This is a genomic window from Aurantiacibacter hainanensis (assembly GCF_036321025.1).
GTDB lineage: Bacteria > Pseudomonadota > Alphaproteobacteria > Sphingomonadales > Sphingomonadaceae > Alteraurantiacibacter > Alteraurantiacibacter hainanensis.
Genome location: NZ_JAZAPB010000002.1, coordinates 1,450,766 through 1,563,197, shown reverse-complemented (window position 1 = coordinate 1,563,197; position 112,432 = coordinate 1,450,766). Strand labels below are relative to the sequence as shown.

Annotated in this window: 115 protein-coding genes and 2 tRNA genes (2 of these 117 cut by a window edge); 74 read left to right on the top strand and 43 right to left on the bottom strand. The window is 62.9% G+C overall.

Annotated features, from left to right (window positions below):
• The 5 genes from AAA989_RS15025 to tyrS all read right to left on the bottom strand — a co-directional run.
• On the bottom strand, window positions 1–611 hold the 5' portion of the coding sequence (locus AAA989_RS15025; protein ID WP_338244960.1) for a dienelactone hydrolase family protein. The gene continues 94 nt to the left of window position 1, outside the view; the window shows 611 of its 705 coding nt (coding positions 1–611); its start codon is at window positions 609–611; the stop codon falls past the left edge of the window.
• A complete protein-coding gene (gene cysK, locus AAA989_RS15020; RefSeq protein WP_338244958.1) occupies window positions 608–1,528 on the bottom strand; it encodes a cysteine synthase A in 921 nt (306 codons plus the stop codon). The genes AAA989_RS15025 and cysK overlap by 4 nt, the downstream gene beginning before the upstream one ends.
• Before the next feature lie 4 nt (window positions 1,529–1,532).
• On the bottom strand, window positions 1,533–2,843 hold the full coding sequence (locus AAA989_RS15015) for an MFS transporter (protein WP_338244956.1): 1,311 nt from the start codon (window positions 2,841–2,843) through the stop codon (window positions 1,533–1,535).
• 76 nt (window positions 2,844–2,919) lie between these two features.
• On the bottom strand, window positions 2,920–3,258 hold the full coding sequence (locus AAA989_RS15010) for a PilZ domain-containing protein (protein ID WP_338244954.1): 339 nt from the start codon (window positions 3,256–3,258) through the stop codon (window positions 2,920–2,922).
• Window positions 3,259–3,330: 72 nt separating this feature from the next.
• The gene (tyrS, locus tag AAA989_RS15005) at window positions 3,331–4,563 is read right to left on the bottom strand and encodes a tyrosine--tRNA ligase (protein WP_338244953.1); all 1,233 of its coding nucleotides are present in this window, start codon (window positions 4,561–4,563) and stop codon (window positions 3,331–3,333) included.
• A 118-nt stretch (window positions 4,564–4,681) separates the two neighbouring features.
• Between tyrS and AAA989_RS15000 the strand changes: the two genes are divergently transcribed.
• Window positions 4,682–5,179 (top strand): DOMON-like domain-containing protein, encoded by a 498-nt coding sequence (locus AAA989_RS15000; RefSeq protein ID WP_338244952.1) that lies wholly within the window; start codon window positions 4,682–4,684, stop codon window positions 5,177–5,179.
• Window positions 5,176–6,381 (top strand): exo-beta-N-acetylmuramidase NamZ family protein, encoded by a 1,206-nt coding sequence (locus AAA989_RS14995; RefSeq protein WP_338244951.1) that lies wholly within the window; start codon window positions 5,176–5,178, stop codon window positions 6,379–6,381. The genes AAA989_RS15000 and AAA989_RS14995 overlap by 4 nt, the downstream gene beginning before the upstream one ends.
• Here AAA989_RS14995 and AAA989_RS14990 read toward each other — a convergent pair.
• Entirely contained in the window at window positions 6,375–6,728 is a 354-nt protein-coding gene (locus AAA989_RS14990; RefSeq protein ID WP_338244949.1) for a hypothetical protein, read from the bottom strand. The genes AAA989_RS14995 and AAA989_RS14990 overlap by 7 nt on opposite strands.
• 186 nt (window positions 6,729–6,914) lie before the next feature.
• On the opposite strand from AAA989_RS14990, the gene AAA989_RS14985 reads away from it, so the two are divergent.
• Window positions 6,915–7,640, top strand: coding sequence for a glutathione S-transferase family protein (locus AAA989_RS14985; protein ID WP_338244947.1), 726 nt, complete (start codon window positions 6,915–6,917; stop codon window positions 7,638–7,640).
• A 19-nt stretch (window positions 7,641–7,659) separates the two neighbouring features.
• On the opposite strand, the gene AAA989_RS14980 is transcribed toward AAA989_RS14985, so the two are convergent.
• On the bottom strand, window positions 7,660–8,841 hold the full coding sequence (locus AAA989_RS14980) for a vWA domain-containing protein (protein WP_338244945.1): 1,182 nt from the start codon (window positions 8,839–8,841) through the stop codon (window positions 7,660–7,662).
• 13 nt (window positions 8,842–8,854) lie between these two features.
• Entirely contained in the window at window positions 8,855–9,706 is an 852-nt protein-coding gene (locus AAA989_RS14975; RefSeq protein WP_338244943.1) for an AAA family ATPase, read from the bottom strand.
• Window positions 9,707–9,884: 178 nt separating this feature from the next.
• On the opposite strand from AAA989_RS14975, the gene AAA989_RS14970 reads away from it, so the two are divergent.
• Window positions 9,885–11,285, top strand: coding sequence for a methyl-accepting chemotaxis protein (locus AAA989_RS14970; RefSeq protein WP_338244941.1), 1,401 nt, complete (start codon window positions 9,885–9,887; stop codon window positions 11,283–11,285).
• Between the two features lie 16 nt (window positions 11,286–11,301).
• Here AAA989_RS14970 and parE read toward each other — a convergent pair whose 3' ends face one another.
• Complete coding sequence (parE, locus tag AAA989_RS14965; RefSeq protein ID WP_338244939.1) at window positions 11,302–13,293, bottom strand: DNA topoisomerase IV subunit B; 1,992 nt, start codon at window positions 13,291–13,293, stop codon at window positions 11,302–11,304.
• An 87-nt stretch (window positions 13,294–13,380) separates the two neighbouring features.
• Complete coding sequence (locus tag AAA989_RS14960) at window positions 13,381–14,532, bottom strand: penicillin-binding protein activator (protein ID WP_338244937.1); 1,152 nt, start codon at window positions 14,530–14,532, stop codon at window positions 13,381–13,383.
• 39 nt (window positions 14,533–14,571) lie between these two features.
• Here AAA989_RS14960 and rsmI point away from each other — a divergent pair, with 39 nt between their 5' ends.
• From rsmI to AAA989_RS14940, 4 genes are read left to right on the top strand one after another with little or no spacing between them, the layout of a single operon-like run.
• Complete coding sequence (gene rsmI / locus AAA989_RS14955; protein ID WP_338244935.1) at window positions 14,572–15,426, top strand: 16S rRNA (cytidine(1402)-2'-O)-methyltransferase; 855 nt, start codon at window positions 14,572–14,574, stop codon at window positions 15,424–15,426.
• Window positions 15,423–15,773, top strand: coding sequence for a YraN family protein (locus AAA989_RS14950; RefSeq protein WP_338244933.1), 351 nt, complete (start codon window positions 15,423–15,425; stop codon window positions 15,771–15,773). The genes rsmI and AAA989_RS14950 overlap by 4 nt, the downstream gene beginning before the upstream one ends.
• A 10-nt stretch (window positions 15,774–15,783) precedes the next feature.
• Window positions 15,784–16,764 carry a glutathione synthase gene (gene gshB / locus AAA989_RS14945; protein WP_338244931.1) on the top strand — a complete coding sequence of 327 codons (981 nt, stop codon included), beginning with the start codon at window positions 15,784–15,786 and terminating at the stop codon, window positions 16,762–16,764.
• 27 nt (window positions 16,765–16,791) lie between these two features.
• On the top strand, window positions 16,792–17,406 hold the full coding sequence (locus AAA989_RS14940; protein WP_338244929.1) for a DedA family protein: 615 nt from the start codon (window positions 16,792–16,794) through the stop codon (window positions 17,404–17,406).
• Here the strand turns inward: AAA989_RS14940 and AAA989_RS14935 are convergent.
• Window positions 17,403–18,314: a tyrosine recombinase XerC gene (locus AAA989_RS14935; RefSeq protein ID WP_338244927.1), complete on the bottom strand. Its 912-nt coding sequence runs from the start codon at window positions 18,312–18,314 to the stop codon at window positions 17,403–17,405. The two genes, AAA989_RS14940 and AAA989_RS14935, sit on opposite strands and share 4 nt — an antisense overlap.
• Window positions 18,311–19,462, bottom strand: coding sequence for a radical SAM family heme chaperone HemW (gene hemW, locus AAA989_RS14930; protein ID WP_338244925.1), 1,152 nt, complete (start codon window positions 19,460–19,462; stop codon window positions 18,311–18,313). Before hemW ends, AAA989_RS14935 begins: the two co-directional genes overlap by 4 nt.
• Window positions 19,463–19,510: 48 nt before the next feature.
• Between hemW and AAA989_RS14925 the strand changes: the two genes are divergently transcribed.
• Complete coding sequence (locus AAA989_RS14925) at window positions 19,511–20,044, top strand: CAP family protein (RefSeq protein WP_338244923.1); 534 nt, start codon at window positions 19,511–19,513, stop codon at window positions 20,042–20,044.
• On the opposite strand, the gene rdgB is transcribed toward AAA989_RS14925, so the two are convergent.
• Both rdgB and rph read right to left on the bottom strand, forming a co-directional pair.
• Entirely contained in the window at window positions 20,041–20,670 is a 630-nt protein-coding gene (gene rdgB, locus AAA989_RS14920; RefSeq protein WP_338244921.1) for an RdgB/HAM1 family non-canonical purine NTP pyrophosphatase, read from the bottom strand. The two genes, AAA989_RS14925 and rdgB, sit on opposite strands and share 4 nt — an antisense overlap.
• Window positions 20,667–21,380 carry a ribonuclease PH gene (gene rph / locus AAA989_RS14915; RefSeq protein ID WP_338244919.1) on the bottom strand — a complete coding sequence of 238 codons (714 nt, stop codon included), beginning with the start codon at window positions 21,378–21,380 and terminating at the stop codon, window positions 20,667–20,669. The genes rdgB and rph overlap by 4 nt, the downstream gene beginning before the upstream one ends.
• A gap of 59 nt (window positions 21,381–21,439) precedes the next feature.
• Between rph and hrcA the strand changes: the two genes are divergently transcribed.
• The 3 genes from hrcA to AAA989_RS14900 all read left to right on the top strand — a co-directional run bounded on the left by hrcA (window position 21,440) and on the right by AAA989_RS14900 (window position 23,445).
• Window positions 21,440–22,483 carry a heat-inducible transcriptional repressor HrcA gene (hrcA, locus tag AAA989_RS14910; protein WP_338244917.1) on the top strand — a complete coding sequence of 348 codons (1,044 nt, stop codon included), beginning with the start codon at window positions 21,440–21,442 and terminating at the stop codon, window positions 22,481–22,483.
• An 8-nt stretch (window positions 22,484–22,491) separates the two neighbouring features.
• Window positions 22,492–23,082, top strand: coding sequence for a nucleotide exchange factor GrpE (grpE, locus tag AAA989_RS14905; protein ID WP_338244915.1), 591 nt, complete (start codon window positions 22,492–22,494; stop codon window positions 23,080–23,082).
• A 75-nt stretch (window positions 23,083–23,157) separates the two neighbouring features.
• Entirely contained in the window at window positions 23,158–23,445 is a 288-nt protein-coding gene (locus tag AAA989_RS14900; protein WP_338244913.1) for a YMGG-like glycine zipper-containing protein, read from the top strand.
• Between the two features lie 38 nt (window positions 23,446–23,483).
• Here the strand turns inward: AAA989_RS14900 and AAA989_RS14895 are convergent, their stop codons facing one another.
• The 3 genes from AAA989_RS14895 to AAA989_RS14885 are packed head-to-tail and all read right to left on the bottom strand — an operon-like array spanning window position 23,484 to window position 25,206.
• Window positions 23,484–24,167, bottom strand: a complete 684-nt coding sequence (locus AAA989_RS14895; RefSeq protein WP_338244911.1) for a cysteine hydrolase family protein — start codon at window positions 24,165–24,167, stop codon at window positions 23,484–23,486.
• A 9-nt stretch (window positions 24,168–24,176) separates the two neighbouring features.
• Window positions 24,177–24,680 carry a vgr related protein gene (locus AAA989_RS14890; RefSeq protein ID WP_338244909.1) on the bottom strand — a complete coding sequence of 168 codons (504 nt, stop codon included), beginning with the start codon at window positions 24,678–24,680 and terminating at the stop codon, window positions 24,177–24,179.
• Window positions 24,681–24,699: 19 nt separating this feature from the next.
• On the bottom strand, window positions 24,700–25,206 hold the full coding sequence (locus tag AAA989_RS14885; RefSeq protein ID WP_338244907.1) for a copper chaperone PCu(A)C: 507 nt from the start codon (window positions 25,204–25,206) through the stop codon (window positions 24,700–24,702).
• 175 nt (window positions 25,207–25,381) lie between these two features.
• Here AAA989_RS14885 and dnaK point away from each other — a divergent pair, with 175 nt between their 5' ends.
• The 3 genes from dnaK to AAA989_RS14870 all read left to right on the top strand — a co-directional run bounded on the left by dnaK (window position 25,382) and on the right by AAA989_RS14870 (window position 29,150).
• A complete protein-coding gene (gene dnaK, locus AAA989_RS14880; protein WP_338244906.1) occupies window positions 25,382–27,319 on the top strand; it encodes a molecular chaperone DnaK in 1,938 nt (645 codons plus the stop codon).
• Window positions 27,320–27,391: 72 nt separating this feature from the next.
• Entirely contained in the window at window positions 27,392–28,519 is a 1,128-nt protein-coding gene (gene dnaJ, locus AAA989_RS14875; RefSeq protein WP_338244905.1) for a molecular chaperone DnaJ, read from the top strand.
• Window positions 28,520–28,532: 13 nt separating this feature from the next.
• A complete protein-coding gene (locus tag AAA989_RS14870; protein ID WP_338244903.1) occupies window positions 28,533–29,150 on the top strand; it encodes a DUF6197 family protein in 618 nt (205 codons plus the stop codon).
• Here AAA989_RS14870 and AAA989_RS14865 read toward each other — a convergent pair.
• Window positions 29,147–31,459, bottom strand: coding sequence for a patatin-like protein (locus AAA989_RS14865; RefSeq protein ID WP_338244901.1), 2,313 nt, complete (start codon window positions 31,457–31,459; stop codon window positions 29,147–29,149). The genes AAA989_RS14870 and AAA989_RS14865 overlap by 4 nt on opposite strands.
• Before the next feature lie 97 nt (window positions 31,460–31,556).
• Between AAA989_RS14865 and AAA989_RS14860 the strand changes: the two genes are divergently transcribed.
• From AAA989_RS14860 to AAA989_RS14825, 8 genes are all read left to right on the top strand, one after another.
• Window positions 31,557–32,459 (top strand): MBL fold metallo-hydrolase, encoded by a 903-nt coding sequence (locus AAA989_RS14860; RefSeq protein ID WP_338244899.1) that lies wholly within the window; start codon window positions 31,557–31,559, stop codon window positions 32,457–32,459.
• Between the two features lie 49 nt (window positions 32,460–32,508).
• Complete coding sequence (gene radA / locus AAA989_RS14855) at window positions 32,509–33,876, top strand: DNA repair protein RadA (RefSeq protein WP_338244897.1); 1,368 nt, start codon at window positions 32,509–32,511, stop codon at window positions 33,874–33,876.
• A gap of 12 nt (window positions 33,877–33,888) precedes the next feature.
• Complete coding sequence (locus AAA989_RS14850) at window positions 33,889–34,404, top strand: CvpA family protein (protein WP_338244896.1); 516 nt, start codon at window positions 33,889–33,891, stop codon at window positions 34,402–34,404.
• Entirely contained in the window at window positions 34,401–34,832 is a 432-nt protein-coding gene (locus AAA989_RS14845) for an iron-sulfur cluster assembly scaffold protein (protein WP_338244895.1), read from the top strand. The genes AAA989_RS14850 and AAA989_RS14845 overlap by 4 nt, the downstream gene beginning before the upstream one ends.
• Window positions 34,833–34,862: 30 nt before the next feature.
• Entirely contained in the window at window positions 34,863–36,482 is a 1,620-nt protein-coding gene (locus AAA989_RS14840; protein ID WP_338244893.1) for an MFS transporter, read from the top strand.
• The gene (gene alr / locus AAA989_RS14835; protein ID WP_338244890.1) at window positions 36,466–37,524 is read left to right on the top strand and encodes an alanine racemase; all 1,059 of its coding nucleotides are present in this window, start codon (window positions 36,466–36,468) and stop codon (window positions 37,522–37,524) included. Before AAA989_RS14840 ends, alr begins: the two co-directional genes overlap by 17 nt.
• 60 nt (window positions 37,525–37,584) lie before the next feature.
• A complete protein-coding gene (gene phaR, locus AAA989_RS14830) occupies window positions 37,585–38,148 on the top strand; it encodes a polyhydroxyalkanoate synthesis repressor PhaR (RefSeq protein WP_338244888.1) in 564 nt (187 codons plus the stop codon).
• 111 nt (window positions 38,149–38,259) lie between these two features.
• A complete protein-coding gene (locus tag AAA989_RS14825; protein WP_338244886.1) occupies window positions 38,260–39,804 on the top strand; it encodes an aminoacyl--tRNA ligase-related protein in 1,545 nt (514 codons plus the stop codon).
• 16 nt (window positions 39,805–39,820) lie between these two features.
• On the opposite strand, the gene AAA989_RS14820 is transcribed toward AAA989_RS14825, so the two are convergent.
• A complete protein-coding gene (locus AAA989_RS14820) occupies window positions 39,821–41,830 on the bottom strand; it encodes a M3 family metallopeptidase (protein WP_338244884.1) in 2,010 nt (669 codons plus the stop codon).
• A gap of 113 nt (window positions 41,831–41,943) precedes the next feature.
• On the opposite strand from AAA989_RS14820, the gene AAA989_RS14815 reads away from it, so the two are divergent.
• The 3 genes from AAA989_RS14815 to AAA989_RS14805 are packed head-to-tail and all read left to right on the top strand — an operon-like array spanning window position 41,944 to window position 46,187.
• A complete protein-coding gene (locus AAA989_RS14815; protein WP_338244882.1) occupies window positions 41,944–43,308 on the top strand; it encodes a M28 family peptidase in 1,365 nt (454 codons plus the stop codon).
• 21 nt (window positions 43,309–43,329) lie between these two features.
• Window positions 43,330–45,624, top strand: a complete 2,295-nt coding sequence (gene rnr, locus AAA989_RS14810; protein WP_338244881.1) for a ribonuclease R — start codon at window positions 43,330–43,332, stop codon at window positions 45,622–45,624.
• Window positions 45,625–45,671: 47 nt separating this feature from the next.
• Complete coding sequence (locus AAA989_RS14805; protein ID WP_338244879.1) at window positions 45,672–46,187, top strand: peroxiredoxin-like family protein; 516 nt, start codon at window positions 45,672–45,674, stop codon at window positions 46,185–46,187.
• A 4-nt stretch (window positions 46,188–46,191) separates the two neighbouring features.
• Here the strand turns inward: AAA989_RS14805 and AAA989_RS14800 are convergent, their stop codons facing one another.
• Window positions 46,192–46,644, bottom strand: a complete 453-nt coding sequence (locus AAA989_RS14800) for a universal stress protein (protein WP_338244877.1) — start codon at window positions 46,642–46,644, stop codon at window positions 46,192–46,194.
• Between the two features lie 130 nt (window positions 46,645–46,774).
• Between AAA989_RS14800 and AAA989_RS14795 the strand changes: the two genes are divergently transcribed.
• The 16 genes from AAA989_RS14795 (at window position 46,775) to mazG (ending at window position 61,249) form a co-directional block, all read left to right on the top strand.
• A complete protein-coding gene (locus AAA989_RS14795; protein ID WP_338244875.1) occupies window positions 46,775–48,109 on the top strand; it encodes a pyruvate dehydrogenase complex dihydrolipoamide acetyltransferase in 1,335 nt (444 codons plus the stop codon).
• A gap of 60 nt (window positions 48,110–48,169) precedes the next feature.
• Window positions 48,170–48,541 carry an acyl-CoA thioesterase gene (locus AAA989_RS14790; protein ID WP_338244873.1) on the top strand — a complete coding sequence of 124 codons (372 nt, stop codon included), beginning with the start codon at window positions 48,170–48,172 and terminating at the stop codon, window positions 48,539–48,541.
• Window positions 48,542–48,543: 2 nt separating this feature from the next.
• Window positions 48,544–49,365: a dienelactone hydrolase family protein gene (locus AAA989_RS14785; RefSeq protein WP_338244871.1), complete on the top strand. Its 822-nt coding sequence runs from the start codon at window positions 48,544–48,546 to the stop codon at window positions 49,363–49,365.
• Window positions 49,366–49,417: 52 nt separating this feature from the next.
• Entirely contained in the window at window positions 49,418–50,830 is a 1,413-nt protein-coding gene (gene lpdA / locus AAA989_RS14780) for a dihydrolipoyl dehydrogenase (protein ID WP_338244869.1), read from the top strand.
• Window positions 50,831–51,086: 256 nt separating this feature from the next.
• Window positions 51,087–51,176, top strand: a tRNA-Ser gene (locus tag AAA989_RS14775).
• 125 nt (window positions 51,177–51,301) lie between these two features.
• Window positions 51,302–52,171, top strand: coding sequence for a DUF8021 domain-containing protein (locus tag AAA989_RS14770; protein WP_338244867.1), 870 nt, complete (start codon window positions 51,302–51,304; stop codon window positions 52,169–52,171).
• A gap of 89 nt (window positions 52,172–52,260) precedes the next feature.
• A complete protein-coding gene (locus AAA989_RS14765) occupies window positions 52,261–53,292 on the top strand; it encodes a lytic murein transglycosylase (protein ID WP_338244865.1) in 1,032 nt (343 codons plus the stop codon).
• A 151-nt stretch (window positions 53,293–53,443) separates the two neighbouring features.
• The gene (locus AAA989_RS14760; RefSeq protein ID WP_338244863.1) at window positions 53,444–54,304 is read left to right on the top strand and encodes an SPOR domain-containing protein; all 861 of its coding nucleotides are present in this window, start codon (window positions 53,444–53,446) and stop codon (window positions 54,302–54,304) included.
• A gap of 60 nt (window positions 54,305–54,364) precedes the next feature.
• Complete coding sequence (locus tag AAA989_RS14755) at window positions 54,365–55,510, top strand: D-alanyl-D-alanine carboxypeptidase family protein (protein ID WP_338244861.1); 1,146 nt, start codon at window positions 54,365–54,367, stop codon at window positions 55,508–55,510.
• A complete protein-coding gene (tmk, locus tag AAA989_RS14750; RefSeq protein ID WP_338244860.1) occupies window positions 55,507–56,142 on the top strand; it encodes a dTMP kinase in 636 nt (211 codons plus the stop codon). Before AAA989_RS14755 ends, tmk begins: the two co-directional genes overlap by 4 nt.
• Window positions 56,139–57,101, top strand: a complete 963-nt coding sequence (locus AAA989_RS14745) for a DNA polymerase III delta subunit-related protein (protein WP_338244858.1) — start codon at window positions 56,139–56,141, stop codon at window positions 57,099–57,101. Before tmk ends, AAA989_RS14745 begins: the two co-directional genes overlap by 4 nt.
• Window positions 57,094–58,650, top strand: a complete 1,557-nt coding sequence (metG, locus tag AAA989_RS14740) for a methionine--tRNA ligase (protein WP_338244857.1) — start codon at window positions 57,094–57,096, stop codon at window positions 58,648–58,650. Before AAA989_RS14745 ends, metG begins: the two co-directional genes overlap by 8 nt.
• Window positions 58,651–58,652: 2 nt before the next feature.
• Entirely contained in the window at window positions 58,653–59,459 is an 807-nt protein-coding gene (locus tag AAA989_RS14735) for a TatD family hydrolase (RefSeq protein ID WP_338245565.1), read from the top strand.
• Window positions 59,456–60,223: an MBL fold metallo-hydrolase gene (locus AAA989_RS14730; protein ID WP_338244855.1), complete on the top strand. Its 768-nt coding sequence runs from the start codon at window positions 59,456–59,458 to the stop codon at window positions 60,221–60,223. Before AAA989_RS14735 ends, AAA989_RS14730 begins: the two co-directional genes overlap by 4 nt.
• Window positions 60,220–60,387 carry a hypothetical protein gene (locus AAA989_RS14725; protein ID WP_338244853.1) on the top strand — a complete coding sequence of 56 codons (168 nt, stop codon included), beginning with the start codon at window positions 60,220–60,222 and terminating at the stop codon, window positions 60,385–60,387. The genes AAA989_RS14730 and AAA989_RS14725 overlap by 4 nt, the downstream gene beginning before the upstream one ends.
• Window positions 60,388–60,484: 97 nt before the next feature.
• A complete protein-coding gene (gene mazG / locus AAA989_RS14720) occupies window positions 60,485–61,249 on the top strand; it encodes a nucleoside triphosphate pyrophosphohydrolase (protein WP_338244851.1) in 765 nt (254 codons plus the stop codon).
• Here mazG and hflX read toward each other — a convergent pair.
• The 7 genes from hflX to dusB form a co-directional block, all read right to left on the bottom strand.
• Window positions 61,246–62,511 (bottom strand): GTPase HflX, encoded by a 1,266-nt coding sequence (hflX, locus tag AAA989_RS14715; RefSeq protein WP_338244849.1) that lies wholly within the window; start codon window positions 62,509–62,511, stop codon window positions 61,246–61,248. The genes mazG and hflX overlap by 4 nt on opposite strands.
• A 53-nt stretch (window positions 62,512–62,564) precedes the next feature.
• Window positions 62,565–63,155, bottom strand: a complete 591-nt coding sequence (hfq, locus tag AAA989_RS14710) for an RNA chaperone Hfq (protein ID WP_338244847.1) — start codon at window positions 63,153–63,155, stop codon at window positions 62,565–62,567.
• A gap of 150 nt (window positions 63,156–63,305) precedes the next feature.
• Window positions 63,306–64,691 carry a nitrogen assimilation response regulator NtrX gene (gene ntrX / locus AAA989_RS14705; RefSeq protein ID WP_338244845.1) on the bottom strand — a complete coding sequence of 462 codons (1,386 nt, stop codon included), beginning with the start codon at window positions 64,689–64,691 and terminating at the stop codon, window positions 63,306–63,308.
• A 20-nt stretch (window positions 64,692–64,711) separates the two neighbouring features.
• Window positions 64,712–66,940: a sensor histidine kinase gene (locus tag AAA989_RS14700; RefSeq protein ID WP_338244843.1), complete on the bottom strand. Its 2,229-nt coding sequence runs from the start codon at window positions 66,938–66,940 to the stop codon at window positions 64,712–64,714.
• A gap of 57 nt (window positions 66,941–66,997) precedes the next feature.
• On the bottom strand, window positions 66,998–68,407 hold the full coding sequence (locus AAA989_RS14695; protein ID WP_338244841.1) for a sigma-54-dependent transcriptional regulator: 1,410 nt from the start codon (window positions 68,405–68,407) through the stop codon (window positions 66,998–67,000).
• Between the two features lie 16 nt (window positions 68,408–68,423).
• Complete coding sequence (locus AAA989_RS14690; RefSeq protein ID WP_338244839.1) at window positions 68,424–69,488, bottom strand: two-component system sensor histidine kinase NtrB; 1,065 nt, start codon at window positions 69,486–69,488, stop codon at window positions 68,424–68,426.
• Complete coding sequence (gene dusB, locus AAA989_RS14685; RefSeq protein ID WP_338244837.1) at window positions 69,485–70,507, bottom strand: tRNA dihydrouridine synthase DusB; 1,023 nt, start codon at window positions 70,505–70,507, stop codon at window positions 69,485–69,487. The genes AAA989_RS14690 and dusB overlap by 4 nt, the downstream gene beginning before the upstream one ends.
• Window positions 70,508–70,587: 80 nt before the next feature.
• Between dusB and AAA989_RS14680 the strand changes: the two genes are divergently transcribed.
• Window positions 70,588–71,754, top strand: a complete 1,167-nt coding sequence (locus AAA989_RS14680; RefSeq protein WP_338244835.1) for a bifunctional 2-C-methyl-D-erythritol 4-phosphate cytidylyltransferase/2-C-methyl-D-erythritol 2,4-cyclodiphosphate synthase — start codon at window positions 70,588–70,590, stop codon at window positions 71,752–71,754.
• Window positions 71,751–72,248, top strand: coding sequence for a CinA family protein (locus AAA989_RS14675; protein WP_338244833.1), 498 nt, complete (start codon window positions 71,751–71,753; stop codon window positions 72,246–72,248). The genes AAA989_RS14680 and AAA989_RS14675 overlap by 4 nt, the downstream gene beginning before the upstream one ends.
• Here the strand turns inward: AAA989_RS14675 and AAA989_RS14670 are convergent.
• A complete protein-coding gene (locus AAA989_RS14670; protein WP_338244831.1) occupies window positions 72,209–72,670 on the bottom strand; it encodes a type II toxin-antitoxin system RatA family toxin in 462 nt (153 codons plus the stop codon). The genes AAA989_RS14675 and AAA989_RS14670 overlap by 40 nt on opposite strands.
• Window positions 72,670–73,629: a lipoyl synthase gene (gene lipA, locus AAA989_RS14665; protein ID WP_338244829.1), complete on the bottom strand. Its 960-nt coding sequence runs from the start codon at window positions 73,627–73,629 to the stop codon at window positions 72,670–72,672. The genes AAA989_RS14670 and lipA overlap by 1 nt, the downstream gene beginning before the upstream one ends.
• Before the next feature lie 95 nt (window positions 73,630–73,724).
• Between lipA and AAA989_RS14660 the strand changes: the two genes are divergently transcribed.
• The 6 genes from AAA989_RS14660 (at window position 73,725) to AAA989_RS14635 (ending at window position 78,000) form a co-directional block, all read left to right on the top strand.
• Entirely contained in the window at window positions 73,725–74,360 is a 636-nt protein-coding gene (locus AAA989_RS14660) for a carbonic anhydrase (protein WP_338244827.1), read from the top strand.
• A gap of 118 nt (window positions 74,361–74,478) precedes the next feature.
• Entirely contained in the window at window positions 74,479–74,793 is a 315-nt protein-coding gene (locus AAA989_RS14655) for a PilZ domain-containing protein (RefSeq protein WP_338244825.1), read from the top strand.
• 116 nt (window positions 74,794–74,909) lie between these two features.
• Entirely contained in the window at window positions 74,910–75,314 is a 405-nt protein-coding gene (locus AAA989_RS14650) for a hypothetical protein (RefSeq protein WP_338244823.1), read from the top strand.
• A 119-nt stretch (window positions 75,315–75,433) separates the two neighbouring features.
• Window positions 75,434–76,144, top strand: a complete 711-nt coding sequence (locus tag AAA989_RS14645; RefSeq protein ID WP_338244822.1) for an NYN domain-containing protein — start codon at window positions 75,434–75,436, stop codon at window positions 76,142–76,144.
• A gap of 264 nt (window positions 76,145–76,408) precedes the next feature.
• The gene (locus AAA989_RS14640; RefSeq protein ID WP_338244820.1) at window positions 76,409–77,212 is read left to right on the top strand and encodes a DUF1206 domain-containing protein; all 804 of its coding nucleotides are present in this window, start codon (window positions 76,409–76,411) and stop codon (window positions 77,210–77,212) included.
• Window positions 77,209–78,000 carry a glutaredoxin family protein gene (locus AAA989_RS14635; protein WP_338244818.1) on the top strand — a complete coding sequence of 264 codons (792 nt, stop codon included), beginning with the start codon at window positions 77,209–77,211 and terminating at the stop codon, window positions 77,998–78,000. The genes AAA989_RS14640 and AAA989_RS14635 overlap by 4 nt, the downstream gene beginning before the upstream one ends.
• An 8-nt stretch (window positions 78,001–78,008) precedes the next feature.
• On the opposite strand, the gene AAA989_RS14630 is transcribed toward AAA989_RS14635, so the two are convergent.
• Both AAA989_RS14630 and mutL read right to left on the bottom strand, forming a co-directional pair.
• Window positions 78,009–78,461: a hypothetical protein gene (locus AAA989_RS14630; RefSeq protein ID WP_338244816.1), complete on the bottom strand. Its 453-nt coding sequence runs from the start codon at window positions 78,459–78,461 to the stop codon at window positions 78,009–78,011.
• A gap of 56 nt (window positions 78,462–78,517) precedes the next feature.
• A complete protein-coding gene (gene mutL / locus AAA989_RS14625; RefSeq protein ID WP_338244814.1) occupies window positions 78,518–80,338 on the bottom strand; it encodes a DNA mismatch repair endonuclease MutL in 1,821 nt (606 codons plus the stop codon).
• A 184-nt stretch (window positions 80,339–80,522) separates the two neighbouring features.
• Here mutL and AAA989_RS14620 point away from each other — a divergent pair, with 184 nt between their 5' ends.
• The 10 genes from AAA989_RS14620 to AAA989_RS14575 all read left to right on the top strand — a co-directional run bounded on the left by AAA989_RS14620 (window position 80,523) and on the right by AAA989_RS14575 (window position 91,921).
• Complete coding sequence (locus tag AAA989_RS14620; protein ID WP_338244812.1) at window positions 80,523–81,569, top strand: rod shape-determining protein; 1,047 nt, start codon at window positions 80,523–80,525, stop codon at window positions 81,567–81,569.
• Window positions 81,570–81,600: 31 nt separating this feature from the next.
• Complete coding sequence (gene mreC / locus AAA989_RS14615; RefSeq protein WP_338244810.1) at window positions 81,601–82,494, top strand: rod shape-determining protein MreC; 894 nt, start codon at window positions 81,601–81,603, stop codon at window positions 82,492–82,494.
• Entirely contained in the window at window positions 82,494–83,048 is a 555-nt protein-coding gene (gene mreD / locus AAA989_RS14610) for a rod shape-determining protein MreD (protein WP_338244809.1), read from the top strand. The genes mreC and mreD overlap by 1 nt, the downstream gene beginning before the upstream one ends.
• Before the next feature lie 3 nt (window positions 83,049–83,051).
• Window positions 83,052–85,079 carry a penicillin-binding protein 2 gene (gene mrdA, locus AAA989_RS14605; RefSeq protein ID WP_338244807.1) on the top strand — a complete coding sequence of 676 codons (2,028 nt, stop codon included), beginning with the start codon at window positions 83,052–83,054 and terminating at the stop codon, window positions 85,077–85,079.
• Window positions 85,076–86,182: a rod shape-determining protein RodA gene (rodA, locus tag AAA989_RS14600; protein ID WP_338244805.1), complete on the top strand. Its 1,107-nt coding sequence runs from the start codon at window positions 85,076–85,078 to the stop codon at window positions 86,180–86,182. The genes mrdA and rodA overlap by 4 nt, the downstream gene beginning before the upstream one ends.
• Before the next feature lie 123 nt (window positions 86,183–86,305).
• Window positions 86,306–86,381: transfer RNA gene (locus tag AAA989_RS14595), tRNA-Lys, on the top strand.
• A 351-nt stretch (window positions 86,382–86,732) separates the two neighbouring features.
• Window positions 86,733–87,872 carry a DNA adenine methylase gene (locus AAA989_RS14590; protein ID WP_338244803.1) on the top strand — a complete coding sequence of 380 codons (1,140 nt, stop codon included), beginning with the start codon at window positions 86,733–86,735 and terminating at the stop codon, window positions 87,870–87,872.
• Window positions 87,873–87,937: 65 nt separating this feature from the next.
• Window positions 87,938–89,068, top strand: coding sequence for a hypothetical protein (locus tag AAA989_RS14585; RefSeq protein ID WP_338244801.1), 1,131 nt, complete (start codon window positions 87,938–87,940; stop codon window positions 89,066–89,068).
• Between the two features lie 50 nt (window positions 89,069–89,118).
• Window positions 89,119–90,645: a DGQHR domain-containing protein gene (locus AAA989_RS14580; RefSeq protein WP_338244799.1), complete on the top strand. Its 1,527-nt coding sequence runs from the start codon at window positions 89,119–89,121 to the stop codon at window positions 90,643–90,645.
• Window position 90,646: 1 nt separating this feature from the next.
• A complete protein-coding gene (locus tag AAA989_RS14575; RefSeq protein WP_338244796.1) occupies window positions 90,647–91,921 on the top strand; it encodes a hypothetical protein in 1,275 nt (424 codons plus the stop codon).
• Window positions 91,922–92,186: 265 nt separating this feature from the next.
• Here the strand turns inward: AAA989_RS14575 and AAA989_RS14570 are convergent, their stop codons facing one another.
• Complete coding sequence (locus tag AAA989_RS14570) at window positions 92,187–92,426, bottom strand: hypothetical protein (protein WP_338244794.1); 240 nt, start codon at window positions 92,424–92,426, stop codon at window positions 92,187–92,189.
• A gap of 663 nt (window positions 92,427–93,089) precedes the next feature.
• On the opposite strand from AAA989_RS14570, the gene AAA989_RS14565 reads away from it, so the two are divergent.
• Together AAA989_RS14565 and AAA989_RS14560 are read left to right on the top strand one after the other, a co-directional pair.
• Window positions 93,090–93,644, top strand: coding sequence for a T4SS efffector SepA family protein (locus tag AAA989_RS14565; RefSeq protein ID WP_338244792.1), 555 nt, complete (start codon window positions 93,090–93,092; stop codon window positions 93,642–93,644).
• A gap of 15 nt (window positions 93,645–93,659) precedes the next feature.
• Window positions 93,660–94,136, top strand: coding sequence for a hypothetical protein (locus AAA989_RS14560; RefSeq protein WP_338244790.1), 477 nt, complete (start codon window positions 93,660–93,662; stop codon window positions 94,134–94,136).
• A 123-nt stretch (window positions 94,137–94,259) separates the two neighbouring features.
• On the opposite strand, the gene AAA989_RS14555 is transcribed toward AAA989_RS14560, so the two are convergent.
• The 6 genes from AAA989_RS14555 to AAA989_RS14530 all read right to left on the bottom strand — a co-directional run bounded on the left by AAA989_RS14555 (window position 94,260) and on the right by AAA989_RS14530 (window position 100,571).
• Window positions 94,260–94,484, bottom strand: coding sequence for a hypothetical protein (locus tag AAA989_RS14555; RefSeq protein ID WP_338244788.1), 225 nt, complete (start codon window positions 94,482–94,484; stop codon window positions 94,260–94,262).
• Between the two features lie 284 nt (window positions 94,485–94,768).
• Window positions 94,769–96,859, bottom strand: a complete 2,091-nt coding sequence (locus tag AAA989_RS14550) for a phage NrS-1 polymerase family protein (RefSeq protein ID WP_338244786.1) — start codon at window positions 96,857–96,859, stop codon at window positions 94,769–94,771.
• Between the two features lie 247 nt (window positions 96,860–97,106).
• On the bottom strand, window positions 97,107–97,328 hold the full coding sequence (locus AAA989_RS14545; protein WP_338244784.1) for a helix-turn-helix transcriptional regulator: 222 nt from the start codon (window positions 97,326–97,328) through the stop codon (window positions 97,107–97,109).
• 166 nt (window positions 97,329–97,494) lie between these two features.
• Window positions 97,495–98,100, bottom strand: a complete 606-nt coding sequence (locus AAA989_RS14540; protein WP_338244782.1) for a hypothetical protein — start codon at window positions 98,098–98,100, stop codon at window positions 97,495–97,497.
• Entirely contained in the window at window positions 98,097–99,056 is a 960-nt protein-coding gene (locus tag AAA989_RS14535) for an HNH endonuclease (RefSeq protein WP_338244780.1), read from the bottom strand. Before AAA989_RS14535 ends, AAA989_RS14540 begins: the two co-directional genes overlap by 4 nt.
• A gap of 201 nt (window positions 99,057–99,257) precedes the next feature.
• Window positions 99,258–100,571 carry a tyrosine-type recombinase/integrase gene (locus AAA989_RS14530; RefSeq protein ID WP_338244778.1) on the bottom strand — a complete coding sequence of 438 codons (1,314 nt, stop codon included), beginning with the start codon at window positions 100,569–100,571 and terminating at the stop codon, window positions 99,258–99,260.
• Window positions 100,572–100,813: 242 nt separating this feature from the next.
• Between AAA989_RS14530 and AAA989_RS14525 the strand changes: the two genes are divergently transcribed.
• Genes AAA989_RS14525 through AAA989_RS14515 form a run of 3 tightly spaced genes read left to right on the top strand, consistent with a single transcriptional unit; the run spans window position 100,814 to window position 103,705 of the window.
• Window positions 100,814–101,563 carry an SDR family oxidoreductase gene (locus AAA989_RS14525; protein ID WP_338244776.1) on the top strand — a complete coding sequence of 250 codons (750 nt, stop codon included), beginning with the start codon at window positions 100,814–100,816 and terminating at the stop codon, window positions 101,561–101,563.
• Window positions 101,563–102,711 carry an alpha-hydroxy acid oxidase gene (locus AAA989_RS14520; RefSeq protein ID WP_338244774.1) on the top strand — a complete coding sequence of 383 codons (1,149 nt, stop codon included), beginning with the start codon at window positions 101,563–101,565 and terminating at the stop codon, window positions 102,709–102,711. Before AAA989_RS14525 ends, AAA989_RS14520 begins: the two co-directional genes overlap by 1 nt.
• Window positions 102,683–103,705 carry a PDZ domain-containing protein gene (locus tag AAA989_RS14515; RefSeq protein ID WP_338244772.1) on the top strand — a complete coding sequence of 341 codons (1,023 nt, stop codon included), beginning with the start codon at window positions 102,683–102,685 and terminating at the stop codon, window positions 103,703–103,705. Before AAA989_RS14520 ends, AAA989_RS14515 begins: the two co-directional genes overlap by 29 nt.
• Here AAA989_RS14515 and AAA989_RS14510 read toward each other — a convergent pair.
• The gene (locus AAA989_RS14510) at window positions 103,702–104,223 is read right to left on the bottom strand and encodes a flavin reductase family protein (RefSeq protein ID WP_338244770.1); all 522 of its coding nucleotides are present in this window, start codon (window positions 104,221–104,223) and stop codon (window positions 103,702–103,704) included. The two genes, AAA989_RS14515 and AAA989_RS14510, sit on opposite strands and share 4 nt — an antisense overlap.
• A gap of 106 nt (window positions 104,224–104,329) precedes the next feature.
• On the opposite strand from AAA989_RS14510, the gene ribB reads away from it, so the two are divergent.
• The 4 genes from ribB (at window position 104,330) to AAA989_RS14490 (ending at window position 107,400) form a co-directional block, all read left to right on the top strand.
• Window positions 104,330–105,637: a 3,4-dihydroxy-2-butanone-4-phosphate synthase gene (ribB, locus tag AAA989_RS14505; RefSeq protein ID WP_338244769.1), complete on the top strand. Its 1,308-nt coding sequence runs from the start codon at window positions 104,330–104,332 to the stop codon at window positions 105,635–105,637.
• Window positions 105,637–106,056 (top strand): 6,7-dimethyl-8-ribityllumazine synthase, encoded by a 420-nt coding sequence (ribH, locus tag AAA989_RS14500; protein ID WP_338244767.1) that lies wholly within the window; start codon window positions 105,637–105,639, stop codon window positions 106,054–106,056. The genes ribB and ribH overlap by 1 nt, the downstream gene beginning before the upstream one ends.
• On the top strand, window positions 106,053–107,009 hold the full coding sequence (locus tag AAA989_RS14495) for an aldo/keto reductase (RefSeq protein ID WP_338244765.1): 957 nt from the start codon (window positions 106,053–106,055) through the stop codon (window positions 107,007–107,009). Before ribH ends, AAA989_RS14495 begins: the two co-directional genes overlap by 4 nt.
• Before the next feature lie 139 nt (window positions 107,010–107,148).
• Window positions 107,149–107,400: a hypothetical protein gene (locus AAA989_RS14490; protein WP_338244763.1), complete on the top strand. Its 252-nt coding sequence runs from the start codon at window positions 107,149–107,151 to the stop codon at window positions 107,398–107,400.
• On the opposite strand, the gene AAA989_RS14485 is transcribed toward AAA989_RS14490, so the two are convergent.
• Both AAA989_RS14485 and eno read right to left on the bottom strand, forming a co-directional pair.
• Window positions 107,397–107,858, bottom strand: coding sequence for a YcxB family protein (locus AAA989_RS14485; RefSeq protein WP_338244761.1), 462 nt, complete (start codon window positions 107,856–107,858; stop codon window positions 107,397–107,399). The genes AAA989_RS14490 and AAA989_RS14485 overlap by 4 nt on opposite strands.
• Before the next feature lie 52 nt (window positions 107,859–107,910).
• On the bottom strand, window positions 107,911–109,197 hold the full coding sequence (gene eno / locus AAA989_RS14480) for a phosphopyruvate hydratase (protein ID WP_338244759.1): 1,287 nt from the start codon (window positions 109,195–109,197) through the stop codon (window positions 107,911–107,913).
• Between the two features lie 149 nt (window positions 109,198–109,346).
• Here eno and AAA989_RS14475 point away from each other — a divergent pair, with 149 nt between their 5' ends.
• The 5 genes from AAA989_RS14475 to AAA989_RS14455 all read left to right on the top strand — a co-directional run bounded on the left by AAA989_RS14475 (window position 109,347) and on the right by AAA989_RS14455 (window position 111,599).
• On the top strand, window positions 109,347–109,910 hold the full coding sequence (locus AAA989_RS14475; RefSeq protein ID WP_338244757.1) for a hypothetical protein: 564 nt from the start codon (window positions 109,347–109,349) through the stop codon (window positions 109,908–109,910).
• A gap of 6 nt (window positions 109,911–109,916) precedes the next feature.
• The gene (locus AAA989_RS14470) at window positions 109,917–110,378 is read left to right on the top strand and encodes a phage holin family protein (RefSeq protein WP_338244756.1); all 462 of its coding nucleotides are present in this window, start codon (window positions 109,917–109,919) and stop codon (window positions 110,376–110,378) included.
• On the top strand, window positions 110,371–110,736 hold the full coding sequence (locus tag AAA989_RS14465) for a hypothetical protein (RefSeq protein ID WP_338244754.1): 366 nt from the start codon (window positions 110,371–110,373) through the stop codon (window positions 110,734–110,736). The genes AAA989_RS14470 and AAA989_RS14465 overlap by 8 nt, the downstream gene beginning before the upstream one ends.
• 23 nt (window positions 110,737–110,759) lie before the next feature.
• Window positions 110,760–111,251, top strand: coding sequence for a hypothetical protein (locus AAA989_RS14460; RefSeq protein ID WP_338244752.1), 492 nt, complete (start codon window positions 110,760–110,762; stop codon window positions 111,249–111,251).
• 108 nt (window positions 111,252–111,359) lie between these two features.
• Entirely contained in the window at window positions 111,360–111,599 is a 240-nt protein-coding gene (locus AAA989_RS14455) for a DUF4170 domain-containing protein (RefSeq protein ID WP_338244750.1), read from the top strand.
• Between the two features lie 68 nt (window positions 111,600–111,667).
• On the opposite strand, the gene greA is transcribed toward AAA989_RS14455, so the two are convergent.
• Window positions 111,668–112,135: a transcription elongation factor GreA gene (gene greA / locus AAA989_RS14450; RefSeq protein ID WP_338244748.1), complete on the bottom strand. Its 468-nt coding sequence runs from the start codon at window positions 112,133–112,135 to the stop codon at window positions 111,668–111,670.
• 99 nt (window positions 112,136–112,234) lie between these two features.
• Window positions 112,235–112,432 carry the 3' end of a carbamoyl-phosphate synthase large subunit gene (gene carB, locus AAA989_RS14445; protein ID WP_338244745.1) on the bottom strand. Its footprint extends 3,126 nt past the window's final position, so only the last 198 of its 3,324 coding nucleotides appear in the window; the start codon falls outside the window, past its right edge; the stop codon is at window positions 112,235–112,237.

The following is a 112,432-nucleotide window of genomic DNA, read 5'->3' as shown; positions in this document are numbered from 1 at the left end:
GGGGCAGGATTCGTGAATCCGTGTTTCACCCCGGAATAGGAATGGAAATGCCAGTTAGCTCCGGCTCGGTCCATCTCCTGCCAGAATTTCAGCACTTGGTCGCGCGGCACCATCGGGTCCGCATCACCGTGGCAAACAAGGATGCGCGCCGTCACGGACCCGGACTTGGCCGGCATGTCGGTGTTCAGCAGGCCGTGGAAGCTCACCACGGCATCAACCGGTGCTCCCTCCCGCGCCAGTTCCAGCGCGGCCTGGCCGCCCATGCAGAAGCCGATGATGAAGAACGGCAGGTCCTTGGCTTCCTCCAGGCTCGCCAGCGCACGGAGCGAGGCACGCAGTCGCTGGCGATAGAGCTCGGGCGTCTGGCGTATCTCGCCCGCGAACAGACGGGACTGATCGAAATCCTCCGGAGTCTTGCCGTAGAAATCGGCAATCATCGCGAGGAAGCCCGCTTCAGCCAGTTCCCACGCCTTGGCCTCCACCGCCGGGGTTGGGTTCATGATCGTGGGAAACACCAGCACCGCGCCGCGAGGCGGCCCATCTGGCCGGGCGAGATGCCCGGTTAGCGGCGTGCCTGCGTCCTCGTAGGCGATGGGTTGGAAGCCGCTCATTCTGCGGGCCAGAAATCAGGCACCGAGAAATAGCGTTCGCCGGTGTCGTAGTTGAAGCCCAGGACGCGGGTGCCCGCATCGAGTTCGGCCAGCTTGGAATTGATCGCGGCGAGCGTCGCGCCTGAACTGATGCCGACGAGCAGGCCCTCTTCGCGCGCACAGCGGCGCGCCATTTCCTTCGCGGCCTCGGCATCGACCTTGATCGCGCCGTCGATGGCATTGGTGTGCAGGTTGCCCGGAATGAAGCCGGCACCGATGCCCTGGATCGGGTGAGGGCCGGGCTGACCGCCCGAAATGACGGGCGATTGCTCGGGCTCGACCGCCCAGGCCTTCATGTCCGGCCATTCCTTCTTCAGCACCTCTGCGCAGCCGGTCAGGTGGCCGCCGGTGCCGACGCCGGTGATGAGGCAGGCAGGCGGCGCGTCAGCGAAATCGGCGAGGATTTCCTTTGCGGTGGTGCGGGCATGCACTTCCACGTTTGAAGGGTTCTCGAACTGCTGGGGCATCCACGCGCCTTCGGTCTGTTCGACAAGTTCGGCTGCACGCTCCAGCGCGCCCTTCATGCCCTTTTCCTTCGGTGTCAGATCGAAGCTGGCGCCGTAGGCCAGCATGAGGCGGCGGCGCTCGATGCTCATGCTTTCGGGCATGACCAGAACCAGCGTGTATCCTTTCACCGCGGCCACCATGGCAAGGCCGATGCCGGTGTTGCCGCTGGTCGGTTCGATGATCGTGCCGCCCGGCTTCAGTTCGCCCGACTTTTCGGCATCTTCCACCATGGCCAGCGCGATGCGATCCTTGATCGAGCCGCCGGGATTGGCGCGTTCGCTTTTCACCCAGACCTCGTGGTCGGGGAAGAGGCGGGCCAGGCGGATGTGCGGCGTGTTGCCGATCGATTGGAGGACGTTATCGAACTTCATTGGTTCAGGCTCCCTTTTCTGCCGTTTCGCGCTTCCGTGCGTCAGCGGATGTTGCATCCGCCTCTAGCACATCTTCGGGGGGATCGAAGGTCTTCGTGGTGCGCAGCACCGGGAACAGGACGGCCCACAGCGCCACGGTGGCGATTGCACCGGCTCCGCCAAGCGCCACAGCCGCGACGGGGCCGATGAGAAATGCGAGGCTGCCGGAGAAGAAATCGCCGAATTCATTGGATGCGCTGATGGTCAGCTGCGAGACGGCGGAAACCCGGCCGCGCTTGTCGTCAGGCGTGTGCAGCTGGATCAGCGACTGGCGGATGTAGACACTGAACATGTCTGCAGCGCCGACAATGAACAGCATCGCCAGGCTCAACGGCATGGACTTCGAGAATGCGAATATCACCGTGGCCATGCCGAAGGCCGCGACGGCCAGCAGCATCTTCGGACCGACCTGGGTCCGCAGAGGCCGGAAGGAGAAGAACAGCGCCGTCAGCGCGGCGCCGATTGCCGGGGCCATGGCCAGCTGGCTCAGACCCGTTGCGCCCACCTGCAGGATGTCACGGGCGTAGACGGGGAACAGCGCGGTCGCACCGGCCAGGAAGACGGCGAAAAGGTCCAGCGTGATCGAGCCGAGCACCATCTTGTTTCGCCAGACGTATTCGAGGCCCTCGCGCACCTGCTTGATCGGTCGGGCCGTGCCTTTCGGCTTTCCGCGCGGCACGTCGCCGATGAAGCTGAGCGCGATGGCCGAGATGGCAAACAGCCCCGCCGCCGCGGCGTAGGGAAGGGCGGGTATCACTTCGTACAGCACGCCGCCAACGGCGGGACCGACGATCATGCCGGTCTGCCAGGCGATCGACGATAGCGCGATGGCGTTGGGCAGGACTTTCGCGGGGACCAGGTTCGGGGCGAGCGCCGACAGCGCCGGACCGGCAAAGGCCCTTGCCACGCCCAGCACCACGGCAACGCCATAAAGGACCCACAGCGAAATTGCGTCCTGCCAGGTGAACCAGGCCAGCACCAGCGCGCAGAGGAGTTGCAGCAGCACGGTCAGTCGGCCGAGATCGCGGCGGTCGAACCTGTCGGCGGCCAGCCCGGTAAACGGGGTCAACAGGAACAGGGGTACGAATTGCAGCAGACCGATCAGTGCAAGCTGGCCGGAGGCCTCCCCCACGCTCATCCCGCCGTCGCGACCCAGGTTGTAGGTCTGCCACCCGATGATCAGCATCATCGCGTACTGGGCCAGCGTCATTGTCAGGCGCGCCAGCCAGAACGCGCGGAAATTCGGTATGCGGAAAGGCGAGGGCTCGGAACTCACCCGCGCGCCATGGCAGCGCGAGGGGCGCTTGCCAAGCTAATCGAATTTGGGTGGGCTAAAGCTGCGCCCCCGCGGCTCAGCTGCGGCGGCGCAGGGCCGGGTTCGGCTGCATTTCCGAGATCATCGATTCGAAGGAATCGAAGCGAATGATGCGTTCGAACTGGAAACCGGCACGCTCGTCGGTGGTCCAGATGCAATAGGCCTCGATCCGGCCGACCGCAGGCAGGCGGATGATCATGCGATCGCCGCGTGCGACCCCGGTGATCTTGTCGACCATGAAGCCGTGCGCGGAAATGTTCGAGATGTGCATGGTGATATCGCCATGCTGCAAGTGTTCCGCGATGACGGAGTAGTCGACCGGGTGACGCGTGGAGCGCCGCATATCGGTGACGGAGAGCTGAGCGCCGCCTGCCATAACCTGTCATTTCCCTTCGCGCTATTGGACCCGAAGTCCGCAATGTCAGGAAATGGTGGACTTTTGGTAAAGTTAACCGCCGCGCAATATCGCGTGGCGCTTCTTTCCGAGGCTGAGACGAGCCTCGTCACCGCTCGCCAGCTCGATCAGGAAGCCTGGGTCGGAGATCGCGTCGTCTTCCAGCTTGACCGCACCCTCGGCAATCTTGCGCTTGGCCTCCCCGTTGGATTTGGTGAAGCCGAGCTCCGTCAGGGCAACGCCGATGCGGATTCCGTCGGACGGAACCGTCAATGCGGGCAGGTCCTCGCCCCGGCCTCCGCCGGCGAATGTCTGCTCCGCGGTCGCGCGCGCCGATGCGGCGGCATTTTCGCCGCGCACGAGCTTGGTCACCTCGTCGGCAAGGACGATCTTGGCCTCGTTGATCTCGCTGCCCTCGAGCGCCTCGAGCCGCGCCACTTCATCCAGGGGAACGTCGGTGAAAAGGCGCAGGAAGCGACCGACGTCGCGGTCGTCCGTATTGCGCCAGTATTGCCAGAAATCGTAGGCCGGCAGCTGTTCCTCGTTCAGCCAGATCGCGCCGGAAACGGATTTGCCCATCTTCTGCCCGTCCGCACGGGTGATGAGCGGGGCGGTCACGCCGAACAGCTCCCGGCCGTCCATCCGCCGCGCCAGCTCGATGCCGTTGACGATGTTGCCCCACTGATCGCTGCCGCCCAGCTGGAGGACGCAATCGTAGTCGCGCGCCAGCTTCATGAAATCGTAGGCCTGCAGGATCATGTAATTGAATTCGAGGAAGGTGAGGGGCTGTTCGCGATCAAGTCGAAGCTTCACCGAATCGAATGTCAGCATGCGGTTGATCGTGAAATGCCGTCCCACGTCGCGCAGGAGCTCGATGTAGCCCAGTTCGCTCAACCATTCGTCGTTGTTGATCAGCAGGGCACCGGTGTCGCTGTCGTCGAAGCGCAGCATGCGCTCGAAACTGCTGCGGATGGACGCGATGTTGGATGCAAGCGCCTCCTCGGTCAGCATCTTCCGCGTCTCGTCCTTGCCGCTGGGATCGCCAACCTTGGCGGTGCCGCCGCCCATGATCACGATGGGTCGGTGGCCGGCCTGCTGCAACCGCCGAAGCAGCATAATCGAGGCGAGATTCCCGATGTGCAGCGAGGGCGCCGTCGGATCGAATCCGACATATCCTGTAACGGTTTGCCGCACAGCAAGGGCATCCAGTCCCACCGCGTCCGTCACCTGATGGACATGGCCGCGCTGATTGAGCAGTTGCAGCAGATCGGAATCGTAAGTCGTCATTTCGGGGGATTTGGCGCCTTGCTAGTTGAATTTCTTGGGGCGCTAGCACGGGGAACAATACTTGCAAACGCATGATCTGGTCGTACATGCCGCGCATCCACCTTTGGCTGTCCGCAGGGTGGAAGCTCGAATCCTTTCGCTCACCGATAACTGGGTCCGCGTGCGCTGGCGCATCGACGGTCCGCAAAAGCTTGTCCTGCCGCAGTTTGCCGGCAGGGGCAGGGCGGACGAGCTCTGGAAAACCACCTGTTTCGAGCTCTTCATGATGGAGAAGGACGGCACGCCGGCCTATTCCGAGTTCAATCTCTCTCCGTCGGAGCGCTGGGCCGCCTACGATTTCTCGAGCTATCGCGAAGGGATGACCCAGCGCGATTTTTCCCGCGAACCCGACTGTTCCATGCGTACGGGACAGGCCATGGCCATCTTCGACGCCGCACTTCCGCGTGCGCAGATGCCGGAGCCGCCGTGCGCGATCGGCCTTGCCGCCGTGATCGAGGAAATGGGCGAGAACGGCCCGGTGAAAAGCTACTGGGCAATTTCCCATCACAAGGATGAACCGGATTTTCATGATCCCGCTTGCTTCCAGGGCTCACTTGCGCGAACCCGCGCTGCATGAAATTCGGAATTGACCGGCTTCTCGCCGAACCTGATCTGCAGAAGCCGCTAGAGGGGAAGCGAGTTGCGCTCGTTGCCCACCCGGCCTCCGTCACCGCCGATCTGACGCACAGTCTCGATGCACTGATCGCGGCAGGCGTGAATGTCACCAGTGCCTTCGGGCCGCAGCATGGACTGAAGGGCGACAAGCAGGACAACATGGTGGAAACCGCCGACGAGGTGGATTCGACCTACGGCATCCCCGTGTTCAGCCTTTACGGCGAAGTGCGCCGTCCGACCGAGCCGATGATGGCGAGCGCGGACGTTTTCCTCTTCGACCTGCAGGACCTTGGCTGCCGCATCTACACCTTCGTCACCACGCTCCTCTACCTGCTGGAAGAGGCTGAGAAGTACGGCAAGGCCGTGTGGGTGCTGGACAGGCCCAACCCGGCCGGCCGGCCGGTGGAAGGCACGAAGCTGATACCCGGCCATGAGAGTTTTGTCGGGGCGGCGCCCATGCCCATGCGTCACGGCCTGACGCTTGGCGAGATGGGGCACTGGTTCATCCGCCATATCGGGCTGGACGTGGAATACCGCGTCGTTTCCATGCATCACTGGCTTCCGGAAGCGGGGCCGGGCTTCGGCTGGCCGGACAAGCGCATCTGGATCAATCCCAGCCCCAACGCCGCCAGCCTGAACATGGCGCGTGCCTATGCCGGTACGGTGATGATCGAAGGCGCCACGCTCAGCGAAGGTCGCGGCACGACCCGCCCGCTGGAAGTGCTGTTCGGCGCGCCGGACGTGGATGCCAAGGCCGTGGCCACGGAAATGCATCGACTGGCACCGGATTGGCTATCGGGTTGCATCCTTAGGGATTGCTGGTTCGAGCCGACTTTCCACAAGCACGCAGGAAAGCTCTGCAACGCGCTGATGATACACGCAGAAGGTGATTTCTACGATCACGAGGCGTTCCGGCCCTGGCGACTGCAGGCGCTGGCATTCAAGGCCATCCGTTCGCTCTACCCGGAATACCCGATCTGGCGCGGCAAGGATTTCAAGTACGAATATACCGACGATGTCCTGGCGATCGACGTGATCAACGGCGGTCCGGCTCTGCGCGAATGGGTTGACGATCCGGCCGCGCAGCCCGGCGACCTGGACAGTCTGGCCGCTTCCGATGAAGCCGCCTGGCGCGAGGAAGTGGCGGACCTGCTGATCTACTGAGCAGGTGTCAGCCGGACGCGCTCATCGGTGTCGGTCGGCCGAACCAGGCTGCCGTCGGTCATGACGATCAGGCTGCACCCGTTCACTTCGTAGTCGACGGCGTGCATCGGCTCCAGTGTATCGGGACGCGCGGGATCGCGATACAACTGGGCATCGCCCTCCGCTCCCTGCACCAGGACAGGATCGTCCTCACAATTGTAACCATTGTCGGGGTCGATGACGGGCGTCTCCGGCGCGTCGGTTTCGATCTGGGGAGGCGGTGCCTGCTCGGAATCCTGCATTGCGTCCTGCGCCGTGGCGGGCACTCCTCCGGCCAGGACAAGGATCGGTATGATTGACTTCATCATGGCTATCCTCGTTTTCCTCCAGTTGGTTATCACAACGCGTGCCCGGCGGCAAAGTTGCGACCAAGGCTCCCACCGCCCCGCGTTTGCACATCCGGCGATTATGGGCGATTAGCCGGCAGAAGGGTGAGCGGCGGTAAACGGGGGCAGCCCGCGACCGAAACGGATCGCCCCACGAGGGAGAAACGGATGCTTACGCTCTACAGCTTCGGTCCTGGCGCCAACTCGATGAAGCCGACACTGGCGCTCTACGAAAAGGGGCTGGAATTCGAACACCGATTGCTGAACCCGGCGAAGTTCGAACACCACCAGGATTGGTACAAGCCAATCAATCCGCGCGGGCAGGTTCCCGCGCTCGACGACGACGGCCAGATCGTGACCGAAAGCACGGTCATCTGCGAATACCTGGAAGATGCACACCCGACCGATGTCAAGCTGCGACCGGATAGCCATTACGACGTTGCGCAGATGCGGGTTTGGACCAAGTGGGTGGACGAGTATTTCTGCTGGTGCGTCTCCACCATCGGCTGGCACCGCCATGTCAGCAAGATGGTGAAAGACCTGTCCGACGCGGAGTTCGACGAGGTCGTCTCCCGGATTCCCATCCCCGAGCAGCAAGTGAAATGGCGCCGCGCGAGGGAAGGGTTCCCGCAGGACATGCTGGACGAGGAGATGCGCAAGATCGCCGTCAGCGTCAGGCGGCTGGACGACCGCCTTCGCGATAACGAATGGCTGGCCGGCGGCGTCTACTCGCTGGCCGACATCTGCAACTTCGCCATCGCCAACGGCATGCAACACGGCTTTTCCGAAATGGTGAACCGGGACGACACGCCTGGTCTGGTGCGCTGGATCGAGCAGATCAACGAACGGCCTGCGGCAAAAGCGATGTTCGCCAGGGTGCCGCGGGAATTCTGAGCGCTTTTCTGCGTCTGACCTAGCCCTGCTTGCGGCTAAGGGTGCGCATGGCGTCGTCGAGGCCGTCGAGCGTCAGGGGGAACATGCGATCGCCCATGATCTGCCGGATCATCTGGGTGGACTGGGTATACTGCCATGTCCGCTCGGCCTTGGGGTTGAGCCAGGCGACTGCCGGATAGGTGTTGACCACGCGCTGCAACCAAACCTCGCCGGCTTCCTCGTTCATGTGCTCCACCGAGCCACCGGGCCAGGCGATCTCGTAGGGACTCATCGCAGCGTCGCCGACGAAGACGATCTTGTAATCGTGGCCGTACTTGTGGAGCAGGTCCCAGGTGGGAATGCGATCGTTCCAGCGGCGGGAATTGTCTTTCCACACACTCTCGTAGAGGCAGTTGTGGAAGTAGAAGAACTCCATGTTCTTGAACTCGCTGGTGGCCGCGCTGAAGAGCTCCTCGGTCACCTTCACGTGGTCGTCCATCGATCCGCCGACGTCGAGAAACAGCAGCAGTTTCACGGCATTGTGCCTCTCGGGGCGCATGCGGATATCCAGCCATCCCTGCTTGGCCGTGCCGCGAATGGTGGCATCGAGATCCAGTTCGTCGGCGGCGCCTTCGCGGGCGAACCGGCGGAGGCGGCGCAGCGCCACCTTGATGTTGCGCGTGCCCAGTTCCCGGCTTGAATCGAGGTTGGCGAACTCGCGCTTCTCCCACACCTTGATTGCCCTGCGGTGCTTGCTCTCACCGCCGATCCGAACGCCCGCCGGGTTGTAGCCGGAATGGCCAAAAGGGCTGGTTCCGCCGGTGCCGATCCATTTGTTGCCGCCCTCGTGACGGCCTTCCTGTTCTTCCAGACGCTTCTTCAGCGTCTCCATGATCTCGTCCCAGTCACCCAGCTGCTCGATCCTGGCCCGCTCTTCCTCGCTCAGGAACTTCTCGGTGATCGCACGCAACCAGTCCTCGGGAATCGTCGCCCGATCCTCGCCCGCGTCCGTGATGATCCCGTGGAAGACCTTGTGAAACACCTGGTCGAAGCGGTCGAGCAGCCCTTCGTCCTTCACGTAGGTCGCGCGGGCGAGGTAATAGAAGTCCTCGGGCCTGCGCTCGATCACGTCGCTTTCCAGCGCCTCGAGCAGAGTGAGATGCTCCTTCAGGCTGGCGCGGATCCCGGCCCTGCGCAGTTCGTCGACGAAGTTGAGGAGCACGCGCCAGCCCCGCTCAGCGGTTCTCGCGGCGGGCCATGAAGGCGAGGCGTTCCAGCAGCATGACGTCCTGCTCGTTCTTCAGCAGCGCGCCGTGCAGGGGAGGAATGGCCTTGGTCGCATCGCGGTTCTGCAGCACGTCCAGCGGCATGTCCTCTACCAGCAGCAGCTTCAGCCAGTCGAGCAGTTCGGAGGTGGAAGGCTTCTTCTTCAGACCCGGCACTTCGCGCAGCTCGTAGAAGATTTCCAGCGCCTGGCTGACGAGGCGCTTCTGGATGTCGGGGAAATGCACGTCGATGATTTCGCGCATCGTCTCGTCATCAGGGAACTTGATGTAGTGAAAGAAGCAGCGGCGCAGGAATGCATCCGGCAGTTCCTTCTCGTTGTTGGAGGTGATGACGACGATCGGCCGTTCTTTCGCCTCGATCCGTTCGCCCGTCTCGTAAACGTCGAACTCCATGCGATCGAGCTCCTGCAGCAGGTCGTTGGGAAACTCGATATCGGCCTTGTCGATCTCGTCGATCAGCAGCACCGGCAGCTCCGGCGAAGTGAAGGCTTCCCACAGCTTGCCCTTGCGAATGTAGTTCGAAATGTCGTGAACGCGCTCGTCGCCCAGCTGGCCATCGCGCAGGCGCGCCACGGCATCGTATTCATAGAGACCCTGCTGCGCCTTCGTGATGCTCTTCACGCCCCATTCGATCAGCGGCGCATCGATGGCCTTGGCGATCTCGTGCGCCAGCACCGTCTTGCCGGTGCCCGGCTCTCCTTTCACCAGCAGCGGGCGGCGAAGGGTAACAGCGGCGTTCACCGCCACTTTCAGGTCGTCGGTCGCGACGTAGGTTTCGGTGCCGGTAAAGCGCTGGGTCATTCGGGAGCCTTGGTTGCCTGGATGCGCGAGCTAGTCATGACAAGCCGCAGGGGCAAGGCCGGGGTCCGCCCGGAAAGTGAAACGAACCAAACAGCTTGCGATTGCGCGGTGCGCTTAAATGCCCGGTAACCATATGGCCCTAGGGCGAATATCGAACGAGACAACGCAAGGGTCAAAAATGGAACACAGTCTGCCGGCCAAGCCGGAAGCCGCCGATATCGACGGGGTTTCGCTCTATTGCGGGGAGGTGACGGTCGGATGTTCCGACGTGGCGGGCATCGTGCAGGACGTCATCACCTCTTTCGGCGCTTTGCGGCGGGAACACGAGGCCTTGCAGGGCACGGTGCGCGCGCTGGACGAGGACCAGAGCAGGGTCACCGATGCCTGCGACGAGGCTCGCGTGCTGTCGGGTCGCGCCATGTCGCGCCTCGACGACGGGCGCAACCAGATTGCCGCCTCCATCACCCAGATCGGCACCCTGCTGGAAGCAGTGAAGACGCTGACCAATCACGTGACCGGCTTTGCCGGGGCGATGGAACAGGTGAAACGCACCTCTCTGGAAATCACCGAGATCGCTGATCGCACCAACATCCTGGCGCTGAATGCCGCCATCGAGGCGGCACGCGCCGGCGATGCCGGGCGTACGTTCTCGGTGGTCGCGAACGAGGTGAAGGATCTTTCCGCCGAGGTGCACAAGGCCAGCGACGAGATTACGCGCACGGTGGAAGCGCTGTCGCGCGAAGGCGACGAGGTGATCGAGCAGATCAACAGCGGCGCGCAGGCGAGCAAGAGGGCGGAAACTTCGGTCGAGGCAATCGAACGCAGCATCGCCGAAGTGTGCGACCTGATTTCCGAAGTCGACGCGCAGAACGATACCATCGTGCGCAGCACCGGCACCATCAGCAAGCACGTGCACCGGGTGCAGGACGTCCTCGACGGGTTCTCGACCGTCGCCAGCGAGGGCGAAGGCCGCCTGACGCAGGCTCATACGCGGATCGAGGGCCTCGAACTCACCGCCAGCGCCATGTTCGATTCCCTCGTGAAGGCCGGGCTTTCCCCGAACGACGACGAAATGGTCGCCATTGCGCAGGACTATGCCCGCGAAATCGTCGAAAGCACCGAGAAGGCGCTGGCGGCGGGCGATCTTTCGGCGGATAGGCTCTTCGACCGCAACTATGTCGAAATTCCCGGCAGCAATCCCAGGCGCTATCGCACCGGGCTGACCGAATTCGCGGATCGCTGCTGGCAGCCGATGCTGGACCGCTTCACCGACAGCGACCCCCGCATCTGCGCGACCGCCTGCACCGACATGAGCGGTTTCCTGCCGACGCACCTTTCCCGTCATTCGCGCCCGCCCACGGGTGACCTGGCGCACGATACGCAGTACTGCCGCAACGGCCGCAAGATCCTCGATCCCGTGGACGAACGCGCCAAGGCCAGCACCGCGCCTTTCATGATGGCGGTATACCGGCAGGAACGCGACGGACAGCACTACCAGGTGGTTCGCAACGTCTATGTGCCGCTGGTGATCGACGGTCGGCGCTGGGGCGACCTGGAAGTGGCCTACGCCCTCGATTGAGGGGCCACTGCGCCGATCATGCGTCGATCAGGTCGCGGTCGATCTCGCCCGCGCGGTTCTGGATGAAATTGAAACGGTGTTCCGGATTGCGGCCCATCAGCTGGTCGACCAGTTCCTTCACCGCGAAACGCTGTTCGTGCTGATCGGGCAGGGTGATGCGGACCAGTGAGCGCGTGGCGGGGTTCATGGTGGTTTCGCGCAATTGCTGCGGGTTCATCTCGCCAAGGCCCTTGAACCGGCTCACGTCCACCTTCTTGCCCTTGAAGACCGTTTCCTCCAGCTCGGCGCGATGCGCGTCGTCGCGGGCATAACGGCTCTCCTTCCCTGCGGTCAGACGATAGAGCGGGGGCTGGGCGAGGTAGAGGTGCCCGCCGCGAACCAGTTCCGACATTTCCTGGAAGAAGAACGTCATCAGCAAGGTCGCGATGTGCGCCCCGTCGACGTCGGCGTCGGTCATGATCACGACCCGGTCGTACCGCAGGTTTTCCGGATCGCAGTCCTTACGCGTTCCGCAGCCCAGCGCCAGCGCGAGGTCGGCGATCTCGGAGTTGGCGCGGATCTTGTCGGCCGTGGCGCTGGCGACGTTTAGGATCTTGCCGCGAATGGGCAGGATGGCCTGCGTCTTGCGATCGCGCGCCTGCTTGGCGCTGCCACCGGCGGAATCGCCTTCCACGATGAAAAGCTCGGTCTCGGCGTCGGTTTCCCCGCTGCAATCGGTGAGCTTGCCGGGCAACCGCAGCTTCTTGGCATTCGTCGCCGTCTTGCGCTTGATCTCGCGTTCCTGCTTGCGCTTGAGGCGTTCCTCCATGCGCTCCATCACGGAGCCGAGCAGCGCCTTACCACGCTCCATGTTGTCGGACAGGAAATGGTCGAAGTGGTCGCGCATGGCGTTCTCGACCAGGCGCGCGGCTTCGGGGCTGGTCAGCCGGTCCTTCGTCTGGCTCTGGAACTGCGGATCGCGGATGAAGACGGAAAGCATGATTTCCGCGCCGGTCATCACGTCGTCCGCGGTGATATCCTTCGCCTTCTTCGTGCCGGTAAGCTCGCCGAAGGCCCGCAAGCCCTTGGTCAGCGCGGCGCGCAGGCCCGCCTCGTGCGTGCCACCGTCGGGGGTGGGCACGGTGTTGCAGTACCAGCTCGTCGATCCGTCGGACCACAGCGGCCAGGCAACGGCCCACTCGGTGCTGCCCTGCTGAACGCCATCATCGTTTGCCGGAAAGTCCTGCTTGCCGGTGAAGAAATCGGCGGTGACGCATTCGCGGTCTCCGACCTGTTCCCTCAGGTGATCGGCAAGGCCGCCGGGGAACTGGAACGTCGCTTCTGCAGGTACGTCCTCGCTGACCAGCGACGGCGCGCACTTCCAGCGGATCTCGACACCTGCGAACAGGTAGGCTTTCGAGCGGGCCAGCTTGAACAGGCGCTTGGGATTGAACTTCCGGTCGCCGAAAATCTCGGTGTCGGGGACGAAGGTCACGCTGGTGCCGCGGCGGTTGGGGGTATCGCCGATCTTGGCGATCTTTCCCTGCGGCAGACCCCTTGAGAATTCCTGCGCGAAGACTTCCTTGTTGCGCGCCACTTCCACCCGCGTGAGGCTGGACAGCGCGTTGACCACAGATACGCCCACGCCGTGCAGGCCGCCGCTGGTGGCATAGGCCTTGCCGGAGAACTTGCCGCCCGAATGCAGCGTGGTGAGGATCACTTCGAGCGAAGACTTGCCGGGAAACTTGGGATGCTCGTCCACCGGGATGCCGCGACCGTTGTCGGTGATGGTCAGGCGGTTGCCTTCTTCCAGCACCATCTCGATGCGGCTGGCATGGCCCGCCACGGCCTCGTCCATCGCGTTGTCCAGCACCTCGGCGGCGAGGTGATGCAGTGCGCGGTCGTCGGTGCCGCCGATATACATGCCGGGGCGGCGCCGGACGGGCTCCAGGCCTTCCAGCACCTCGATCGAGGAGGAATCGTAATCGCCGCTGCCCTGCGGCGCGTTTTCGAACAGGTCGTCACTCATGCCCATGGATATAGGCGCGGGGAATCGCGCCTAACAAGCAGAGCGGCGCAGTTTTCCGGTATCCGGTCGCTCCTGGCCTTTCGAAGGTCAGAACCCGGTCGGTGCCGGATCGACGACGGTGAAGACCCCGTTGCCCACCTGACGCACTTCCATCGCGCGCTCGCCGACGCCGTCGCTGCGGAAGCGGATGGGGCCGTCGAGGCCCAGGAACCCGCCGTCGGCCAGCAGCAGGCTGACGGGAAGGTCGGTGCCCGGCTCCCACTCACGCGTGAGGCGAAGCGTCAGCAGGACGGCATCGTAACCCAGCGTGGCGATGCGGAACGGCTGCTCGCCGAAGCGCGACTGGTAGCTGCTGGCAAACTGGCGATAGCGGTCGTCGGGTACGGCCGCGAACCACGATCCGCGCATGGCGGCGGTGTTCAGCAGCTCGTCCTGCCGGCTCCACAGCTCGGTGCCGATGATGGAGGGCAGGGTGTCTCCGGCATCCTTGAGGCGCGGCGCCGCGACCGTCGCGAGGCGTGCGCTGTCGGCGATCAGCACGGTATCGAAGCCGCCACTGGTGGTCAGCCGGTCCGCCGCGCTGATGATGGAGGTGTTGCCCCGGTCGTAACGCTGCACGTCCACCACGGTGCCGCCCCGGGATCTCACCGCTTCCTCTGCCGCGGCGGTGGTACGGTTGCCGTAGTCCCCGCGCGGGGCGAGGATGGCGAAGCGCTGCGCGCCCTGGTCCATGGCGAAATCGACCGTGCGCTCCACCGACTGTTCCGGAATATGGCCCATCACGAAAACGTCGTTGCGGGCCACGGTGGTGTCGTTGGAGAAGGTGATCAGCGGCACGTCGTTCGGGCGGGCCTGTGCCAGCACCGCGCCCACGTTGTCACGCTGAAGAGGGCCGAGGATCAGGCGGTTGCCGTCGTTGATCGCGCGGCTGGCGGCAGCACCCGCACCCTCGCTGGTATCGTAGGTGGTGATGCGAAGGTTCTCCGCACCCGTATCGAGCAGCGCCATGGTGGTGGCATTGGCGATGGACTGGCCGACCTCGGCATTGGACCCGCTCAACGGCACCAGCAGGGCTACGCGGTGGCGGCCCTGGTCGTCGGGCAACACGGCCTGGTCCGGCCCGGTTGGCTGGGTCGTTACCGGCCCGGTGCGATCCGGCGCGGTGGTGTCCGCGCCGGGTATGACCTGACAGGCCGCCAGCAGCAGACTGCCCAGGCCGACTGCTACAATGCGTTTCAAATTACCCAACATGCTTGCTTGCTCCGCTGAACCTGGTCCATGGCCGCAATCGTGAGCGAACCAAGCGACCCTCTTTCTCCCGGCCTCTATATAGTCGCGACGCCGATTGGCAATCTTGGCGACATCACCGTGCGCGCCAGCGACGTGCTTGCGCGGTGCGATGGAATCGCCTGCGAGGATACGCGGGTGACGCAGAAACTTATCAGGCACTTGGGAATATCCAAGCCGCTCTGGCGCTACGACGACCATTCGGCCCCGAACGACCGGACGCGCCTGATCGATTCGATGCGGGAGCGTGCGGTGGCTCTGGTGAGCGATGCGGGCATGCCGCTGGTGTCGGACCCGGGCTTTCGCCTGGTCCGCGAGGCGCGCGAGGCCGGCATCCCCATCACCGCGCTGCCGGGCGCCAATGCGCCGCTGACGGCCCTGGCCATGTCGGGCCTGCCCAACGACCGCTTTCTGTTTGCAGGCTTCCTGCCGCCCAAGGACAAGGCTCGGGCCGAGGTGCTGGAGGAACTCGGCCGGGTTCGCACGACGCTGATCTTTTTCGAAACCGCGCCGCGCCTCACGAAGAGCCTGGCCGCTATCGCCAGCGTGTTGCCCGGGCGGGAGGTGGCCGTGGCGCGTGAACTGACCAAGATCTACGAGGAATGTCGCAGCGGTTCTCCGGAAGACCTGCTTTCCCATTACGAGGCGCATCCACCCAAGGGCGAGATCGTGCTGCTGGTCGGCCCGCCGCCGGAGGTGGAGCACGACGCCGACGATGCCGAGGCCATGCTGCGCGAACTGCTTGAAACCGAAAAGCCATCCCAGGCCGCGGCGCAGGTCGCCAAGGCTACCGGCATGGACCGCAAGGCGCTCTACGCCCGGGCCATGGAACTGAAATCGCAATGAAGCGCCAGCTTGCGGAGCAACGCGGTCGCAAGGCCGAGGACGAAGCCGCGCGCTGGCTGGAAGGGCAGGGCTGGGATATCGTCGCTCGCCGCCGCAAGACGAAGGTGGGGGAGATCGACCTTGTCGCAAGGCGCGAAGGGCTGATCGCCTTCATCGAGGTGAAATGGCGCCAGCGCGCCGCCGATCTCGACCTGGCGATCGACGAATACCGCCTTTCGCGCGTGGCTGCTGCCGCCGAAAGCGTGGCGCACGAATATGCCGGGCAGGGCGAAGACTTGCGGATCGACGTGATCCTGCTTGCACCCGGAAGCCAGCCTCGCCACATCGAAAACGCCTGGATGCCGTGAGGAAGAGAGCATGAGCCTGAGAGTAGCCGTCCAGATGGACCCGCTGGAGAGCATCAAGATTGCCGGGGACTCCAGCTTTGCCCTGATGCTGGAAGCGCAGGCGCGCGGGCATTCCGTGTGGCACTACGACGTGGACTCGCTGGCCTGGTACGATGGCCGGATTACCGCCTGGGCGAAGCCGGTCACCGTGCAGCGGGTGGAGGGCGATCATTTCTCCGCTGGCGAACTCGCCCGGATCGACCTTGGCAAGGACATCGACGTCGTGCTGATGCGGCAGGATCCGCCGTTTCACCTCGGCTACATCAGCGCGGCATTGCTGCTGGACCGCCTGAAGGGCACCACGCTGGTGAGCAACGATCCTCGCGAGGTAATCAACGCGCCGGAAAAGATGTTCGTGCTGGATTACGCGCGTTTCATGCCGCCCACGCTGATCGCGCGAAAACTCGAGGACGTGCTGGATTTCCAGAAGGAACACGGCGCTGTGGTGGTGAAGCCGCTTCACGGCAACGGCGGCAAGGCGATCTTCAAGATCGACGAGGACGGCACCAACATTACCGCCCTGTTCGAGGTCTTCAACCAGACCTGGCCCGAGGCGCACATGGTGCAGCCCTTCCTTCCCAGCGTGGCCGAGGGCGACAAGCGGATCGTGCTGGTGGACGGCGAGGTGGCAGGCGCGATCAACCGCAAGCCGGGGAAGGGGGAGTTCCGCTCCAACCTTGCCCAAGGCGGCTCCGCCGAGGCCAGTCAGCTGACCGAGCGTGAGCGGGAAATCTGCGACGCCATGGGTCCGGAACTGAAACGCCGGGGCCTCACCTTCGTCGGCATCGACGTGATCGGCGGCGAATGGCTGACCGAGATCAACGTGACCAGTCCGACCGGGATCGTCGCCATCGACAAGTACAACGGCACCAACACTCCCGGCATGATCTGGGACGCGCTGGAGCGGAGACACGCCGCGATCGGCCCCGTGGCCACGGCGCGGGGAGGATAGAATACGCGCCTTTGTCGTTATTCGCTCATGGACACCCTCATCATCGACCTGATCGAGCAGGGCGGATACTTCGGCATCTTCCTGCTGATGGCGCTGGAAAACATCGTTCCGCCTGTACCGAGCGAAGTGATCATGGGCATCGGCGGCCTGCTGGTGCAGCGCGGCTCCATGGAGTTCTGGCCACTGCTGTTTATCGGCACGCTGGGCACGGTGGCCGGGAACTACTTCTGGTACTGGATAGGCGACAAGTGGGGCTATCAGCGGCTGGAGCCATTCGTGGAGCGCTGGGGCCGGTGGCTTACCGTCGACTGGGAGCACATCGTCAAGGCGCAGGTCTTCTTTCACCAGCGCGGCCACTGGGTGGTGTTCTTCCTGCGCTTCTCGCCTTTCCTCCGCACGATCATCTCGCTGCCCGCGGGCCTGGCGCACATGCCGTTGACGCGTTTTTTCGGCTACACCTTTGCCGGATCGCTGATTTGGAACGCGCTGCTGATCAAGGGCGGCGAGTGGCTGGGGCACTGGCTGGAAGATTCGCAGCACATCATAGGCTGGATCATCCTTGGCCTGATCGCCCTGACCATCGTCGGCTACCTGTGGCGCGTCTTCACCTGGGTTCCGCGCGCTGAGCGGAGCGAGGACTAGTCGGCGCTTCTCGAACCCTTTTCGCGCGGGTGGGCGTCGCGATAGGCTTCCAGCATCTTGGCAGCGTCCACCTTCGTATAGATCTGCGTGGAGCCCAGGCTGGCGTGGCCGAGCAGTTCCTGCAAGCTGCGAAGGTCCGCGCCCGATCCCAGCAAGTGCGTGGCAAAGCTGTGGCGCAGCGCATGGGGCGTGGCGGTTGACGGCAGGCCCAGCGCTTTCCGGGCCCGCGCCATCGCCTTTTGCACCGTTCCCTGAGACAGCGCGCCGCCGCGCGTGCCCCTGAACAACGGTTCTCCCCTCTCCAACTCATGCGGACAGGCGCGCGCATAAACCGCCACGGCTTCGCGCACGATCGGGATCAACGGAACGACGCGCTGCTTGCTGCCCTTGCCGGTGACGACCAGCGTTTCGCCCAGCGGCAGGTCGTCTGCGGTCAGGGACAGCGCTTCTGCGATACGCAGACCCGCGCCATACATCAGCAACAGCACGGCAGCATCGCGCTTGCCGGTCCAGTCGCTGGCGGCGGTTCCCTGCACCATCTCGGTCAGGCCCACTGCCTCGTCGGGCGTAACGGGGCGAGGCAGGCCCTTCTTGATGCGGGGCCCGCGCAGGCGCGGCGCGGTACCGGGTTCGGCGCCCACCTGCTCGCGCGCGTAGCCGATGAAGCCCTTAAGGGCGGAAAGTTCGCGCGCGGCGGAGACATTGCCGATCCCCTCCGCGCGGCGAGCCGCGAGGTGGCCGCGCAAGTCGCGCGTGGTCACGTCCGCAACGCTGCGCCATTCCGAAAGGCCCAGCGCCAGCAGCAATCGTTCCGCCGTGGCGACATAGGCGCGAACGGTATGCGGGCTGCGTCGCCGCCCCGTCGCCAGATGGTCGCGCCATTGGTCGAGAAGGACCGTGGCGCTCATCCCGACACCAGTTCGTCGGCTACCAGTTCCCCCAGAAGAGCATCGAGCAGCGGCATGCCCTCCGGCGTCACGCCGATCCGCGCTCCATCCCTCCAGGCCATGCCAAGGGCGACGTATTGCGTGACTTTGTCGTGCAGGATCAGCCTGTCGGAGGCGATACCGAAACGGTTTTCGAGGTCGGCAAGGTCAATGCCCTCTCCAACACGCAGCCCCATCAGAAGGGCTTCCGACGCCTGCTCCGCCATGCCGAGGGGCCGCTCCTCCTTCAAGCCGTGACCGTTGCGCGCCACGGCATCCAGCCAGTTCTCCGGCTTCTTGTGGCGCACCGTGGCCATTCCCGAGCGGCGACCGTGGGCTCCGGGTCCGATGCCGGCATAGTCCTGGTATCGCCAGTACGTCAGGTTGTGGCGGCTTTCCTCACCGGGGCGCGCGTGGTTGCTGATCTCGTAGGCGGGCAGGCCGGCCGCGGTCGTCAGCTCCTGCGTCAGCGCGAAGAGATCGGCCGCGCGGTCGTCGTCCAGCGGCGTGAACCCGCCGCGCCGGACATCGGTGGCAAAGCGCGTGCCCGGCTCGATGGTCAGCTGGTAGAGCGAAAGGTGCCCGGTCCCGAAATCCAGCGCGCGCGAAAGCTGGTCCCTCCAGTGGCGGGGCGACTGGCCGGGAAGCGCATAGATCAGGTCGAACGATACGCGCCCGAACACGCTCCGGGCTGTATCGAGTGCGGCAAGGCCCTCTGCCGAATCGTGCAATCGCCCTAGGAACTGCAGCGCATCGTCATCGAGCGACTGCAGGCCGAGCGAGACGCGATTCACTCCGGCTGACGCAAGCGATGCGAAATTCGCCGCTTCGACCGACGATGGATTGGCTTCCAGCGTAATTTCGATGCCCGGCGCGAAACCCCACAGTCGTTCCGCCTCGCCCAGCAGCGTCTCGACGAGGGAAGGGGGCATCAGCGAAGGCGTGCCGCCTCCGAAAAAGATCGAATGCAACGGTTCGCCCGCGGCGACTTCGGCTTCATGGCGCAGGTCTGCCAGCAACCCAGCCTCCCATGCCTTAGCGTCCACCGTATCGCGGACATGCGAATTGAAGTCGCAATAAGGGCATTTTGCGAGACAGAAGGGCCAGTGAATGTAGAGCGCGCGCGCCATGTGCCTGAATTTCAGCCTCCGTTAACGCGCAATAGCCAAGGTGGGCGCATGGGAAAAGGACGGGTCGTCATCGCCGCACTTGCGGCCGTTGGAATCTTCGCAGCAGTCGGCGCTCCGCTGGCCGCCCAGCATCGCGAGCGTATCAACCCCTTCGCAATGGACCTGCTGGCCGCGCACAACGATGCCCGCGCCGACGTGGGCGTGCCGCGGCTCGAATGGAGCAACCGCCTGGCAAGGCAGGCCCACGAATGGGCGGAGCACCTTGCGCGCGAGGGCCGGATGATCCACGCGGACCGCACGCAGCGGGCCGGGGCGGGCGAGAACCTGTGGATGGGCCATGCGGGCTACTACAGCGCGGAAACGATGGTCGGCGGGTTCGTCGATGAGCGCCGCCACTTTCGCAACGGCAGCTTCCCGCAGGTATCCCAGACCGGCAACTGGCGCGACGTCGGGCACTACACGCAGGTGATCTGGCGCGATACGCGCGAAATCGGCTGCGCCGTCGCACGCGGGCAGACCAACGATTTCCTCGTCTGCCGCTACTGGCCGGCAGGCAACATCTACAACCAGCGGGTTTTCTAGGTTCCGAACTGGTCGGCCTTCAGCTTGGCGAAGGCATCGGCGCGGTGGCTGATGGCGTGCTTTTCCTCCGGGTCGAGCTCGGCGAAAGTCTGCTCGCGGCCTACCGGCACGAACACCGGATCGTAGCCGAAGCCCATGGTGCCGCGCGGCGGCCAGGTGAGGGTGCCGTCCGCCCGGCCCTCGTAAACCACGTATTCGCCATCGGGCCAGGCGAGAGCGAGGACGCAGGAAAACCAGCAGTCGCGCGCGGCGTCCGGCCCCTTCGCCTGCAACATCCCTTCCACCTTGCCCATGGCCATGTACCAGTCGCGGCCCGGCTCTCCCTCGAACCATTGCCGTTCCGCCCAGTCGGCGGTGTAGACACCGGGCCGCCCGTCGAGAGCAGCCACCGACAGTCCGCTGTCGTCGGCCAAGGCGGCCAGGCCCGAAGACTCCGCCGCGGCCCGCGCCTTGATCAGCGCGTTCTCGACGAAGGTCTTCCCGGTTTCAGGAGGCTCGGGCAGGCCCAGCGAACCCGCCGAAATGCAATCGAGCCCGTGGGGCTCCATCAACCTGGCGATTTCCTTAAGCTTGCCCGCGTTGTGCGTGGCAATCACCAGCTTGCCGCCTCCCAGCTTGCGGCTCATTTTACGGCCTGGTCCTGCGCCTTGAAGATTTCCCCGCAGCCCATCTGGGCTAGGCGCAGCAGGCGGAGCAAACCTTCCTCGTCATAGGTCGCGCCCTCTGCCGTGGCCTGAACCTCGGCGATCTGGCCGCCTTCGATCAGCACGAAGTTGGCGTCTGCGTCCGCAGCCGAATCCTCGTCATAGTCGAGGTCCAGCACCGGCGTGCCCTTGTGAATGCCGCAGGAAATGGCGGCGACCTTGGCGGTGAGCGGATCATCCTTGATCGCGCCTGCTTCCATAAGCTTGTTGACCGCAAGACGCAGCGCCACCCAGGCACCGGAAATGGAAGCCGTGCGGGTTCCGCCGTCGGCCTGGATCACGTCGCAATCCAGGGTAATCTGGCGCTCGCCCAGCTTTTCCATGTCGCATACGGCGCGCAAGGACCGGCCGATCAGCCGCTGGATTTCCTGCGTGCGGCCGCTCTGCTTGCCCTTCGCCGCCTCGCGCGAGCCGCGGGTGTGCGTGGCGCGGGGAAGCATCGAGTATTCGCCGGTGACCCATCCCTGGCCCTTGCCCCGCAGCCACGGCGGGATGCGCTCCTCGACCGAGGCGGTGCACAGTACGCGCGTATCGCCGAAGCTGATGAGGCAGGAACCCTCGGCGTGCCGGGTAAAGCCGGTTTCGATGGTGATGGCGCGCATTTCGTCGGGCGCACGGCCGGAAGGTCGCATGGAATTCTCCGATTGAGGCATTTGCGCGACCGGCCCTAGCGACTAGATAGGGCGCTGTCATGGCTTCTCCACCGATCACCGAACTGACAACCCGCGCGAAGGAAATTTTCCGCCTCGTCGTCGAGGACTATCTCGCCAGCGGACAGCCGGTGGGCTCAAAGACGCTGGCGCAGCGCGGAGAAGTGAACCTGTCGCCCGCCTCGATCCGCTCCGTCCTTAGCGAACTGGAAGGCTTCGGCCTGCTGGCCGCGCCGCATACCAGCGCCGGGCGGATGCCCACCGACCTTGGACTGCGGCTGTTCGTCGACGGCATCATGCAGGTGGCCGAACCCACGCGGGCGGAACGCGCCGCCATCGAGAAGCAACTGGCGGAGCCAGGTCCGATCGAGGAGGCCTTGGAGACCACGAGCGCGCTGCTTTCGAGTCTCTCCGGCGCGGCGGGTATGGTGATGGTGCCGCAGCGCGAGGCGCGCCTCTCGCAGATCAACCTGGTACCATTGGACGACAGCCGCGCGCTGGCGGTGCTGGTGAGCGAGGATGGCCACGTCGAAAACCGCGTGCTCGACCTGCAAGGTGCCGCGAGCGCCTCGGCGCTTCAGGAAGCGAGCAATTACATCTCCGCCCGGCTTCGGGGGCGCACGCTGGCGGAGGCGGCGAAGGCGATACAGGCCGAGATCGCCTCCGGCCGCAGCGAGCTCGACGAAGCGAGTCGCCAGCTGGTGGAAGCAGGCATTGCCACATGGAGCGAGGACGCGGCCAAGCGCCCTGTGCTGATCGTGCGCGGGGCCTCCAACCTTCTCGACGAAGGCGCGGCGAACGATCTGGAACGCGTCCGGCAATTGCTCGACGACCTTGAAAACAAGCAGTCGGTGGCGCAATTGCTCGACAGCGCGAGGCAGGCGGAATCGACGCGGATCTTCATCGGCGCTGAAAATCGCCTCTTCGCATTGTCCGGCTCGTCCGTTATCGCCGCACCCTATCGCGACCGCGAGGGCAAGGTGGTCGGCGTGCTGGGCGTGATCGGTCCCACGCGCTTGAATTACGCCCGCGTGGTTCCCATGGTGGACTTCACCGCCCATTCCCTGGGCAAGAGATTTGGTTAGCGAGACAAATGAACGACAACGACAAGAACCGCGACGAAGCGGCTGAAAAGGAATTGGAAGGCGTTCCCGAGGAAATGCTGTCCGACGAGCTTGCCGAGGGCGAGGAGGAGGATGGCGAGGGCGATCTGACCGAAGCGCTGGAGCAGCTTCGCGGCGACCTCGAGGCGGCCAAGCAGGAAACCCTCTACGCCAAGGCAGAGGCGCAGAATCAGCGCCGTCGCCTGGAGAAAGAGGTGCAGGACGCGCGCAACTACGCTGCCACCGGCTTTGCCCGCGATATCCTGAGCGTTGCCGACAACCTCGCACGTGCCATCGACGCGATTCCGGAGGACTTGCGCGAAGACAGCAAGTTCAAGGGTCTCGTCACCGGCATCCAGGCCACCCAGCGGGAACTGGACAAGGTCTTCACCCAGCACGGCATCAGTCGCATTGCTGCCATGGGAATGCCGCTCGATCCCAATCAGCATCAGGCCATGATGGAAGTGCCGACCAACGATGCCGAGCCGGGCACGATCGTGCAGGAAATGCAGTCGGGCTACATGATCAAGGATCGCCTGCTTCGCCCCAGCATGGTCGGCGTCGCGCGCAAGCCCGAATAGTTTCCGGCGACCGGGCGGAACCAGCGTTCGATTCATCCGTAACTTCTTGCAGACAGGGAGAAACGGAGACTTACAATGAAGAAGCTTTTGCTTGCCCCTGCGCTGGTCGCATCAACCCTTGGCCTTGGCGCCTGCGCCGAGAATTACGCGGTTGAAGGTGGCCTTGCCGGCGCCGCTGCCGGTGCCGGTGCTGCCGCCCTTCTGGGTGAGGACATCGAGACCTACGCCCTGGCCGGCGCTGCAATCGGCGGCGTCGTCGGCTACGCCACCGACAAGAACGACGAGTGCGACGGCTATTACGGCGATGGTCGCTATGTCGATGACGATTGCCGCTACAACGACCGTTACGCGCGTTACTGGTAATGCATAGAGGCGCCGCCGATCCAACCGGCGGCGCCCTTTCATTTCCGCGTCAGCATATCCTCGATTTCCTCCACCGTCCGAAGGTCGGCGAAGATCAGCGCCATGCTGTCCAGCGTTCCGGCGTGGGACTCGTCGCTTAGCGCTGCACAGGCATCGACTGCCATGACGACGCGGTAGTTCAGCTGCATCGCATCGCGCGCAGTGCTCTCGCAGCAGCAGTTGGTCAGCGTGCCGGAAATGATCAGGTTCTCGATCCCCCGTTCGCGAAGAACGTCGTGCAACTCGCTGGTTCCGGGCGTGAAACCACTGAAACGGTGCTTGTCGACGAGCAGGTCGCTGTCCTCGATCTCGATGCCCGGCCACATCTCCCAGTAATCGGCGCCGGGTGTGAAGGCGTCCCGATGCGCACCGATCCCGTCCAGCATCCGTTCGGCGAATATCGGCCAGGCGGCGGGTCCGTCAGGGTCGGGCGTAGTGAAACGCAGGAACACGTTGACCCCGCCGGCCGCGCGGATTGCCCGGCTCAGACGGTTGATCTCGTCCACCACTTCGCGCGCATGCGGAACTTCGACAGGTGCGCCTTCGGCAACGAAGCCGTTCTGCATGTCGACGACGAGATGGGCGGTCTTCGTCGCGTCGATCTGCTGCCAGATATTGCGAACCTCGCCGCGCGCCTGCGCGTGGCGGTCCAGTATCGCGGTGTGATCCACTTCGTGAGCCATGCTTGTCTCCTATCGCTTCGCCCCGGGAAAATTCACCAGCACGTCGTAGGCGGCAGGGTCTGCCACGCCTGCAAGCTTGAATCCATTGCGCAGCAGGAATGCGTGCTCGACGATCCGGGCCTGCTGCTCGATGCCGTACTTGGTCAGCGGCCAGCCCGGTTTCAGCGTGTAGTCGTAACTTGCCCAGGGCATGCGGTTGAGCACGAGGTACCAGTCGCCGCGCGTCTGCGTCTGCCAGACATGCGTCATCTCGTGGATGAAGAGCGCCTGCCGGTTGATCGAGGCGGTGGCGAAATCCTCGCAATAGGCCTCGCCCAGCGGATGGAAATGGATATGCCCGCGCGGAGCCATCGTGATGCGCCTGGGCTGGAAAAACGCCCACTTGCGCCGCCTGATGAGGACCTTTCCATAGTCCACGGCGTCGCCGAACATGGACCGGGCGAGCACGACCTCGCCTGCGCCCAGCGGTCTTTCGCCGCCGATGGGGCAGGGGGCCGGGCTCGCTTCGGTCATGCGCGCGGGCGGACCTTCGTCATTCCGCCTCTGCTTCCTCGCCCGGAGCGTCGCCCGGTGCGCGGATCTGTGCCGGGAAACTGACCTTGTCGCCGCCCACGAAAGTCAGCGTGACTTCCGCCTCCCCGCCGACTTCCAGCGTATCGTCGAGATCCATCGCCATCACGTGATAGCTGCCCGGCTCGAACGCCAGCGTCTCGCCCGCGGGCACGTCGAGCTGCATCAGTTCGTCCATCGAAGGCTCGAGGTTCCAGGTGCCCATCTGGTGCAGAACCGCGCTCTGCGCTCCGGCCACGTGGGCCGCGCGGATCATGCGATTGCGTTCGCTCGCATTCTCGATCTCGAAATAGACGGCGGCCGGGTTTCCGGCGACGGCGGGCATGGCCATCCACGCGTCGCTGACCGTAATTCCTTCAGGCGCATCGGGCTCTGCATCGACGGGTTCCTGCGTTTCGCCGCCGCAGGCTGTCGTGGCCATGACCATGCCAAGCGCAGCCGCAGCCGCGAGAATGCTCTTGCTATTCATCATATTCCCCTCTCGAACTCTGGTCGGATTTCTAGTCCGCGCGTTCCCTTGTGCCAAGCAAAAGCACTCCTATATCCGCCATCGTTACACAGCTTTTATCGAGCTGCCGAATGGCTTCGCCGCGGGATCGGGAGGCCGACAGTGCAGCGTCCAACACTCTAAGAGATGGGGAATTATGAGCAAGATTATCGGTATCGACCTCGGAACCACCAACAGCTGCGTTGCCGTGATGGAGGGTGGAAAGCCCAAGGTTATCGAGAATTCCGAAGGCGCGCGCACGACGCCCTCGATTGTCGCCTTCACCAAGGATGACGAGCGACTGATCGGTCAGCCGGCCAAGCGCCAGGCAGTCACCAATCCCGACAACACCCTGTTCGCGATCAAGCGCCTGATCGGTCGCCGGTTCGACGATCCGACCACCAAGAAGGACATGGATCTCGTCCCTTACGACATCGTGAAGGGCAAGAACGGCGATGCATGGGTGGAAGCCGGTGGCGAGGAATATTCGCCCAGCCAGATTTCTGCCTTCATCCTGCAGAAGATGAAGGAAACCGCCGAGAGCTATCTGGGCGAAACCGTTTCCAAGGCCGTGATCACGGTCCCCGCCTATTTCAACGACGCGCAGCGCCAGGCGACCAAGGACGCCGGCCAGATCGCCGGTCTCGAGGTGGAGCGGATCATCAACGAGCCGACCGCGGCGGCGCTGGCCTATGGCCTCGACAAGGAAGACGGCAAGACCATCGCCGTCTACGACCTTGGCGGCGGTACCTTCGACATCTCCATCCTGGAAATCGGTGATGGCGTGTTCGAGGTGAAGTCGACCAATGGCGACACCTTCCTGGGCGGCGAGGATTTCGACAGCGCGATCGTCGAATACCTGGCGAACGAGTTCAAGAAGAAGGAAAACATGGACCTGCGCAAGGACAAGCTTGCGCTACAGCGTCTGAAGGAAGCGGCTGAAAAGGCCAAGATCGAGCTGTCCAGCTCGCAGCAGACCGAAGTCAACCTGCCCTTCATCACCGCGCGCATGGAAGACGGATCTTCCACGCCGCTGCACCTGGTGGAAACCATCACCCGCTCCAAGCTGGAGCAGCTGGTCGGCGACCTGGTGAAGCGCACGCTGGATCCGTGCAAGAAGGCGCTGGAAGATGCCGGCGTTTCCAAGGACGACATCGACGAGGTGATCCTGGTTGGCGGCATGACCCGCATGCCCAAGGTTCGCCAGGTCGTGGAAGAGTTCTTCGGCTCCAAGCCGCACACCGGCGTGAACCCGGACGAAGTCGTGGCGATGGGCGCCGCCATTCAGGCCGGCGTTCTGCAGGGCGACGTGAAGGACGTGCTGCTGCTGGACGTTACCCCGCTGTCGCTGGGTATCGAAACGCTGGGCGGCGTGTTCACCCGCATGATCGACCGCAACACCACGATCCCCACCAAGAAGACGCAGGTCTACTCCACCGCCGAGGACAACCAGGGCGCGGTGACGATCCGCGTGTTCCAGGGCGAGCGTGAAATGGCTGCCGACAACAAGATGCTGGGCCAGTTCGATCTCGTCGGAATTCCGCCGGCACCGCGCGGCGTCCCGCAGATCGAGGTGACCTTCGACATCGACGCCAACGGCATCGTGAACGTGTCTGCCAAGGACAAGGGCACCGGCAAGGAACAGCAAATCCGCATCCAGGCATCGGGCGGCCTTTCCGACACCGATATCGAACAGATGGTGCAGGACGCCGAGAAGTTCGCCGAAGAGGACAAGAAGCGCCGCGAGGCCGCCGAAGTCCGCAACAACCTCGACAGCCTGGTCCACGCGACCGAGAAGCAGCTGGAAGAGAACGGCGACAAGATCGATTCCGGCCTGAAGGGCGAGATCGAAACCGCCGTGTCGGAGGCCAAGGAGGCCCTGCAAAGCGACGACATCGACGCCATGAAGGCGAAGAGCGAGGCGCTGACCCAGGTCGCCATGAAGATGGGCCAGGCCATCTACGAGAAGGATCAGGCTTCCGGCGCAGATGCCGCAGCCGACGCCGCGGCTTCCGCAGACACCGAATCTCCCAGCGAGGAGGAAGAGGTAGTCGACGCGGAGTTCACGGAAGTGGACGACGAGAACAAGTCGTAATCCGAACGATGAAAAAGCAGTCCGCCACCGACGCCGCAAGCGCCGGTGGCGGTACGCTTTAGGGGATCACGAATGTCCGCGACCGATATTGATTTCTACGAATTGCTGGGCGTTTCCCGGGATGCCGACGGCGCGACGGTGAAGAGCGCCTATCGCAAGATGGCGATGAAGTATCACCCGGATCGCAATCCCGGCGACTCCGAAGCGGAGGCCAGGTTCAAGGCCTGCAGCGCCGCCTACGAAGTGCTGAAGGACCCGCAGAAACGCGCCGCATACGACCGCTATGGCCACCAGGCCTTCCAGCAGGGCATGAATGGTGGCGGCGGCCATCCCGGGGCCGATTTCGCCGATCTCGGCGACATATTCGAAACCATCTTCGGCAGCGCCTTCGGCGGCGGCGGAGGCGGTCGAGCCCGTCCGCGCCGGGGCGCCGACCTGCGCTACGACATGAAAGTCAGCCTGGAAGAGGCGTTTCACGGCAAGGAAGACGAGATCACCGTCGAGATTGCCGCCCAGTGCGACACCTGCAACGGATCGGGCGCCGAACCGGGCACCGGACGCCGTCGCTGCGAACTGTGCCATGGCCACGGCAAGGTACGCGCGCAGCAGGGCCTTTTCGTCATCGAACGTCCGTGCCCCACATGCAGCGGTCGCGGCGAGGTTCTGGAACAGCCGTGCGGATCCTGCCGCGGCGAGGGCCGCGTCGACAAGGAACAGACGCTGACGGTGGAAGTGCCGCCCGGGGTCGACAACGGCACCCGCATCCGGCTTTCGGGCAAGGGCGAGGCCGGGCCGATGGGCGCCCCTTCGGGCGACCTCTACATCTTCGTCCACGTCCAACCCCACGCGGTGTTCGAGCGTGAGGGCACTTCGCTGTTCACCCGCGTTCCCATAAGCTTCACGACCGCTGCGCTGGGTGACACCATCGAGATACCCGGCCTCGACGGCGAGAAGCACGCGATCGATATCCCGTCCGGCATCCAGTCGGGCCGGCAGCTGCGCAAGCGCGGGGCCGGCATGCCGGTGCTGCAAGGGCGCGGACGCGGCGACCTGGTGGTAGAGGTCATGGTGGAAACGCCCACCAGGCTATCCGGCCGCCAGAAGGAAATCCTGCGCGAATTCCGGGAAACCGAAACGGGCGAGGAATGTCCGGAGAGCCGCGGCTTCTTCAACAAGCTGAAAGATGCCCTGGGCGGATAGCCGAGGGCGGCGCTTGGCTGGCGCTCTTGGCCTTGCCGCCATGCTGCCAGCCTGCGCCGCCACGCCGTCCACCGGTCCGCGTTCCTGCGCGATTGACTACGCCGACATGCGCGACCGGGAGCTGGCGATCATCGAGACGGCAGAGGAGATCCTCTCGACCGTTTCCGAAAGCGAGCCAGGACCGGAGCAAATGGCGCAGTTGGAGCGGGGCCTTGCCCTGCTGGGAAGCCGGGAGAGGGTGGTCGATTCGCTCGACCTCTCGATCATCGAAAGCGCGGCGGCCATGCTTGCTTCAGAGGATCTGTGGGATTGGCAGGATGATCGACAGTGCGCACGCGCCGATGCCACGATCAGCCTGTTCTGCGCCCTGCAATTCGCCTCCATCGATGCGACGGGCAGCTATCAGCATCGCCGGACCGGACTGCAGGAAGTGCGGCTGGCCTTGCAGGATGCGACGCCGGGCCGCGACTACGCCCACAGGCTGCGCGATTTCAACAACGATCCACGCACGTCGCTGGAGGATGTCAGGGCCGTTCTGGATACGGCCTATGCAAGGGTTGAATACCGGCTAGCCATGCAGCAGGCCTGCGAATGGATTCCACCTCTGATGGAAATGGATCTGGCCGCCTAACCCAGCTTTGCGATAATCTCCCGCCGCAGCGAGTCCACGAGGTAGGCGGCGCAGTTGTCGCGTGTTTCCTCCTCATCGCAGATCGCCAGGAAGGCATCGCGTTTCGTGGCAAGACAATCCGCGGCGTCGTACCCACCCGGAACCGTCGAACAGACCAGGTCGATCATCCGCTCCGCCCCGTGCAGGCGTCCCCACAGGTAGTCGTTCTCGCGATACGCCCGGCTGAAGAATGCTCCGAAATTGAAGAACTCGGTCCCCCGCAGAGTCGCCGCGGTGCCACCATCGCGAATGGCGACGGCATCCTCCGGGCTGATGCGGTCAACCTTCACCGGGTCGAATTCGGTCAGGCCTTCGTTGCGAAGCAGGGGCAGGGTGGCGACGTCGTAGAACGGGAAGCCGAGATAGGCCAGAAGCACGCGCCGCCGCAGATCCTTGGGCATGGACTCCAGCGCCTCGCACAGCACCTGCTCGGACGCCTCGTCGGTTTCCCGCAGGGCGCGGCGCTCTGCCAGCGCATCCAGGAAGGCACCGGGTTCATCCATCACCCGCGCGGCAATCCCTTCGAAATCCAGGCCCAGGTTCTCCGGGTCCTCCTTGGCAAAATAGAGGGTCAGCACGCGGTAGACCGCGTCGCGGGCATCCTGCAGGCCATCGTCCGAAATATCGGGATCAAGCTCCCAGTCGCGCGAGAGGCGGCGGGCGAGCAGGCGCAGGCGGCGGATGCGGAAGGCAAGGTCGTGGTCGCGGAAGAAGCCGATGGCCACGTCGCTCGCTCCGCCGCCCCGGTCGGCGCTCAGGCTCGTCATGCCGCGCCTCTCCGTCTCCTCGCGGAGGCGCGACGCGATGGTCGGGACATCGGCGAGATCGGGGCTGTTGGCCGCCTTGAGCGCCAGGTCCGCCAGCCTGTCCAGAATACCGCTGAGTTTGGCCTGCGCATAGGAATGGAAGGCATATCCGGCGTCTTCGGCGGCGGCCTGTTGCGCCCTTCCGCGCCAGTTGGCCAGTCGCTTGCGGTTGGGGCGGTCGAGAAACAGCGTTCGCCCGAAAAGACGGTCCACCGCCCCTTCGACCTCCGGTCGCAACGCTGCCACCATCTTGCGCAGCTTCTCCGCCTCGCGTGTCTGCTCTTCCAGCAGTTCGAGGTTGTCGCGGATCGGCTGTTCGCGCGGAATGGCGGATAGCGAGCCGGCGATGGCGCCGAAAAAGCCAACAGGCTTCACCGCCTCGCCCTGCTCGGTCCGAGAGCGGCGCGGGGAAGGATCGATGTAGACGAACCGCCGGTCAACCTCGCGCTGCGCGGGCCTGACGGTCAGCGCCTCGATGGCGCCTTCGAAAGGCGCGTTGTTGAGGACCGATCCATCGACGAGGGCGACATGCTCCGTCGTGCCGCGCTCGACATGAGTGGGCATGATCCGCCTCAGGAACCGTTCCCGATCGGGCCATTTGCCGCCGCACACCTCGTCGATTTCGGAAAGGCGCAGCGGCGGAAAGGCGCCGGGAAAGCTGGCGGTGGCGCGCGCGGCAAAGGTCAATTCGCACAGTTGTGCCAGGTTCTGTCCGCCTTCGAGCGGGGTATGGGCGCGGAAGCCGATGGGCATGCGATGCTCCGGCTCCTCCACCTTTGGCGGGCTGTTGAGGCGCAGGGTTTCCAGCCTCCCGCGAAAGTCGGTGGCCGTCACCAGCAGATCCAGCGGGTGCCGCGCGGGCAGCAGCGGATTCTCAACCGGTCCATCTTCCATGGCCTTCAGGGCCGTGTGAATCAGGCGGCTGAACCCCGCCCCCGAAAAGGGCGGTTCGAACCAGCGCCCCCGCACCAGGCTGGAAATCTTCTGGCGGACTTCGGAGCGGGTTTCCGCCGAAACGGTTTCGGAAACCGTGTTGCCGGGCGCTCGGGTCAGATACCAGACGATCGGACGCATGTAGGCGCGGGCGGCAGGGGACCAGGGCCGGGCTTCAGGCTCTATCAGCTTTTCGACATCGGCAGTTTTCAGCCACAGTTCGGTCAACGGCTCGAGGCTGCGCCCCGAATAGATGGCCTGGGCGAGAAAGACCGCGTTGATGCCGCCTGCGCTCGCGCCCGTCACGATATCCGGCAGCACGCGCAGGCGAAGGTCGCGCTCCGATTCTATGCGGCGCAGCAACGAGAGGTAGACAGCCTCGACGCCTGTCACGTTCTCCTCGACGTCGGCATGGAAGGCGCGGCTGGCACGGGCCAGCTTCCATATCTCCTTCGTGACGCCATGCATGTAGACCGCCAGGCTGACGCCGCCATAGCAGACCAGTGCGATCCTGAGTTCTTTCTGCCGCATCGGGGCCGTTGATGGCAGATGGCAGACGGCTTGCCTAGGCGCTCGACGCGGTTGTCACGGGGCGATAGGATGATCGTCAACAGGGGAGGGACCAAGCATGAGGTTACACGCAGTCATTGCCGCCGCCGCGATCGGGGTAGCGGCCTCGCCGGTCGGTGCGCAGGACATGAGCGAGGTGGAAATCACCGCTGTCGAAATCGCGCCGGGCATTGCCGTTCTCTATGGCAACGGCGGCAATATCGGCGTCAGCCACGGCGATGACGGCACGATCCTGATCGACGACCAGTTCGCGGAACTGACCGACCGGATACAGCAGGCCGTGGCGGACCTGGGTGCAACGCCCACGCGCTTCCTCGTCAACACCCACTGGCATTTCGACCACGCGGGCGGGAACGAGAATTTCGGCAATGCCGGTGCAACCATCGTCGCGCACGACAACGTGCGCATCCGCCTGGCGGAAGGCGGCACCGTGGTTGGCAACGTGACCCCTCCCGCACCACCGGAAGCCCTGCCGATCATAACCTACGACCAGGGCATGACCTTCAATGCCAACGGCGACACGATCGACCTGATGTACCTTGGCGGCGGCCACACCGACGGCGACACGGTGGTGTTCTGGCGAGACGCTAACGTCGTGCACATGGGCGACATGTTCATGCACCAGCTCGGCTGGCCTTTCGTCGATGTCGGCAGCGGCGGGAACGTGGAGCAACTGCTGTCCTCCCTGTCGCGGGTGATTGCCATGATCGACGAGGACACGGTCATCATTCCCGGCCACGGAGAGCTCGCGACGCGGTCGGATCTCGTCGCCTTCCACGCCATGATCGCGGAAGGGGTGCGCCGGATCGAAGCCTTGCGCGAAAGCGGAGTCAGCCTCGAGGACGCGATAGCCAGGCGCCCCGTCGCCGGGCTCGTGAATGCCGAGGGAGGTTTTATTTCCGACGACGCCTTCGTCACCAGCGTATGGCAGAGCCTGGAAGGCCACGCCCACGGGCACTAGGACTGTCGCGGGGCTTGTGTTCCGTTTCTGTTCCGCTTAACGCAGGGCCATGGCCAAGCCGAAGAAACGCTTCATCTGCACCGAATGCGGCAGCGTCGCCAGTCGCTGGCAGGGTCAGTGCGGCGATTGCTCGCAGTGGAACACCCTGGTCGAGGACGCACCCGACACCAAGTTCGCTTCCAAGCACGACCTCTCCAGCGGAGGGCGAGCGATCGCCTTCGAATCGCTGGATGCGCCGACCAGGCCGCTTGACCGGCGCTCCACCGGAATAGCCGAGTTCGACAGGGCACTGGGCGGCGGGCTTGTGCCCGGCGCGGCCATCCTGATGGGCGGAGAGCCGGGGATCGGGAAATCGACGCTGCTGTTGCAGGCTGCCGCGAAGATTGCACAGGAAGGCGGGACAGCTGTCTATGTCAGCGGCGAGGAGGCGACCGGCCAGGTGCGCATGCGCGCCGCACGGCTTGGCCTCTCGAAAGCTCCGCTGAAGCTGGCAGCCGCGACTTCGGTGCGCGATATTCTCACCACGCTGAACCAGGACGAGCCTCCGCAACTGCTGGTGGTCGATTCCATCCAGACCATGCATTCCGACATGATCGAAGGCGCGCCCGGCACCGTCAGCCAGGTGCGCGCCAGTGCGTTCGAACTGATCCGCTTTGCCAAGGAACGGGGCACGGCGCTGGTTCTGGTCGGCCATGTCACCAAGGACGGCAATATCGCCGGTCCGCGCGTGCTTGAACACATGGTCGACACGGTGATGAGCTTCGAGGGGGAACGCAGCCACCAGTATCGCATTCTGCGCTGTCTGAAGAACCGCTTTGGCGCGGTGGACGAGATCGGCGTCTTCGCAATGGAAGGCCACGGGCTGGACGAGGTGGGCAACCCGTCCTCGCTTTTCCTTTCCGGACGCGAGGAAGCGATTGCCGGTGCGGCGGTCTTTCCCGCGCTGGAAGGCACCAGGCCGGTACTGGTGGAAATCCAGGCGCTGATCGTGCGCCTGCAATCGGGCGCAACGCCGCGCCGGGCCGTGGTGGGCTGGGACAGCGGGCGACTCGCCATGTTGCTCGCGGTGCTGGAATCGCGCTGCGGCCTCAGTTTTTCCACCGCGGAAGTCTACCTGAACGTGGCCGGCGGTTATCGCCTGTCCGATCCCGCGGCCGACCTGGCCGTGGCCGCCGCGCTCGTCAGCGCGCTGGCGGACAAGCCGCTGCCCGCTAACGCCGTGTGGTTCGGCGAACTGGCGCTTTCGGGTGAAGTGCGCCCCGTCGCCCACGGCAACGTGCGGCAGAAGGAGGCGGCGAAACTGGGCTTTGCGAGGGCTTTCGGACCCGCAGACGGGGGGCAGGGCGTTGCTGGCTTGCGATACACGGATGTGGGCGCCGTCGCCTCTCTCGTTGACCGGGTGATGGCATCGGCATAAATCCTTGCGCGGATGACGGGCTTCGATCTTATCGTGCTGCTGATCGTGGGGGTCGGCGCAATAGGCGGGTTCCTGCGCGGCTTTGTGCAGGAAGTCCTGTCGATAGCCGCCTGGGTCCTCGCGATCTTTGCCATCCGCTTCCTGCATACAGACCTGACCGCGGCGATCCTGGATTTCATGGGTTCTCCCGTCACCGCCGCAATCTTCGCTTTCGCGCTGCTTCTGCTGATCCCCTATGCCGCCATGAAACTCATTTCGCGTGTGGCCGGGCGATCTTCCCGCAATTCGGTGCTCGGCCCGATCGACAGGGTGCTGGGCTTCGGCTTCGGCGCACTGAAGGGCATCATGATCGTGGTCGTGGCCTTTTCCCTGCTGGTGCTGGGATACGACACGGTGTGGGGATCGAAGGGTCGCCCCGTGTGGATTGCGGAGGCGCGAACCTACCAGCTTGTCGATGCCGGATCGCGCGCCATGGTGCAGATCATCGCTGAAAGGCGCGAACGCCTGCTGGAAGAACAGGCGGGATGAGCGCGGAACGGCTCTACACACCCGAAATGCTCGCCGCCGCGGTGGAGCTTGCAGAAAGTCCGCTTCTCGAAACGGCTACGATCCTCGGCTCCGCCCGATCGCCCACGTGCGGCTCCACGCTGGAGATCAATCTGTTGCTCGACGGTGATAAGCGCATCGAGAAGGTGGGCCTGAAAGTGCGCGCCTGCGCCGTAGGACAGGCTGCCGCGGCGATCTTCACGCGCCATGCTGCGGGCAGGGATGCTGCCGATATTCGCAAGGCGCACGATGCCATGGCGGCCTGGCTTTCGGAGGGCGGGACAGAACCCGATTGGCCCGACATCGCACTGATTGCCCCTGCGAGGGACTATCCGGGACGTCACGGCGCGATGCTGTTGCCGTGGAAGGCAGCGATGGCGGCCCTTTCCAGCACGGCTGAGGCAAGCTAACCAAACTCCTGACCATTCCCGGGGGAGCATATGGCGACAGCGGCCGCACCAACCTTTCACGAACCGAGCAAGAAGGAAATCCGCCTCGTCATCGCGGCAAGTTCGGCCGGCACGGTGTTCGAATGGTACGATTTCTTCATCTACGGCACATTGGCAGGCCTGATCGGTGCAGCCTTCTTCCCCAGCGACAACGAAACGCTGCAGACGCTGCTGGTGTGGGCTGGCTTTGCCGTCGGTTTCGGCTTCCGCCCGCTTGGCGCAATCCTGTTCGGGTTTCTGGGAGACCGGCTGGGCCGCAAGTACACCTTTCTCGTCACCGTCACGCTTATGGGCGTGGCGACCGCGGGCGTCGGCCTGATCCCTACTGCCGCCAGCATCGGTCTGGCCGCGCCGATCATCGTCATCGGCTTTCGCATCCTGCAGGGCCTGGCACTGGGCGGTGAATACGGCGGGGCGGCCATCTACGTCGCCGAGCACGCGCCGCCCGAAAAGCGCGGTTTCTACACCAGCTTCATCCAGGCCAGCGTAGTTGGCGGCTTCGTGCTTTCCATCCTCGTGGTGCTGACCTGCCGCGCCCTTATCCCGCCGGACGATTTCGCCGCCTGGGGCTGGCGTATCCCGTTCCTGCTCTCCCTGATCCTGCTCGCCATATCGCTGTGGATGCGCTTCAAGCTGTCGGAAAGCCCGGTTTTCCAGGCCATGAAGGAAGCCGGCGAGACGGCCGGAAACCCGTTCGTGGAGAGCTTTACCTATCCCGGCAACAAAAGACGCATCTTCGTGGCGCTGTTCGGGATCACTGGCATCCTGACTACGATCTGGTACACCGCCTTCTTCTCCAGCCTCTCCTTCCTGCGCGGGCCGATGCGCGTGGAGGAGGGCCTAGTGGAGATCATCATGCTGTTGGCGGGCTCCATGGCCATGGGTCTCTATCTCGTGGTCGGCCGCTGGTCCGACAGGATCGGCCGCAAGAAGCCGATCATCATCGGCGCGCTGGCCACCTTGGCACTGATTTTCCCGCTGTTCTGGGGTATGGGCTCGCTTGCCAATCCGGGCCTGCAAAAAAGCGCCGAGGAAGCTCCGGTAGTCGTGAGCGGCGCGGATTGCAGCTTCGATCCCTTCGCGGAGGTTCAGGCGACCCAATGCGGAAGGGTGCTGCAGGACCTTACCGCCCTGGGCGTCCCCTACGACCTGCGTAGCGGGGCTTCCAGCCTCACCATCGGCGGGGCCAGCCTCGATTACAGCGCCCTCGACGAAGGCAACAGGCGCGGCACGATCCAGTCCGCGCTGGAAGCGCAGGGCTACGACTTCTCGGTCCAGACCCCGCCACTGCCCAACATCATCGGCATCCTTGGCTTGCTGCTGGTGTTCGGCGTGTTGTCGGCGCTCACCTACGGCACGGTCGCAGCGCTGCTGGCAGAGATGTTCCCGCCGCAGATCCGCTATTCCTCGCTCTCCATCCCCTACCATATCGGCGCGGGCTACCTTGGCGGCTTCCTGCCGCTGATCGCCGGATACATCGTGGCGCGCACGGGCGATGTCTATTCGGGCCTGTGGTACACCTGGGCCGTGGTCGCCTTCGGCGTCGTCGTCGCCTGGTGGGGCATACCGGGAGGACCACCGCGCGATTTCGAAGATGACCCTGCCCGATAGACCGCCCGCCAGCCTGCGCCTGCGGATCGACACAGATGCCCTGATCGCGAACTGGCGAACGCTCGACCGCATGTCGGGAAGCGCGAGAGCCGGGGCTGCGGTAAAGGCCGATGGCTATGGCCTGGGGATCGACATGGTAATGCCGGCCCTCCTGTCGGCGGGTGCCCGGAACTTCTTCGTGGCGCACTGGAGCGAGGTTCCGGCTGTCCTGAAACACACAGCTGGCGATACGATCGCGGTGCTGCATGGCGTAGGCAACGCAGAGGAAGCGCAGTTCGCCCGCGCCACGGGGGCGCTCCCGGTCATCAATTCGCTGCGCCAGGCGCAGCTGTGGCTCGAAAGCGGGGGAGGGCCGTGCCACCTCATGGTGGACAGCGGCATCAACCGGCTTGGCATCGAGCCCGCACGGCTGGGGGAGGGCGCGTTGCAGGAGCTGGAGATCGATACGCTGATGTCGCATCTCGCCTCTGCCGACGAGGACAGCGCGCAGAATGAGGTCCAGCTGGCTGTCTTTCGCGAAGCAGTGTCGCGGTTCGATGCGAAGAACTACAGTCTCGCCAACAGCGCAGGCATCGCGCTGGGGCAGGACTATCACTTCGACCTGACGCGTCCGGGGCTCGCCATCTATGGCGGCGTTCCGCGACCCGAACTGGAAGGCGCGATCCGCCAGGTCGCGTTTCCCGAAGCAGCCATTTTGCAGATGCGAGAGCTGCATGCAGGGGACTACGTGGGATACAACGCAACCTGGCGCGCGGATCGCCCCATGCGGGCGGCAACGATTTCAATAGGCTACGCCGACGGCATCCTTCGCAGCTGGGGCGAGGGCGGTGCATTGCAGCATGGAATGCAGCGACTTCCGATAATCGGCCGTGTTTCGATGGACATGGTCATCGTGGATTGCAGCGATTCGAACCTTCGCGAAGGGGATTTTTGCAGCCTTCCCTATGGTTTGCCGCAGGCTTCGAGAATCTCGGGACTGTCCCAATATGAGCTCCTCACGCTGCTTGGGAGGCGATTACAACGGGTTGTCCATCGGGATTGATTGCTAAATTCATGCTGCGAGTGCTAAGATGCGACCACACTAAGGGCAGGGATCCGCATCATGGCCGCAAAAAAGACCGCCGACGGCGAACCGATTATCATCAAGAAGTACGCTAATCGGCGCCTCTACAACACCAGGTCATCCAGCTACATCACGCTTGACGACCTGGCGCGAATGGTTCGGACGGGCGTGGATTTCCAGGTTCTGGACGCCAAGACGGGCAGCGATATCACCCATGCGATCCTGACCCAGATCATCATGGAGGAAGAGGCGAACGGCGAGCACATGCTGCCGGTCAGCTTTCTGCGCGAGCTCATTTCCATGTACGGCAATTCGATGCAGTCGATGATGCCGCCCTATCTCGAAGCGACGATGGAAAACTTCCGCACCAACCAGACCAAGCTGCAGGAAGCCTTCAAGTCGAGCATGGGGCCGGACGCGTTTTCCAAGATCGCAGAGCAGAACATGGCGATGTTCCAGGCGGCGGCGGGTGCATTCATGCCCGGCGCCAAGGGGGCCGCGACTGGCGAGCCTGCCAACGAGGCTTCGAGCAAGGACGATATCGAGGCGCTGAAGGCCCAGATGGCCGAGATGCAGCGCAAGCTCGACAAGTTCGACAACTAGAATTCACGCGGTCTTCCCGGCCGACCCCACCTGCATCGACGCAAGTCTCGACATGACGCCTCGCGCGCGTCATTGGGGCTTCGTATCGATTCCCACTCTGGATCCAAGCCCATGACTGCCATCCGCCACGCCCTCAACGCCAAGCGCGCAGACGACTTCGCTGCCTGGTACCAGGAGGTCATATCCGCCGCCGACATGGCCGAGGAATCGGGCGTCCGCGGCTGCATGATCATCAAGCCGTGGGGTTATGGCATCTGGGAGCGGATGCAGCGCCTGCTGGACGACCGGATCAAGGCAGCGGGCGTCCAGAACGCCTATTTCCCGCTGTTCATCCCGCTCGCCAATTTCGAGCGGGAGGCCCAGCATGTCGAGGGCTTCGCCAAGGAAATGGCGGTCGTCACCCATCACCGCCTTATCTCCGATGGCGAGGGCGGTCTGATGCCCGATCCCGAAGCGAAGCTGGAAGAGCCGCTGGTGGTGCGCCCCACCTCGGAAACGATCATCGGCGATGCCATGAGCCGCTGGGTGCAGAGCTGGCGCGATCTGCCGCTGCGCCTGAACCAGTGGGCCAACGTCGTGCGCTGGGAAATGCGAACCCGCATGTTCCTGCGCACCAGCGAGTTCCTGTGGCAGGAGGGGCATTCCGCCCACGCCTCCGCCGAGGAGGCGAGGGACGAGACGATGATGGCTCTCGAGATGTACCGTGCCTTTGCCGAGGAAGACGTCGCCATCCCCGTGATCGCCGGGGAAAAGCCGGAGAACGAGCGTTTTCCCGGCGCGCTGGAAACATGGTCGATCGAGGCCATGATGCAGGACGGCAAGGCGCTGCAGGCGGGGACGAGCCACTATCTCGGCACCAATTTTGCCCACGCCGCCAACATCCACTTCCAGAACAGCGAAGGCCGCGAGGAACTCTGCCATACGGTCAGCTGGGGTGTTTCCACCCGCATGGTGGGCGGCCTCATCATGGTTCACGGCGATGACGACGGGCTGCGCGTCCCGCCCGCGCTCGCGCCCTTCCAGGTGGTCATCCTGCCCATGCTGCGCGACAAGCCCGAGGATGAGGCCCTGCTGGACTACTGCGAGGGGCTGCGTGCCGCCATCGCTGGACAGACCGTGCTTGGCGAGAGCGCGCGCGTGCTGCTGGACAAGCGGCCCGGCAAGGCAGCGGCCAAGCGCTGGGACTGGGTCCGCAAGGGCGCGCCGGTGATCATCGAAGTCGGTCCGCGTGACATGGAGAACGGGGTCGTCAGCCTGCTGCGCCGCGATGCGCTGTGGGACATGGAAAGCGGCAAGCCCGCCTTCCAGAACCCTGACCGCGACCTGTGTGCGCAAAGCGTGCCGACGATCCTGGCGGACATGCAGAATGGCCTTCTGGTGGAGGCGCGCGAACGGCGCGAAGCGAACATCGTGCGCGACATCACGGACATGGATGCGCTCGCCGCGCATTTCGGGCGCGACAAGAAGCACCCGGGCTGGGTGGAAGTGCAATGGTCCAAACCCACCGGGGAGGGGCTGGACAAGGTCGTCGAGCAACTGAAGGAGCTGCGCCTTACCCTGCGCAACGTGCCGATGAACGCGCCGCCCGCAGACGGCACGTGCATCTTCACCGGAGAGCCGGCGGTGGAACGCGTCTACGTGGCGCGCGCTTACTAGACGCGCGCCCTGCCTTTCACTGTTCCAGTCCGCGTTCCAGTTCGGCGCGGAAGGCATCCATCGTCACATCCCGGCCCAGGAAGTCGCGCACCAGTTCAGCCGCAGGCCTGGCGCCGCCCGGCTCCAGGATCAGGCGACGATAGTCGTTCGCGGTTTCGGGATTGGTGAGGCCTTCCTCGCGGAAGCGGCTCATCAGGTCCTGGGCGATCACGCGTGACCAGCCGTAGGTGTAGTAGTTCGATTCGTAGCCATCGAGGTGACTGAAGGCGGACTGGAATTCCGAATAGTCCGGCGCCGGTATCAGTGAATACTCGTTGCCCCAGGCACGTGTCGCCGCGCCGAGATTGTCCGGCACCGGCTCCGTATGGAACTTCAGCGCGATGTTCGACAGGCCCAGCTGGCTCATCTCCATCATGCCCTGGTTGAAATAGGCGACGCGGTTCATCCGCTCCACCAGGTCGCGCGGAATAGTTTCGCCCTCGGCGTTCACCGCGAAGGTGGCCAGCGTGTCGTAATCGAGCAGCCAGTTCTCCAGCATCTGCGAGGGCGCCTCGATGAAGTCCCATTCGATGCCGATGGGGGTCAGGCCCGCCCATTCCTGCGTGCCGCCGAAGATCACGTGCAGCACGTGCCCGAATTCGTGCAGGAACGTCTCGACCTGGCCGTGTTCCATCAGGCCGGTGGAGTGGTCTCCCTGCGGCAGGTTCTGCACCAGCGCGGTGGTCGGCGGGCCGTAGTCCGGATCGCCCCAGTACATCGGCACGACATTGGCGTGGGTAAACTTGCCCGGCCGCGGGTGCGAATCGAGATAGAAGCGCCCGATCACTTCGCCCTCGTCGACAACTTCCAGCGCCTCCACGCTTTCATGCCAAACTGGGGTGTCCCAGTCGCGAATCTCGACGTCGAACAGCCGCTCCGTCAGTGCGAAGACGCCGTCGCGAACGTTGTCGTAAGCGAAATACTGGCGTGCTTCCTGCGGATCGTAATCGTAGTTGGCCTGCTGCACCTTCGGGCTGAGCCAGCCTGTCTGCCAGGGCATGATCGCCGTCGCGCCGGGTTGCAATTCCTGCAGAACAGCCAGCGACTGGGCGTAGTCGTACTCCGCCACCGGGCGGGCCGCGGCGGCAGTGTCGGCGATCAGCGTCTCGACCTTGTCCGGGGTGTTCAGCATCCGGTTCTCGAAACTGAGCGCGGCATAGCTTTCGCGACCGAGAATGTTGGCCAGTTCGCGCCGCAGGGTGAAGATTTCGCGCAGCACCTCGTCATTTTCCGGCCACGCGCGCTGGGAATAGACCTCGGAGAATCGGCGGCGCAGATCGTCGCTCTCGGCGTAGGTCATCACCGGCTGGTAGTCGGTGTAGGCCGTGGTCAGCGTGATCGTGCCATCCTCCCCGACCTCGCGCGCGTCGATGAAGTCCTGCGGAACGCCCTCCAGTTCCTCCGGCGTGACCTGGATCGTGCGCACGTCCTCGGCGATATTGCGGGCGAAATCCGAGCTGAGCTGGCTGAGCCGATCGCGGATTTCCTGCACGCGGGCGCGCGGGCCATCGTCGAGGCCAACGCCGGCGCGTTCGTAGTCGGCGATGAGGTCGGTCAGATAGGCCTGCGTGAGCTCGTCCGCGTCGCTTGCGTCGATGGCGGTCAGCTTCTGGTAGATCGGCTGCGACAGGTTCAGCTGGCTGGCGAACGAGCCGAGCGAAACGGTGCAGTCGCCCGCCGCCTGTCTCAGTTCCGGCTCCAGCAGCACCTGCTGGTAGAGCTGGAACTCGCCTTGTGCGCCCGACAGGATGGCCGTTGTATCATCCAGCCGGCGCAGGGTCGTATCGACGCTGGGCTCGGACTGGCTGCCGATGATCGCGTCGCGGTGCAGGCCCAGCTGATCGAGATAGAAGTTGCAGCGCGCGCCCAGCTCCTCGACACTGGGATCGGTCATCACCGGGCCGAGTACGGGATAGTAGCTGCCCGCCAGGGCGGGGGTGGCGAAGGCTACGCTGGCGAGCAGTCCTGCCGAAATTGTTCTGATCATTGCGAGAAATCCTTCAGCCGGAAAGCGTTGTGGTTGCGCACGAAACCGCATAGCCTTGCCCTTGGCAAGAGCCATTCGCGATAATCCAGCAGCAGCAAGAGCAAATCCCCATCATGCCTCAGCTTTCCCGTCCCGCCCTTGTCCTCGCCTTACTTGCCGGGCCCGCGATGGCCCACGATGTGGCTGGCGACCCGGCGGAATCGGTTTCGGCTGAACGCCTGCAGGCCAATGTGGAAACGATGGTGTCCTTCGGTACGCGCCATACCCTCTCCAGCCTCGACGATCCGGAGCGTGGCATCGGCGCCGCGCTGGACTGGGGCAGGGCGGAATTCGAGGAAGCCAGCGCGGCGTGCGGCGGGTGCCTGGACGTCTCCTTCGTGGAGCGAGAGATGAGCGGCCGGCGCATTCCGGAGCCGGTGCTGATCCGCAATGCCGTGGCCATACAGCGCGGGACGGAGCGGCCTGACGAAGTCGTCATCATCCAGGGTCACATAGACAGCCGCGTGTCCGACGTGATGGATGCGGACAGCGACGCGCCGGGCGCGAATGACAATGCCAGCGGCAGCGCGCTGGTGCTGGAAGCCGCGCGGGCGCTGTCGCAGAACGAATATCCCACCACCATCGTCTACGCCCTGCTGATGGGCGAGGAGCAGGGTCTCTACGGCGGCAACCTGCTGGCGGACTATGCGACCGAACAGGGCTGGACGGTGAAGGCCGTGCTGAACAACGATGTCGTTGGCGGCTCTTGCGGGTCGGACGGGGTCTGCGATGCCGAACACGTGCGCGTCTTCTCCGAAGGCGTGCGCGCCGATGCGGACGAAGATGTTCGCGCCAGCATGCGCAGCCTTGGCGGAGCGAACGACAGCCCCAGCCGCAACCTCTCGCGCTTCCTCGACCAGCTGGCCGAGGGCGAGCCCACAGGGCTGGACGTGCGGCAGACGTGGCGCAGCGATCGCATGGGGCGGGGCGGGGACCACCTGCCGTTCCTTGATCGCGGCTATCCCGCCATCCGCTTCTCGGTCGCCATCGAGGATTACGAGCACCAGCACCAGGACCTGCGCGTCGAGGACGGCGTCACCTACGGCGATACGGTTGACGAGATGGATTTCGAATACCTCGCCGATGTTACCCGGCTGAACGTGCGCGCCGCCGACGTGCTGGCCCGCACGCCAATGCCGCCCGTGGTGCAGGCCGACGGCATCGTGCGCCCCGACGTTCTGCTGGAATGGGAGCCTGTTCCGGGGGCGGTGCGCTACAACGTGTGGCGCAGGCGCACCGACGAGGCCGGCTGGAGCTGGCGCGAAACGCTGCGCGCCGATCCTGCGGCAGACCTGAATTCCATCGTCCTTGCGCCCGATCGCGGCGACGACTGGATCTTCGGCGTCAGTTCGGTGGCGGCAGACGGCGCGGAAAGCCCGGTCTCCAGCGCGGTGCCGGGCGGACAATTCTATCCGCTACCCGTCGACACCGGGGAATAGCGCCCCCATATGGCGGGGCACATGAACAAACCGAAAAACACAAAGAAGTTCGAAGGCCTGCCGAGCAAGGACCAGGTCATGGAATTCATTCGCGGGTCCGACACGCGTGTCGGCAAGCGCGAGATAGCCAAGCATTTCCGCCTCAAGGGGCAGGAGAAGATTGCCCTCAAGGCGCTGCTGAAGGACATGGCCGAAGAAGGCCTGATCGACAGCAGCAAGAGCGCCTTCCACAAGATGGGCGGCGTACCGCGCGTCACCGTGCTGAAAGTCGTCGATATCGACGATGGCGAACCCATCGCGGTGCCCGAAAGCTGGAATCCCGACGACGGCAGCGCGCCGCCGCGCCTGCGGGTGATCGAGAAGAAGAAGCAGACTGCCTTGAGAACCGGCGACCGCATCCTTGCGCGCACCGAGGAGAAGGGCAGCGGTTTCCTCGCCCATCCGATGAAGAAGCTGGCCGTGGCCGAAGACCAGATGCTGGGCGTGATCGAGATCGATGGCGGCGGCAAGGCGTGGCTGGCCCCGGTCGACAAGCGCATCCGCAATTCGTCACCCGTTTCCGATCTCGGCAATGCCGAGAAGGGGCAACTGGTGGTGGCCGAGCCTGTCGGGCGTGGGCGCAATTCCTCGGTCAAGGTGACGGAGGTGCTGGGCGACCCGTTGGCGCCCAAAAGCTTCAGCCTCATCGCCATTCACAAATACGGCATCCCGAACCGCTTTCCGCAGGAAGTGCTGGACGAGGCGGAGAAGGCAGCCAGGCTGCCGCTTAGCGAGGACGACCGCGAAGACCTGCGCCACCTGCCGATCGTAGCCATCGACCCTGCCGACGCGCGCGACCATGACGATGCCATCTGGGCGGAAAGCGACGGGGAAGGCGGGTTTCGCGCGCTGGTCGCGATTGCCGACGTATCGTTCTACGTGCGCCCCGGCAGCAATCTCGACAAGGAAGCCCGGCGCCGCGGCAACTCGGTCTATTTCCCTGACCGCGTGGTGCCCATGCTGCCCGAAGTTCTCTCGGCCGATGTCTGCTCGCTTCGCGAAGGCGAGGACCGCGCAGCCATGGCCTGCCACCTCACCATCGATGCCGATGGCCGCGTTACCGACTGGCGCTTCACCCGCGCCATCGTGCGTATCGAGCAGGTGATCGCATACGAGGACGCGCAGGCGCAGATCGACGACGGCAATGCGACGGGCCCGATCAACGCGCTGTGGGCCTGCTGGAAAGCGCTGTCCGCAGCTCGCGTCGACCGCGATCCGCTCGATCTCGACCTTCCCGAAAGGCGCGTGGAGCTGGACGAGAACGGCAAGATTCAGGGCATCAAGGTGCGCGAGCGGCTGGACGCCCACCGCGTGGTGGAAGACTTCATGATTGCCGCCAACGTCGCGGCGGCCAAGGCGCTGGAGAGCAAGGCGAGCCCGGTTGTCTACCGCATCCACGAGCCGCCCACGCGCGAGAAGCTGATCGCCCTGCGCGAATACTTCGAGAGCATCGGCAAGAACCTGGCGCTGGGGCAGGTCATCACGCCCAGCCTGTTCAACCGCATGATAAAGGACATCGGCGATGATCCGGGCGAGAAGGCGCTGGTGATGGAAGCCGTGCTGCGCAGCCAGACGCAGGCCTATTACGGCCCGCAGAACGCCGGGCACTTCGGCCTCGCACTGGGCAGTTACGCGCACTTCACCTCGCCCATCCGCCGCTATGCGGACCTGCTGGTGCACCGCGCGCTGGTGGACAGCTACAAGCTGGAGCAACCCAAGCCAAAGGGGAACACGATACCCGCCCATTCCGGCCTATCGGACCGGGACCGGGCGGACCTGGGCAAGATCACCGATGCCATCTCCATCACGGAGCGCCGGGCGATGGAGGCGGAGCGCGATACCATCGATCGCTACGTCGCCGCATGGCTTTCCGCCCGTGTGGGCGAGGTTTTTGAAACGCGCATCACCGGCGTCCAGAAATTCGGCTTCTTCGCCACCATCGTGGGCATGGGCGGCGACGGTCTTGTGCCCATCAGCACGCTTGGCCGCGAGTACTTCCATTACGACGAGGCCGCTCACAAGCTGACCGGCGAGAACACCGGCACCACCTACACCGTGGGCGACGTGCTGGACCTGCGGCTGGGCGAGGCCAATCCGCTGACGGGGGCGCTGAAGTTCGAGCTTCCCGAGGGCGGCAGCAGCGGCCAGCGGGTGGAACCGCGCGGGCGCAGGCCCGAAAAGAAGCCGCGCCAGCACAAGGATGGCAAGGGCAAGCACAATGTCGGAAAGCGGGGCAGGCCCGGCAACATCCGGCATCAGGGCCGCAAGAAGAAGTAACGGAACGGGCGGGGGAGGGCACCGTTGACCGGGCAAAGGAGAATTTCATGCTCAAGCCCGGCTCTACCGCCCCGGATATCGAACTACCGCTGACCATCGACGCGCGTTTCAAGCTTTCGGACCAGACGCCCGACGCCTTCACCATGCTGGTGTTCTACCGCGGCAAGCATTGCCCGATCTGCCGCAACTATCTTGAAGAACTGGGCGGTCGCCTGTCCGACTTCACCGATCGCGGCATCAACGTCTTCGCCATCTCGATGGACGACGAGGATCGCGCGATGACGGTGGACGAGGAATGGGAAACGCACGACCTGCCGCTGGTCTACGACCTGCCGGAGGATCAGGCCCGCGCCTGGGGGCTCTACATCTCGCAGAAGCGCGAGGGCAGCGAAGAACCGGAGGTCTTCAGCGAACCCGGCCTGTTCCTGCTCAAGCCCGACCGCTCAGTACATTTCGCCGTGGTGCAGAGCGCGCCGTTCACGCGCCCCCCGCTGGACCAGCTGCTGAAGGGCATCGATTTCACGCTGGAGAAGGATTATCCGACGCGCGGCACGCTGACCTGATAGCCTAGCTAAGCTTGTCGATCTCTTCGGTGGACAGGCTGCCCGGAACGATGATCAGCGGGCAGTGCAGGCTGCCCACGTGAGCGGAGAAGTGGGTGACGAGCGGGCCGGGGCCACCCTCGGCAGCGGCACCCAGCACCAGCGCGGCGACTTCGGGATGGTCGGCGAGGTACTCGGCCACCACGGCCTTCGCTTCTCCCACGCGCACCGCGATCTGCGGCATCTTGCCCGATTCATACATCAGCTCGCCCGCCGCGGAATTGGCCAGCACTTCCGCCCGGTCGCGCGCCTCTTCCTCTATCGTCGCCTGAACCCCGCCGAAGGCGTTGAACGACTGCCGCGGCACCAGCGCCAGTATGTGGACGCTGCCGTTCGTTTTGGCCGCGCGCCTTGCAGCAAAGCGCAGCGCCGCGCGCGCTTCCTCGGTTTCGTCGACAATGGTCAGATAGACCCGCATTCGTTCGTTCTCCCCTGCACGCCGTATCGTGCGAAACCTTGAAAACCGCAAGATGCCTTGCCCCGCGCTGCCAAATTGGCCAGAGAGCACGGGCACGCGACATCATGTTTTAAGGGAGCCAAGCGCCTCTATGCCGATTGCCATCAAGATGCCCGCCCTTTCGCCGACCATGGAGGAAGGCACCCTTGCCAAGTGGCTGGTGAAAGTGGGCGACCAGGTTTCCTCCGGCGACATCATGGCGGAGATCGAGACCGACAAGGCGACCATGGAATTCGAGGCCGTGGACGAGGGCACCATCGCCCACATCCAGGTGGAAGAAGGCACGGAAAACGTGGCCGTGGGCACCGTTATCGCGACGCTGGCGGAAGAGGGCGAGGACGTCGGTGACGTCGAGCCGATGGGCGGCGGCGATGCCGCTCCGACCCCGGCCCCTGCCGCCAAGGAAGAAGAGGCGAAGGAAGCCGCCCCGGCACCTTCGCCAAGCCCGTCACCTGCTCCCGCGCCCGCCTCAACCGAAGTGAGCGACGAGATCGAGGCCGGTCCGGCGCCGACGAAGGACGGCGAACGCATCATCGCCTCGCCGCTGGCACGCCGTATCGCCGAACAGAAGGGCGTGGACCTTGCCAGCGTGAAGGGTAGCGGCCCCAACGGCCGGATCGTGAAGGCCGACGTGGAAGGCGCGCAGCCCTCCGCCGAGGCACCCGCCGCCAGCAAGGCCGAAAAGGAAATGGCCCCGGCGGTCGAGCCGAAGCCCGCCGAAGCGCAGGATTTCGGAATCCCGCACGAGGTCGAGAAGCTATCCGGCATGCGCAAGACGATCGCGCGCCGCCTGACCGAGTCGAAGCAGCAGATCCCGCACATCTACCTCACGGTGGATATCCGCCTCGATGCGCTGCTGAAGCTGCGCGGAGAACTGAACGCCGCGCTGGAGCCGCAGGGCGTGAAGCTCTCGGTGAACGACCTGCTGATCAAGGCGCTGGGCAAGTCGCTGGAACAGGTGCCCGAATGCAACGTGCAGTTCGCGGGCGATTCCATGCTGAAGTTCAAGCGCGCGGACGTGTCCGTCGCCGTTTCGATCCCCAACGGCCTCATTACCCCCATCGTCACCGATGCAGGGGCCAAGTCCGTCAGCAAGATCAGCAGCGAGATGAAGGATCTCGCGGGCCGCGCCAAGGAAGGAAAGCTGGCGCCCGAGGAATACCAGGGCGGCACCGCCAGTCTTTCCAACATGGGCATGTTCGGCATCAAGCAGTTCGAGGCCGTCATCAACCCGCCGCAGGGCATGATCATGGCCATCGGCGCGGGCGAGAAGCGTCCGTACGTGGTCGACGACAGCCTGCAGATCGCCAGCGTGATGAGCGCCACCGGCAGCTTTGACCACCGCGCCATCGACGGCGCCGACGGCGCGCAGCTGATGAAGGTCTTCAAGGAAATGATCGAGGCACCGCTGGGGCTGGTGGCTTGATCGCGCTCCCGCACGGAATGCCAGCAGAAACTCGGTGTTTCACATTGAAGAAGGCGTCCAATGCCTGATCGCAATCCCGTCATGCGCGTCACCGCGATGCCGGCGGATGCCAACGCCTATGGCGACATCTTCGGCGGCTGGCTGATGAGCCTGATGGATTCCGGTGCTGGCCTCGTCGCCGCACGCAAGGCCAAGGGCAGGGCGGTCACCATCGCCATGGATGGAGTGGAGTTTCACAAGCCGGTGAAGGTGGGGGACGAGGTTTCGGTCTATGCCGAGATTACCCGCATCGGCCGCACCAGCATGAACATCGCCACCGAGGCCTGGCGGCGCGAGCGCCATTCGGAGAACGAGGAACTGGTGACCAAGGCCGACTTCACCTTTGTCGCCATCGATGAGGCGGGCAAGCCGCGCGCGGTCGAGGGTAAGTGACCATGAAGCGCACGATCGCAGGATTGGGCGCCATTGGCCTTCTCGGCGCGAGTGCTCAGGCCGCCGGGCAGCAGCAGGAGGAGGCCCCCGTGCCCGAAGCCAGCGCCGATGCGCATTACTATCCGTCCTCCGCCGAGGGCGATGGCCCCCATCCGTGGATCGTCGTATTGCCCGGCGGCGGCGGTATCGAGGTGTTCGGGGATACCGAGTTCTACTTCGACGTGGCCCGCCAATGGAACGCGCAGGGTCTGGACGCGATGGTCGTTCACTACCAGGCCGCCGCGCCCGTGCTCGGGATCGACAGCGCGGGCATTCCCGGCCCGATGGAGGCCGAGGTGGTGCGCGATGCGCTCGCATCGGCAGAACGCGAGGGCTGGCTGGACCTGCAGTGCCCGGGCTTCGTGATCGGTTTTTCCGCCGGAGGATCTGGCGTGCTCTCGCTGGTCAACGATCCGGTGCCGAACCTGGTCGGTGCCATCGGCTACTATCCCCTCGTCCTGGGTCAGCCGGAGGATTTCGAGGCCAAGGTGCCCATGCTGGTGTTGCAGGGCGAAAGCGACGACCTCACCACGGCCGAAGCGCTGGACGCGTTTCTCGCAAGCGCGGGTCCGCAGGACAATTTCATCGTCCACCGCTACGCCGATGCCGAACACGGTTTCGACATTCCCTCTCTGGCAGAGCCGGTCGAATACAATGGCGGCGTGTTCCTCTATCAGCAGGAAGCCGCCGAAGCTGCCGGACGCGAAGCCGATGCCTTTGTCGCCCGCATCCTTGCCGAAAACGCGGGCTCCACGGCCTGCTCCACTCCAAGAGGCGAAGGCTGATGCCCGCGCGCGTTTCTCACCCCGTCATATCACCATGCTTGCAGGATAGATCATGAGCAATTCCTACGATGTCATCGTCCTTGGTTCCGGCCCCGGCGGCTATGTCGCCGCCATTCGCTGCGCGCAGCTTGGCCTGAAGACCGCCATCGTGGAGCGGGAGAACCTGGGCGGCATCTGCCTCAACTGGGGTTGCATCCCCACGAAGGCGCTGCTGCGTTCGGCGGAGATCCTGCACTATGCCCAGCATGCCAAGGATTACGGCCTGAAGATCGCCGGCGAGATCGAGGCGGACCTGGAAGCCGTGGTGAAGCGCAGCCGCGGGGTCGCCAAGCAGCTGAACCAGGGCGTGACGCACCTGATGAAGAAGAACAAGATCGCCGTGCACATGGGCGAGGGCACTCTGACGGGCCCCACCAGCCTGACGGTGAAGGGCGAGAAGGGTGAGGAAAAGCTCTCCGCCAAGCACGTCATCGTCGCCACCGGCGCCCGCGCCCGCGACCTGCCGTTCGCGAAGGCCGACGGCAAGCGCATCTGGACCTATCGCCACGCCATGACGCCTTCGGAAATGCCGAAGAAGCTGCTGGTTATCGGCAGCGGTGCGATCGGCATCGAATTCGCCAGCTTCTACAACGACATGGGCGCCGACGTTACCGTGGTCGAGATGCTCGACCGGATCGTGCCGGTGGAAGACAAGGACGTGTCGACCTTCCTCGAAAAGAGCCTGACCAAGCAGGGCATGACCATCATGACCGGCGCGGGCGTGGAAGACATCAAGACCGACGACAAGGGCGTGAAGGCCAAGATCAAGGGCAAGGACGGCAAGGTTGCCGATCACGAGTTCACCCACTGCATCGTCGCCATCGGAATCCAGCCCAACACCGAAAACGTCGGTCTGGAAAAGCTGGTGGAAATGGATCGCGGCTTCATCCAGATCGACGATTACGGTCGCACCAAGAGCAAGGGCCTGTGGGCCATCGGCGACTGCACGCCCGGCCCGTGGCTGGCGCACAAGGCAAGCCACGAAGGCGTGACCACGGCAGAGGCCATCGCGAAGGAACTGGGCAACAAGGATGTTCACCCACACCCGCTCAACCGCAATGCCATTCCCGGCTGCACCTATTGCCACCCGCAGATCGCGAGCGTGGGCCTAACGGAAGCCAAGGCGAAGGAAGCCGGGTACGAGGTGAAGGTCGGAAACTTCCCCTTCATCGGCAACGGCAAGGCCATCGCGCTGGGCGAGGCCGAGGGCTTCACCAAGACCGTGTTCGACGCCAAGACCGGCGAACTGCTGGGCGCGCACATGATCGGCGCGGAAGTGACAGAGATGATCCAAGGCTACGTCGTGGGCAAGACGCTCGAGACGACCGAAGCGGAACTGATGCAGGCCATCTTCCCGCATCCCACGATCTCTGAATCCATGCACGAGAGCGTGCTCGCCGCCTATGGGCGCGTGATCCACGTCTAGGCTTGAATTGCGACGAACCGCTCGTCGCAAATACCGGAAAGAACTGGCTTCTTCGTCGTTTTGGCGAAGAGGAGAGTGTCATGGAATACGAGATTTCAGACCAGCCCCAGGAAGGCTATCGACCGGAGCGCGTGGCGCTGGAGCCCGAGCCGCAACGTCAGGAAGGCGAACTCTGCCCCGCGGAAGAGCAGATGGAATAGTCGCAGCCCGCGTGACATCGCCGTCATTTCTCGCTAGCGGCCATTTCCGCTCGAGCGGACAGGTGGCAGAGCGGTTGAATGCACCGGTCTTGAAAACCGGCAAGGGTGCAAGCCCTTCGTGGGTTCGAATCCCACCCTGTCCGCCAGCGACCACCTCGAAATCCTGCCCGCCGAACGTGCCTAGGTGACAGGCGCATTGCGTCGCGCTAACAATCGGATGAAGTCAATTTGCCGGGCCAACCGGCGGGATCGTTCGAGAGGATCGCTCACCATGAAACGCACCATCTGCGCTGCACTTGCTGCAACCACCGCCCTTGCCATCGCCGCACCCGCACAGGCGCAGGGAGCCTGCGACCGGGAACTGTTGCAAGGCATCGCCGACGACTGGGTAGCCGCGCTGGAGCAGGGCACCATGATGACCATGCAGCTGGGCGAATGGGTCGAATACAACGAGAATTTCCAGCGCGGATCGCTGGGCGGTTTCCTCGACAAGCCGCGCGAAGTGAACTGGCATATGGCTCTGCTGGATACCACCAGCTGCCAGGTCTTCGTCGAGGCCGTGATGTTTGACGAGGAGCGCCCGATGGTCATCGCGACACAGCTGGGGAACGGCTTCTTCGGCGTCGGCCCGTTCGACAACATCGTGACGGACGAGGGCGACTGGCTTTTCGATGCAGAGGCGACCTACGAGTATGCGCGGCGCGAGGACTGGAGCGAACTGCCCGAGGGTGAGCGCGCCACGCGCGAGGAGCTGATCGCGGCCGCCGACGCCTATCTCGACCTGTTCAACGATCCCACCGTCGAGGTGCCGTGGGGCGAGCCCTGCGCACGTCTGGAAGGCGGGGTCTACACGGGACGCGGCGAACCCACCGACACCTGCAATGTCGGCGTGCCGGAGGGCGTCGAGCTCAAGAACCGCCGCTATGTGGTGGACGAGGCCAAGGGCGCGGTGAACGTCTTCCTCGAATTCGGCGAGAACGCGCGCCCCGACAGCCACACCTTCCGCGTGGAGGACGGCAAGCTGCGCTACATCCACACGGTTACCTACTGCGAGGAAGAGAACTGCGGTTTCACGCCCTTCGCGGAAATGCTGGCCAACAATCCCGACATGCAGCCGCCCTACGCGCCTCTGGATGAATAGGCGCGGGCAGCCGCGCTGCTGCGGCATCCTGTCGCACGGCGCGAATGGGGGGATTCCCCCCGGGGCCGCAGTGCAGTAGGGTTTCTTCCATGACGCTCAAGATCTTGCGCCGCATCGGCGCCTTCGCTTCCGCCGCCCTGCTTTGCGCCGCTCCTGCCTCCGCGCAGAGCGAAAGCTTCGAGCAATATCTCGACGTAGTGGCCGAGCACGCACGCGCCGAGGGCGTCAGCCAGTCGACCATCGACAGGGTGTTTTCCGGCCTCACGCCCAACAACCGCGTGCTGGAACTGGACCGCGACAATGTCTCGTCCGGCAGTTCCACCACCAGCACGGGCTTTCCCTCGATGGCGGGCTATCTCAACCGTCACAACACCGCCTCGCGCATCAACGGCGGCGTTCGCAAGCTGGCCGAAGTCCGCTCGATTGGCGCCGAGATCGAGCGTCAATACGGCGTTCCTGCGGAAATCGTCGTCGCCATCTGGGGGCATGAGACCGCCTATGGCGCAGTGATGGGCGGATTCGACCTGCCGCGCTCGCTGGCGACGCTGGCATGGGAAGGGCGTCGCCGCGCCCTGTTCGAGCGAGAACTGATCGATGTCCTCAAGATGGTGGACATGGGCGTGCCGCGTTCCCGGCTGGAGGGAAGCTGGGCAGGAGCCTTCGGCAACGGCCAGTTCCTGCCCAGTGTCTATCTGCGGCTGGCAGTGGATGGCGATGGCGACGGGGATCGCGACCTGTGGAACTCCGATGTCGATACCATGCACTCCATCGCCAACTATTTCCGCGATGCGGGTTGGCGCACCGGGGAACCGTGGGCCGTGCGCGCCTATGTGCCCAAGTCGGCCGATCGCAGCGGAATCGAGAACAGGGTGACTTCGCCCGTCTGCCCCCGCGTCCACGAACGCCATAGTCGTTGGCTAACGGTGCGCGAGTGGCGCGAACGCGGGATCGAGCCGCGCGCGCCCATCGGCGACGATGTGCTCGCCGCGCTGTTCGAGCCCGATGGACCTGCTGAACCCGGCTACCTCTTAACCCAGAATTATAAGGTTATCCTCGAATACAACTGCTCGAATTACTACGCCATGAGTGTGGGATTGCTTGCAGATGAGATCAGCCGATAGCCGACCAATTCGCGCGTCTTCCCGCGCGCTGATAACCATGTCGCTTGCGCTCGGCCTCGCCGCGTGCGGCGCTGGGGGCACGAGCGGACTAACCTCAGCGTCGGCTTCGGGCTTGTCGCCCGGCGGCCCGCAGGCAGATTATCCGATCACCGTGGGCGAGCCATACGAGGTGGCGGGCACCACCTATACCCCCGCCGACGTGTTGAATTACGACGAGGTCGGCTATCTCGCGCTCGACCCTGATACGTCCGGTTTCACGGGGTCGCACCACACCCTGCCGGTTCCCAGCTATGCCGAGGTCACCTCGCTCGAGACTGGGCGCACGGTGCTTGTCCGGCTGGAGCGGCGCGGACCGATGACGACGAACCACCTCGTGGCCCTGTCGCCCGCGGCCATGGCCCAGCTGGGCGGCAATGTGGAAACTCCGGTGCGGGTGCGCCGGGTCAATCCGCCGGAAGATCATCGCGCGATGCTGCGGTCGGGCGAGGCCGCCCCGCTGCGCATGGATACGCCTGCTTCGCTGCTGACGGTGCTGCAACGCCGGCTGCCTGGAAGCGGCGCGGCCATTCTTGCCACCAATGCAGAGCCACCGCGCGAACTGGAAACGGTTTCCGTCGCCGCCTCCACCGCCACATCGCCCGATCCGGTGCAGGTGGAGGAGCCGGGACAGATTGAGTCCATCGCTCCCCTAGAAACGCCTGAGCTTGCGTCCGGGCCGCAACTGGCCTCGACCGAGGCCGAAATCACCGTGGCGTCAGGCGATCGGTCCAACGAGGGCGCCGCAGACGCTACGCAGCCCCTCACAAGCGGCTTCGTCGTCCAGGCCGCCGCTTTCGCGAGTGTCGACAATGCGCGGCGGGCGGCAAACGCGCTGGGCGGCGAGGTCAGCCAGTCGGGACGGTATCATCTGGTGCAAACCGGGCCGTTCGCTACCCGTGGAGAAGCCGAAGCCTCCCTCGCAAACGTGCGGCGCGCGGGCTATAGCGATGCTCGAATCCTGACCAGCGGCTGAGATTTTACGTCCTCGCCGCAATCGAGCGGTGGAGTGCGCGTGCCTCAGCGAAAGTTGGCGATGAGAACACTGGCCATGGCGGCGGCGGCAGGCCTTGCCGCCGCGCCGGCGCTTCCTGCACCCGCGCCCGCCCCGGTTCCGGAGGAAATTCCGGTAGGCCTTCTGGTGGACCTGTCGACGGGCCAGACCCTGTTCGCCCGTAACGAGAACCGCCGCTTCATGCCGGCATCCGTCACCAAGGTGATGACCGCCTACACCGCCTTCAAGATGATCGACGAGGGCGAACTGCGCCCCGAAATGCGGTTCGACTATCCGCAGGAACTGGAGGACGCCTGGTACAACGAAGGCTCCAACATGTTCCTTCGCGCCGGCGAGCAACCCACGATCGGGCAGCTTCTGCTCGGCATAACCACGGTTTCCGGCAACGACGCCAGCGTGGCGCTGGCCGTCGCCGCTGCGGGCTCGCTGGAAGAGTGGCTGGCATTGATGAACGCCAATGCCGAGGAACTGGGGATGCGCGACACGCATTTCGGTTCGGCCAACGGATACCCCGATGGCGGGCAGACCTACACTTCCGCCCAGGACCTGGCGATCCTCGGCCGGGCGATCACCACGCGGTATCCGTCGCTCTACGCGCGCTATTTCGGCCATCGGACCCTGCGCTGGCGCGATATCACGCAGGCCAACCACGACCCCGTCACGGGACGGGTGGAGGGCGCCGACGGGCTGAAGACCGGCTACACGCGGGAAGCCGGGTTCACCTTCCTCGGCTCCGCCCAGCGCGAGGGTCGACGGCTGATGATGGTGCTGGCGGGCACACCCGATGGACGCACGCGCGACAAGGCAGCACGCGACCTGCTGGAGTGGGGCTTCGACAATTTCGATCGCGAGATGATCGTTCCGGCAGAGACCGTGGTGGGAGAGGCGCTGGTGCAGGACGGCGCCAGTACCACGGTTCCCTTGCGCACGCCGGGCGACGTGATGGCCGCCATCCCCGCAGGTGAGGACGTTTCGGGCTGGGACCTGGAAGTGGTCTATCGGGGACCGGTCCAGGCACCGATCGCCGTGGGCGATCCGATTGCCCGCCTGCGCGTGAGCCTGGATGGCGAGCTGGTGCTGGACGCGCCGCTCGAAGCCGCCGAAACGGTTCCGCAGGCCAACCCCTTGCAACGGATCGTCAACGCCTGGAGAAAATGGCTGGCATGACGGGCGGACGTTTCATCACATTCGAAGGCGGCGAAGGTGTAGGCAAGTCGACGCAGGCCGGGATGCTGGTGGATGCCTTGCGGTCCCGGGGTCTGTCGGTCGTGCAGACCCGCGAACCGGGAGGGACGCCTGGAGCCGAAGCCATTCGCGACCTCCTGCTCGATAAGGCGTTCGACTGGGGAACGAGGGCGGAAGCGCTGTTGTTCGCCGCCGCCCGCTCCGATCACGTGGCCAACCTGATCGGACCTGCGCTCGATCGCGGCGACTGGGTGGTGTGCGATCGCTTCGTCGATTCCTCGCGCGCCTACCAGGCGGGGGGAGGGGAGTGGTCGGACGACGCAGTGCTCTCGCTGCATACGATCGGTTCGCACGCCCTGATGCCCGACGTCACCTTCCTGCTGCAGGCACCTTCGCAGGAGGTTGCTGACCGGCTTCACGCCCGCGATGGCGATGGTGCGGACCGTATCGGCGGCAAGTCGGCCGCCTATCACGCCCGCGTGGCCGAGCATTTCCGCCAGCTTGCCGCCACCGATCCGGAACGCTTCGTTCTGGTGGACGCCAGCGGCACGCCCGATGAGGTGCACATGCGCGTGATGCGGGCAATGGCGCCGTTCGTCGGGGAAGGCGGTTGAGCTACATCGGCCACGATGAGGCCTGGGCCGACTGGCGGCGCGCGCTGTCGGGCGACCGCATGCATCACGGCTGGATCCTGTCTGGTCGCAAGGGCGTGGGCAAGTCCGCCTTCGCCCTCGCCGCGGCCCGCGAACTGGTGGCGGAAGAGGGCATTCCCCAGCCCGAGGGCAATCACCCTGATATCCGCTATGTCAGCCATCCTCCGAAAAACGAGACGGAGGCTCGCAAGCGCGACGAGGACAAGCCGTTCGAGCTGGCTCGCAACATCAAGGTCGACCAGATCCGCGAACTGCAACGCCGCCTGACGACGCGGCCGACGCTGGGAAGCCGGCGCGCGGTCATCATCGACCCGGCTGACGACATGGAAACGAGCGCCGCCAACGCGCTGCTCAAGAGCCTGGAGGAACCGCCAGCGGGCACCTACTTCATGCTGATCGCGCATCGCATGGGACGCCTGCTGCCCACGATCCGGTCGCGCTGCCGGGTCCTGAACTTTCCGCGGGTCTCGGACGAGGACATGGATGCCATCCTGGCCCGCGAAAGTCCGCAGGCCAGCACGGACATGCGTGAGGCCGCCATCGCCGCTGCCAGCGGATCGCCCGGCGCGGCCATCGATTTCGTCGAACTGGACCTCGGCAAGATCCACACGCTGATGCGGCAAGTCGTCGATCAGGGCGACCCGGATTTCGCCCTCCGCGGGCGGCTGGCAGGAGCCATGGGCGCGCGGCCGAGCCGCGAAAAGCAACTGGCCGCCATCGAGCTCGCCCGTGCCGTGGTCGCCGATCGCATGCGAGGCGTGGTGCCGGGCGACATTCCCGCAATGGTCGAAACGCACGGCGCCCTGGTGCGTCTTGCCGGCCAGGCACCCACCTACAATTTCGATCCCGGTCTGCTGGTCATGGAAATCGGCACCTTGCTCGCCAACCTTGCGGGCTCTAGGACGCCCGCAAATGGCTGACACCTTCTATCTTACCACCGCGATTCATTACCCCAACGGCAGGCCGCACATCGGCCACGCCTACGAAACGATCGCCGCCGACATCCTTGCCCGGTTTCACCGGCAGATGGGGCGCGAGGTCCGCTTCCAGACCGGCACCGACGAGCATGGGCTCAAGATGGCTCAGAAGGCGCGCGAACTGGGCATGACGCCGCGCGAACTGGCGGACGAGATGTCGGGCCATTTCCGCGAACTGTTCGATCGGCTGGACATTTCCTACGATCATTTCATCCGCACCACGCAGGATGATCACTACCGCGCCAGCCAGGCGATCTGGAAGGCGATGGAGGAGCGCGGCGACCTCTACCTCGATCGTTACGAAGGCTGGTACTCCGTCCGGGACGAGGCCTATTACGACGAGAGCGAACTGGTCGAAGGGGAAGGGGGCGAGAAACTTTCCCCGCAAGGGACTCCGGTGGAATGGACCGCCGAGGAGACCTGGTTCTTCCGCCTGTCGGATTATGGCGAGCGGCTGCTGCAACTCTACCGCGACAATCCCGACTTCATCCGGCCCGATAGCCGCCGAAACGAGGTGATGCGTTTCGTCGAGGGCGGGCTGCGCGATCTCTCGGTCAGCCGCACCAGCTTCGACTGGGGCGTTCCCGTGCCGGGAAGCGAGGGGCACGTGATGTACGTGTGGGTGGATGCCCTCACCAATTACCTCACCGGCCTCGGCTATCCGGACGAGACGGAAAACATGGCGAAGTTCTGGCCGGCGGACCTGCATCTGGTCGGCAAGGACATCACCCGGTTCCACACCGTCTACTGGCCGGCCTTTCTGATGAGCGCGGGTATTGCCCTGCCGAAACAGGTCTATGCCCACGGGTTCCTGCTCAACAAGGGGCAGAAGGAATCCAAGTCGCTGGGCAATGTCACCGATCCGGCGGCTCTGGTCGATGCCTATGGCGTCGACGTGCTGCGCTATTTCCTGCTGCGCGAATTCTCTTTCGGACAGGATGGCAGCTATTCGCGCGAAGCCATTGTAAACCGAGCAAATTCCGAACTTGCGAACAGCTTCGGAAACCTCGCCCAGCGGGTGATGAGCTTCATTGCCAAGAACTGCGACGGATCCGTCTCCGCGCAGGCTCCGGTGCAACAGGTGGACGAGGAACTGCGGGCGAGGGTGCGCCAGGCCTGCGCCGTGGAACTGCCCGCGCAATTCGAGCAGCTCGCCTTCGCGGCCGGCCTCGAGGCGTGGATGCAGGCCGTATACGCCTGCAACGCCTATGTGGACGAGCAGGCGCCGTGGTCCCTGCGCAAGACCGATCCGGAGCGCATGGAACGCGTGCTGGCAACGCTGTGCGGCTGCATCCGAGACCTCGCGATAGCCGCCGCGCCAGTGATCCCGACAGCTTCGACCAAGATCCTCGACGCGCTCACCATCCCGGCTGACGCGCGCGATTATGCCGCCCTGTCCGCCAGCGATCCGGCGCTGGATACGATCACGGTCGACAACCCCAGGCCCGTCTTCCCGCGCCTCGACATGCCCGAAGCGGGGGAGCCATCGTGACCATGCAGGCGTTCCTGATCGACAGCCATTGCCACCTGAATTACGAGGGGCTTGCCGAGCGGCAGGCAGAGGTACTCGCCAACGCCCGCGAGGCCGGTGTGACCGGCTTCCTCAATATCTCGACGCGGGAACGCGAATGGCGCGATGTGGTCGCCACGGCGGAGCGCGAGAGCGACGTCTGGGCGACTGTCGGCATCCATCCCCACGAGGCCGACCAGCACGCCGATCTGGGGCGACAGGTCCTTCGCAGGGCGACCGATCACCCGCGCGTGATCGGCATCGGCGAGAGCGGCCTGGACTATTACTACGACAAGTCTGACCGCGCGGTGCAGCGCGACCTGTTCCGCATGCACATCGATGTCGCGCGCGAAACCGGTCTGCCGCTGGTGATCCACACCCGCGACGCGGAAGACGACACCGCGGAGATACTGGCCGATGAAATGGGGAAGGGCGCCTTCCCGGCACTCATCCATTGCTTCACCGCCAGCGCCGATTTCGGACGAAAGGTGCTCGATCTGGGTCTGACGATCTCGCTGTCGGGCATCGTGACCTTCAAGAATGCGAAGGATCTCCAGGAGTTCGCCCGGCAGGTGCCCGACGATCGGCTGCTGGTCGAAACCGACAGCCCGTTTCTCGCGCCGGTTCCGCATCGCGGGAAGACCTGCGAGCCTGCTTTCGTGCGCCACACCGCCGAATTCGTCGCCGAGCTTCGCGGCGTCGAGACCGAAGAACTGGCGGCAACGACTTCACGTAATTTCTTCAATTTGTTCACGAAAGCCAAGGAAAACGGGATCGAGGCGCCCTCGTGAAACTGCTTGTGCTCGGATGCGGTACTTCGACCGGCGTTCCGCGCATCGGAAATGACTGGGGCGAATGCGACCCGAACGAGCCCAGGAACAGGCGCAGCCGCGTTTCCATCATCGTGGAAAGCGATGAAGGCTCGAGGCTGCTCGTCGATACTTCGCCGGACCTGCGCAACCAGTTGCTGACCAACGGTATCGACAAGGTGGACGGCGTTTTCTGGACGCACGACCATGCCGATCACTGCCACGGTATCGACGACCTGCGCCCGCTGCGTTTCGGCCGCGGCGGCCCGATTGCCGGTTTCGCATCCGCCGAGACGTGCCGAAGGCTGCGCAACCGGTTCGGATATGTCTTCGCCGGACAATACGGCTATCCGACGATCGTGGAACTGAAATCGCTGGACTCGCTGCGTATCCACGCAGGCTTCGGGGTCGATACCGTGGAAATGCCGCACGGACCGATGACGAGTACGGCATATCGCTTCGAAGCTGACGGTAAATCAATAGGTTATGCGACGGACTTCGCGGAGATTGTCGACGACATGGTGAGCCTTTTCGAGGGCGTCGATATTCTTGTCACCGATTGCCTGCGCCGCGAACCGCATCCGACGCATGCCAGCCTGGCCATGGCGCTGGAACTGGCCGAGCGAACCGGCGCAAGGCGAACGGTGCTGTCGCACCTCGACAAGAGCATGGATTACGCCGAACTCAGCGCCGAAGTACCCGCTAATGTGCTGGTAGGTTATGACGGCATGGAATTGACGGCATGAACGAGATTTCGATCGTATCGATCATCGCCTTGCTTGGCTGGCTGATCCTGGCGCTGGGCGCTTACCGATCGCATCAGGTAGATACGTCGAAAACGATCCGGATGATCCTGATATGGGGGTGCATCTTCACGGGCATCGCGCTGCTGTTTTCGCTATTGATGTGAGCGGGGCGATGTGGACCCTTGGCTAACCACCAATCCAGGCACTCTCGATATTTAACATAATATATATTATCATTCTTAGCTATTGCACCGAGACCCCATGTCCGATCAGCTTTCCCGCCTCCTCTCGATCATGGCCCGTCTTCGCGATCCGCAGCACGGTTGCGAATGGGATGTCGCGCAGACGTTCGCGACAATCGCGCCGTACACGATCGAGGAAGCCTACGAAGTGGCCGACGCCATCGAGCGTGAGGATATGCACGACCTCCGCGGCGAACTGGGTGACCTGCTGTTGCAGGTCGTCTTCCACGCGCGGATGGCCGAGGAAGCCGGTCACTTCGATTTCGAGGACGTCGCCCGTTCCATCTCGGACAAGATGGAAGCGCGCCATCCGCACATCTTCGGCGACGAAGGCGGCGTCATGGATTCCACGCGCTGGGAAGACATCAAGGCTGCGGAACGCGTCGAAGGCGGTTCCGACAGCACGATGGACGGCGTGGCACGCGCCTTGCCGGCCTTGCTTCGCACCGAAAAGCTGCAGAAACGCGCAGCACGCGATGGGTTCGACTGGCCCGATCACGAAGGACCGGCCGCCAAGCTGGCTGAAGAGATCGCCGAACTTCGGGAAGCCGGTGACGAAGACCGCGCGGAAGAAGCCGGCGACCTGCTGTTCGCGGCGGTAAACCTGGTCCGATCATACGGTATAGGCGCGGAAGACGCGCTGAGAGCCGCCAATGCGAAATTCGAGCGGCGTTATCGTGCCATGGAGAAGCTCGCCGCGGGCGATTTCGCGCAGCGCGATCTCGATGGTCAGGAAGCCCTTTGGCAAGAAGTGAAGCGGATGGAGCGGGACGGCGACGCCTAGAGCGACTCGAACCTGCCCAATTCCTTCTCGGTCAGCCGGACCTCGATCCGCCGCATGGGGCCGCCCTCACCCTGCCCCGCATCCTTGTCCGACATCACTTCGCCGTGCGCGTGCAGCCAGGCGATGCGTGCACCGTCGGCAGCGGGAATATCCAGTGCATGCAGCCGTGCACCTTCGGTCAGCACCGCGCCGAGCCTTTCCCGCAGTGCATCGACGCCGTGGCCGGTGATCGCCGAGATCGCCACGATATCCTCGTCGTTCTCTGCGAGGGCCGACAATTCCTCGCGCGCGTCTTCGTCCAGCAGGTCCCACTTGTTCCACACTTCGATCAGCGGCACCTGATCCTCGTCGTCCTCTTCCGAAACGACGCCGAGATCGGCAAGCACCTGCAGCACCTGCTTCTTCTGAGAGGCGCTGTCCGGATTGGCGATGTCGCGCACGTGCAGCACGATGTCTGCGGCGGTCACTTCCTCCAGCGTGGCGCGGAAGGCAGCGACGAGCTGGGTCGGCAGATCGGAAATGAAACCCACCGTGTCGGACAGGATGGCCTTTTCGACGCCCGGCAGGGAAATCGCGCGCATGGTGGGATCGAGCGTGGCGAACAGCAGGTCTTCGGCCATCACGTCCGAACCGGTCATCCGGTTGAAGAGCGTGGACTTGCCTGCGTTGGTGTATCCGACCAGCGCGATGACGGGCCAGGGCGCCCTTCCCCGCCGCTTGCGATGCAATTCACGCGTCTTGCGGACCTGTTCCAGTTCGCGGCGCAGCTTGGCCATGCGGTCGCGGATCAGGCGACGGTCGGCCTCGATCTGCGTTTCGCCGGGACCACCGAGAAAGCCGTAGCCACCCCTCTGTCGCTCCAGGTGAGTCCAGCTGCGCACGAGGCGGCTGGCCTGGTAATCGAGGTGGGCCAGCTCGACCTGGAGACGACCTTCCGCCGTTGCAGCGCGTTCGCCGAAGATTTCGAGGATCAGGCCCGTGCGGTCGATGACCTTGCGGCCGATCTTCTCTTCCAGGTTGCGCTGCTGGATGGGAGACAGCGCTCCGTCCACGATGACCAGTTCGGCCTCGTGCAACTCGCAATCGCTGGCTATGCGCTGGACCTGCCCTTCCCCGAACAGCGTATTCGGGCGAACGTCGCGCACAGGGATAATGAAGGCTTCGGCAACGATGATGCCGATCGCCATCGCCAGACCCTTCGCCTCCTCCAGTCGGGCATCGGGATCATCGTCCCGGCGCTGGCTGCGTATGTCTGGGCACACCACTAGGGCCCGCGCACCGCGGGTGACTTCGCCTTCGATATCATCGTCAACTATCAGTCGTCGTCGCCTTCATCGCCATCCTCGCCCAGATCCTCGTCGGTCAGGTCTACGGGCCTGTCCGGCTGGATCGTGGACACGGCATGCTTGTAGGCTAGCTGGACGTATCCGTCACGTTCGAGCAGCATGCAGAACAGATCGAAGCTGGCGATGCGTCCCTGGAGCATCACTCCGTTTACCAGGAACATCGTCACCTGCACTCCGGCGTCGCGGACGCGAGTGAGGAATATGTCCTGCAGCAGGCGCATCTTGCGCGCGCCGTCCGGGCCGCCGCCGAATTGTTCGGCATCGACCGGCTGCCCCGGCATGATGGTGGAAATGGCGTGCTTGTAGACCAGTTGCGACTGGCCATCGCGCCGCAACAGGATGGAAAAATTGTCGAACCAGGTAACAATGCCCTGAAGCTTCACGCCTTTTACCAGGAACATGGTGACAGGGGTCTTTTCGCGCCGGAGGTGGTTCAGGAATACATCCTGAAGATTGCCGGTCTTGTGGTTGCCGCCCTTCGCGCCGCTGGGCGGCTTCGCGCCGGGCTCCTCCGGGGGCGGTGCGGGCTTTGATCGGGGGGAAAGCGTACCCTTGGCCACTCTTCTGACTCCATCATTCTTGGCGGGACTGGCCCGCAATCTGGCGGCGTCCCGTGTCAGGCACGAGACTCACCGAGCGCAACATTGTGCGATGCAGCGTATATTCAGAAACCCGCCCGGAGCAAATAGTTCCGTAGATGGACTTAAGTCCTAGTCGCTGTCGTCGTCGTTGTTCCGCTCGTTCATGCCAAGCAGTTTCAACTTCCGGTGGAGCGCCGAACGTTCCATGCCGATAAAACCGGCGGTTTTCGAAATATTGCCGGAGAAGCGACGGATCTGGATACGCAGGTATTCGCGCTCGAAACTTTCGCGCGCTTCGCGCAGCGGAACGCCCATCAAGGACGAGATCCCGCCACCATTTTCCGAAGATCCCCCGGTGATTTCCGACGGCAGCATGTCCGGCGTGATCGTCTCGAAATCCTCGCGCGGGGCGAGGATAACCGTGCGTTCGATGACATTGCGCAGCTGGCGGACGTTGCCCGGCCAATCGTAGGCCTGCATCGCGGCAACGGCCTCGGGCGCGATGGTGGGCGGTTCCAGGCCCTGTTCGCGGGCGTATCGCGTGAAGAAATGATCGGCCAGGGCGGGAATATCGTCACGCCGGTCCGCGAGAGGCGGTATCTCGATGGGGACGACGTTCAGACGGTAGAACAGGTCCTCGCGGAACCGCTTTTCCTCGATTTCCTTGAGCAGGTCCCGCGCGGTGGAGGACACGACGCGAACATCCACACCGACCTGGCGGTTGCCGCCGACGCGCACGAAGCTCTGGTCTGTCAGCACGCGCAGGATGCGGGCCTGGGTGCTTTCGGGCATGTCTGCCACCTCGTCGAGGTAGAGCGTGCCGCCGTCGGCCAGTTCCAGCAGACCCGCGCGCACCAGCTTGCCCTCCGCTTCCTCGCCAAACAGTTCGTGTTCGAAACGCTCGGGCGTGATGCGTGCGGAATTGACGGTTACGAATGCCTTGTCGGCGCGCGGGCTCCAGGCGTGCAGCAGGCGAGCCGCCACTTCCTTGCCGGCACCGGCTGGGCCGCTCACCAGCACGCGGCTGCCCGTGTTGGAGACACGCTTCAGCGTTGCGCGCACCGTGTTGATGACGCTGGAGTTGCCGGTGAACTCGTCGGGAGAAGCCATGCCCTCGCGCAGCCGTTCGTTCTCGCGGCGCAGACGCTGGGTCTCGGTCGCGCGCTCCACCAGATGCAGCAGCTTTTCGGCTTCGAAGGGCTTCTCGATGAAATCCATCGCCCCGCGGCTGACGGCGGAAACGGCGGTATCCACGTTGCCGTGACCGGAAAAGATGATGACCGGCAGACCGGGCTCGCGCGCCTTGATCGCATCGAGCACCTCGAGCCCGTCCATGGGGCTGCCGTGCAGCCAGACGTCCAGCAGCACCAGGCTGGGACGGCGTTCGTCGATCATAGCCAGCGCGCGATCGCTGTCGCCCGCGGTTCGGCAGTCGTAACCTTCGTCGCTCAGGACGCCGGCGACGAGATTGCGAATGTCGCGTTCGTCGTCGACCACTAGGATATCGAGTGCCATTCAGTGCTCTCCTGCAAAATTCATTCGGCGGCCTCGCTGCTTTCCGCCGGCCTGTCGGGATGGATCGCGAAACGCAGCGTGGCGCGCGTCCCCCCTCCCGGCAGCGATGCGAATTCGAGGTCGCCCGCGTGCTCCTCGACGATCTTCTTCACGATCGCGAGGCCCAGGCCCGTGCCCTTCTCACGCGTGGTGACATAGGGTTCGATCACGTTTTCCCCGCCTTGCGGCAGTCCCACGCCATTGTCGCTCACCGCGATTTCGATGTGCTCGTCCAGCAGCGTCATCGATACGTCGATCCGGCCGCGCCAGTCGGCCGGGGCATCCGCGATGCGGGCGTCAACGGCTTCGGCGGCGTTCTTCAGCACGTTGGTCATGGCCTGGCCAACCTGGTGCCGGTCACATTCCACAGTCGGAATGTCCTTGTCGGCGGTGAACCCGTAGGTGATCTCCGGGTGGGCGACCTCCTGCAGGAACAACGCCTGTCGCACAAGGTCCACCGCATCCTCGCTACGGAAAACGGGCTTGGGCAACCGCGCGAAGCTGGAGAACTCGTCCACCATCTTGCGCAGGTCTCCCACCTGGCGGATGATCGTGCCGGTCAATTCGTCGAAGAGATCGACGTCCTGCTGGATCTGCTTCGAATAGCGGCGCTTGAGCCGCTCCGTCGCCAGCTGGATGGGGGTGAGCGGGTTCTTGATCTCGTGAGCGATGCGCCGCGCCACGTCCGACCATGCCGCCTGCCGCTGGTCGAGAAGCTGGCGGGTGATGTCCTCGAAGGTGATCACGTGGCCTCCGGTGGCCGGGGCCAGTTGCACGGCCAGCGTCAGCAGTTCGCCGGAACGGCTGATCTGGATGATCTCGCTCTTCGCGCCTTGCTCCACCAGTTCCGCCAGCTGCGGTGCGACGTCCTCCAGCGGCATGTCGACGGGCACCGGACCTTCGTGATCCAGCAGCAGGCGCTGGGCTGAGCTGTTCATCAGCAGGATCCGTCCATCGGCGTCGACCGAGACGATACCCGCCGTGATCGATTGCAGCACGGCCTCGATGAAGGCGCGGCGCTCTGCCAGCTGGTGGTTGGCGCCAAGCAAGGCATCGGTCTGCCGCTCGATCTGCGCGGACATGCGGTTGAAGGCGCGATTGAGCAGGCCGATCTCGTCCTGCCCCGTGCGTCCCGCAACGCGCATGGCATAGTTGCCCGCGCCGATTTCCTGCGCCGCATCGGCCAGTTCCGCGAGCGGTTTCACCTGCCTGTCGGCGAAGCGCAGCGCGGCCCACACCGCCAGCGCGACGAGGGCCAGGGAGACGCCGAACAGAGCGAAATTGAACTGCAGCTGCAGCACGCGCGCCTGCTCGGTCAGTTCCTCGTAGGTTTCCACCACGTTCTGGGCGCGGCGGTATTGCGACAGGGCCTCCGCGTCGGAATCGCGCGATCCGTACAGGTAGATGCCAAGTTCCGCATTAAGCGGGACAACCGCCTCTGTGCGCTCCTCCGTGGCCTGGACGATCACCGATTCTCCGGCGCGCAACATGGCGAGCCCTTCCTCGGTGATACGTTGGCGCTCCGCGTCCTCGTCGGGGTCGACGATGGCGATTGTCCGCAACCCGCCGTCGGGCGCCTCCTGGAGAATCGCGCTTTCGCTCAACTCGCGTCCGTAGACCTGCAGAAAATACTGATCCACGAACTCGGGGCTGTTGATGGCCATGCTCTGAAGGAAGAACCGCAGGTCGATTGCCATGGCGAGGGTGTTATCGGCCACGAAACGCTGGTTCTCGTCATAATAGTTGCGCGCCAGTTCGTTGGCGTTGTCCAGCAGTCCGCGCGAATCGTCGCTGAACCAGAATTGCACGCCCGACTGGAACAGGATGGAGGCGAACACCGCCACGAACAGCGTGGGAATGGCTGCCAGCAGCGAGAAGAAGAACACGAGGTTGACGTGCAGGCGCCCGGTGGTGCCCCCTGCCCTGCGCTTGGCGATACGGCGGCCCCACAGCACTATCAGGCCGAGCGCGGGCAGCAGGGTTCCCACGAGCAGGGCGGCGGCCTGCCAGCTCGGTACCGGATCGCCTTCGTCGGGGCGTCCGGCGAGGGAGAGCCAGACGGTTACCAGCATCACCGCCAGCGCGCCGTAACAGATGATTTCCAGCCACAGGAAGAGGTTGAGCCGACGCGAAGCCACAGCCGCCCTGCGCAGCCAGCGCGAGCGTTTGTGGGCGTTTTCCGCGGATTCGGGGTGTGGCTCTTCCGTCACGTTGCAGGGTTACAACAACGCTGTTGCAGCTTTGCAAGTTAAAAGCGGTGTATTCAATCAGGCGCGCGAGAAACTATCCGGATCGATGTCCAGCTCGGACAGCCGCTTGCGCAATGTGTTGCGATTTATGCCCAGCAACTGGGCGGCTTTCAGCTGGTTTCCGGCCGTCCTGGAAAGGGCGTGCCGGAAGATCGGACGCTCGAGTTCGGCGAGGGCCTGGTGATAGATTTCGCCTTCCGCAAAGTCCTCCCGCTCCAGCCACTGGTACACTGCATCTCCGATATCCTGTCCGGCCTTCTCCGACGCGCCGCCCGATGCCCTGTCGAGCAGCGAGCGGACCGTCTCGGCATCGATGACATCCTCGCGAGAGAGCAAGGCGGCACGGTAGATGAGGTTCTGCAGCTCGCGAACGTTTCCGCGCCAGGGCTGCTTTGCAAGCAGTGCCGCGGCATCCTTGCCCAGCGAGCGCTTCGGCAAGCCTTCGGTGGCTGCGCGGGAAAGGAAATGCAGGGCCAGGGGCGCCACGTCGTCAGCCCTGTCGCGCAGGGGTGGCAGCACGATGGGCACGACGTTCAACCGGTAATACAGGTCTTCGCGAAAGCTGCCCTTGGCGATCAGGGGCAGCAGGTCCCGGTTCGTTGCCGCGACGATGCGGACATCGACGGCGATTTCCTCGCTTCCCCCCACCCTGCGGATGCGGCCCGATTGCAGCGCGCGCAGCAGGCGCGTCTGGGCCTCCGCCGGCATGTCGCCGATTTCGTCGAGAAACAGAGTGCCGCCATGCGCCTGTTCGAACTTGCCGATATTGCGCGCCGTCGCGCCCGTGAACGCGCCCTTTTCGTGGCCGAAGAGTTCGCTCTCGATCAGTTCGCGCGGGATGGCGGCGGTATTGACCGGCACGAACGGCCCCTTCTTGCGCGCGCCGAGTTCGTGGATCGCCTCTGCCACCAGTTCCTTGCCGGTGCCGCTTTCGCCCAGCACCAGCACGGTCAGATCGTTGTGCAGAACGCGGGTAATCAGCCGGTAGACTTCCTGCATCGGCTGACTGCGACCGATCAGCGGCAAACCTTCGCCCGGATCCTCGGCACCCGTCATGCCTGTCTGGCGACTTGCCACAGCCTGCCGCGTGGCCCGCACCAGATCGTCCAGGTCGAATGGCTTGGGAAAGTATTCGAACGCTCCGCGATCCGTCGCACGCACGGCGGTATCGAGGGTATTCTGCGCCGAGAGGATGATGACGGGCATGTCGGGATAGGCCTCGCGCACTTCGCCCAGAGACTCGATCCCGTCCCCGTCCCGCAGGATCACATCGGTCAGCATCACGTCGTAACCGGCCTGCTCCAGCGCGGTGTCGCGACCTGCGACGGTGTCCGAGGTGTCGACCGTAAAGCCTTCATCTTCCAGCGCGGCGCGAATCACAGTCGCGATGGAATTGTCGTCCTCCACGAGCAAGGCACGATGGGCCATGCTTCTCCCCTTCCCTTCAGCGAGCCATCGGCAGGTGGATACGGAAATGCGTCCATCCTCCCGACTCGTCGCGTTCATGACTTACGCGGCCATCCATGTCGCGCACCAGTTTCTGCACCAGCGCCAGGCCCAGGCCCTGGCCGTTGGTCTTGCTGGTGACGAACGGCTCGAAAATATCGTCCTGGATCGATGGATCGATGCCCGGCCCGTTGTCGCTTACCTGGATTTCGATCGGCAGTTTCACCGGGCGACCGAGCCGGAACACGTTCATCACGATACCGCTGGCAAACCGGGTGCGCACGGTGATCCGCGGAGCGACGGTATCGCTGCAGGCATCGCGGGCATTGGCCATCAGGTTCACCAGCACCTGCACCAGCGCCCCCTCGTTGGCCAGCACCGGAGGGAGGGAGGGATCGAATTCCTCGCGCCAGGCAACGCTGGAATCGCTAGTGATCCGCACCGTCTCGTAAGCGCGGTGAATGGCCTCGTGCAGGTTGATCGGCACGATCGGTTCCGCCCTTTCGCGGCCCAGACGCTGCATGCGATCGATAAGCTGGGCGATACGGTCGACTTCGTCGGCAATCAGGTCGGTCAGGGGCTTCTCGTTTTCCCCGACCTTTCGCCCAAGCAGTTGTGCTGCTCCGCGAATGGCCGCCAGCGGGTTCTTTATCTCGTGAGCGAGCACGGCCGGACCGCGCAGCTGGCCACGGCGTTCCTGGCCCTCGAAACGCTCCCCCTGGCTGGCATCGGAAAGCGTGGCAACGCGCCATCCGGGATTGCTCGAGAGCGTGGATATCGTGACGTTGAGCCGCAGGTCCTTGTCCGCAACTTTCGCATCAACGCCGCGCGCCACCAGTTGCGTCTCGTTGTCTCGCAGGCGATCGACCAGTCCGGGCTGATGAAACGAGAGGATGTCGAGGAAGGATTTTCCCTTCATCCTGCGCCAGCTGATTCCCAGGAGGCTTTCCGCAGCGGGGTTCGCCTGCCGGATGACATGATCCGGCGAAAGCAGCAGCATGCCGAAAGCCAGCCCGTTGATCTGTTCGCCTGCGGTCGGCAGCGCGGGCCTTTCCTCGCTCACGCGGCCCGGCGCCTCAGGAACGGCTCGTAGAAACGCTCCAGCTCACCGCGCACCTGTGCAGGATCGTCGATGAAGTTCACCTTGTTGCGGAAGTCGGCACTGCCGTGCATCCCCTTGGTGTACCAGCCCAGGTGCTTGCGCGCGATCTTCACGCCCACATCCTCCCCGTAATGGGCCAGCATGGCGTCGTAGTGTTCGGTGACGGTGTCGTACTGTTCGTCGAACGTGGGATTGTCGAGGCTTTCCCCGGTACGCCACCAGTGCATCACCTGTCCCAGCAGCCACGGCTTGCCATAGGCGCCTCGCCCGATCATCAGGCCATCGGCTCCCGACTGCTCCAGCGCCTTCGCGGCATCGTCGATGGAGCAGATATCGCCGTTCACGATCACCGGGATGGAGACCGCGTCCTTCACCTTGCGGATGAAGGACCAGTCGGCGCTGCCCTTGTACATCTGGTTGCGCGTGCGGCCGTGAACCGTGATCATCTTCACGCCCAGGTCTTGCGCGATGCGGCTGAGTTCGGGGGCGTTCAGGCTGGCGTGGTCCCAGCCCATGCGCATCTTCACGGTAACCGGAACCGAAACGGCCTTTACCGTCGCTTCCATCAATTTCGTCGCCAGGCCGACCTCGCGCATCAATGCCGATCCGGCCAGCTGGCCCACGACCTTGCGCACCGGACAGCCGAAGTTGATGTCGATCACCGCCGCGCCGTTGCCTTCCTGCAGCTTGGCCGCCTCCGCCATGGAATGGGGATCGCAGCCTACAAGCTGCATGGAGACGGGATCCTCTATCGGTGCCCAGGCGGCTTTCTGGATCGACTGCCGCGATTCGCGGATGGCGGCTTCGCTGGCGATCATTTCCGTGACGTTCAGGCCGGACCCGTAGCGGCGCACCAGGGTACGAAACGGCAGGTCCGTCACGCCCGTCATCGGCGCGAGCACGACGGGGCAATCGATCCGCACGGGGCCGATATCGATGGGCGTGATCGCCGGTGGGGTGGGCAGTCCGGAAGTGGTCATGAGATTACGTGCCTAAAATATGGGCACGCGCATAGTGGATTGCGAGGGGCGGCTCAAGCCGCTAGCGCGCGGGTCGCGATATGGAAGCGACGCCCCCCTCTCCCGCAGATGACCTGGCAGCGGTCATCGTCGCCGCCGGCAAGGGAGTGCGCGCGGGACAGTCCGTGCCCAAGCAGTTCGCGTCGTATCGCGGGTCGACAGTGCTTCGCCATGCCGTGGAATCACTAATTCGCGCAGGAGTCGAAAGGTTTGCCGTCGCCATCCCAGAAGGTGCGGATTCGCTGGCGCAGGAGTGTCTCGCCGGACTGGATAATGTGATCCTGCTGACGGGCGGAGTGTCCCGGCAGGAAAGCGTTGCCCTGGCGCTTCAAAAGCTTGCCGGGCACGCTCCGCAATCGGTCCTCATCCACGATGCGGCAAGGCCCGACTGTCCGCCCGAGGTGGTAGCTCGTCTTGCTTCTGCCCTGAGGGATCATCCCGGCGCGATCCCGGTCTTGCCCGTCGTAGATTCCATAGTTGTTGCCGACGGTAACCTGATGGCCGCGGATGCCCGGCGCGAAACGCTGCGACGGGTGCAGACGCCGCAGGCCTTTCGCTTTGCCGATGTGCTGGCCGCCCACCGCAGCTGGCAGGGCGAGGCGACCGCGGGAGACGATGCCCAGGTTCTGCGCGCGGCCGGGGGCGATGTGGCCCTTGTCGCGGGGGACGAGCGACTGCGCAAACTCACATTCGCGGAGGATTTCATGACCGACGCTCCCCTTTCTTCGCCCGTGCGCGTTGGCACCGGCTACGACGTCCACCGGCTTGCCGCAGGAGAGGACCTGTGGCTCTGCGGCATCCAGATCGCGCACGAGAAGGGCCTTGCGGGTCACTCCGACGCCGACGTGGGCCTGCACGCCGTGGTCGATGCCATTCTCGGGGCCGTGGCGGCGGGCGATATCGGCCAGCACTTCCCGCCCAGCGATCCGCAATGGCGGGGCGCGCCCTCCTCGCGGTTCGTGGAACATGCAGTCCATCTCGCGGCGGAAGCAGGCTACGCCGTGGGCAATGTCGACCTGACGCTGATCTGCGAGGCGCCCAAGATCGGCCCCCACCGCGATGCCATGCGCGAACGGCTGGCGGAACTGCTGGGGGTGGCCGTGGGTTCGGTCAGCGTGAAGGCAACAACAACAGAGAAGCTCGGCTACACAGGCCGCGGCGAAGGTATCGCCGCGCAAGCCGTTGCAACGATGGTGGCACGCGCATGACCGACGCCCTTCTTCCCGACGATATCGTGAACTTGGCCCGCCGCGTGGTGGAGGAAAACATCGCGGCCGGCCGCACGATCGTGCTGGCGGAAAGCTGCACCGGCGGCCTCGTGGCAGCCGCGATCACCGAGATACCCGGCAGCTCCGCCGTTCTGGACCGCAGCTTCGTCACCTATTCGAACGAAGCCAAGCAGGGCGACCTGGGAGTGGAAACCGACATCATCGACGCGTTCGGCGCGGTATCGGTGGCCTGCGTCTACGCCATGGCCCGCGGCGCGCTGGAGCGCAGCGGCGCGGATGTCGCGGTTGCGATCAGTGGCATCGCCGGTCCCGGAGGCGGCGGCGAGGACAAGCCGGTCGGTACGGTCGTCTTCGCAAAGCTGGAGAAGGGGCAGGAACAGCCCGAGGCCGAGCAGCGCCTGTTCGAGGATACCGGCCGTTCCGGCGTGCGTTCTCAGGCTACGCTTTGCGCGCTCGAACTGTTGCTGCCGTAGAGTTCTTCCGCCCGCGTTTCGAACGCGGCGACCATCTTGCGGAAGGCGCGGTCGATATACTGGCCCGCCAGCGTTTCGAACATGATGTTCTTGAAGCTGAAATCGACGCAGAAGTCGATCTCGCAGCAATTCTCGCCGCAGTCGCGGAAGGTCCAGTTGTTATCCAGGTCGCGCAGCGGACCGTCGATGTAGTGGACGTTGATGGTGTTGGGTCGATCCTTCACCACCTTCGACGTGAACTTCTCGCGCAGGGCCTTGAACCCCACCAGCATGTCCGCCGTCATTTCGGTATCGCTGTCCCTGCGCACGCGCGTGGCGACAACCCAGGGCAGGAACTCGGGATACCTGTCGACATCGGCCACCAGGTCGAACATCTGCTCCGCCGTGTAGGGCAGCTTGTGCGTTTCGCGGATGGTAGGCATCAGGCGCCCTTCCCTTCCTTCGCCTGCTGCTTTGCCAGTTTCGCTTCGCGCGCGGCACGCATCTCGGCGAAATCGTCGCCCGCGTGATAGCTGGAACGGGTCAGCGGGCTGGCGGCAACCTGAAGGAACCCCTTGGCCCGAGCGATGGAGCCGAAGGCATCAAAGGCCTTGGGCGTCACGAAATCCTCGACCTTGGCGTGCTTCGGCGTGGGCTGGAGATACTGGCCCATGGTGATGAAATCGACATCGGCGCTGCGCATGTCGTCCATCACCTGGTGCACTTCCAGGCGCTGCTCGCCCAGTCCCAGCATGATCCCGGACTTCGTGAAGATCAGCGGATCATGGCTCTTCACCTCTTCCAGCAGCCGCAGCGAGGCATAGTAGCGCGCGCCGGGGCGGATGGTGGGATAGAGGCGCGGAACGGTTTCCAGGTTGTGGTTGAACACGTCCGGTCCGGCCTCGCAGATCGCTTCGATCGCGGGGCGCATCTTCCCGCGGAAGTCGGGCGTGAGAATCTCGATGGTCGTGTCGGGCGTCTCGCGACGCAGGGCCTGGATCACCTTCACGAACTGCCCTGCCCCGCCATCCGGCAGGTCGTCCCGGTCGACGCTGGTGATGACGATGTGCTCAAGCCCCATCTTCGCCGCGGCGATGGCCGTATTCTCCGGCTCCATCGGATCGACCATGCGGGGCATGCCGGTCTTCACATTGCAGAAGGCGCAAGCGCGCGTGCACACGTCGCCAAGGATCATTACCGTGGCGTGCTTCTTGCTCCAGCATTCGCCGATGTTGGGACAGGCCGCTTCCTCGCAAACGGTATTCAGGCCGAGGTCGCGCATCATCTTGCGCGTTTCGTGATAGCCCTTGCTGACGGGGGCCTTCACGCGGATCCAGTCCGGCTTGCGCTGGCGAGCCGGGCGATCACCTTCGGGAGCGGGTGCGGAGGAAAGGTCGTTCATTACGCGGTCCACTTAGGAGCCTGCCCCCTTGGGAGCAACCCGCTTGCGCATGCTACCCCTTGTCGAATCCGATTTTTCGCGGCAGCGGTGCATTCATGAAAAGCTTTGACGAGATGATCGAGGGCTATGCCCGTTTCCGCAGCGGCGATTGGCGGGTGCAGCATGACCGCTGGGCACAGCTGAGGGAAGGCCAGTCGCCCCAGGTAATGGTGATCGCCTGTTCCGACAGCCGCGTGGACCCGGCGCAGATCTTCGATGTGTCGCCCGGCGAGATTTTCGTCGTGCGCAACGTCGCCGCGCTGGTGCCGCCATTCGAAACCACGCCCGGCCAGCACGGCGTATCGGCGGCGCTGGAATTCGCGGTGCAGTTCCTCAAGGTGAAATCGGTCGTGGTGATGGGCCACGGCATGTGCGGCGGCTGCCAGGCCGCGCTGACGCAGGACCTGCATGGCAACCCCTTGGGCGAAGGCGGCTTCGTCGCCAACTGGATCGACATGCTGGACGAGGTGCGCGAACCCATCGCCGAAAAGCTCGGCACCAAGGGCCGCGAGGCGGAACGGGCGATGGAATTGGCGGCCGTGAAGGTGAGCCTGGCCAACCTGCGCACTTTCCCCTGCATCCAGGAAAAAGAACCCAAGGGCGAAGTCACCCTGCGCGGAGCCTACTTCGCGATTTCCGACGGGATCCTGCACCTGCTGGACGAGACGACCGGCGAATTCCGTAAGGCCTGAAAGCCCGGATCCGCAATCCCGAAATAAACAAATGATAGTATAAAGCGAATATTTTACAGGTGTTTACTTAGGTGATACCCCGACGTTTCCATATCAGGAAATCTCGGGGGGTCGCACCATGGAGAACACGGTCGGGCGGCGAAAAGAGCAGCGCCGATACCTGGGAATTCCCGGCAGGATACGCACCGGCAGCGGCAAGCCGCTTCAGGTGATGATCTCGGACTTCTCCGAACACGGTTGCTCCTTTTCCTCGGACTCGCCCTGGTTCACGCGAAACCTGTGGGTCACGATATCGCTCGGCGAGATCGGCCCGATCGCCGCTCAGGTCCGCTGGGTGAACGACCGCCAGGTGGGGCTGGAATTCAAGCGCGCCCTCTACGGACCGGTGTTCGACAGGATGGTTGCGCAGCACCGCGCACGCGCCTCCGCCTGAGGAGCGGGAATTGATCGTGCGCGCGATGTCTGGCGGGCATCGAACCGCAACCACGGCGATGCTTTTCGCTTTCAATGGGTGTATGGTGGTTCGCGGGAAAGAGAGAGGAGGATGGTATGCGTTCTATCGTCACGCTCTTCGCCGCGACTCTGGTGATCTCTTGTGCCGAAGAACCGGAAACTGAGGTCGATGAGCCTGCCGACGTAGCGGCAACGACTGCGAATGGATCTCCGCCTGGAACATACTATGTCGCCGCAGACGATGGCACGGCATCGCTGGTCACCCTGCACGCGGATGGAACCTATTCGCAGATCACGCCGGAAGGAACCTACCCCGCACAAGGAACTTTCGAAGTTGTCGATGGCAAGACCTGCTTCAAGGTTCGCCAAGTCGGCGCCGAGACGCTCTGCTATACGGAGACCCAGCGCGCTGCGGACGGTTCCTACACGGCAACCCCCGATGGAGGCGAGGCACTCACGGTCACGCCCTATTCGGCCGGGGACGTCAGCCTGCCGGAGTGACATAGCGCCTGCGCCAATGGCGATCCGTTCACGGGGCCTGCCCCGGGCCTCCATGTTCGCTTGCGCCCTGGGAATGACATTGCTTGCCTTCAATCGCCCTCCCCGCCATGTAGCGGCGCATGCCTGAAGCAGAACTCAAGAACATCGCCCTGCTGATAGATGCGGACAACGCCAGCCACGCGGGCATCGACCCAGTGCTGACCGTGCTGGCCGAGCTGGGCCAGGTGAATATCCGTCGCGCCTATGGCAACTGGGCCAAGCCTGCCCTTGCCAACTGGAACAAGATCACGCACCGGTTCGGCCTCCAGCCGATGCAGCAGTTCGACCTGACCAAGGGCAAGAACGCGACGGACATTGCCATGGCCATCGACGCCATCGACCTGCTGAATGCAGGCAAGGTGGACGGCTTTGGCATCATGAGCAGCGACAGCGATTTCACGCCGCTCGTCACGCGCCTGCGCCAGGATGGCATGATCGTCTACGGCTTCGGTGCCGACAAGGCCCCGGAAGCCTTCAAGTCGGCCTGCACGCGCTACATCGATGTCGACAAGCTGATCCGTACGAACTCATCCGACGAGAGGAATGGCGGCGCGGCGCATCTCGACAAGGATCTCATTGACCTGCTGGGCGACGCCTGGCGCGCTTCGAGCCGCGACGATGAAGGCTTTGCCCGGCTGCACGAGGTCGGTCAGATCGCCGGCAACCGTTCCAGTTTCGACGTTCGCAACCACGGGTTCAAGCGCCTTTCCGACCTGATGCGAGCGGCGAGCGACAACTTCAAGATGGAACGCCGCGACGACAACCAGCTCTACGTGAAGCGGCTGCGCTAGGGGGCCAGGCGCCCCGCTCCCCCTCGCTTTCCTACATCGCGTTGCGGCCGCCATGCGCCCTGCATGCGAACAGTTGCGCCCTCGTCTCCCATGCTGCCTCCAACGGCGGTTATCGCGTGTTTTCCCGCCGTTCCGGATGCCCCTGACACTTTCGTCCCAGGACAGTGTTCCAAGTGTTCCACATTATCGCGCGTGATGCACGTTTCGGCACCATTCCTCTCGTCACTCGTTGCGGGGGAAACGGTTCACAGGAGATTGCACGCGATGGTCGACAAGTCCGAGAAGTTCAACTGGTTGGTACGGGTCGGCTATTTCAGCCGTGCGATCCTGTACTCCGTGATTGGCATCATCGCGCTGACGAGCGCCCAGCAGGTGGCCGAAGGGACGAACGGCGTCTTCCGCGCCGTCGAAGACTTCCCCGCCGGCACCGCGATCCTGTGGATCATGGTTGTCGGGCTGACCGCATACGGACTTTTCCGGCTCTGCAGCCCCATCTTCGATATCGAGAACGAAGGCTCCGACGCAAAGGGCTGGGGCAAGCGCCTTGGTCACCTCGGCAGCGCCATCGGTCACTTCGCCCTCGCCTATTCCGCCTACATGTTCGCGACAAGCGGATCGGGCGGCAGCGGTGGTGACGGCGCCCAGGAAGCCGCCTCGGGCGTACTCTCGATGGAATTCGGCGGCATTATCCTCGGCCTCCTCGGCCTCTGCTTCTTCATCGCCGCTTTCGCGCAGGCCAAGAAGGGTATCACCGGAGAGTTCATGCATCGCATCTCGGCACAGGCACCGTCGCATACGCGCACTATCGGCGCGATCGGCTTCGTCGCCCGCGCAGTGGTATTCCTGGTGATCGGCTGGTCTCTCTTCCAGGCCGGCTTCCTGTCAGGCGGCAGCGGTGAGGTTGTCACTCTGGGCGGCGCGGTCGCCAGCCTTGCCGATGACGGCTTCATCTTCACTCTCGTGGCAATCGGACTCCTGGCGTTCGGCCTGCTGAGCCTGATCCTTGCCCGCTACCGGATCATTCCCGAGCTGGACAAGGATGCAGGAGTTCCCACCTTCCGGGCATGAACGATCTAAACACTACCCCCGACACCAAGGGCGACACGAAGGCGCGCGGCAGTACCGCGCGCCTTTATCGCATGGTCATGGAAAAGCATGTCTGCCCCTACGGCCTGAAAGCCAGGTGGCTGCTGGAGCGGAGCGGCTTCGACGTGGAGGACCACCACCTCACCACGCGCGAGGAAACCGACGAATTCAAGGAAAAGCACGACGTCAAGACGACGCCGCAGGTTTTTATCGGTGATGAGCGGATCGGCGGCTACGACGCCCTTCGCAAGCATTTCGGCGATGCCCCGAAAGACGAGGGGGAGACCAGCTACACGCCGGTCCTCGCCGTGTTCGCGGTGGGACTCGGTCTGGCGCTGGCATTGAGCTGGTGGAGCTTCGGCACGCCTCTCACGATCCGCGCCGCGGAATGGTTCGTCGCGTTCTCGATGGCGATGCTGGCGATGCTCAAGCTGCAGGACGTCGAGCAATTCTCGACCATGTTCCTAGGCTACGACCTGCTGGCCAAGCGCTGGGTCCCCTACGCTTACCTGTATCCATTTCTCGAAGCCGGCGCAGCCATACTGATGGCCGGACGCTTGCTGCCCTGGCTGTCGATCCCGGTGGCGCTGTTCATCGGCACGATCGGCGCGGTCAGCGTGTTCTACGCGGTCTACGTCCAGAAGCGCGAGATCAAGTGCGCCTGCGTTGGCGGCAGCGGCAACGTGCCGCTCGGCTTCGTCTCGCTGACGGAAAACCTCGCCATGATGGGGATGGGTATCTGGATGCTGGTGCGCCCGGCGGTGCTCTAGGGAGCCCCTCAGGCGCCGCAGTCCACCGCTCCGGTGCCCTGGTACACAACCCGGTCCCAGCGGTCGCGCAGCCAGACCGTGCCCGCGGAGAACCGCGAGCCATCCTCGCCCGCATCTTCGCTGGGAACCTCGTCGTCGATCTCCAGCCGCAGGGAATACTCGCGGCCGTTGTAGAAGGAGCGCGTCTTGGCCGGCAGTTCCCTCGATCCGGGATCGGCAGCGAAGCGAAGCATGTCGCCGTCGATCTTCATGTAGGCGTCGGTCTCGCGCGCAATCACCCTAGCTCCCATGCTGGTGCCGGGGGCGTAGGAGCAGACTTGACCCAACAGGTCGTGGGCCTCGAGGTCGGGATAGAGGATCGGCTCCGGCACCAACTCCACGAGCGGTGGCGCGGTTTCGTTGGCATTGCGAACCCGCTCGACCACGGCACGGTCTTGCTCCGCCCGTTCGGACTCGCTCATTTCCTCTCCGCATGCGGACAGGGCAAGGGCGGCAAATACAATAATCGGCAGGCGCATCAGTGTCTTCCGAACAGCTTCTCGACATCGTCCATGGATAGCTTCACCCAGGTTGGACGACCATGATTGCACTGTCCTGAACGGGGTGTCTTCTCCATTTCGCGCAAGAGAGCATTCATCTCGGCGACGTTCAGGGTCCGCCCTGCCCTCACCGATCCGTGGCAGGCCATTGTTGCCAGAACGTATTCGATCTTCTCCCCGAGCAGCAGCGAGGCGCCGTGCTTGGCCAAGTCGTCTGCCAGGTCGACGAGGAGTTTTTGCGGGTCGGCCTTCCGCAAAGTCCCCGGAAGAGCCCGCACGAGCATCGCTCCCGGACCGAAACGCTCGATCACCAGGCCCAGGTTGGCGAAATGGTCGATCTGCTCCTCCAGCCTGTCGCAGCTGGCTTCGTCCATTTCGACGACGTCGGGGATCAGCAGGGCCTGGCTGGCGGCCACCTTGTCGGCCGCGCCGGCAGCCCGCAGGCGCTCCAGCACGATGCGTTCATGAGCGGCGTGCTGATCCACCAGCACGAGGCCATCAGCCGCCTCCGCCACGATGTAGGTGTTGGCAACCTGGCCGCGCGCGATGCCGAGCGGGAAATCCTCGACATCCTCTGGCAGGTCTTCGGCAGCTTCGGCCCTGCCCTGCGGCGCGGCGAGCACGTTCGACCCGTGATTCCACGTCGCTCCGGGTTCAGCCACCCGCGAGGGCGTAGACGCCGGGCCGGTCCAGTCCCGACCCGCGAAGATCGAGCGGAGCGCCGGGGCCGGTTCGTCTCGCTCCGGCTCCACCTGCCAGCGGCCCATCGCGCCTGCATCGGGGGCCTGCGCACTGCGCCTGTCACCGGTGGACAGCGCCTGTCGCAATCCCGAGACGATGAAACCGCGTACCGCCGCCGCATCGCGAAAGCGGACTTCCGTCTTGGCCGGATGCACGTTCACGTCGACGTCGGCGAAGGGAATGTTCAGGAACAGCGCCAGCACCGCGTGACGATCTCGCGCAAGCATGTCGGCGTAGGCGCCCCGCACCGCGCCCGTCAGCAGGCGATCCTTGACTGGCCTGCCGTTCACGAAAAGATACTGGTGATCGGCGACCCCACGGTTGTAGGTCGGCAAACCGGCCACGCCCGTCAGCCGCATCGGCCCCTCGGCACCTGGCCTTTCCAGATCGATGGTAACGCCGTTGTCGGCCAGTTCTCGGGCGACGAGCTGGGCGACGCGAGCTTCCGTTCCATCGCCGCCCTGCACTGCGAAGATGCGCCGGTCGCCATGCTCGAAGGTGAAGCTGATGTCCGGGCGGGCCATGGCAAGGCGCTTCACAACATCCTGACAGGCGGCGTATTCGCTTCGCGGAGTGCGCAGGAACTTGCGCCGCGCGGGGATCCTGGCGAACAGGTTTTCCACCCTGACGCGCGTGCCAGGAGGAAGCGCCGCCGGCCCTTCTTCAAGAAGGCGGCCGTGATCCACCACCCTGCACCACCCCTGATCCGCGCCACGCGGACGGCTTTCCAGTGTCAGGCGCGATACACTGGCGATGGACGGCAGGGCTTCCCCCCGAAATCCAAGCGTGCCGACCTGCTCGATAGCCTCATCCGGCAGTTTCGAGGTTGCATGGCGCTCCAGCGCCAGCGCCATTTCGTCCGCGGTCATTCCGCAGCCGTCGTCGGTGATCTCGATCGAGTCCAGTCCGCCATCTACGATGGATACGGTTATGCGCGTGGCCCCGGCATCGATTGCATTCTCCAGCAACTCCTTGAGCGCGGAGGCCGGTCGCTCCACCACCTCGCCCGCGGCGATACGATTGACAAGCGTCTCCGGAAGGCGGCGGATTTGGGGCATTTGCGTATCTTATCGACCACTTGTCGCATTTTCGAGGCGAACCGGGGCAAAACTGTCGGTTTGTCGACAAATTTTTTGGCCTTTGTTGCGATGGCACGTTAAAGACCCGCCACTTCAAGGACACACCCGGCTGACGCACGAGTCCCTTTCGTGAGGATGCTCACCCCAAAACACGGATTTCTCGATGAGTTCTTTCCTTTCAAATCTTTTCAAATTCGGCTCGCAGAACATGGCCATCGACCTGGGCACGGCCAACACGCTGGTCTACGTGCAGGATCGCGGCATCGTCCTGAACGAACCGTCCGTGGTCGCAATCGAAACGCTGAACGGCGTGAAGCGCGTGAAGGCGGTGGGCGAAGACGCGAAGATGATGATGGGCAAGACGCCGGACAGCATCGAGGCTATCCGTCCGCTGCGCGATGGCGTGATCGCGGACATCGAAATCGCCGAGGAAATGATCAAGCACTTCATCCGCAAGGTGCACAACAAGCGGACGCTGCTGCGCTATCCGGAAATCGTCATCTGCGTACCGTCCGGCTCGACATCGGTCGAACGTCGCGCCATCCGTGACGCGGCCAGCAACGCCGGCGCTTCGGAAGTCTTCCTGATCCTCGAACCCATGGCAGCTGCCATCGGTGCCGACATGCCGGTGACCGAGCCGGTAGGCTCGATGGTGGTAGACATCGGCGGCGGCACGACCGAGGTGGCCGTGCTGTCGCTTCGCGGCCTCGCCTACACCACCTCGGTTCGCACCGGTGGTGACAAGATGGACGAGGCTATCGTCTCCTATGTCCGTCGCCATCACAACCTGCTGATCGGCGATGCCACGGCAGAGCGCATCAAGAAGGACTATGGTGTCGCCACCGTGCCGGAAGACGGCGTTGGCGAGAGCATCATCATCAAGGGTCGCGACCTGGTGAACGGCGTTCCGAAGGAAATCACCATCAACCAGGCCCACATCGCGGAAGCGCTGTCGGAACCGATCGGCGCGATCGTGGAAGGCGTTCGCATCGCTCTCGAGAATACCGCGCCCGAACTGGCTGCCGACATCGTCGATCAGGGTATCGTGCTGACGGGTGGCGGTGCGCTCATCCGCGGACTGGACGACCATATCAAGGAAGAAACCGGACTGCCTGTCAGCATTGCCGAAGACCCCCTTCTCTGTGTTGCCATAGGTACCGGAAAAGCGATGGAAGATCCGATCTACCGCGGCGTGCTCATGACCGCCTGATTGGCAAGTTCTACTGGAGGTAACGGCGGTTATGGCGCCGCCATCGGCGAATAGATCGGTTACAAACAAGCGGGCGCAGCTGGGGCTGTTCGCCGGATATCTTGCTGCCGGTCTCGGAATTGCTCTCGGTATCCTGCTCCTTTCCATATCGCTCTGGCGACCCGAGACGTTCAATGGTTTGCGCTCCATGGCCAGCGACGCGGCAGCGCCCGTTGGCGAAGTGGGCGCGGCCTCTCGTGTGCAGTCGCGCAACTTCTTCGAGGCGATCGCCGGATACTACAACGCCGGCAGCAAGAACGCGGAACTGCAGGAAGAGATACGCATCGCGCGCGTCCGTCTAGCGGAAGCACGAGCGCTGGAGCAGGAAAACGAGCGGCTCCGGGCGGTGCTGGAACTGCGCGAGGGCGACGTGGAGCCTGTCGCGACCGCGCGTCTGATCGGCTCCACTTCCGCCAGCACGCGGCGTTTCGCTTACCTCTCCGCCGGAAGCCGGGACGGGGTGGAACCAGGCATGCCCGTTACCTCCCCGCTGGGTCTGGTGGGGCGCGTTCTGGAAGCCGGGCGAAATACGTCCCGCGTCCTCCTGCTGACGGATACCGACAGCGTGGTTCCAGTGCGCCGGGCCACGGATAACGTCGTGGCCTTCGCCGAGGGCCGCGCCGACGGCTCGCTGCGCATTCGCCTGATCAACCTGGGGATCAACCCGCTGGAGGAAGGCGACATCTTCGTTACCTCCGGCGCGGGAGGTCTCTTCCAGCCGGGCACCGCGGTCGCGATGGTCAGCGAAGTGACGGATGATGGCGCGATCGGGCAACTGCTCAGCAACCCTGCTGCGACCGACGTCGTGATCGTTCAGCCGATGTGGCAAGGCGACCTGTTCGAAGCGATGGGGGAACCGATCCAACCCGTCGAAACAACGGAATAATGGAACGGCTCGCCCACAATGCGCGCCGCGACGCTTACGGCAGCAAGATCAACCGAATGCACTCCCCGGTGCTCGCCTACGGCGTGCCGTGGATCTCGATCCTGCTGGCTTCGCTCACGCCGATGCTGCCGATCATCGCCCTTGCACCGATCATCCCCCCCCTGGGCTATCTCTTCCTTCTCGCCTGGCGCATGGCCCGTCCCGAAGTCATGCCGATGTGGGCGGGCCTGCCGCTCGGTCTTTTCAACGACCTGTTCTCCGGTCAGCCGCTGGGCAGCAGCATCCTTCTTTTCTCCGTTTCGATGGTCGCCCTCGAAATGGTGGAATTGCGCTTCCCCTGGCGCAGTTTCTGGCAGGACTGGTTGACGGCCGCCGTCTTCATACCGATCTATCTATCGTTCAGCGCCCTGTTTTCAGGAGCCGAGTTCGGCCTTGAAAGACTGACCCTTCTTATTCCCCAGGTCTTGCTCTCGGTGATCGCATTTCCCATTGTTGCCAAGATAATCTCGCTTTTCGACAGACTGCGGCTCACTCGCGTGAGACGCATCGGCTAGACCATGGAACGTAAATTAACGTCGAATTCGCTGAAGGACCTTTTCGACAGGCGAAGCTTCGTTGTCGGCTCGGTTCAGGGCGGCATCGGGCTGCTACTCGCGGCACGGATGGGCTATATCGCCGTCGCCGAGAACGAGAAGTACGAGATGGAGGCGGAAAGCAATCGGGTGAACCTCACCCTGATTCCGCCCCGCCGCGGCTGGATCCTCGACCGGAACGGCTCCCCCCTTGCGTCCAACCGCGCCGATTTTCGGGTCGACATCATACCCGAGCGCCTACGCGATCCCGATGCGACCGTGGATCTGCTCGCCGAACTGCTCGACTTTACGGAACCGGAAAAGGCCGACCTTCGGGACAGGCTTGCGGAATCCGCCGGCTTCGCCGCCGTGCCTGTCGCCAACGGTCTCGGCTACGAGAAATTTGCCGCGGTCAGCGTTCGGATCCCCGAACTGCCCGGTGTCATTCCGCAGCGTGGCTATTCGCGCTTCTACCCGACCGGTCCGTCGGTTGGTCACCTGATCGGCTATGTCGGCGCCCCCAGCCGGGAGGAATACGACGAAGAGCCGCAGCCGCTGTTGCTCACACCGGGTTTCAAGCTGGGCAAGGACGGTATCGAGAAGCAGTTCGAGCAGCGCCTCCGCGGGGAACCCGGCGCGCGCCGTGTGGAGGTCACCGCCTCCGGCCGGATCGTGCGCGATCTGGAAACGCGGGAAGACGTCCAGGGCAATCCCATCCAGCTGACCATCGATGGTCCGCTTCAGGACTATGCTGCCCGTCGACTTGGCCTCGAATCTGGCTCGGTCGTGGTCATGGATTGCCTGACGGGCGACCTGCTGTGCATGGCATCCATGCCGAGCTTCGACCCCAACAGTTTCTCCGACGGGATCGGGCGACTGGAATACTCGATGCTGCGGGAGAACGAGCGCGTCCCCCTGCGCAACAAGGTGTTGCAGGGTCTTTATCCGCCCGGCTCTACCGTGAAACCGACCGTTGGCATGGCCCTTCTGGGACAGGGGATCGACCCCGAGGATACGGTGCATTGCAGCGGCGGGCTTCGCGTGGGCAACCGCGTGTTCCGGTGCTGGAACCGAAGTGGCCACGGGGCCACCAACCTCGCCAAGGCGATCTACCAGAGCTGCGACGTGTATTTCTACGCGATGGCTCAGCGCATCGGGATGCCGCCGATTGCCGATACCTGTCGCCTCTACGGCATGCAGCAGCAGTTTGACCTGCCGGTGGTGAACCAGTTCTACGGCACCGTTCCCGATCCCGAATGGAAGTTGGAGAAATACGGCCGCGAATGGCAGGCGTTCGATACGGTGAACGCTACGATCGGCCAGGGATACATGCTTGCCAGCCCCCTCCAGCTGGCCGTCATGGCATCGCGGCTTGCCACGGCCAACGTGGTGAAGCCCAGATTGGTGCTGGATGATACGCGTCCGCAATTCCAGTCGATGGGCCTCAGCCAGGAGTACAAGGCCTACGTTCGCCAGGCCATGAGCGACGTGGTGAACGGGCCCGGCACCGCCGGCCGGGCGCGCCTGCCGATCGAAGAGATCAAGATGGCCGGCAAGACGGGGACGGCGCAGGTCGTCGGGCTCAATTTCTCCGACGGTCGATCCGGCCCGTGGAAATACCGCGACCACGGCCTGTTCATCTTCTTCGCCCCCTTCGACAATCCGCGCTACGCCGGCGCCGTGGTAATCGAGCACGGCGGCGGATCGGGCGCGGCCTATCCGGTGGCGCGCGACGTCATGACGTTCCTGTTCGATCCGCAGAAGGGTCTGGACGCGCTCCACGCCCTCGAGGAGCAATGGGGCGGCACCGCCCAGCAGCGGCTGGACCAGCAATACCAGAGCTACGCCACAGCCGCCGGGGTCGATCTTCCCCCCGCCCCGCCGCCGGTCACGCTGGCCGAGCAGGTCGATGCGGAGGCACGCGCCGCATATTCCGGCCCCGATGAGGCGGACGACCGCGTCTTCACGCCTCGCGACGAGGCCAACCCCCGCGCCGAGGGCACTGCCACGTGAGGGGCGAGATCAACCTTCCCACGCCGATCGCGGAATTCCCGTGGCGCGTCGTCATTCCGCTGACCCTGGTGGTCGCTTTCGGCGCGGCGGTGCTGCATTCCGCAGCCGGCGGCAGCATGAGCCCCTACGCCGACTCGCACCTGATCCGCTTCGGCGTGTTCCTGCTGATGGCGCTGGTGATGTCCTATTTCCCCGAGGAATGGGCGCGCCTTGCCTCCATTCCCGTCTATGCCGTCGTGCTTCTCCTGCTAATGGCGGTGGAGGCCGTGGGACAGCTCGGCGGTGGTAGCCAGCGCTGGCTCGAGCTCGGTTTCCTGCGCCTCCAGCCTTCGGAGCTGATGAAACCGGGAATCGTGCTGATTCTCGCCGCTTTTTATCATTCGCTGCCGGTGGGAATGATCGGCAGCTGGCGGGCGCTTCTGGTTCCCCTCGGCCTCATGCTGGTGCCGATGGGGCTCGTGCTGCTGCAACCGGACCTTGGCACTTCGCTGGCCATCGGCTTCGGCGGCGTCGTGGTCATGTTCCTCGCCGGCATCCCGCAGAAGTGGTTCATCGGCGGCGGCATCGCCGCAATCGTTGCCGCGCCAGTTGCGTTCTTCTTCGGCCTGCAACCCTATCAGCAGCAACGCGTGCTGACGTTCCTCGACCCGGCCAGCGATCCGCAGGGTAGCGGATACCACATCATCCAGTCGAAGATCGCCATCGGCTCGGGCGGGCTGACCGGCAAGGGGTTCGGCGAAGGGTCTCAGAGCCAGCTCGACTATCTGCCAGAGCCGCACACCGACTTCGTCTTCGCGACCATGGCGGAAGAATGGGGCCTGATCGGCGGCCTTTTCGTGCTTCTGGTGTTCGGCATCGTCCTGCGGTGGGGCCTGATCGTCGCGCGAGAGGCGCGCACGCGCTTTGCCCGCCTGCTGGCTGGCGGCATGACGGCGACCATCTTCTTCTACGTCGGCGTGAACCTGATGATGGTGATGGGGCTGGCGCCTGTCGTTGGTATTCCCCTGCCCTTCATGAGCCACGGGGGATCATCGATGATGACCAACATGATCTGCGTGGGCGCGCTGATGATGGTGGAGCGATGGAACCGGCAATCGTCCTGAATGGCGGCGCAAAATCGTCTTCGCCACGCAACCCCTTTTCACGCTCGAAACAATCGCTATATGGGCGCCTCCCGACGATTCGTAACAGCGAATCACGGGGCACCAGCGATACACCGCCGGTACGGACGCATAGCTCAGTTGGTAGAGCAGCTGACTCTTAATCAGCGGGTCCTAGGTTCGAGCCCTAGTGCGTCCACCATTCCTTCTATGAAAAGCAACATGTTAGGCACGACACAAACGTGCGCGAATCACAGCAAGTTTGCGGTGTAAGTCTGGTGTAAGGACTAACGTCGGGACGCATGGTGTGATTAGCGATGTGAAGCTTTCTGGATTTCAGTGGGTAGAAACGCAGCCTTCGTGGACAGCTCAAGAGCAGATCCATATGGTCAATTGTTGAAGCGTTCACCTTTTGAGCGCGATCAACACGAGGATCGCGATTTTGGAAAATAGGTTTGGACTGGCCCTCGCAGACGAGCCTTGCGACGAGCCCGTTCATGACAATTCACATTCGGAGTTTGAGCTTCAGCCATACCCCCACTTCATTAAATACATGGGCTCCAAGACTAAGATTATGGAGTTCGTGCTCACGGGGGTGAACGAGGTTTATAAAGGAGGTCCAATCTGCGACCTGTTCGCCGGGAGCGCTTCGCTTGCCGGGGCGATAGGACATCAGGTCCCAATCATCTCGAACGACATCCAGAATTATTCGAAGGTGCTGGCACGCGCCTACCTTTGCTCTTGGCGTTCAGATGCCTCGCCAACGACAGACCAGATACTCGCAGAGGCTACTGCTATCGTTGCCGAAAATCGCATCGGGTTGCGTGCGATTCACGATTACTCGACAGATGTTTCGTTGGAAGATTTCCAACTTATTGAAGATCAAGAGCGTGAGATCATCGATCTAGAATTTGAACGCCCTTGGCACCTTTTCTTGAGATACTATTCAGGGACTTGGTGGTCAGCGGAGCAGGCCCTCTGGATTGATGCGCTACGAGAAACCGCCGAGAAGTATAAATCTGATCCGACCTATGATTTGATCCTGGCATCGATCATGTATGCAATGGCCTATGCGAGCCAAGGTACCGGTCACTATGCGCAGTACCGTGTAGCCAACACACCTTCCTCGATGAAAGACATTTTGATCTATCGTCGACGTTCCGTACCAGACCTCTTCGCTAGGAAGCACAAATCGGTGTTCGCCGATTTAGCCACTGAGCATTCGGAATTTGGGCACAAGATCATGGCAGTTGACTACGTCGACTGCCTAAAGTCTCTTGATGGGGGCACGGTTTACGCAGACCCCCCATATGCATTCGTTCACTACAGCCGATTCTATCATGCGATTGAGACCTTGGTGCTTTATGATTATCCGGAGCTGCAAATCAAAGGTGGGAAGCTCGTAAAGGGGCGATACAGGGAAGGAAGACACCAGTCGCCGTTCTGCATTCGCACCCAAGTATCCTCGGCATTTCAGGAGCTTTTCAGAGGCGTCAGAGACGCTGGGGCAAATCTAGTCCTGAGCTATAGCAACTCTGGCATGATCTCTCTGGAAGACCTTGGCAAATTAGCCGAGAAAGAATTCGCGGGCCGATCGATCGAAGTCCTCTCCACTGACTACAAGCACATGACTCTTGGACGGCAATTTGATCGTGATCGAGAGGTCGAAGAGTGCCTAATGCTGGTGAAATAGCCAGTCAGGCAAATTTTCCTTGAAAAGCTAGTCTGATACGAACGACGCAAAGGAGCGGCGTTCGCATGACAGATATCAATCGCCTCACTGTGTCTTTGACGAAGCACAACGCACACAAGGTCGCGCAGCTTCTTAAGCAGTATGATGTTGATGAGGTATTCGACCGGTTGGATGAGGTTCATGCCGAACCTGCACAAGCTCGGAAAAACCTCTCAGTACAAGCTGGCGACATTCTACCTCCGGTCTGGGAAAAGGCGAAGCGCCTCGGGGACGATGCGATCGATGCTCTTGTCCTCGTCGCAATCATATTCAGCCACCATGAGCTTATCGCGGCAATGCAAAATGCTAGCTTGAGGAAAGGGTTTTCAGGCAGAATTGAACGCGGTGTCCAGTTGGATGGCAAAGCCTACACCAATTTCGTCCAAATAATTGACTCTCTGGGTTACGCCACAAGGCGGGAATTCTCGGGCGTCTCATTCAACCTCAAACCCATGTTTGAATTGCCCGGTTTCGCGCCCCTAGTTTCTGAACTCTTAGAACTGAAACTTCTCGCCGCGCGCTGGGACCAATCGAATTCAGTCTCGGCGGAAGCCAAGCGCCTTGGATTTCATGAGGTGTTTGGTGTCTCCGCCAGTGAGTTCACCGCATGGGTTCGATCTCAGTCTCAGCCAACCAAGGCTGGTTCTGCAATGCTACCAAAGGACGAGGAGTTCTTTGAAGGAGATGCAAACGAAGCCGATACCCAACCCTTCAAATTTCAAGCAGGGCATACGGATCGCGATGTGGATTCAGTGAGCCGATCAGCTTCTAAGAAATCCAAAGCGCGCCAGCTGCATAATGACATTCAAAACAACCTATTCGCCTATCTTGTAAAAAAGTTGGGCGCGAGAAATGTAGGCACTGAGGTTCCTACAGGCGCCGGTACAAGTGTCGACTTGGTTACGAAGATCGGAGACAAGATTACATTCTACGAAATCAAAACCGCGTCGACCGTTCGGGTGTGCATTCGCCAAGCTTTGCCCCAGCTCTTAGAGTACGCGTACTGGCCTCATGATTGCCGAGCAGATGAATTGATTATCGTGTCCCATCTTCCTGCCAGCAAAGGCGGAGACCGATATCTTAACCAAATCCGGTCAAAATTCGGAATTCCCATTGTTTACAAGCAGTTTGACCGCCAAGCGAATTGCCTTAAATAGTATACTGAAGTGTCCCATAATCAATTGCCCATGCTTCAGCAGGAGAGCACATGAGTGATCGCGTGAAAGCCCTCCGCTTTAAGCAGTGGCTCCCGGAATGGGATGATTTTGACTACGACCCGCAACAGCACCGTCGAAAGCCGAATGGGAATATTTATCTGTTCTCCATGCCGGCGATACAGCTGAGAGCTCTTAGCGGCGTTTATCGGCGGACCCGTGGAGAAGAGGGTGACGCTGAAGGCTTGCAGCGAGGCCACGACAAAAAGCGCTCTGAAGCTATCAGTGAGTTCGTCCGTTTCGGACACCCTTACAGTACACTTCCTGATGGTGCGCGTACGGATGACGCTGAGAAGATGCGCAAGCCAGGCTGGCTGCCGACGGCAATTGTCGTCAATATATTGAGCGCGGATGATCAGCGAAAAGAAAAGAAGGTCGCCGCTCGTGACCTTGTCAGAATCGAAGAAGATCGCGCTGGTGGAGTCGAGCTAGTCCTCCCCTACTCTGATGCTCTCGAAAAATGGAAGCCAACGGAGTTAGAGCCGTTTGAGGTAATCGACGGTCAGCATCGGCTATGGGCATTTGATGAAGCGCTTAAAGACGGTAGCCTGCCGGGCGACTTTGAATTGCCAGTGGTGGCGTTCTCCGGCCTGGACATAGGCTGGCAAGCCTATCTGTTTTGGTCGATCAATGTGTCGCCTAAGAGGATAAATCCCAGCCACGCGTTCGATCTCTTTCCGCTGCTACGATCAGCCGAATGGCTCGAGACGCTTTCTGAGTTGAAAATCTACCGCCAAGCTCGTGCTCAAGAGCTTACTGAAATCCTTTTCACGCACCCTGAAAGTCCATTTCAAAACCGCATCAACATGCTCGGAGAATCTCGAAAGGATGCTCCTGTCGGAGCGAGGGTAAGTCAGGCTGGTTGGGTCCAATCACTTTCGACGAGCTTCCTCTCAACCGGCGCGGGTCGCTCTGCAAACGGCCTATTCGCAGCCGATATTTCCCCGACCTCCGGCCCACTCGATTGGTCTCGCCCCCAGCAGGCGGCTTTCCTGATTGCCCTCTGGGGTAAGGTGCGCGATTTCGTGCTGGAAGAAGGCGCAGACTGGATAAAGAAGTTAATAGATGCCGAAGCGGAACCAGAGTTAGAAGAGCAACCAAACCCTGCCTTTTTCGGAAAACGTACCATGCTCAATCAAGAGCAAGGAGTTCGTGGGATTAATGCGGTTGCAAATGAGATCTTTTTTGCCTTGGCTCAGCAAAACATTGAAGATTTCCGCTTTGATTCCGACGTTCGACCGGGGACGGTTACGCAGCAGAAAGATGTCTCGCTGGCCTTAACCGAATTGCTTGCCTCCAACTTGGCTGGCCAGATCGAAGACCTCGCAAAGACACTTTCTAGCTTTGATTGGCGCTCTGCAGACGCACCTAATCTTACCGACGAAGAAGAGCTTATCAAACGAGCCTTTCGTGGAAGCGGAGGTTATGTCGCTTTACGAAAGCAGCTTTTCAGCCATCTCGTCAAAGAGAGCCGAAGCTTCAAGCAGATTGCAGCCGAGAGCTTGGAGCAATTGAGCTAAGATGGCGTTCACGCCTCTGAGCAACGACGATGCGCAAACCTTAGCGCTTGCGGACGCTGCGATTGTGCAAGCGAAGATTGCGGAGCTTGGGCAGCGCGCGATTCCACCATGGCTTCTTCCAACGAACCCCTATCAAGACGGCAAGGTGCCTACCGGCGAGGCTGCATTTGCAGCGGCTGACAATGAGCATCTGTTAGAAGTACTAGCGATCCGAGGCCCGCTTCATGCGATAGACGGTTGGGGTTACCTAGGGCGTGCAATCAATGCGCTTGTTTGCGGTAAACCTCATGCAGCGAGGCATCTTGCCTATTATGGCGAGCTTAGAGGTGCCCTATCAATCCTCGCAATGAGCGGGATCGGCATCTTCAACCGCCGCAATGTAGTCTTTGACGCAGCTGGAGACCGCCATACTCTGGCGAATAGAGACACGCACGACATGTGCTGGGCGGCCCTCGAGAGCTGGTCAATGCTAGAGGACAGTCTCGACCTCATCGTGCGTCCATTGACAATCGGGACATCGTCGTTGCTTGATGGCCTCGCGGATTTTTTCCCGGGGTCTAAGTTTTCCGGAACATGCGCTTATATCATGGAAAGTTGGGGATTTGACCTCAAACAAGGCGCGTCAGATCGAGACGAGCGCAACTGGTCCAGCTATCAGCTAACGAGCTTACAACCGATCCCCACGGCTCCCCAAGAAATCACAGAATTTCTTGAGATGTACTGGAGCCTACTGCGCCCGGATAACTTCGCCTTAGAACGCCATCTTTTTAGAATTTTGCTAGAAGCCGAAATGCGTTCCGTGGGTGAGGTTCAACTTCAGGATCGGATAGCTGCTTACTCAAAATTGGCACCTGAAGTTCAGGCACTTGTTTCTGAGGACTTTCTCCTGAGGGTTGAAGACCCCAACGACCACCAATTCCTCACCTATGTTGCCGATCAGGCTACACCTGCACGGCCCTTCGCTATGCTCTGCAGAGCAGCCCTCATCCTAAAGCTCGCTACAGGACTTGCCGAAGAAAGACTGAGGACAGCTGGCGTCAATCCCAACGTTCATCTTGACGATTGGTGGCGACAATTTGGCCTCGAAAACGGTCTTTGGGCGCCTGCAGCTGCTCCCGAGAATAGTGTAGACCTTTGGGGTGACATTGCAGTTGCTCTCGAAGACTTGGCTGCAGCCCCAACCGACAATCGATTTGACTGGACTACGGTAGCTGGGTCAGCTGTAACCAGAGTAGCCGAATTGGATCGAGCCGGAATCTGGCAGTTGGTGAGATAGCCAAGCTGCTATCTGAAAAAGCAGCCCGTCTCCTCCCATGTTCGGATCGCGGCGACTACATCAGCCATGTCGCGAGGGCAGACTCTCCCAGCTTGAATGTCTGGAATAATTGAGCGCTCAACCCACAAATCGATTGAACCGTAAAGAACAGCGATTGGTGAACGACGCGGCGTTGAGGCCAGCTCTAGTTTTGCGACGCGACGCTCTAAGGCTCGAACTGCCACCATCTAGGCCACTGACCCGACTGACGAGATACGAATAGCCATTAGAGGTTTTTCTCCTCCAACGCCGCAATCCGAGCCTCAAGCTCTTCCGCTGCGCGTACCTGACTCAGCGCACAGATACTGTCGATCAGTTGCTTTCCAACGTCGGGGGCCAGCCGCCCAGCGCTGATTGCGTTCAAAACTGCTTCAACCTGCTCGCTGCTGGGCGCTGAACTCTTTAGCTCAAATTCGACCTTCTCACTTTGAGCTTTGAGCGCCGGCACAAGACGGCCCAAAATCATTGCAGCCGCTCCAGTGTCACCTTCAAGGGCCCTTGCTATAACAGCGTCTACAATGCCGTCGGCATCGTCCAACATCCGCTGCACAAGTCTGGTCTGGGGCGTTAGGCCTTTTGGCCTTCCGGCAGGATTAGGGCTTGGCCCACCCTTCACCCAATTTGGATTCCCTCTTGGTTTGTGTCCAGTGTCGCAGTCCGCAGGAGATGCTCCATTCACTCTTTGGGCATCAAGCCATGGCGGAGGCTGAACCGCACTCACTATAAGACTGCCATTTGATCAATCAGGCTGTAATCAAATTCGTCGGGCATTGGTGCTGACTTTCGGTACACCGCTTACACTGCCCTTACACCGTAAATGGTCACCAGCTAGGTCCGCAAGAAAAACTATAATTAACAGCGAGTTCGCTCAAAATTTTTAGGTTCGAACGTCAAACTGCATATTTGTTGCCTTAGCGTTTCACGTTCTGCCGGTCATCATTCAGCCGTTTCACCCGTCGCAGTTCTACACCCCCTCCTGTTTGTTGCGGGGACCCCCTAGCGCGGCCAGCCGAGGATCATATGGCTCATATAGTTCCTATGATTCATATTGACGATATGACCCATCTATGAGACATATGTCTTATGGCGATTCGCAAATAGCGCCATATGGCCCCTAAGGAGACATGACATGGGTTACAAAATTGAGCTTCCTGACGATCTATTCGCTATGCTTCAAAGGCACGCAGTGCCCCTTGTCGATACGCCTATTGACGTCATTGAAAGAGCGATCCGCGCGTTGGAGGCAGGCGATGAAGATGCCGCCGATGGTGACCAAGTTAGCGGAGTGAGGACATTCAATCCTGCAGCAGCTCCCAATTTGAGTTTTACCACTCTTAAGAGCGCAAGAATCGGTGAGAAAGTCCTTCCCAAGGCAGATACCTATTGGAACTCCGTCCTGCATGCCGTGATCGTTGAAGCCGCAGCAATGGGGCATACCCCTCGGGACATCTACGATTTGATTACTGTCAATTGTCAGCTTGGGAAGCGCGAAGACAACGGATTTAAGTACCTTGAGGCTGCCGACCTCTCAATCCAAGGCCAGGCGGCTAATTCCGCGTGGAAGCAGGCATACGTGATCGCCTCTAGTTTCGGTATCGAACTCGATGTCGCCTTCTCGTGGCAAGACAATGAGAAAGCCGCAATGCCTAACGTTGCCGGTACCATGTATTTTGACGGCAAGTGAGGGGAGGACTTAGCGATGTCAGCAGACCACATAGCACAAGCGCTAACGCGGATTGAGAGTTGTACTGACCCAGATGTTCTGAAGATGATGGCGAAGAACGCTTTACGGCTTGGCGAACATAAAGTTAGGCATGCGGCCCAGCTTAAACTGTATTCGGTTTTGCCTTCTGCGAAACCGGGGACTTTAGAACATAGCGTTTGGCAGTGCATCCACGCACTTGAAGACGCGTTGGGAAACGAACGCGGTCGAACAACACGCCTTCATAGAACTAGACAGAAGATTGCGAGGGACGGTGAGCATAAGACGGTGTCAGATCTTGTCCTCGGGAAAATGTCTGATGGCTTCAAGATGCTTGTCGACCGAGGCATGCCAGAGCTGACTTTCGAAGCGGTTGCCTTAAAGTATGCCACCGAGTTCGATGACGCGGTTGTAGAAGCTGCTGAAAAAAGGCTCATTGAAGCAGGCTACGACCCAGCGACGCTTCTGCAATAGCCGGAATGAGCAGATCTCAGTCACGCTTAGCCCAAGAGAGATACTGCCTGCTCCCCAGCCTGTAATCACTGACCCGCTCTGGTTTGCAGAGCGAGCCAGCGGTGGTCACAATTATAGTTTAACCTACTCTTTTACGAAGATTCGCGTGTTCCGCGGACAAACATGCGCCGCAACCTCAAGGTGTATTTCAATATGTTGCATGACCGTCGATTTGATCTCGTTATAGCTAATTGTCTCGGCGCCGGTATCATCGAACCATTCGTGGATGGCTTCAATCGACCACTGTAGGATTTGAGCTACATCGCCCCTGTCAAACAATGGGGCATCAAAAATACGTTCTGAAAGCATTGGTTGTCTCCTTTGTTGAAGGGGACGCACCAATCGCTGTCGCTTATGAGATGATGCTCGGGCAGCCCATATTCTGCCAGAACGGATTGGCATGACGCCAGTAAGCTACGATGCGTGTTTCGTGTATATTTCACGACTAATTCGTTGGCAATGATAGTGAAAATATTTCTGTTCGCGACCGATCGGTACGGTACTTTCATTGCCGCACCACACAGTGCCCCCCCTTAAACCCCCGCACGCTGTGTGCCGGTGCGCGGCACAGCGTGCATCGGGTTGAATATCACTCACTCTGTGCCAGTCTGTGCACTGGGTGCAACTTGCCTAAATGGATTATCGGGGTCACGCAGTACCATCCAACGTTCTGCCCAGCTACGGTTCGGTCGTTTGTAGGGCTCTTCCGCAAGCACGCCATCGCGCTTTAGACCTCGCACTATATCTGCCGTGCGCTTTCGGGTCAGCCCTTTTGGAAAGCTAGGGTCACTCTTCAACGTGTCGAAGACGCCCGTAGATGCTTGCGGGGCGAGAGACGCGCTCATGTAATGACCTCGGTCATAATAATCGCCTATCAGGCGCGCGATGGTGGATGTGTGGTCGGGTACATGGCTTGGGGCAAGGTTACCGCCGATCTCGACGGCGCGCTGCCATAGCCCCCAATCCCCGCGTTGCAATTCCATATCAGGGGTCGGCGGTCCATCCTGATTCTTCATTACGCGCAACACAAAGCTCTCAGACAGAATGGCCTCACGGTCTTCGGGGTCGCGCTTAACCTTATGCTGCAGGAACATCCTACGGCGGCAGGAATTGTGCCACTGAGCGCTACCTGCGTAGCCATCGTCGTTCGTGGCGTATCCCCGGGCGCTGGACCGATCGATATGGACGATCAGCAATACCCCTATGTTGCGGCAGGGATGAACTCGACGCAACAGCTTGATGAATGCTCGTACTTCACGACGTGCAATCTCGTTGCCGTCAAAGGTGTCGGACGCGCCGTCGATAATGACGAGCTGGGGATCGAAATTTCCTACCATGCGGCGAAGGTTATCAAAGTCCGGGCCTGCGCCCTGCACCTTGGCAAATCGCCTTCCGTCTGGGCTATGCTCAAGCCGTTCGCCATAGAGAGGTTCAATCTCGCTAGCATCAAGTACGCGAAGATTCTGGCGCAGCGTTTCACCGTCATAGTCGAACAGATCGACGACACGGCGCAATCGACGGGTAAGGCGCTTCCTGCCGTCTTCTGCTGAATAGTAAAGGACCCGGGATTGGCGCGTGCTGCAACCAAGAATAGGTTCACCAAGTGCCGTAGCGCAGGCGATCTGCAGAGCGAGGAAACCTTTGCCAACGCCTCCATGCCCTCCAAGCAGCGTTACATCTTCGTCCGCGACCAGCCCATCCACGATGTCGGGCACTTCTGCGTCGTCATCATTGTCCCAATCGATGCTCAGCTGGTCGAGAAGCGAGTCTACATCCTCACTGATTACGGGACTGGCAGGGACAAGGCGTCTTTGTAGCGCCGTGCCTATTATGGCGAGGGCCATCTCTTTCCCATGCTCAGCCGTAGGGCCGGTAGCTGCTAAAGCTCGAACAGCGCGGATGGTCCGGTCAACGTAGTCCTTGCGCTTTTGGGCTTTGTCCCTCTGCCCGAGCGCAGAAGCAAGAAACAGCCGCTTCAACTGTGCATTGCTACGGGTATAAAAAGCAAGCATGGCGATTAGCGCCATGTCCGCGCGACTGTGGTCGGTGTGCCCGATCCGGTCAAATTTGCCCTCGTACAAAGCGACAAAGCTGTCGCCGTTCGCGGCAGAGCGTGCGCGTTCAATTATGTCTGCATCGTTATCGAGTTCTGGACCATCCGGCAGCGACACTTGCGTTAATGCGCTTCCCTGCATGCGCGATACCATGTTTGTGAGCATTTCCTGCCGCTCCATAACTGGGCGGTTGCGTTCAACATCGCCAGTGCAGATCATAAAACGCTCCCGAGAATAGACCTCGACGCCATCTCGTCGCCTGCCTTGGCCGATATTGGCTGCGACAAAAATGTGCCAACCACGCCCTGAGCGCGACCGCTCTGTATAACTGTCTAGATTTTCGATGATGCTGCGAAGCCGTTGAATATCGGCTTCAGTCGCCTCTTCCTTCACATCCAAGTCGATACAGGCGAATGGGTCGGATTCTTGAAGCATGTAGCCAACATGCCAACCCCGCATTGAGGCTTCGCGGCAGGCAGTATCAAAATCCGTCCAAGAGTTGGAATCAGTGCTGCTAGCATGGCCGCCGGTAATTGTACGTGGCGCCTTGTCTCCATCGCTCCCCGGAGTGATGCACCATTGAGCACGTTGACGAAGTTCGGCGGGAATGCGCTGCCAACGATTGTACATGGAGCTAGGCATTGTTCGGCCCCTCCCCGCATGGCAGGGATTCTGGAAGCGTGGGTGCAAGCCCCACGTTTTCATACGAGCATGACTTTTGCCGGAATGCGTTCGGGCCAGACGAACGTTTTGGGCCTCCAGAGAGGCAGAGTAATTTAGCCATTGTTGCTGCACCTTCGAACAGTTGAGGGGCAGCTACGGACACAGCGGTCGGGTGCTGTCAGACGCATCCGGCCGCGTTTCGCGACCGCAGCTGTCATGCGTTCCCAGGGTGATTGACAGTCACAGCGCTCGTGCTGTGAAATTTGCGCTGCGCCTTCCAAGCTTCGATGTCAGCCAAGTCGTATCGAACGCCAGCTTGCTTTGAATCCGACAGCTTCGTGTAGCGAGGGCCTTTGCCTTTGCATCGCCAAAAGCGAAGCGTAGAGTCAGTTATCCCGATTAGAGCTGCAGCTTGCTTTGCGGTAAGAACTTTCATCACAGGATCTCCTGAAATGCCAGCAAGCGCCATGAGCCGCTTGGCTATGGCCTGCGGTTTACCCAGAGCAGGAGATTGGGGTGAAACAGCTTCACAGTCGAAGCTCGATAATGCGTAGTCGCTACATGGACGACTGCAACGGCTTTGTTGTTAGCACAGGCTGTGGCTAGCTGCTACGCGTTTCGCACTTAGCTAACTGCTGAAGCCCTGCTTGTAGCGCCACTTTCCATTCGTGATCTTTGTGCCTGAATGCCCAGCCAGCACTCAAAATGTCCGAGAGGACACGCGCCACCAATCTGGCCATTGCAGGAAGCCCGGAGACCTCCAGCGACCAACCCATGGGTTCGAAATGGACGAACTGGTTACGCAAGGTGGAGTGAAAGCGGCCAAGCCATTCAAGTTCGGCATCGGTAATTGGAATACCAAGACTGTTGCTCCCATCACCCGCCGAGTTCGGTTTCCGGGCTGCCTTTAGAAGATCGGGCAAAGCCATGATCCTTGCCTCTGGTGGTTTCGCATCGGGATTTGTGCGGCTTTCCTCGAAGTAACTAAGGAACTTGGCCGCATTCTCCGGGTAGACAGCTCCAACAGGAGATGCGGTGGAAACCAAATGAGAAACACATGCCCCCTGAATCGCGGAATGAAGTGCGAGTGCAAACCACTTCCATGCTTGTTTGTCTTGAACGACCATTTCAAGACATCGAAGCGCGTGCCTGACTGACCCAGCAACATCATCCGCTTCGTCTGTCTGAAGCCAAATGTTTTCCATCATTCTGCAAATTGGCTAGCGAACTGACGCAGTGCATCATTGATTGCATCTCGTTCAGGAGAAAAATGCGCCTCGCGATGGCAATTCGGACATAACGCGACACAAGTCCAAACTCGATCACTCACCTCTATCCCGAGGATATGATGCACGTCTAGGAACCCCACAAAGTCGCGATGTTCGTTACAGCCCGCTCTTTCGCAAAAACCATTTGCCCTGTGGCGAACCGCGGCCCGGACGCGAGGATCGCGAGGATAACCGGACCGAGCCCTCTCAAGCCGCTGCCCTTGGTCCCGCCCAATTTCCGCTCCGGCCTCGCCGAGGTCGTCTAGAGTATCGTTATCACGCTCAAGCTCGTCTAAACGCGGAAGTGCCAAGATGTTAATGACGCCCGGCCATTGCCAGAGGACATTGGGAACTGCAGAAGTGGCTGCATGCCGATCATCCTGTAACCAAATGGTCGGACTCGACCCGTTAGCCGCGTGATTCTTGGTCATCCTGCCAGTCAAACCGCGCTCAATTAAATCATCGCTCACCTCTCGTTGCCTTTGCCAGATGGCTGGGATTTCTGATCTGGGTACAAGGGCGGCAAATACGAACCCGTCTTCGCTGTCTTGAACAAGCAATAGGTGCGTGATCCCTTCACGCTTATATCGGGACGCAATGTTCTCAAGAGTTGTCGTCCAACCACCCTGATCTAAGCGAGCCCGAAGTTGGGCGGCTGAGTAAAGGTTCTCGCTAGAGTTCCTTCCACCCCGTCGCCAGCAAAGGCGGACATGCATTCGCAGCGGAGGTCCGTCGCCTCGTTTGGCATCGATGACTTGAGTAATCGCACTGCCATGTTCCTTCCGCTCATCATTGACTACACCGAACCCGTGCCTTTCCAGAAGCGGCACAATACGATTTCTAGTCGTCAGCTCTGCGGCTATGCTTTCGTCCGTGCGGAACGGTCGTTGTGCCATGAATTACATTCCCCCTCAAACTACTTGCGTTCCTATCCTACAAATCAAAAAATAGTAGCTGGGCGGCGCGCAAGATTACCGACGCTCGGCTGTGGGGCGATTTGCGGGGCGGCAGGGGTGCGGCGCTACCCTACCGGCGGCCACCGTGCTTTCACACGTGTAACCCCGGCTATCAGCGAGATAATGGTGCATCATGCTGCCTCACGCACGCTGCGCCAACGTTACCACGTTGGCTCCGGCTGCAATTGCCGCCTGATGCTCGATCCAGTCCGCAATCTTCTGCGCTTCCGGTTGCAACCAATCCAACCGTGCAAGGTCGAGGTAATTGCGGGCGGTAACGTCCTCCTGCGCAGGCTTGTGGCCTGTCAAAAGGTCCGTTCTGAATTTCTCGATCAGGCACTCTCGCATGGCGACGTTCGTATAGGTGCGGCGCATATCGTGTAGGCTCAGATGCTTGCCAGCTATCTTGCTGACCAGTTCCATCGGAGCGCGAGCATCCGTGATGTGCCCGGCCTTGGACCAACTTGGGAATACGTACAGCCTAGACACTGGGTCATCCTCGCATTCTTTGGGCTTGGGCATCCGGGACTTAAGGAGCGCCACCGCTTGCGACGACAGAGGGAGCCAAATCGGTTCACCGCGCTTGCGGTCGTCCAAGTGCCACCAGCAATTTGAAGGGTCGTGCTCGTCAATGTTGACCCGGTCCCATGTAAGCTTGGTCATTTCGTCCCGGCGGGCACCCGTCAGCAGCGCGAAGATCGTCAGATCGAGTCCCGCAAGCACATTCTTGTTCTTCGCGGTCTCGCGGGCTTCGTGCAGCTTGTTCCACACCTCCCCGATCCTGCGGCGGTCTATGTAGCGATCGGTGCGCGAACCGAGTGGTGCCCAATGGTCTTTCAGCACGTCAACGGGGTTGTGCAGTACCAGCGGGCTATCGTCAGCGCGGCGGTATTGACGGCTGGCGAAATTGATGAGGATGCGGAGCGTCACCATTGCGGCATTCGCGCTGGCGGGTGCCCCGCGCTTTCCGTCTAGACCATTTTCAACAAGTTCCTTGTGCCGTTCCAGCACCATATCCCGCGTAATCGAGATTACCGGCTTGTCCTTCCATCGCGCAAACACCTGCTCGACGTGGCGACGGTATTCAGCGGCAGTGCTGGCTTTCAGCTTCCCCGGTCGCGCGACATACGCCTCAAGCGTATCTCCAAGGCTGACCTTCATTGCTGCATCCGCCTTCTTGGCGGCCTGCGGATTAATGCCGTCCTCAAACTGGTGCTTGTATTCCTCGGCGCGGCGGCGCGCATCGTCCACAGTCCACGCGCCATATGAGCCAATTGTCATGCGCAGTTCCTTGCCCTCCCCGGCAACGGTTCCTTGGACGACGAAGCTGGCTGCGCCTGACGCGGTAACGCGCAGTCCAAACCCCTTCGTATCTGTGTCCCAATAGAGGGTTGTTTCTCCACCGGGCTTACGCACCCGATCGATATTTGTTTTGGTCAGCTTGAGCTTGGGCATGGCCACCTCATGTAAGTCTAGTGTAAGTGGCGGCTGCACACTTACGCCAACATACAGTAGCCCTCAACTCGGTCTTTCCCAAGCGATATCAGTAAGTTGACTGACATATGGCAACGTGTGCAATCATACGCCTACAGGTTTCCAGTCAAACTCTTAATCAGCGGGTCCTAGGTTCGAGCCCTAGTGCGTCCACCACCCCCTTCCCCAGTTGACTTTACGCTCCCTCATTCGGCAACAGGCGGATGAAAAGGGAGATCATCGCGATGGGTATTCTGGAAGGCCGCGTGGCCGTGGTTACGGGGGCGAGTTCCGGCATCGGCGAAGCTTGCGCGATCGAATTCGTCAACAAGGGTGCAAAGGTCGTACTGGCTGCTCGTCGGCAGGAACGGCTGGATGCGCTGGTCGCGAAGCTGGAGGGCATGGGCGGCGAGGCCCTTGCCGTCGTTACCGACGTCACTGACGAGGATGCCGTGCGAAACCTGTTCGCCGCGGCAAAGGACAGGTTCGGCACCGTCGACTATCTCATCAACAACGCCGGCATCGCCGACAGCACGCCTGCGCACGATCTGTCTCTGGAAGACTGGCGGCGCATGCTCGATACCAATCTCACCAGCGCCTTCCTGTGCGCCAAGCACGTCTGGCCGATCATGCTGGCCGGCGGGCATGGACGCATCATCAACGTCGGCTCCATCTCTGCCCGCGTACCGCGCGCGGAAAGCCCCGCCTACACGGCCAGCAAGTTTGGCCTCGACGGACTGACGCGCGCTCTCGCTGTGGATGGGCGAGAGCACAACATTGCCGTCTCGATCTTCCATCCCGGCATCGTCGCCACCGAAATCGCGCCGGGCGCAGTGAAACTGCCCGACGACCTTGCCGCCCAGCCCGATACCGTGGCCGAGATCATCGTGCACATGTGCGACGTGCCCGATCACCTCAATTTCTACGAGGCGCTGATCGTGCAGAACAAGATCCCCTTCCTCGGGCGCGGATAGTGACCGGCTCGCTGGGCTGCTACAATATCGCCGACCTGCGCAAGAAGGCGCGGCGGCGGCTGCCGCTTGGCGTGTGGGAATATCTTGAGCGCGGGGTTGAGGACGAGACCGGCATGGCGCGCAACCGCCAGGCTTTCGACGCAATTTCCCTGCGTCCGCGCGTGCTGCGCAATGTCGAGAAGGTCGATACGAGCACCGCAATCCTGGGCAGCGAAAGCACCCTACCCATTGCCATCGCACCGACGGGGGCCGCGGGCATGATGTGGTATCGCGGCGACGTTGCCCTTGCCGAGGCAGCGGCAAAAGCGGGCATTCCATTCTGCATATCCAGCGCCAGCACGATGGACGTGGAGGAATTCGGGTCAATCGCGGGCACGCGCTGGTTCCAGCTCTACATGTGGGAGAATCTGGACCTTTCCCACCAGGTGGTCCGCCGCGCCCATGAAGTCGGGTGCGAGGCGCTTTTCGTGACACTCGACCTGCCGGTGCCGCCAAATCGCGAATACCTGTGGCGCAACGGTTTCGGCATGCCCTTCGCGCTGAACCGGCGCAACATGACCGACATCCTCACGCATCCACGCTGGCTGGCCGGCGTTGTCGGGCGCTACATGCTCGACGGCGGCCTTCCGCAGCAAGCGAACCTGCCGCCGCACCTGAAGACGTCGGTCGTGCGCGGGGGGAAGCCCGGCGCGATGTTCAAGCAGGACAATCTGGACTGGGACGGTGTCCGCAAGCTGCGCGAGATCTGGCCGGGCAAGTTCGTGCTGAAAGGCATCCTCCATCCAGAGGACGCAGTCCTCGCGCAGGAAATGGGAGCCGACGCCATTGTGGTGTCCAATCATGGTGCCCGCTCGCTCGATCACTCGGTCGCGCCCATCGATGCCCTGCCCGCCATCGTGGATGCCGTAGGGGGCAGAATGGAAATCCTGCTGGACAGCGGCGTGAGACGGGGCAGCGACGTCGTGAAGGCGCTGGCCCTTGGCGCCGATGCCGTCATGGTCGGCAGGGCCACGCTTTACGGCCTGGCCGCGGCAGGAGAAGACGGGGTAACGCGGGCAATCGATATGCTGGGTAGTGAAACCTCGCGCACGATGGCGATGCTTGGACTTACCTCGATCGATGCGATCGACCGCGAAGCGCTGGGCTGAGGAAGGGCCGTTGATCGAGCTTGCCCGGTTGCCCGCCCTGGCGCTGCTTGCGGCAGTTTCGCTTGCCCTCGCTCCCGGAGCCGTGGCGCAAACTTCCGCCGAACTGGCCGAGCAGGATCTGCGCCTTGCGCGTATTGCCGATGCCATGCTGCTCGCGAACGCGGGGCTTTGCCGCCAGACAATGCCGGTTACTGGCATGATCCTGCACAGCGCCGACCAGTACGGGGAGGAAGCCCTGCCCCTCTTCGCCAACGGCCCCCTGTCGGTGGCCGGGGTGGTCCCCGGCTCGGCTGCGCAATTGGCGGGCGTGCAGGCGGGAGACGGCGTGGTGGCGATCAACGACAGGCCGATCGACGCAATCTCTCCCGAAGGGGAAGACAATTTGCGCGAGGCAGCCTTCTTCCTTCTGGCGGATCTCCCGCCGGGAGAGCCGATCATCCTCGAACTGCGGCGTGGCGACGGGCAGGAGACGGTGCAGATCGAACCCGAACGCGGGTGCCGCTCGCTTGTGGAGATCCTGCTTGCAGACGGGCCCAATGCGCGGTCTGACGGGCGCGTCATCCAGCTGCAATTCGAATTCGCCAGGGACCTTGCCGACGAACAGGTCGCCGTCGTTCTCGCGCACGAATTTGCCCACACGGTCCTGGAGCACCGCCGGCGCAAGGTGGAAGCGGGCATCGACAACGCCAGCCTGCTCCGACACGTCGGCCGCAACCAGCGGGTGAACCGGGAGGCTGAAATCGAGGCGGACCGGCTGTCGGTCCACCTCCTTGCAAATGCCGGTTACGATCCTGCACTGATCGCGGAATTCTGGCGTTCGCCCGAAGGCCAGCAAGCAGGCGGCGGGGCGCTGCCCAGTTTCATCTATCCCACGCAGTCGGCCAGGGCCGAACTGGTGGAAACGGAAATCGATCGGTATCTGTCGCTTCGCCGCGGCCCCAGCTGGCCGGGGCACCTGATCGAGCTGCGGGAACGCGACTTCGCGAGCGACTAGTCCCGCCTGCCGCTGCGCTGCGGGGCCGCGCTGATATCTATGTATCCCCGATCGAAGTAGGTCAGCGGCGTCGCGTCCTGCCGATGCTTGGCGGCCAGCAGTTCCCCGATGAAGATCGTGTGAGTGCCGAATTCATGCCGATGCACCATGCGGCAGACCAGGCTGGACTGAGCCGTCGCCAGCACGGGCACCCCGTGGCTCTCTATCCAGTCGCCGACGGCGAATCGATCGGCGTGTGGCAGCATGAAGTGTTCGGCGACGTCGCGATTGCCCAGCCCCAGCACGTTGACGCAAAAGCGCTCGGCCCGCTCCAGCGGATCGTGCAACGATGCGGTGCGGTTGACGCAGACCAGCAGCGATGGCGGCTCGAAGCTGAGCGAGCTGACTGCCGTGGCGAGGATTCCGTAGCGTTTTCCCTCGTCCAGCGTGCTGACTGCATAGACCGTGGAAGCGACATGCCGCATGGATTCCCGGAAGGCATCGACCAGCTCTGCGTGGCTCTGTCCTGCGTTGCTCATGTCTTGCTCAATGGAGACTACGGAGTCGCGGCGCAAGAGCGAAATTGCTGCGCCAATGTGATCCGCGGGGCTTGCGATCACATTATAATGTGATACGGCGGCCGCCATGGATGACATGACGATAGCTCGCGTCCGCGACATGATCGCCGACGGCAAGATCACACGGGCAGGCCTGGCGCGCGCCGCCGGTCTGCATGCGAATACCCTGCGCGATTGCCTGGAGGAGGGGTGGAACCCCACCAACGATACCCTGGGCAAGCTCGCCACTTTCCTGACCGAGAACGACGAGACGCCCGTCCTGGTCGGGATCGAGGAGATCATCGAGGAGGCGCGCAACGGGCGCATGTTCATCCTCGTCGATGACGAGGACCGGGAGAACGAGGGCGACCTGATCATTCCCGGACAGATGGCCACGCCCGATGCGATCAATTTCATGGCCACCCACGGCCGTGGCCTCATCTGCCTTGCCCTCACCCGCCAGCGGGTCGACGCGCTGGGCCTGGAACTTATGAGCCGCAAGAACCGCACGCGGCACGAAACAGCATTCACCGTGGCGATCGAGGCGCGCGAGGGCGTAACGACGGGCATCAGCGCTGCCGACAGGGCGCGCACAGTCTCGGTCGCGATCGACGCCGGCAAGGGCGCCGACGACATCGTCACCCCCGGCCACGTCTTCCCGCTGGTCGCCCGCGAGGGAGGCGTTCTGGTGCGCGCCGGTCATACCGAAGCTGCGGTCGACATATCGCGGCTGGCCGGACTCAACCCGAGCGGTGTGATCTGCGAGATCATGAACGAAGACGGCTCGATGGCGCGGCTGGAAGACCTAATCCGCTTTGCGCGCAAGCATTCGCTGAAGATCGGCACCATTCGCGATCTCATCGCCTATCGCCGCCAGCACGATCACATCGTCGAGAAGCGCGAGGAGGAGCGCTTCACCAGCAAGTGGGGCCAGGACTGGCGCGCCATCAGCTTCTACAACACCGCCACCAAGGGAGAAACGCTGGCGCTGGTGAAGGGGCATATCGACAGCGACATCCCGACGCTGGTGCGGATGCATGCCCTCTCGATCTTCGACGACGTGTTCGGGCGGGACACCGATCGCAGCGGCCTGCTGGAAAAGGCGATGGAAATGATCGCGCAAGAGGGCTCCGGCGTCGTGGTGCTCATCAATCGTCCCAATCCCGATTACGCGTCCCGCGCCGTGCGTGCGCTGGCCCGGAAAGGCCCGCCCAGCGGATCCCAGCCTGCCGGAGAGGAACAGCGCGACTACGGAGTGGGCGCGCAGATCCTCACCGAACTGGGCGTGCGCGACATGATCCTGTTGACCAATACCAGCCATTCGCTCGTCGGGCTGGACGGCTATGGCCTGTCGATCGTAGGCGAACGTCCGATTGCGACCGAGGAGAACGACTGATGGCCCGCTTCCTGATTGTGGAGGCCCGGTTCTACGGGCATCTGAACGACATGCTGATCGAAGGCGCGAAGGCCGCGCTGAAGGAGGCCGGGCACGAAGCGGACGTCATCACCGTTCCCGGCGCGCTGGAAGTGCCCGGCGCAATCGCCATGGCCGCCGAAAGCGGCCAGTACGACGGCTTCGTGGCCATCGGCGTGGTGATCCGCGGAGAGACCTTCCATTTCGAGATCGTCGCCGGGGAAAGCGCCCGCGCTCTGATGGCGCTGACCATGGACGGGATCGCCATCGGCAACGGCATCCTGACGACCGAGAACGAGGATCAGGCCCTTGCTCGCGCGGATCCGAAGCAGAAGAACAAGGGAGGTGAAGCGGCGCAGGCCGCCATCCGCCTGCTGGATCTGAGGGAGCAGTTCGCATGAGCCAACACGATTTCTTCGCAGGCCTTCCGCTGGTGCTGGGCGGAAATGTTTTCGGTTGGACGGCGGACGGCGAGGAAGGCTTCGCCGTGCTCGATACCTTCTACGAAGCGGGCGGTCGCATGATCGATACCGCCGATGTCTATTCGGCCTGGATCCCCGGCCATGTCGGCGGCGAATCCGAAAGCTACCTGGGCAAGTGGCTGTCCTCCCGCGGGGTGCGCGGCGACATGCGCATCCATACCAAGACGGGCATGCTCAGCGACAAGAAGCCCGCCAATCCGGGCGACATGGGCGACCCCGATCTCTACCGGCCGGAACAGGTGATGGCGCACCTCGATGCCTCTCTGGAACGACTTCAGACCGACTATGTCGATCTCTACTACGCGCACCGTGACTACGAGGAGCTGGAAGTCGGGGCGATCGTGGATGCCTTCGACAAGGCCGCACAATCCGGGAAGGCGCGCGCGCTTGGCGCATCGAACTTCAAGGCACCCCGGCTCAAGGCCGCCCTCGTCCATGCAGACGAGACGGGGGCGACACCCTTCACTGCCCTGCAGAACGAATACAACCTCGTCTCGCGCAATGCCTACGGCGCGGAACTGCAGGATCTGTGCACCTCGCGCGGCATCGCCATGCTGCCGTTCTTCGGCCTTGCTTCGGGCTACCTGACGGGCAAATATCGCAAGCCCGAAGATTTCGAGAAGGGCAACCGCACCCACCGCGTGAAGGACTACGCCGAGGCCGGCCCCCCGGTTCTGGCGGAGATGGACCGCGTTGCCGAGGAAACCGGCGCCAGTCTGCCCGCCATCGCCCTCGCCTGGCTGGTTCGCCAGCCCGGCATCCCCGCCCCCATAGCCAGCGCGCGCACTGTCGAGCAGATGGAAACGCTGCTGGAGTTCACGCGGCTGGAGCTGAACGACGACCAGATCGAACGGCTGACACAAGCCCTCTAGGGTCACATCGCATCACAGCGGAATGTGATGTCGTCCTACACGGCGCTCCACTAAGAGGGCCCGGGAAAGGACGGCATGGGACCGGGACGGCCCAGCCCCCGGCAAGGAACCGGACTGCTCTTGGTGCGCTCATTCGGCCATGAACGGACCACTCGAATGGATCGCCGCAATAGGCACCATGCTCGCCGCATCGCTCATCGCCTTTGACCTCGGCCGTCGCGCGACCGCGTGGGGCTTCGTGCTTTTCTGCGCGGTTTCGATCACCTGGATCGTCTCAGGACTGACGGGCGGCTCCATGCCGATCGCCGCGATGAACTTCGTGCTGCTGCTGATCAACGCCTGGGGCGTGTGGCAATACTGGTTCCACCCGAAGAACAAGGCGGAAGACTAGAACCTTGTGCTGCCCGCCCTTGTCAAGAGGGACTTGATCTCTTCAACCTGGCCGGGCGGCAGGGCGCCTTTCGGCAGGAGATTGTGAAGCAGGTCGCTCTGGAAGAGGAGGAGCAAATCGCCGGTCTCGCTCCACCGCGGGTAATCGCTCCAGGCAAGGCGCGATTCGCCCTTGGCACTCTGCAGGCGGAGGTGTTCCGTATCCCAGCGCGCTTCCATTTCCTCTCGCAGAGCGGCGCTTTGCCTGTAATGCCGGCGCGCCTGCATCGGGACAATCACGGACCAGACGATCACCACGGCAATCGGTAGCGCGAGAGCGAAGGCCGAGACCAGCAGCACCCTTCCTGAACCGCCGGGCAGCAAGGCCAGCACGAAGACCAGGGCATAGTAGACGAGACCCGCTACCAGCGCCGGACGGCGGCGAAGCCGGGCCAGAAAAACGTGACGAGCGGCCCGCACGACCTGGCCCTCCGTAAGGGCAAAGTTTGCGCTGCCGCCCGTCACCACCTTGCTATCCGAGACGACCGAAGCAGCCGCGCCCGGCGTACATCGCGCTGTCGCCCAGTTCTTCCTCGATCCGGATAAGCTGGTTGTACTTGGCCAACCTGTCGGACCGGGCGAGCGAGCCGGTCTTGATCTGGCCGCAGTTGGTGGCAACCGCCAGATCGGCGATGGTCGCGTCCTCGGTCTCGCCCGAGCGGTGGCTCATGACCGAGGTGAAGCCGGCGCGGTGCGCCATGTCGACGGCGGTCAGCGTCTCGGTAAGAGTGCCGATCTGGTTGACCTTCACCAGCAGCGAATTGGCCAGGCCCTTCTCGATGCCCATCTTCAGACGCTCGGGATTGGTTACGAACAGGTCGTCACCCACCAGCTGCACGCGGTCCCCGATCAGGTCGGTCAGGGCCTTCCATCCTTCGAGATCGTCTTCGGCCATGCCGTCCTCGATCGACTTGATGGGATAGTCGTCGCACAGCTTGGCGAGGTAGGCTGCCATTTCATCGCCGCTGAGCGAGAGCTTCTCGCCGGAAATCTCATACTTGCCGTCGCGGAAGAATTCGGTGGAGGCGCAATCCAGCGCCAGCACGACGTCGTCGCCCGGGGTGAAACCGGCCTTCTCGATGCTGGCCATGATGAAATCCAGCGCGTCGCGGGTGGAGGCAAGGTCGGGCGCGAAGCCGCCCTCGTCGCCTACCGAAGTGGCCAGCCCCTTTTCGGCAAGGCCCTTCTTCAGCGTGTGGAATATCTGGCTGCCCCAGCGCACTGCCTCTGCAATTGAGTCCGCGCCCACCGGCATCACCATGAATTCCTGCACGTCGATGGGATTGTCGGCATGCTCGCCGCCATTGACGATGTTCATCATCGGCACGGGCAGGACGTGGGCGGACACCCCGCCGACATAGGCCCACAGCGGCAGGCCGCGCGAGTTGGCGGCGGCCTTGGCCACGGCCATGCTTACGCCCAGGATCGCGTTGGCGCCGAGCTTGCCCTTGTTGGCTGTGCCGTCGAGGTCGATCAGGGCCATGTCGATATCGCGCTGGTTCTCTGCGTCAGGGCCCAGCACCAGCAGGTCCGAAATTGGGCCGTTGACCGCCTTTACCGCCTTGGTCACGCCCTTGCCGAAATAGCGGTCCTTGTCGCCATCCCGCAGTTCAACAGCCTCGTGGGCGCCAGTCGACGCGCCGGAGGGAACCGCCGCCCGGCCGAAACTTCCGTCCTCCAGCAGGATGTCCACCTCGATCGTGGGATTGCCGCGGGAATCGAGGATTTCGCGGGCGTGAATATCGATGATGGCGGTCATGAAATGGAGCTCCTCGTGGGGTTTTTTGCGCCTCCTATCGCCCGGAACTTTGCACTGCAACACGCGTTGCTGTCTTGAACCGGGGTGTCTTAGCCCCACAATACGATTTGAGGGACGCTCACCAAGTGAACCCAGGAAGGGAAAACGAGATGGCAGCCAAGAAGCCAACGACGAAAACGACCACCCCGAAGACTTCCACCGTGGCCGCGACGGATACCGCAACCGAAACCGTAGGGGCGGATACCACTACCACCACGAAGACTTCCCCCAACACCGCCGAAGCCAAGTCGCGTTTCAACGCCGCACTGGATGAAGCGAAGGCCGGTGCCGCCGCGCTGGGTGACGAAGCCAAGCTGCGCGCCAGCAACTATCGCAACCAGGCGCGCGAACGCGGTGAAGGCCTGTCGACCGACGCCCGCTCCAAGGCCGGCGAACTGGCCGTGGAAGGCAAGCACAAGGCCAGCGAAGCCCTGACCGGCCTGTCGCGCATGATCGACGAGAATGCGCCGACGCTGGACGAGAAGCTCGGTCCGAAATACGGCGACTACGCCCGTTCGGCATCGCGTTCGCTGCAGGACAACGCCCGCAAGCTGGACGAGAAGAGCCTGGACGAACTGGCCGAGGAATCGCGCGAGGCTATCCGCAAGAGCCCCGCCACCGCCGTCGGCCTTGCCGCGCTGATCGGCTTCTTCTTCGCCCGCCTGTTCCGCTAATTCCCGGTGCAGGGAAGGGACGCGCCAACAGGCTTCGACCCGCTGACAACCGGCGGCGAAGCTCCTACGACACCCCCTCCGCAGGCTGATCCGGCACCGCCCGCCGATCAGCCGGCGGACACGCGCTCGCTTGCCGACGATCTGGAGGCACTGGTCGACGATGCCCGCACCTATCTGGATGCGGAACTGTCGTACCAGAAAACGCGCGCGGGGTTCGTTGCCGACAGGCTCAAGAAGACGGTCGCCTTCGGCGTCGTCGCCGTCTACCTGGCGGTTCTTGCCACCATCGGCCTGACAGTCGGCCTGATCATCGCCCTCACCCCGCTCATCACGGCATGGGGCGCCACCGCAGTGGTGGTGCTTGGCCTGCTGCTGCTTGCCTACCTGCTGGTTCGCAAGGCCGGCAACGCCTGGCAGAGTCTGATGGGTGCGATGAAACCGGAAGAGGACACCAGCGACCATGGCTGACCTGGAACGCGAGCTGAAGGAAGACCTGATGCTGCGCAACGCGGCCAAGCGGCTCGTCAAGGCGGATCTCGCCTTCCTGAAAGGCGACATGGCGCAGAAGAGTCTTGGCGGCAGGGTCGCCGATCGCGCGAAGGACGGCGCGGCCGATATGGCCGAGAATGCCGCAGACTACGCCGATACGCATCGCGTGCAGGTCGGCACCGGCGTCGCCGTAGCCATAGCTGCCATCGCGGCCTGGATATTCCGCGATCGGCTGGCCGACGCCGTCTACGACATGCTGCATGAGAAGAGCCTGCTGGAGAAGGGTGCCGAAAGGGCGGAACAACTTGCCGAAGATGCCCGTTCCCTAATCGATTGAAACCCAATTCCCGGAGATACTCCATGAACGACCCGAAACGCGCCGAAATCAAGGCCCGCATCGCCGCCGCCCAGGCACGCGAACGCGCCAAGGCCGAACATTCCACCACGCAGAAGGTTGCCGACAAGGCTTCCGAAGCGACCGATGCATTCACCGGCTTCGTGAAGGAGCACCCCCTCGCCGCCGCAGCTGGCGGCGTCGTGCTGGGCATCCTGATCGCCGGCATGTTCAAGGGACCGCGCCGCGCAGCCGCTACCGGCGGAGCCAAGGCCGCGGGCCTGGCTGCCATCGGTGCCGAAATCGCCTCGTCCTTCGCCAGTGAACTGCTGGATGACGCAAGGCATGTCGGACGCGCAGGTGCCCGCCGTGCCGAGGACCTGGGCGATGCCGTCGGCGACCGCGCCCGTTCGATCCGCCGCGACGCCAGCTACAATGCGGACCGCGCCAGCGATGCCGCCCGCATCGCGGGACGCGAAACCGGCAAGAAGATCGCGCGCGCCTTCCGCCGCCACTGACACCGACCGCTTTCGAGCGGTATCGAGACACGTGCCCCTTGCGCTCCAAGCCCGATGGCCTAGAGCGCGAGGGGATTTTCATATGCAAGCGAACGAAAGGCCCCTCGGATGTCCGAAGAACACGAACAGCAGCTTCTCCACATGGTGATGGGAGGCCGCGTGACCGACCCGCGCGGTGCCGAGTTCCAGGACCTGAAGGACATCCACGTCGTCGGTTTCTTTCCCGACTATGCCTCTGCCGAGGAAGCCTGGCGCGGCTGGGCCCAGCGCACGGTCGACGATGCCGAGATGAAGTACGTGATCGTCCACCTGCACAAGCTGCTGGAGCCCGACCTGCCGGGGAAGTGACCCGTCGAAACGAAAAAGGCCTCGCGGATAGCGAGGCCTTTTCTGATTCATGAGAGGGCGAGCGGGCCTTACTTGAACTCGATCTTGTCGATCATGTAGAACTTCTCGCCCGAGGGAACGGTCACTTCCACCTCGTCGCCCACGGACTTGCCGATCAGGGCGCGCGCCAGGGGGCTTTCATAGGATACGCGGCCGCGCTTGGCGTCGCTCTCCGCCTGGCCCACGATCTGGTAGGTCAGCGGCTTGTCGTCCTCGTCCAGCACGGTGACGGTGGCGCCGAACACCACCTTGTCGCCCGAAAGCGTTGCAGGATCGATGATCTGCGCGCGGCTGGTCTTGTCCTCCAGCTCGGCGATCTGCGCTTCCACCTGGCCCTGGCGTTCCTTGGCGGCGTGATATTCGGCGTTCTCCGAAAGGTCGCCATGCGCACGCGCTTCCTCGATCGCGTCCACGATCCGGGGCCGCTCCGCGCGCAATGCCTTGAGATCGGCGGTAAGCTTTTCATAGCCTTCCGCGAGCATCGGCACTTTCTGCATCGTATTCCCTGCTTTCTTTGTCTCCCGTCAAAACGACCCTGCCCCGCCCTGCTGGGCGGCCGAAAAGGGCGGATTGAGGGAGTGGAGTGGGTTTAGGTCCTACCCATAATAGTCCTGCAGCGAACGCACTTCAAGATCGTCCGCATTCACCGATACGATCGCCTGTGCTGCAGCGGCGGAGGCGGCAGCCGTCGTGTAGTAGGGCACCTTCATCTCCAGGGCCGATGCGCGGATCGACTGGCTGTCCTTGTGGCTCTGCCAGCCCTCGGTGGTGTTGAACACCAGCGCCACTTCGCC

Coding starts and splice junctions, on each gene's coding strand:
- cysK (WP_338244958.1), bottom strand. CDS start 1,528: ATGAAGTTCGATAACGTCCTCCAATCGATCGGCAACACGCCGCACATC.
- AAA989_RS15010 (WP_338244954.1), bottom strand. CDS start 3,258: ATGGCAGGCGGCGCTCAGCTCTCCGTCACCGATATGCGGCGCTCCACG.
- tyrS (WP_338244953.1), bottom strand. CDS start 4,563: ATGACGACTTACGATTCCGATCTGCTGCAACTGCTCAATCAGCGCGGC.
- AAA989_RS14995 (WP_338244951.1), top strand. CDS start 5,176: ATGAAATTCGGAATTGACCGGCTTCTCGCCGAACCTGATCTGCAGAAG.
- AAA989_RS14990 (WP_338244949.1), bottom strand. CDS start 6,728: ATGATGAAGTCAATCATACCGATCCTTGTCCTGGCCGGAGGAGTGCCC.
- AAA989_RS14985 (WP_338244947.1), top strand. CDS start 6,915: ATGCTTACGCTCTACAGCTTCGGTCCTGGCGCCAACTCGATGAAGCCG.
- AAA989_RS14975 (WP_338244943.1), bottom strand. CDS start 9,706: ATGACCCAGCGCTTTACCGGCACCGAAACCTACGTCGCGACCGACGAC.
- AAA989_RS14970 (WP_338244941.1), top strand. CDS start 9,885: ATGGAACACAGTCTGCCGGCCAAGCCGGAAGCCGCCGATATCGACGGG.
- parE (WP_338244939.1), bottom strand. CDS start 13,293: ATGAGTGACGACCTGTTCGAAAACGCGCCGCAGGGCAGCGGCGATTAC.
- rsmI (WP_338244935.1), top strand. CDS start 14,572: ATGGCCGCAATCGTGAGCGAACCAAGCGACCCTCTTTCTCCCGGCCTC.
- AAA989_RS14950 (WP_338244933.1), top strand. CDS start 15,423: ATGAAGCGCCAGCTTGCGGAGCAACGCGGTCGCAAGGCCGAGGACGAA.
- gshB (WP_338244931.1), top strand. CDS start 15,784: ATGAGCCTGAGAGTAGCCGTCCAGATGGACCCGCTGGAGAGCATCAAG.
- AAA989_RS14940 (WP_338244929.1), top strand. CDS start 16,792: ATGGACACCCTCATCATCGACCTGATCGAGCAGGGCGGATACTTCGGC.
- AAA989_RS14935 (WP_338244927.1), bottom strand. CDS start 18,314: ATGAGCGCCACGGTCCTTCTCGACCAATGGCGCGACCATCTGGCGACG.
- hemW (WP_338244925.1), bottom strand. CDS start 19,462: ATGGCGCGCGCGCTCTACATTCACTGGCCCTTCTGTCTCGCAAAATGC.
- AAA989_RS14925 (WP_338244923.1), top strand. CDS start 19,511: ATGGGAAAAGGACGGGTCGTCATCGCCGCACTTGCGGCCGTTGGAATC.
- rdgB (WP_338244921.1), bottom strand. CDS start 20,670: ATGAGCCGCAAGCTGGGAGGCGGCAAGCTGGTGATTGCCACGCACAAC.
- rph (WP_338244919.1), bottom strand. CDS start 21,380: ATGCGACCTTCCGGCCGTGCGCCCGACGAAATGCGCGCCATCACCATC.
- hrcA (WP_338244917.1), top strand. CDS start 21,440: ATGGCTTCTCCACCGATCACCGAACTGACAACCCGCGCGAAGGAAATT.
- grpE (WP_338244915.1), top strand. CDS start 22,492: ATGAACGACAACGACAAGAACCGCGACGAAGCGGCTGAAAAGGAATTG.
- AAA989_RS14900 (WP_338244913.1), top strand. CDS start 23,158: ATGAAGAAGCTTTTGCTTGCCCCTGCGCTGGTCGCATCAACCCTTGGC.
- AAA989_RS14895 (WP_338244911.1), bottom strand. CDS start 24,167: ATGGCTCACGAAGTGGATCACACCGCGATACTGGACCGCCACGCGCAG.
- AAA989_RS14890 (WP_338244909.1), bottom strand. CDS start 24,680: ATGACCGAAGCGAGCCCGGCCCCCTGCCCCATCGGCGGCGAAAGACCG.
- AAA989_RS14885 (WP_338244907.1), bottom strand. CDS start 25,206: ATGAATAGCAAGAGCATTCTCGCGGCTGCGGCTGCGCTTGGCATGGTC.
- dnaK (WP_338244906.1), top strand. CDS start 25,382: ATGAGCAAGATTATCGGTATCGACCTCGGAACCACCAACAGCTGCGTT.
- dnaJ (WP_338244905.1), top strand. CDS start 27,392: ATGTCCGCGACCGATATTGATTTCTACGAATTGCTGGGCGTTTCCCGG.
- AAA989_RS14865 (WP_338244901.1), bottom strand. CDS start 31,459: ATGCGGCAGAAAGAACTCAGGATCGCACTGGTCTGCTATGGCGGCGTC.
- AAA989_RS14860 (WP_338244899.1), top strand. CDS start 31,557: ATGAGGTTACACGCAGTCATTGCCGCCGCCGCGATCGGGGTAGCGGCC.
- radA (WP_338244897.1), top strand. CDS start 32,509: ATGGCCAAGCCGAAGAAACGCTTCATCTGCACCGAATGCGGCAGCGTC.
- AAA989_RS14850 (WP_338244896.1), top strand. CDS start 33,889: ATGACGGGCTTCGATCTTATCGTGCTGCTGATCGTGGGGGTCGGCGCA.
- AAA989_RS14845 (WP_338244895.1), top strand. CDS start 34,401: ATGAGCGCGGAACGGCTCTACACACCCGAAATGCTCGCCGCCGCGGTG.
- AAA989_RS14840 (WP_338244893.1), top strand. CDS start 34,863: ATGGCGACAGCGGCCGCACCAACCTTTCACGAACCGAGCAAGAAGGAA.
- alr (WP_338244890.1), top strand. CDS start 36,466: ATGACCCTGCCCGATAGACCGCCCGCCAGCCTGCGCCTGCGGATCGAC.
- phaR (WP_338244888.1), top strand. CDS start 37,585: ATGGCCGCAAAAAAGACCGCCGACGGCGAACCGATTATCATCAAGAAG.
- AAA989_RS14825 (WP_338244886.1), top strand. CDS start 38,260: ATGACTGCCATCCGCCACGCCCTCAACGCCAAGCGCGCAGACGACTTC.
- AAA989_RS14820 (WP_338244884.1), bottom strand. CDS start 41,830: ATGATCAGAACAATTTCGGCAGGACTGCTCGCCAGCGTAGCCTTCGCC.
- AAA989_RS14815 (WP_338244882.1), top strand. CDS start 41,944: ATGCCTCAGCTTTCCCGTCCCGCCCTTGTCCTCGCCTTACTTGCCGGG.
- rnr (WP_338244881.1), top strand. CDS start 43,330: ATGAACAAACCGAAAAACACAAAGAAGTTCGAAGGCCTGCCGAGCAAG.
- AAA989_RS14805 (WP_338244879.1), top strand. CDS start 45,672: ATGCTCAAGCCCGGCTCTACCGCCCCGGATATCGAACTACCGCTGACC.
- AAA989_RS14800 (WP_338244877.1), bottom strand. CDS start 46,644: ATGCGGGTCTATCTGACCATTGTCGACGAAACCGAGGAAGCGCGCGCG.
- AAA989_RS14795 (WP_338244875.1), top strand. CDS start 46,775: ATGCCGATTGCCATCAAGATGCCCGCCCTTTCGCCGACCATGGAGGAA.
- AAA989_RS14790 (WP_338244873.1), top strand. CDS start 48,170: ATGCCTGATCGCAATCCCGTCATGCGCGTCACCGCGATGCCGGCGGAT.
- AAA989_RS14785 (WP_338244871.1), top strand. CDS start 48,544: ATGAAGCGCACGATCGCAGGATTGGGCGCCATTGGCCTTCTCGGCGCG.
- lpdA (WP_338244869.1), top strand. CDS start 49,418: ATGAGCAATTCCTACGATGTCATCGTCCTTGGTTCCGGCCCCGGCGGC.
- AAA989_RS14770 (WP_338244867.1), top strand. CDS start 51,302: ATGAAACGCACCATCTGCGCTGCACTTGCTGCAACCACCGCCCTTGCC.
- AAA989_RS14765 (WP_338244865.1), top strand. CDS start 52,261: ATGACGCTCAAGATCTTGCGCCGCATCGGCGCCTTCGCTTCCGCCGCC.
- AAA989_RS14755 (WP_338244861.1), top strand. CDS start 54,365: ATGAGAACACTGGCCATGGCGGCGGCGGCAGGCCTTGCCGCCGCGCCG.
- tmk (WP_338244860.1), top strand. CDS start 55,507: ATGACGGGCGGACGTTTCATCACATTCGAAGGCGGCGAAGGTGTAGGC.
- metG (WP_338244857.1), top strand. CDS start 57,094: ATGGCTGACACCTTCTATCTTACCACCGCGATTCATTACCCCAACGGC.
- AAA989_RS14735 (WP_338245565.1), top strand. CDS start 58,653: ATGCAGGCGTTCCTGATCGACAGCCATTGCCACCTGAATTACGAGGGG.
- AAA989_RS14725 (WP_338244853.1), top strand. CDS start 60,220: ATGAACGAGATTTCGATCGTATCGATCATCGCCTTGCTTGGCTGGCTG.
- mazG (WP_338244851.1), top strand. CDS start 60,485: ATGTCCGATCAGCTTTCCCGCCTCCTCTCGATCATGGCCCGTCTTCGC.
- ntrX (WP_338244845.1), bottom strand. CDS start 64,691: ATGGCACTCGATATCCTAGTGGTCGACGACGAACGCGACATTCGCAAT.
- AAA989_RS14695 (WP_338244841.1), bottom strand. CDS start 68,407: ATGGCCCATCGTGCCTTGCTCGTGGAGGACGACAATTCCATCGCGACT.
- dusB (WP_338244837.1), bottom strand. CDS start 70,507: ATGACCACTTCCGGACTGCCCACCCCACCGGCGATCACGCCCATCGAT.
- AAA989_RS14680 (WP_338244835.1), top strand. CDS start 70,588: ATGGAAGCGACGCCCCCCTCTCCCGCAGATGACCTGGCAGCGGTCATC.
- AAA989_RS14675 (WP_338244833.1), top strand. CDS start 71,751: ATGACCGACGCCCTTCTTCCCGACGATATCGTGAACTTGGCCCGCCGC.
- AAA989_RS14670 (WP_338244831.1), bottom strand. CDS start 72,670: ATGCCTACCATCCGCGAAACGCACAAGCTGCCCTACACGGCGGAGCAG.
- lipA (WP_338244829.1), bottom strand. CDS start 73,629: ATGAACGACCTTTCCTCCGCACCCGCTCCCGAAGGTGATCGCCCGGCT.
- AAA989_RS14660 (WP_338244827.1), top strand. CDS start 73,725: ATGAAAAGCTTTGACGAGATGATCGAGGGCTATGCCCGTTTCCGCAGC.
- AAA989_RS14655 (WP_338244825.1), top strand. CDS start 74,479: ATGGAGAACACGGTCGGGCGGCGAAAAGAGCAGCGCCGATACCTGGGA.
- AAA989_RS14650 (WP_338244823.1), top strand. CDS start 74,910: ATGCGTTCTATCGTCACGCTCTTCGCCGCGACTCTGGTGATCTCTTGT.
- AAA989_RS14645 (WP_338244822.1), top strand. CDS start 75,434: ATGCCTGAAGCAGAACTCAAGAACATCGCCCTGCTGATAGATGCGGAC.
- AAA989_RS14640 (WP_338244820.1), top strand. CDS start 76,409: ATGGTCGACAAGTCCGAGAAGTTCAACTGGTTGGTACGGGTCGGCTAT.
- AAA989_RS14635 (WP_338244818.1), top strand. CDS start 77,209: ATGAACGATCTAAACACTACCCCCGACACCAAGGGCGACACGAAGGCG.
- AAA989_RS14630 (WP_338244816.1), bottom strand. CDS start 78,461: ATGAGCGAGTCCGAACGGGCGGAGCAAGACCGTGCCGTGGTCGAGCGG.
- mutL (WP_338244814.1), bottom strand. CDS start 80,338: ATGCCCCAAATCCGCCGCCTTCCGGAGACGCTTGTCAATCGTATCGCC.
- AAA989_RS14620 (WP_338244812.1), top strand. CDS start 80,523: ATGAGTTCTTTCCTTTCAAATCTTTTCAAATTCGGCTCGCAGAACATG.
- mreC (WP_338244810.1), top strand. CDS start 81,601: ATGGCGCCGCCATCGGCGAATAGATCGGTTACAAACAAGCGGGCGCAG.
- mreD (WP_338244809.1), top strand. CDS start 82,494: ATGGAACGGCTCGCCCACAATGCGCGCCGCGACGCTTACGGCAGCAAG.
- mrdA (WP_338244807.1), top strand. CDS start 83,052: ATGGAACGTAAATTAACGTCGAATTCGCTGAAGGACCTTTTCGACAGG.
- AAA989_RS14590 (WP_338244803.1), top strand. CDS start 86,733: ATGGGCTCCAAGACTAAGATTATGGAGTTCGTGCTCACGGGGGTGAAC.
- AAA989_RS14585 (WP_338244801.1), top strand. CDS start 87,938: ATGACAGATATCAATCGCCTCACTGTGTCTTTGACGAAGCACAACGCA.
- AAA989_RS14580 (WP_338244799.1), top strand. CDS start 89,119: ATGAGTGATCGCGTGAAAGCCCTCCGCTTTAAGCAGTGGCTCCCGGAA.
- AAA989_RS14575 (WP_338244796.1), top strand. CDS start 90,647: ATGGCGTTCACGCCTCTGAGCAACGACGATGCGCAAACCTTAGCGCTT.
- AAA989_RS14570 (WP_338244794.1), bottom strand. CDS start 92,426: ATGATTTTGGGCCGTCTTGTGCCGGCGCTCAAAGCTCAAAGTGAGAAG.
- AAA989_RS14565 (WP_338244792.1), top strand. CDS start 93,090: ATGGGTTACAAAATTGAGCTTCCTGACGATCTATTCGCTATGCTTCAA.
- AAA989_RS14560 (WP_338244790.1), top strand. CDS start 93,660: ATGTCAGCAGACCACATAGCACAAGCGCTAACGCGGATTGAGAGTTGT.
- AAA989_RS14555 (WP_338244788.1), bottom strand. CDS start 94,484: ATGCTTTCAGAACGTATTTTTGATGCCCCATTGTTTGACAGGGGCGAT.
- AAA989_RS14550 (WP_338244786.1), bottom strand. CDS start 96,859: ATGTACAATCGTTGGCAGCGCATTCCCGCCGAACTTCGTCAACGTGCT.
- AAA989_RS14545 (WP_338244784.1), bottom strand. CDS start 97,328: ATGAAAGTTCTTACCGCAAAGCAAGCTGCAGCTCTAATCGGGATAACT.
- AAA989_RS14540 (WP_338244782.1), bottom strand. CDS start 98,100: ATGATGGAAAACATTTGGCTTCAGACAGACGAAGCGGATGATGTTGCT.
- AAA989_RS14535 (WP_338244780.1), bottom strand. CDS start 99,056: ATGGCACAACGACCGTTCCGCACGGACGAAAGCATAGCCGCAGAGCTG.
- AAA989_RS14530 (WP_338244778.1), bottom strand. CDS start 100,571: ATGCCCAAGCTCAAGCTGACCAAAACAAATATCGATCGGGTGCGTAAG.
- AAA989_RS14525 (WP_338244776.1), top strand. CDS start 100,814: ATGAAAAGGGAGATCATCGCGATGGGTATTCTGGAAGGCCGCGTGGCC.
- AAA989_RS14515 (WP_338244772.1), top strand. CDS start 102,683: ATGCGATCGACCGCGAAGCGCTGGGCTGAGGAAGGGCCGTTGATCGAG.
- AAA989_RS14510 (WP_338244770.1), bottom strand. CDS start 104,223: ATGAGCAACGCAGGACAGAGCCACGCAGAGCTGGTCGATGCCTTCCGG.
- ribB (WP_338244769.1), top strand. CDS start 104,330: ATGGATGACATGACGATAGCTCGCGTCCGCGACATGATCGCCGACGGC.
- ribH (WP_338244767.1), top strand. CDS start 105,637: ATGGCCCGCTTCCTGATTGTGGAGGCCCGGTTCTACGGGCATCTGAAC.
- AAA989_RS14495 (WP_338244765.1), top strand. CDS start 106,053: ATGAGCCAACACGATTTCTTCGCAGGCCTTCCGCTGGTGCTGGGCGGA.
- AAA989_RS14490 (WP_338244763.1), top strand. CDS start 107,149: ATGAACGGACCACTCGAATGGATCGCCGCAATAGGCACCATGCTCGCC.
- eno (WP_338244759.1), bottom strand. CDS start 109,197: ATGACCGCCATCATCGATATTCACGCCCGCGAAATCCTCGATTCCCGC.
- AAA989_RS14475 (WP_338244757.1), top strand. CDS start 109,347: ATGGCAGCCAAGAAGCCAACGACGAAAACGACCACCCCGAAGACTTCC.
- AAA989_RS14465 (WP_338244754.1), top strand. CDS start 110,371: ATGGCTGACCTGGAACGCGAGCTGAAGGAAGACCTGATGCTGCGCAAC.
- AAA989_RS14460 (WP_338244752.1), top strand. CDS start 110,760: ATGAACGACCCGAAACGCGCCGAAATCAAGGCCCGCATCGCCGCCGCC.
- AAA989_RS14455 (WP_338244750.1), top strand. CDS start 111,360: ATGTCCGAAGAACACGAACAGCAGCTTCTCCACATGGTGATGGGAGGC.
- greA (WP_338244748.1), bottom strand. CDS start 112,135: ATGCAGAAAGTGCCGATGCTCGCGGAAGGCTATGAAAAGCTTACCGCC.